We start from the raw sequence: 113,130 nt of genomic DNA, 5'->3' as shown, positions 1-113,130 counted from the left end.
TAGGGATCGCACCGCCACGGCTGCGCGGACGCCGGCACAGACCGCACTTCGGCCATGCTCACCAGGCGCCTCCCCGCCCCGCGCGCACGTCGCACGCCGTGCGTCCGCCGCCTTCCAGCCCATCCCCGGCCATCCGGCGCCGCACGCGGGCGGCGCCGCGCCTCGACGTGTCCGCCGGTCTTCCCGAGGTCATGGGGCGACGCCGCTCATGGTGCGCAGCGCGGCGGCGAAACGGCTGCCGGGAGCTTGGGAGGCGACCCGGTCGGCGTCGTCAGGGGTGTCGACGTCGAGGAGGGTCGGCAGCTCCGCGACGCGGAGGCCGGCGTCGAGCAGACGGCGGCGCTGGACGGCTCCGGTGCGCGGCGTCGACATCGGGACGCCGCGCAGCAGCGCGGGCTCGGGTTCGGCCAGGCCGATCGCCCAGAAGCCGCCGTCCTCGGCCGGGCCGAACCACGCGTCGGCGCGGTGCCAGGCGTCCCCGGCCAGCGCGGGGGCGAGCAGATCGGCGGTGACCTGCGGCGTGTCCATGCCGATGAGCAGCGACGGCCCCGAGCAGCCCGCGAAGGCCGCCGCCAGCCGCTCATCCAGGCCGCCCGCCGCCTGCGCGACCACCTCGAAGCCGGCCTCCGGCAGCCACGGCCCCGGCCGTCCGTCCAGCACGAGGACGCGGCGGCGCGCCGGTGCCGCCAGCGCCGCCGCCAGGGTGTCGGCGAGCGCGGCCGCCGCGAGCCGGGCGGCCTGCTCCTCGGTGTAGCGGGCGCACAGTCGCGTCTTCGCCCGGCCGGGCACGGGTTCCTTGGCGATGACCAGCAGCGTGGTCGGACCCGTCACGCGGCGCCCCCGCCGGCTCCGGCGGCCGGGGGGCGGCGGAGGACGGCGGTCATATCGCGGACCGCCGTCCAGGTGCCGCGCCAGGTGCCGGTGACCTTGGACCGCCCCGACCTCGGCCGGTACGGCACGTCCACCTCCACGATGCGCCAACCCGCGTCGGCGGCGCGCACGACCGTCTCCAGCGGGTAGCCGGAGCGGCGGTCGGTGAGTCCGAGGGAGAGCAGGGCGGACCGGCGGGCCGCGCGCATCGGGCCGATGTCGTGCAGCCGGATCCCGGCGCGGCGGCGCAGCATCCGCGCGACGACGGTGTTGCCGACGCGAGCGTGCACCGGCCACGCCCCGGCGCGGGTGGGGCGCCGGCGTCCGAGGACCAGGTCGGCGGCGCCACCGCCCACGGTGTCGACCATGCCGCGCAGCAGCGCGGGGTCGAGCGACGCGTCGCAGTCGCAGAAGCAGACGATCTCGGCGGTGGCGGCGCTGAGGCCGGCGTGGCAGGCGGCGCCGAAGCCCCGGCGCGGCTCGGTCACGACGAGCGCGCCCAGGCGCGCGGCGATCTCGGCCGAGCCGTCGGTGGATCCGTTGTCCACCACGATCGCCCGCCAGCCGTCCGGCACCCGCTCCAGCACCCAGGGCAGCGCCGCCGCCTCGTCCAGGCAGGGCAGCACCACATCGACGGGTGGGAGCGGCTCGCCGCCTTCTCCGCCGATCGGCGCAGTGGCGGGCGTGGGCAGCCATTCGGCGTTCGTGTCGTCCGTCGAGTGCGGCCCCGGTGCCGTGGGAGCCGCCCCGGCGGTCGCCGGAGCGGGCGCAAGCGGCCTCTCGGTGTCAGCATGCGACGCCGAGTGCGGGCGGCGCGCGTCCGCGTCGCGGCGGACGCGGGCCGGATGGCGGCCTGGGCGCGCGGGGCGCGCCGCCGAGGGCTCGGACGTGTCGTGGCGGGACGTCGTGGTCACGGGTGCTGTCCGTTTCAGTGCGCGGCCGGTGCGGGTCGGGGTGACGCGGCATGCCGCCCCTGCGGGCGCGGACATGCCGCCGCGTGTCTGGTGCGGTGCGCGGCCGGACGCCCGCGGCGGTGGGCGCCCGGCTCGCGGACGGTCCGCGCGGCCGCGGCGATTGCCGGCGCCGGGCGCGGCACACGGCCGTCCGCGCCCCGTGCCGCGGAGGGGCCGCCGACCTCGGTCTCAGTGGTCACACCGGTAACGCTAAGCAGGTGAGGGGCTGATGGGCGGTAATCCCGCCTTACGAAACGCGGACGTCGGGCGGGGCGGCGGGCGGGCGTCTTCCCGGGTGATGCCGGCCGGTGCCAGACTCGCGACCATGGCGACACCGGCTGATGTCCGTTCCAGGCAGCGCGTCCTCGTCGTCGACGATGACCCGACCGTGGCCGAGGTGGTCGCCGGCTACCTCGACCGTGAGGGCTTCGCCGTCGACCGCGCGGCCGACGGGCACGACGCGCTGCGCCGAGCGGTGGAGGCGCCGCCCGACCTGGTGGTGCTCGACCTGATGCTGCCCGGCCTGGACGGCTGGGAGGTGTGCCGGCGGCTGCGGGCCCAGGCGCCGGTGCCCGTCATCATGCTCACGGCGCGCGGCGACGAGACCGACCGCATCCTCGGGCTCGAACTGGGCGCCGACGACTACGTGACCAAGCCGTTCAGCCCGCGAGAGCTGGTGCTGCGCGTGCGTTCGGTGCTGCGTCGGGCCGACGCGCGTCCGGAGCCGGCCGTGCCGCTGCGCGCCCACGGCATCGCTGTGGACCCGGCCGCGCGTACCGCCGACCGCGACGGCACGCCCCTCGCGCTGACCCTGCGCGAGTTCGACCTGCTGGCGTTCTTCCTGGCGCATCCGGGCCGCGCGTTCCGCCGCGAGGAGCTGATGCGGCGGGTGTGGGGCTGGGACTTCGGCGACCTGTCGACCGTGACCGTGCACGTGCGCCGGCTCCGCGAGAAGGTCGAGGCCGACCCCGCGCATCCGCGCGTCATCACCACCATCTGGGGTGTGGGCTACCGCTTCGAGGCCGAGGGCGGCGAAGCGGACGGGACCCTGCACGCATGAGCCGATCCACTCCTCGGAGCAACGGTCATCAAGGGGGGTGCGGTGTCATTGCCAGGAGCTTCACACAACCAATCTGCGAGTGGTCAGGGCGGGTTGTAGGATGGTTCGTTATTCTCCTCCATCGTTACGGAGCCCTCGGTTCCTGGCCAGGTCAATTTAATTCCTGCTCGTATTCCTCGCGGTAGCGCTTCGCCTCCAAGCGAGTCGGCTCGGGTGCTCCCGGGTGCTGCTCGACCATGCGGAGGTAACCGATCGCGTCGATTTCTTCCAGGCTCCAGATCACACCGATAGAAAGCACACCTTCATCACCCGGCAGTTTCGGAGCCGCCTCTTTGAGCAGGTCGAGGAGTCGAGCGCGGTCCTCGCCGCGCGCCGGATCATCTTCAGTGCCGATGGCGCGGACACCAGGCAGCAACCAGGCGATCAGCACACGTGTGGTAGTGCTCACCGTCCCGTAGACCCAGCCGCGGCCGAGATTGTCCACCACATCGTCCGGTGGCACCTCCCATTCCCGCCCGAACAGCCGCTGCGGGTCGACGTTCTCTGCCAGCCAGTCGCGAATGGCGTCCCTGGACAGGGTATCGAGTGTAGGGAAACGTCGCCGGAACGTGTGATCGTAGGAAATCCATTCGTCGGCAAAATGCTCATTGAGCGAAGGTAGTTCACCACCATAACGCGGAGCGTCGCTCATAAGGTACTCCAGGCACGACCGCAAGACCTTAAGCGCCGTCGCACGCCGCTCGGGGTTCGGCTGCCAACTGTCCAGGGGCGGGCCGCCGAGAGAGAGTCCGTCGACGTTCCACGGGTAGGGCAACCCGGCGATGGCGGCCGGTACCAGCGGCCTTCGGTCGATCACAGGAAATCCACTCCATGGGGTCGGAGGAAATCACGTGCCGCGTCCAAGTCAGGGATGCATCTGGCGAACCATTCTCGTAGAGTCTCGTCGGAAGATTCGCGGTTCTCTAAGCAGGCGACCGTCGCGTCGCGAAGCCTTGCCAGTTCAGCAGGAGCGAGGTCATGCGACCCGAGGCGCAACGGGACATCGAAGCGAATCAACTCGTTTATTGCGTAGCTCCCCGGCTTACTGGCATTGATAAGGCCAAGCAGCCCCGTCCACCCCTGGTCGGTGGTGATATGGACCGCGATGCGGCGGTTGTCCTGGTCTCTTCCCCGCCAGTCCACCATCTTGTCGAGTTGGTCGGTGTTCCTGCGGAGTTTGTTGGCGAGGGCTCGGGCGGTGTTCTTGACTTCGTGGAGGTGTACCCGGCCGTCGCGGCCGGCGAAGACCAGGTCGGCTTCCGACACCGGAGAGACATCGATTCTGCGTCCGGTTCCTAGGTCCAGGGGTTCGCGGCGTCCGGCGCTCATGGCGATCTTGCCGGTGGGGGCGAGTTCACCGGTGTGCAGGATGGTGGCGGCGGCGTGGAGTTCGGCGGCTGCGCCCAGGGCGTTGTTGGGCTCGGTGCCGCTGAGTTTGCGCAGGTGGTCGCGGCAGATGATCTCTTGGCGCTCCGGGGTGCCCGCGAGTCGGCCGGAGTCCATGACGGTGGTGAGGTCGGTGAACGCCTGGCCGAGGACCGGGTCGCGACGGTCCAGTGTGGCCGCGACGCGGTCCCCCAGCCCCCACCCAACGGCGGCGCGGGTGAGGGTGGCCATCGGGGCGGGCGGACGGTCGGTCACCGCCGGAGCAGAGGGCCCGGGCGGTTCGCCCTCGGTGTCGGACTGGGAGAGGGGCCGAGGTGGTTCGCCGTCGCCGTTGTTGTCGGTGGTTTGGCGTGTCGCGGTAACGGCGGCCGCCGCTCGATTCTCAGATGGCCGAGCCTCGTCGGACGGCGCGGCCTCTGCGGGTGTTGACTCGTGCCGGAGTGCGCCGGACCGGGCGGCCGCGGTGGTGCGGATCCACTCCTCCAGGTGCCGCTCGCGGGAAGCTTCGTCGGGATCGAGTGGGCGGTCCTCCGTCGCTTCCGCGTCGGTGTCCTGCGTGTCGAGTCCCGCATCGATCTCCTGGTCCAACTGCTCCAGCCGGGTCAGCCCGGTATGCGGGTCACGCTCCTGAGCGGCGGCGCGCAACTCGGCGGCGGCGCGCCCGATCACGGCCTCAGGACCGGCCCGCGCCGACGACGCGTCCGACGGACGCGGAGCATCAGCGCTCCGAGGCCCGTCCATCCCACCCACCGCCCACTCTCCGCTCAGCCGTCACCGAACGTAGCCCGAACAGGTGCGGGAGAAACGGACTGGCCGCATCAGGCCAGGAGTCGGAAGTCCGTAACCGCAGGTGTTGTCGATCATGCGATGCGGACTCAGGCGGCCCCGAGAGAGCGAGCTCCGACACTCTCTGTTAGCGGAGACGGTCGGTCGCGCGGAATGTCAAGCCACCCACTCACGGCCATCAGCCGGGTTATCCACAGCTGGGCCTCACGGCGGCCGCAGTTGTCCACAACCAGCCGGTAACCGGTCGCCGCGACGCACGCCGGCGCGAAAGACTGGTTGTGGGGTCGTCCCCCCCTTGGGAGGGCGGGGGATGGGGGGAGATGGGGAAACAGGGAGGCGGACGAACTGCTGGGCCCTCTGGAAGTGGAGGGCGAGAAGGGTTGGGGCGGCTGGTGGCCTGGGCCGGCGGGGCGGGGTTTGCGGTGTGGTCGGTGTCGTGATCGGGTGTGGTCGGTGTTGTGATCGTCGGTCCTGGCGGAGAGGAGGCGTGACACGGTGCGGGACGTGCTGCTGATCGCGCTGTTCGCCTTCGCCGGGGCGGCCGTGGCGGGGCTGCTCGGGGCGGTGGTGCTGCGGCTGCTGCGGAACCGGTCGGTGTCGGTGGCGCTGGCCGTGGTGGCGGCCGTCGCGGTGGGGGCGATGCTGGCCGGCACGCTGTCGGTGGCGCGGGCGATGTTCCTGTCGGAACACGATCTATGGGTCGTCACCACGGTGTGCGCGATGGCGGCCGTCGTGTCGCTGGCCACGGCGCTGCTGCTCGGGCGGTGGGTGATCGCGTCCAGCGCGGAGCTGACGCGCGCCACCCGGCTGCTCGGCGGCGACGACTTCACCGCGCCGCGGCCGCCCTTCACCTCCGAGCTGTCCGCGCTCGGCCGCGAGCTGGCCGCCACGAACGCGAAGCTGGCCGCGTCCCGCGAGCGCGAGCGGCGCCTGGACGCGTCGCGGCGCGAGCTGGTCGCCTGGATCTCCCACGACCTGCGCACCCCGCTGGCGGGGCTGCGCGCGATGGCCGAGGCGCTGGAGGACGGGATCGCGCCCGACCCCGACCGCTACCACCGCCAGATCCGTACCGAGGTCGAGCGGCTGGGCACGATGGTCGACGACCTGTTCGAGCTGTCCAGGATCGAGTCCGGCTCCATCCCGCTCGATTTGGCGCGCGTCTCCGTGTACGACCTGGTGTCGGACGCCCTGGCCGCCTCCGAGCCGCTGGCCCGCAGCTCGGGTGTGCGCCTGGTCGGCACGGAGGTCGACGGCGTCCCGGTCGAGGTCGACAGTGGCGAGATGACGCGCGTGATCGTGAACCTGCTGGCCAACGCGATCCGCTATACCCCGGCCGACGGCACCGTCGCGGTCGCCGCGCACGCCGAGGCGGACCGGGTGGTGGTCTCGGTGACCGACGGCTGCGGGGGTATCGCCCCGGCCGACCTCCCGCGCGTCTTCGACACCGGCTGGCGCGGCACCGACGCCCGCACACCTCCGGCCGGAGCGGGCCTCGGCCTGGCCATCGTCAACGGCATCGTCCGCGCCCACTCCGGCCACGCGACGGTCCGCAATGTGCCGGGCGGCTGCCGCTTCGAAGTGAGCCTCCCGGTCGCGGCGGGCTGAGCCGGTCGGATCGGCCGTCGGATCGTCGCGGGGGAAGCCCCTTGGTCAATAGGGTTCCGCCCTGGCTTGTGCAGCACAAGGCCCAAAGGGCGTCCGTGCGCACGCTGTGGCCGGTCAGCGTAGGAACGCGTCCAGTTGGCGGAGGAGTTCGCCGACGCGTCCGCCGCCGTGCGGGGCGGGCGGGTAGCGCCGCAGGACGTCCGCCATGACGGGCTTGGCGAGGGCGCGGGCGCGGGCGAGGTGGTCGGCCGCGGCGGCGGGGTCGTCTCCGGCGGCGAGTTCGAGGGCTCGGGCGGCGTGGGCGGCCGCTCCGAGGATGTGCTTGACCTGGGTGGCCTTGGCCAGGGGGTGCAGGTAGGGGGCGCTGGCCGCGGCGAGGGCGGCGCGGGCCGCCTCGCTCGCCGCGGCCAACCCGGCGTCGCGGGTCTCCTGGGCGGCCCGGTGCGCGGCCCAGGCGCTGTCGCGGATCGACTTGGTCCGCCGGGCGCCGTCCGCGAAGCCCTGCGCAGCCTCGATCGCGGCGCGCGGACGGCGGTCGTCGGGCCGCTCGTGTTCGAAGAGCGCCAGGGCGGGACGTGCGCACGCCGCCGCGTAGCGGGCGACCTCGCGGAGTTCGGGCAGGTCGAGTTCGATCGCGGCGGAGTCATCCGCCACGGCGGTGCCCTTCGGTGAGCGCGGCCGCGCGGAGGATCTCCAGGGCGGCCGACCGGAAGCCGCCGCGGTGGATGAGACCGGCGAGCAGTTCGTTGGAGATCTCCGTGCCGTCCGGGTCCGGGGGCGTCGGCGCACCGGGAGCGGGACGGGACGCAGGCGTGAAGCCGCGAATGTCCTTGGTCATGTGTATGAATCGTATCGTTGAACAGCCGGTTTAGGCTTCTGTCGATCCGGGCTGCCGCACCGCGCCGAAAGCCTCAACCGGGCGTCGACGCCGGGTCCGGACGGGCCATGCGGGCGGCGTCCCGTCCGGACGGCGGCTTGCGGCGGACTCCTCGTAACCCGTATAACTGGTTACATGGCACTCGGTTGGAAGCTGGTCATCGACAGCGCGAACGCGCCCGTCATCGCGGACTTCTGGGCCGCGGCCCTGGAGTACGAGGTGGAGGACCCCACCCCGCTCATCGAGCGGCTGCTGGCCGCCGGACACCTCGGCGCGGAGGCGGTCGTGGAGCACCGCGGCCGGAAGAACTTCCGCGGCTATGCGGCGGTCCGCCACCCCGACGACCCCTTCGACCCCACCAGCGGCGTCGGCCACGGTCGGCGGCTGCTGTTCCAGGACGTGCCCGAGGGCAAGTCCGGCAAGAACCGCCTGCACATCGACGTCCACAGCGAGCCCGACGGACTGGAAAGGCTGGTGGCCCGGCTGGAAGGGCTGGGGGCGACCCGCGTCCGGGAGTACGACCAGGGGCCGGCCGGGCACTGGTGGCAGATGCGGGACCCCGAGGGAAACGAGGTCTGCGCCTCGTAGCCGGGGCGCGCGGACGGCGGCCGGCCGCTCAGCGGCCGGACCGCCTTCCCAGCAGGCGCTCTTGCTCCCGCTTCAGCTTGGAGAACTCCTCCCGCGCATAGGGCCCCAGCTCGTCGGTGGGGAACCACACCACCGACAGGTGCTCCGCGTAGTCGCCCTGAGCCCACCGGGCGGCGGTGACCTCGTAGCCCGACACGTGCGCGCAGAGCTGGAGCAGCAGCGGCGGCATCTCCGCCTCGGTCAGCAGATCGGCGTGCCGGACGACGAGGTCGCGCATGGCCCGGTTGTTCGGCAGGAAGACGGTGGTGACCCACAGCCGCCACTCGGCCAGCTCCTCCTCGGTCGGCGGCGTCTCGTGGGCGAAGGGCGATACGCCGCCGGGGCGGGCGTGGCGCTCCTTGAAGGCGTCGAAGGTGCGGCGGCTGGATTCCGAAAGGGCGAACAAGGGGCCGTAGAGATCGCTGAGCTGGCGATTCACCCGGGCGAGGCGTTCTTGGCGCTGAGCCAGGCGCAGACCATTGATGTAGGTGGCGACATAGCCCGCGAACGCCAGCCCGATCGTGACGATCAATGCGCTCATGACGGGCCATGCTACTGAGCGGCCCGGATTTCGATCAGCGGGCCTCCGCGCCGGTCCCTCCGGACGGTAGGCGGACCGTCACGGATGGCTTGACGGCCGCCGGGTGTGGGGTTAACGTGCGATCGATCCGTTGTTCCGTAAGTCGATGACAATTTCCAGTACGTATTGGGAGCGCTCCCAGGTTAATGGACCTGCCTGGGGAGAAAGCGCGGCCCGCCCATGGCGTTTCCATGGCGGAGCCTTCGGCGGCGTTTTCACGATGAGTGCGATCCGGTGAAACGGCGTCGACCGAGGTGAGGGGGGACGACAAGGCGCGAATTCGCGCCGCCGGTCGACTAGGAGGAGAAATGGCGTCACCTCGGAATGACTCAGCGGCCGCAGGGCCGGAGCAGCCGAGCCGGAGGTCCGTGCTGGCGGCGATGACCGCCGCCCCGTTCCTGGCGGTCGCCCCGATGTCCGCGCGGCCGGCCGCGGCGGCCGCCGCGGAAGTGCTCGTCGACACCTTGGCCGACCGGCAGACGATCCGGGGCTTCGGCGGTATGAACCACACGGCCTGGATCAACGACCTGACGGCCGCCCAGCGCGACACCGCCTTCGGCAACGGCACCGGCCAGCTCGGATTCTCGATACTGCGGATTCCGGTGCACGAGGACCGGGCGAACTGGAGCCGCGAGGTGGCGACGGCGCGGCGCGCGATCGAGCACGGCGCGGTCGTCATCGCCTCGCCGTGGAATCCGCCCGCCAATATGGTCGAGACCTTCGTGCGCGGCAGCCAGACCGACGCCAGGCGGCTCCGATACAATATGTACGGCGCCTATGCGCAGCACTTGAACGAGTTCTACCGGTTCATGCGGGACAACGGCGTGAACCTGTACGCGATTTCGGTCCAGAACGAGCCCGATTACGCGCACGAATGGACCTGGTGGACGCCCGCCGAGATGGTCCGATTCCTGCGCGAGAATGCCGGATCGATCGAGACGAGGGTCATCGCACCGGAGTCCTTCCAGTACGTGAAGAGCTTCTCGGATCCGATTCTGAACGATTCGGCGGCATGGGCCAATGTCGACATTCTCGGGGCGCACCTGTACGGAACGCAGCACCGGGACTTTCCCTACCCCCTGTACCAGCAGCGGCGCCAGGGCAAGGAACTGTGGATGACGGAGGTCTACCACCCCAACAGCAGCGATTCGGCGGACCTGTGGCCGCAGGCGCTCGACGTGGGCGAGCACATCCACCGCGCGCTGGTGGACGGCCAGTTCCAGACCTACGTGTGGTGGTACATCCGGCGCAGCTACGGCCCGATGCGCGAGGACGGCCAGATCAGCAAGCGCGGCGCCAACATGGCGCACTTCGCCAAGTTCATCCGTCCCGGCTACGTCCGGATCGACATGGCGCCGACCCCGCAGGCGAACGTCTTCACCTCGGCCTACCGGGGCGGCTCCCGCATCGTCATCGTCGCCATCAACAAGGGGACCTCGCAGGTCAACCAGCAGTTCACCCTGGAGAACAGCTCCGCGTCGAGCGTGTCGTCCTGGGTGACGGACGCCAACAGGAACCTCGCACTCCAGAGCCGGATGACCCTGCCGAACGACACCTTCACCGGCGTCCTGCCGGCCCGGAGCGTGACGACCTTCGTGGCCGAGTAGGGCGGAGCACGGGCGGTGCCGTACGCGGCACGGTCCGCGCCCGCGTCTCTGTTCGAGCAGCCGCTGGAGGATTACGCTGAGATGGCCGGCCGTCACCCTACGGTCGGCCATTTCGTTGCCGCCTGTTCGGAGGCATCCGCATGGAACCCGCCCGCGGTCCGCTCCCATGGGGGCTGTCCCGGCTGACCGACCGGCTCCCGGTACCGGGCCCGATCGGCCGCGCCGAACTCGACCCCGTCACCCAGACCGCCCGCTGCTACGACGACGCCGGGCAGGTCATCGAACTGGGCAAGCACGGCACCAACAAGGAGACGAGCACTACCAGCTACTCCGGCGGCTCCGACGGCTCCAAACCCCAGTCACAGTCCGCCGACGACTCCACCACCGACTACGCGCCCGACTGAGGAACGAGCCTCCGCCCCGTGTCCGCCCCGGTCCTTGTCGTCACGAGCGTCGACGATGTCACCGCGTGCATGGTCATCCGCGCTCTCAACACGCGCGGCGTCCCCGTCGTGCGCGTCGATCCCGCCGACATCGGGAACGGTCTGACCTTCGCCGCCCGCCTCGGTTCCGGTCCCGGACCGGCGGGGCGGCTCGCGACCCTCAGCCGCGAGCTGAATCTCGGCGCGGTGCGGTCGGTGTACCACCGGCGGCCGGGCGCCTGGCGGTTCGACCACCTACCCGAGCAGGCCCGGCTGTTCGCGACCGCCGAGGCCCGTCACGGGCTCGGCGGTCTGCTGGCGGGTCTGCCCGTCCTGCACGTCAACGACGTGTTCGCCACCGCGAGAGCCGAGTACAAGCCGCTGCAACTCCAAGCCGCGGCCGGGCTCGGCCTGGCGGTGCCGCCGACGCTCATCACCAACGATCCCGCCGCCGTCGCGCGCTTCGAGGCCGAGCACGGACCGCTGGTCTACAAGACCTTCCGGGGCGTCCCGTCCGTCGACGGGAAGGCCGGTGCGATCTGGACCCAGCCGGTCAGTGCCGCCGAGGTCGACGGCAGCCTGGCGGTCACCGCCCACCTGTTCCAGGCCGAGGTGCGGGACAAGGTCGCCGACGCCCGCGTGACGATCGTCGGTGACGCGGTGTTCGCATGGAGGATCACCGCCCCAGCCGGTCGGGGCCTGGACTGGCGGGCGGGATCGTGGGCCGAACTCGACTACGCTCCGCTCACCCTGGCGGACGATCTCGTCGGACGGCTGCGCGCCTACCTGCGCGGCTTCGGCCTGGTGTTCGGCTGCTTCGACCTGGCTCTGACCAGCCAAGGCCAGACGGTGTGGATCGAGTGCAATCCCAACGGGCAATGGGGATTCCTGCCTGAATCCGAGCGGATCGCCGACGCCTTCGCCGACCTTCTCCAGGCAGGATGACCACATGAGCACGCCCACCAGCCATGCGGTCGCCGCCGCCCCCCTGCGCCGGAAGCTGGCCGAGGAGTTGGCCGCGGAGGGGCTGCTCAGCGATCCCGGGTGGCGGGCGGCGGCGCGGGCGGTGCCCCGGCACGCGTTCACGCCCGGCTTCTACCTCCAGGCCGGGGCCGCCGAGGACGGTCTGCCGGTATGGGAGCCGGTCACCGCGGCCACCGACCCCGACCGCTGGCTGCGGACCGTCTACACCGATACGACACTGGTCACCCAGTTCGACGGCGACGAACCCGACTGGGAGCACCCCGCGCCCCGGACCGGCGGTACTCCGACGTCCTCGTCCACCCTGCCCTCCCTCGTGCTGCGGATGTGGCTGGACGCCGAGCTGCGGCCCGGCCACGACGTCCTGGAGATCGGCACCGGTACCGGCTACTCCACCGCGCTGGCCTGCCAGTGGCTCGGTGACGAGGGCGACATCGTCTCGCTCGAAGTCGACCCGCGCCGCGCGGCCCAGGCGGCCGAAGCGCTCTACGGCTGCGGGTACCGGCCCGGCCTGGCCGTCGCCGACGGCCTGTACGGCTACTGGCCCTACGCGCCCTATGACCGGATCGTCGCCGCCTGCTCGGTCCGCAGCATCCCGGCCGGCTGGATCGCGCAGAGCAGGCCGGGCGGGAAGATCCTCAGCACCCTGTCGGGGTGGCTGAACGGATCGGCCCGCGCGCTGCTCACCGTCGCCGATCCCGTGGCCGGTACCGCCGAAGGGCCGCTGCTGGACGGGACGATCTCATTCATGCTGGCCCGCACCCACCTGCCTCCCGCGCCGGGGAGCCCCGGCCACTGGCAAGGGCTTCTCGACGGCCCGCCGAGGCTGGCCCGGCATGCTCCCGCGCGGATCACGCCCACCGACGAGGCGACGTTCTTCGCCCGCTTCCTCGCCCAGCTCGCCGCCCCCCACGCCGTCATGTCGACGGTGGGCGACACGGTCTACTTCACCGACCCGGTCACCGGAAGCGCCGCGAGCCTCACGCCCCAAGGGGGTGACTGGGTGGTCCGCCAGGGCGGACGGGCGGCGCTGTGGGACGCCATCGAGGCCGCTTTGGACGCCTGGGACGCCGCAGGCGAACCGGGCCCCGGTCATTTCCGGGTCCGCGTGGAGCCCGACCGGCAAGAGGTCTATCTCCCGGGCGTCCCGGCCTTGGCGTTCCGCCTTCCGCAGTGATCGCCTCCGCGAGCAGCGGCGCGACCCGACCAGCGGGTGCAAGCCCCGGGATTGAGGACCTGACGATGACCCTTCCCGGACCGGAGTTCACGGCCCTGATCGCGCCGCACACGGGCGAGGTCTTCGAGGTCTCCGCTGCCAGGCGCGGGGCCGACGCCGATGTGGCGGGGATCGTGACCTGTGAGAAGGGGGCGTTCTTCGTCAAGGCGGTGCCCAACCGGCCGGGGGGACGCCGTGAGTCGCTGGTGCGGGAAGGGCTGATCGACCCACACGTTGTGCCGATCTCGCCGCCGCTTCGGTGGCGGGCTGAGGACGATGCCTGGGTCGTGCTCGGCTTCGAGCCGGTCTCGGCGCGGTCCGCGGGCTTCGAACCTGGTTCGGTCGACCTGCCCGCCGTGGTGGAACTTGTCGCCCGGATCGGAGAGCTCGCGGTTCCGCCGGTCGCCGCGGAGTGGTGGGAGACGCGGTGGCACCGCTTCGCCGCCGACGAGGCCGAAGCGGTGCTGTTCGACGGTGACGCGCTGCTGTACACCGACTTCCACTTTGACAACGTGCTCATCGGCGAGCGGGGGGAGACGTGGGCGGTCGACTGGGCGTGGCCGACCCGTGGTGCCGGGTTCATCGATCCGGCGTGCCTCGTGCTGCAGCTGATCGCGGCCGGGCACACGGCTGAGGCAGCCGAGGCGCTGGTGGCGGGGTGTCCGGCGTGGGGCGGGGCTGATCCGGCCGGTACCGACGCGTTCGCCGCCGCCCAGGTGCGGATGCTGCGTGAGTTCGCCGCTCGCCGTCCTGGCGAGACCTGGCGCGGTGCCATGGTCGCCGCCGCTGAGCGATGGGCCGACCATCGCGGCGTCACCGTGGGCCTGCCCGGGGTCGCTTGAGACGATGGAACCGGTCCGCAGGTCGATGCCTTGGGGGAGCGACGCGGCCCCCGGGTCTGGGCGGGGAGTCGCGAAGGCGACTGGCGCTACAGGTGGGGGTACAGCGCGTCGTTGCGGACGGCGTGCGCGAATGCGCGCCAAGCTGCGACGTGGAAGGTCAGGTGGGGCTGGGGCGGGGGCTTGGAGTCGCGGAACGCGAGCGCGGCGCCGGGCGTGGTGGTGGCAGGGGACGTACGGACTCCGGGTCTCTCAGAGTTTGCCTGCCAGGAGGACCGTGCGGTGCCCCCCGAGCGCGCGGGAGAGACCTTCGATGAACCCAGGGCTGAAGTCGGGCCAGTCCCAGAACTCGAAACCGAGATACCCGAAGGCGAAGTAGTCATCCGACCAGGTCCACGCAGGCAGGTCGCCAGGGCGCCGACAATGCGGGCAGGCGACCGCGGCGCTGCCGGTGTCGCTCCAGTCGCTGATGGCCGCACCGAAGGGTTCCCACGTACCCTCGATCTCCTCCAGCCGGTCGGTGTAGAAATCCGCCCGCCCGGCACAATGGGGGCACACCGCGAACATGGGTTCGCCCTGACCGCAGGTGAATACGGTGCGGCCGGTCTCGATCCTGAGTCCGTCGCTGGGCTCCCAGTCCTCCTGGCCGACCGCCTTGGCCCAGGAGGGACCGGGCGGATGCCCCGACGGCGCCCCGAGAACACAGTCGGTGAGCTCGGCCCGAACTATCCCCTCGCTGACCAGCCAGTCGAGTCCGCTCTCTGCCAGGGTGCGGGCGTCCGCATGCGTGGCGTCGAGGTCGACGACGGTCTGAAAATAGTTCCCCATGACGCAACAGTAGAAGCAGCCACCGACAGCACCTCACTGAGCCTCATGCCGACACGAAGCTTCTGGTGCAGCGAGTGATCAATGCCTCGGGGAGTGACGCGACCCCCGGCCTTGGGCGGGGGTCGCGAAGACGGTGGGCGCTGGGTTTGGGGGTTACAGCGCGTCGTTGCGGACGGCGTGGATGAAGGCGTTCCAGTCGGACCCGGAAATCATGAGGTGGGGCTGGTCGGGGTGCTTGGAGTCGCGGACCGCGCGTCCCTCGGCGAGTTCGGCCACCTCGACGCAGTCGCCGCCGTTGGCGCTGCTGTAGCTGGACTTCCGCCAGATGAGTTCAGACATCGTAATGGCCTCCTTGCAAGACTTTCTCGATCAGGGTACGCGACTGCTCGGGGGTCAACGCTACTGCGCGCAGCAGGCCGAACAGCCGGTCGCACGTGACAACGTGCTCGGGCTCCTGAACGGGAATATCCGCGACGATGGTCGGCATGTAGGCACTCAGCATTCCCTGTTTGTCCCGAAACAGAACGCATGCTCCGATGAGTCCGGCGTGCGGGCGGGTGTTGAACCGGATGATCTGGAGTGTGATCCGTGGATCGCGCGACGCTTCGAGTAGCCGCTCAAGTTGACGGCTGATGACTTCGGGACCGCCTACAGGGCGCCGGATTACTGTCTCGTCCATGACGACGTGTAGTAGTGGAGGGCGCTCACGGCTTAGAAGGTCCACCTGGCGAGCCATGCGGTTCTGGACCAGTTCGTCGATCTCCGCATCGGTGTCCTCGGGGCGACCCTCGCGCAGCAGGGCGCGAGCGTAGTCCTCGGTCTGAAGCTGTCCGGGCACATTTAGCGGTTGGTAGCTGAGGATTTCCACCGCTTCCCGTTCGGCCTGGATGATGTCGCGCATCCACTCAGGCTGAGTGCTCATCTGCTGATTCTGCCAAGCGGTCGTCAGGACACCGCCTGTAGAGAGTGCCTGATCGATAAGTGCGACAAGGTCCGGTTTAGCCGCGCGTGTCCCACGCTCGATTGCACTGATCATGGCGGCTGATAAAGACACTCGTTTGGCTAGCTCCACTTGCGAAAACCCAGCTCGGCGGCGTTCTCTCCGCACCTGGATGCCGAAACGCCTGTCCTTGGGATTGACCTTCTCCACGACACCTCCACGTGCCTATACATAGTTGGTACGTTCCGATACCTATTGAACAGCCTTCCTCCGGTCCCGTGCAAGGTGTGGCGGGATGGAGTTCGCGAGGACAGTGTGAACGTGTCCGACCATTCAAGCGGCGCACAAGATCCCGTTACGTTCCAAGATCGTTCGGAGGCGCGGCCGCAAATCAGACCAAAGGAGTGATTGCCGGTGAAAAGCATCCGGCGAATCGTGCGGTATGGGCTGAAACTGGTGGCACCAGACCGCTATTCGGGGCGGCATGCGCATGGCCCGTGTCCGGCCGCGGTCCACATGCCGCCGCTACGGCGGCGTATTCGGCACGTCTGGGACTGCACCGAGACGCTCGCTGTGGAGGACATCGCACAGCCTCCGGCCTTGGTACGGCCGTATCTGGTGGCGCATGAGCGTGCGCTTGTGCACGCAAAAATTTCTGACGCTGATCTGCTGGCGGGGGTGGCGCGATGATCGCGGCGCGGCCGACCGCCCTGGAACCGGTGCCGACCACGGCGGCCTCGATGCGCGAGTTCCCGGGAGACCACGAGTCGGTGCCCGAGGTCCGGTCGTGGGTGCAGCGGGAGCTGGCCAAGGCCCGGCCGGGCTGCTCGGCGGTCCCCGTCGACGTGGCGCATCTGGCGGTGCTGCTGGTCTCGGAGCTGGCCACCAACGCGGTCCGGCACAGCGACAGCTTCCGCACCGGCGGCATGTTCGCCGTCCACCTGGAGCGCCAGGCCCGGCACGTGCGCGTCGCGGTCAAGGACGAGGGCCCCGCGGAAGGCCACCTGCCCGCGATGGTGCACCTGGACGACGACGTCGCCGACAGCGGGCGCGGCCTGCGCATCGTGGCGAGCATGTCGACGGCGCACGGCTACCACTACGAACCGTCCGGGACCACGGTCTACTTCGAGCTGGACTGGACCGACTGCGACCCCGACCACTTCCCCGTGCACCGGGCCCGCTGAGGCCACCTCGGTACCGCCTGACCGGTACCGCTGTTCCGCCGCCGCGCCGTCCGGCGCGGCCCCGCAAGCGTCCCGGCCGTGGGGGTCGAGCGGCCGCCCGCCCCCGTCCTGCCCCAAGCGGGGGCGGTGCGGCTCGATGGGGGAGGCTCCCCTCACGGCCGGGACCAGCACCCGACAGCACCCGACACTGCCCGACACGACCCGACAGCACTCGACTGCACCGGACATCACCCGACCGCTCCTGACATCGGAGGACACCCCCGTATGCCCGCGTCCATGGTTCCGCTGGGCGAGGCCGCCCGGTTGTCGGGCCGCACCCCCCAAGCGTTGAAGGAGTTGGCCGACGCCGACGAGGTGTACGCCGTTTTCGTCAGCGGCCACTACTGGTTCGACCCCAGCCGCCTGCCGGAGCGCCTCCCACTCCCCGAAGAACTCCAGGGCGCCCTACCCGAACTCATGACCGCCCAAGAGGTCGCCAACCTGTTCCGCGTCCACCCCAAGACCGTCTCCAGCTGGGCCCGCCAAGGAAAACTCACCTACATCCGCACCCTGGGCGGACACCGCCGCTACACCGCCGACGACGTCCGCCAACTCCTCAAAGAACAGACCACCGACGACGAGCCCGACCCGACCGAACCCGGCGATCGGGACGAACCCGCGCCCTGACCGCCGACTCCGAGGGCCGCACCGCGCCCGTCCGCCTTACGAAAGCCTGACGCGCTGCGCTCGGTGACGGCGTCCCGGGGTCGGCGGGCGTAGCGTCGGCGGCATGCGTGTACTGGTGACGGGCGGCGCCGGGTTCATCGGGTCGCACATCGCGGAAGCCCTGGTGGCGGCCGGGCACGAGGTGGTCGTGCTCGACGCCTTCCTCCCCTCGGCGCACCCGGGGGGCGCCGACGTCGGGGACCGGCCCGGTGTGCGGACGGTGCGCGGCGACGTGCGCGACGCCGACACCGTCGAGTACGCGCTGCGCGGCGTGGACGCCGTCTGCCACCAGGCCGCGATGGTGGGCCTGTCCACCGACTTCGCCGACGCGCCCGACTACGTCGGCGTCAACGACCTCGGCACCGCCGTGCTGCTGGCCGCGATGGCCCGGCGCGGTCCGCGCGAGCTGGTGCTCGCGGGCTCCATGGTCGTGTACGGCGAGGGCCGCTACACCTGCGAGCTGCACGGCGCCGTGCGCCCCGGCCCGCGCCGGGTCGCCGACCTGGACGCCGGCCGCTTCGAACCGCCCTGCCCCACCTGCGGCGCGCCGCTGCTGCCCGCCCTGGTCGGCGAGGACGCCCCCACCGACCCGCGCAACGTCTACGCCGCGACCAAGCTCGCCCAGGAGCACCTGGCCGCCGCGTGGGCCCGCGCCACCGGCGCACGGGCGATCTCGCTGCGCTACCACAACGTTTACGGCCCCGGCATGCCGCGCGACACCCCCTACGCCGGGGTCGCGTCCTTCTTCCGCTCGGCGCTGGCCAGGGGCGAGGCGCCCCGCGTCTACGAGGACGGCGGCCAGCGGCGCGACTTCGTGCACGTCGCGGACATCGCGCGGGCCAACGTGGCGGCGCTCCAGGCCGTCGCGGACCGCGAGGCGGGTGTGCTGGCGCCCTTCAACGCGGGCAGCGGCACCCCGCACACCGTGGGCGAGATGGCGGCGGCGCTCGCCGAGGCGTACGGTGGCCCGGCCCCGGTGGTCACCGGCGAGTACCGCCTGGGCGACGTCCGCCACATCACGGCCTCCTCGCGGCGCCTCGCCGCCGAACTCGGCTGGCGCCCCACCGTGGACTTCGCCACCGGCATGGCCGAGTTCGCCCGCGCCCCGCTGCGCGGCCAGGCGCCCGCGGGCGGCCGGTCCCGGCGCTGAGCCCGGAGCCCGTCCGTCACCGCCGTGGGCTGATCCCGGCCACGGCGAGGGCGAGCAGCCGGTCCGCCTCGGCGGCGGGGTCCGGGTGGTGCTCGGTGGCCAGCACGATGCCGGTGATCAAGGTGAGCAGGTCGGCGACGGCCACGTCCGGTGCGACCGCGCCGTCCTGGGCGGCGCGGCGCAGCAGCGGGGCGCCCGCCTGGGCGAGCCGCGCCGCGCAGGCGTCCGGCGCCCCGTCGTCGCCCGGCGCGCACCGGTCGAGCACGGCGACCAGCCCGCGGGTGCGCGCGCCGTAGGCGGTGACGGCGCGCAGCCACTCCAGCAGGGCGGCCCGGGCGTCGGCCGCGCCCGCCAGCTCGCGGGCGTGCGCGCACAGGGTCTCGATGCGGCCGCGGAAGACCGCCTCCAGCAGGGCGCGGCGGCTGGGGAAGTGGCGGCGCACGGTGGCCGAGCCGACTCCGGCGGTACGGGCGATCTGCTCCAGGGAGGCGGCGGCGCCGTGCGCGGCGATCTCCTCCTCGGCGACGGCGAGCAGCCGCGCGTGGTTGCGGCGGGCGTCGGCACGCTGGGTCGGCATGGCGTCACCTCAGGGTTTGCTAAGTGGCGGGGCCCTCCGTATTTTAGTCAACAGGAAACGGCGGGGCCCGCCGTTTATCGTCCGCGAACCCTGGGAGGGGCCGCATGGCCACCGATTCCGCACCTGTCCTGGTCACCGGCGCCACCGGTCGGCAGGGCGGCGCCACCGCCCGCGCCCTGCTCAAGGCGGACGTGCCCGTCCGCGCGCTGGTCCGCGACCCCTCGACCGAGCGGGCGAAGGCCGTCGAAGCGCTCGGCGCCGAGCTGGTCACCGGCGACCTCCGCGACCGCGACTCCCTGACCAGGGCCGCGCGAGGCGCCCGGGCCGTCTTCTCGATGCAGATGCCCGAGCCGAAGGGCGACGGTTACGACTCCGAGGGCGAGCTGGCCCAGGGCGTCAACCTGGTCGAAGCGGCGATCACCGCGGGTGTGCCGCAGTTCGTGCACACGTCCGTCTCCGGTGCCGGGCAGCACGAGGAGATGCCGGGCTGGGCCGAAGGCCGCTGGGCGCCGATGGAGCCCTACTACGCGGCCAAGGCCGGGATCCAGGACCGCGTGCGCGCGGCGGGCTTCACGCACTGGACGCTGCTCAAGCCGGCCTTCTTCATGGACAACTTCCTGCCCTCGCTGGCCTTCCTCTTCCCGCACGGCGTCGAGGGCGGCCTGGTGACCGTGCTCAAGCCGAAGACGTGGATCTCGCTCGTCGCCGTCGACGACATCGGCGCGGCGGCCGCCGCGGCCATCGCCGAACCGGAGCGCTTCCACCAGGTCGAACTGGAGCTGGCGAGCGACTACCGCACGATGACGGAGATCGCCGAGGTGCTGTCCCGCGCGCTGGGCACCGAGCTGGCCGCACCCGATATGACGCCGGAGCAGGCGGTCGAGGCGGGCATGCCCTGGATGGGCATCGCCCACGACTTCATCAACGTGACCGGCCAGCCCGCCCGCCCGGAGTTCGCCCGCGCCCTCGGCATCCCGCTGACGAGCTTCGAGGAGTGGGCGGAGGGGCACCCGGAATTGCGGCGGTGACTCGGCGGACGGCGCGAGCGGCGCGCCGGAGACGCCGAGGCGCCCGTCCGGCCACCGGTCCCCGGTGGGCGGCCCGGACGGGCGTGGGGCCGGGCGGGACACGGGGCGGGCGCGGTCCGCTCGGAAAGGGGGGCGGGCGGAGCGCGGTGCGGGCGTGTCCCGCCCGGTGGTTCAGGCCGGGCGCACGGCCTCCGCGGGGTCCAGGCGGGCGGCCCGGTTCGCGGGATACAGCCCGGCCAGGGCGCCGACGACGAGGGCGGCGGCCACCCCGCCCGCGAGCCCTTCCACCGGGAGCGCGATCGGCCAGCCCATCGCCAGGGCGTAGCCGACGGTGATGACCGCGCCGAGCAGCATGCCCGCGATACCGCCCACCCCCGCCTGGGCGACGGCCTCGACCAGGAACTGGGTGCGGATGTGGCGGCGGGTGGCGCCCAGAGCCCGCCTGACGCCGATCTCGTCGCGCCGTTCGAGCACCGAGATCACCATCACATTGGCGATGCCGACCCCGCCGACCAGCAGCGCCACCCCGCCCAGCCCGAGCAGCAGCGCGGTGAACGCGGTCTCGGTGGCCGCCCGTGCCTCCAGGGCGTCCGAGGGGCGGGTCACCTCCACCTCCTCCGGGCTGTCCGGATCGGCGGTGACGGCGGCGACCTCGCGCACGGTCTCGATGTCGTCGGGATCCGCCCGCAGGTACACCGTGGTGGGAGAGCCCGCGAAGCCGAAGGCGTCGGCCGCGACCGCCGTGCCGATCAGGGCGGCGTTGTCCAGCTCCGGCGCCAGCGGCAGCGGCTGCAGCACGCCGACGACGGAGAACCACTGCTCGCCGAGCCAGACCAGCTGCCCGCCGCCGGCCAGGGAGACGCCGTGGCGCTCGGCCGCCGTGGCGCCGAGGACCACGGTCGGGTAGCCCTCGGCCGCGTCGTCCAGCCAGCGCCCCTGCGCCAGGTTCCCGTTCAGGGTGGCCAGCAGGTTCGGTTCGGCGGCCAGCACCACGGTGCCGCGGGTGTCGGTGGCCGGCATCCGGTCGCTGCGGCGCACGGTCGCGTCGAGCTGCGCCACCCCCGACACCGCCTGCACCTCGTCCAGCAGCGACAGCCGCGCCGTCGCCTCGGTCGGCAGCTGCGGCTGCTCGTCGCCGCTGAGCGACTGCCCGGGCGCCACCGTCAGGTAGTTGGTGCCCAGGTCGTCCAGGACGGCCAGCAGGTTGGCCTGCGACGAGGCCGAGATCCCGACCACGGCCACCATGGCTGCGATACCGATCGCGATGCCCACCGAGGTGAGCAGCGCCCGCCCGCGCCGCCCGGCCAGCCCGAGCAGCCCGACCGACAGCGCGTCGCGCGGTGTGAGCACCGACGCGGTCAGGCCCTCGCCGCGCGCCCCGTCCGCCGAGGGGCGGTCTGTCCCCGGGCGCTCTGTCCCGGGGCGCCCGGGAGGGGCCTTGCGACGGCGGCGACCCGTGGCGCCCGATCGAGCGTCATCCGACGCAGCCGCCGTCGATTCGGTGGTCACAGTCGCCTTCGCCGTCGTTTCTTCCGGCGTGCCGCCGCCCTGCGGGCCGGTCATGGTGTCACCGCCGCGGCTGTCGCGGGTTCGGAGACGCGGCCGTCGCGCAGGTGGACGCGGCGGGCCGCCGCGCGGGCGGTGTCCTCGTCGTGGGTGATGAGCACGATGGTGGTGCCCTCGGCGTGCAGCCGGCCGAACAGTTCCATGATGTCCCGGCTGGTCTTGGAGTCCAGATTGCCGGTCGGCTCGTCGGCGAGCAGCAGCGCGGGCTCGCCCACCAGGGCGCGCGCCACGGCCACCCGCTGGCACTCCCCGCCCGACAGCCGGGCCGGCCGGTGGTCCAGCCGGTGGCCGAGGCCCACCCGGCGCAGCGCCTCGGCGGCGCGCTCGCGCCGCTCGGCCGCCGGCACGCCGCGGTACAGCAGCCCCGTCGCCACGTTCTCCACCGCGTTGAGGCTCTTGAGCAGGTGGAAGGACTGGAAGACGAAGCCCAGCGCGCGCCCGCGCAGCGCCGACAGCTGGGCGTCGTCCAGCCCGCCCACGTCGTGGCCGTCGACGCGCACCGTGCCCGAGCTGGGCCGGTCCAGCGCGCCCATCAGGTTCAGCAGCGTGGACTTGCCCGAGCCGGACGGTCCCACGACCGCCACCCAGTCGCCGGAGCGCACGGTCAGGTCCACGCCGTCGAGCGCCCGCACCGGCGGGCTGCCCGGGTAGCTGCGCCGCACGTCGACCAGTTCGAGCACCGGGCGGCTCACTCCGGCACCTCCACCAGATCGCCTTCGGAGACCCCGCCCGCCACCTGGACGAAGCCGTCGCCCCAGGCGCCCAGCTCCACCGGCACGCGGGTGGTGGTCCCGTCGGCGCCGACCAGGTCCACCGCGTGGCCGCCGCCGGGCACCCCGACCACGGCCGTGACGGGCACGGTCAGCGCGTCCTCGGCGACGGTGGAGACCGCCGACACGCTCACCGGCGCCAGGGCGAGATCGTCGGCGGCGCCGGAGTCCTCCAGCGCCACGGTGACCTGGTAGACGTCCTCGCCCTCGGCATTGGCCTCCAGGGTGGAGCCGACCTCGGTCACCGTCCCCGGCAGCCGCTCCCCGGTGGGCAGCGCCACTTCCACCGCCATGTCCTCGCTGACGAGGTCGCGGTCGAGCGGTGCCAGCTCGACCGTGACGATCCGGTCGGTGGCGGACACCTGGACGACGGGCTGCCCGGCACTGGCCTGGCCGCCGACCGCGACCTCCTGCACGGCGATGCGCACGGACCCGTCGGCGAAGACGATCTCGCCGAGCGAGGCGACCCCGTCGACGGGCGCGCCCGTCTCGTCCTGGAACTCCTGCAGCGCGTAGCTGGTCGCCCAGTCCCAGTCCCGGTCGGGGAAGGTCGGGCTCTCCTCGGCGTGGCCGAGCGCGACCAGCGCCTCTTCCAGCTGCCGCACGTCGGCGCCGTCGGAGACCCCGTACTGGAGGTCGCGCCAGGCCGGTACGGAGCCGTCGACCAGCACCACCGGCTCCTCGTCGATGCGCATCAGCTCCTCGCCGGAGGCCACCGTCTCGCCCACCTCGGGCAGCCGGGTGACCGTGCCGGAGCGGCCCGACGGGATGGCGCGCAGCTCGTCGTAGGTGATGACGCCCGACAGTGTCTCGGTGTGCGCGAGGTCGCGGACGGCGACCTCGGCGGTGCTGGGCGCCGACTGCTCCTCGCCCTCGCCCTCCGCCGTCCCGGCCTGGGCCCAGGCCACCGACGCCGCGCCGAGCAGCAGCGCCCCGGGCACCGCCACCAGGACGGCGGTCCGCTTCGACGGCCTCATTCCCCGCCGCCCTCGGACGGCGCCACCCCGGCGTCGGAGCAGGCGTCCAGCGCCTCCTGGACGGCCGGGTCGGTGCGGTCCAGCTCACCGGCGAAGGGGCCGCCCTCCTGGCCAGGCACCGGGTCGGGTACGTCGATGCCCTGCTCACGCAGGCACTCGGCGATCGCGAGCAGTTCGTCGTTGTTCTGCTGCTCCTCCTCGGGGTCGGTGTTCTGGCGCTCCTGCACAACTCCGGCCAGGTGCTCCGCGCACGCCTCGTCGGCCGCGGTGAACGCGGGGGAGTCCTGGTCGACGCCCTCGTACAGCGACGCGGGCTCACCCGGCTCCGGGTCGGGCATCTCGACGCCCTGGTCGCGCATGCACTGCGCGTAGGCGAGCAGGGCGTCCTCGCCCGACGCGGCCGACGGGCCCGCTTCCGCGCCGGAGCCCTCGGCGCCGCCGCCGCACGAGGCGAGCAGCAGGCCGGCCAGCAGCGCGGGGACCGCGGCGAGTGCGGCGCGGGCCGCCGGGCGGATCGTGATGGGGTAGGCCGCCATGGCCCTCACCTCCGTGGTTGGTGACCTCGATGTCACGCACCACGGTGGCGGGCGGAGCTTGGCCGCCGCTTAACCGGGCTGAGAGCGGGCTTGTGCCCAGGTGAGGGGCGGTCCGCTCAGCCCTGGATCATCGACAGCGGCCGCAGTTCGGGGTGGTGGCGGAGGTGGTTCTCGCCCAGCGCAAGGTAGACGAGCGCCACCGACAGCCACGGCGCCGCCGGGCCGTGCCAGCGCAGCGGCTCGGAGTTCTCGAAGTACTGCACCACGCTCCAGTGGTCCAGCAGCGGCTGCACCTGCACATTGGCGTCGTGGTCCCACGACAGCCAGCGCGAGCCGTCGACCATCGCGACCAGCCGCTGGTTGGTGACGAAGACGCCGATCTGCTGGAAGTCGCGCCACTGGGGCGCGGCCATCGCCTGGGCGCGCGACCTGGCCGAGGCGTTGCTGATGGAGTCGGCGGCCACGCCGGCCGCGACGAACAGCGCCGAGCCGAAGTAGAAGCCGGAGTTCTGCTGGTAGCTGACGTTCATCCCGTAGTAGCGGGAGTAGTCGAGCACGAGTTCGGCGTGCGCCACCTCGTTGGGGCGGGTGCGCACCGGGATGAACGGGATCGTGGGCAGGGGGGCTCCGGCCAGCAGGGCCTCGCGCAGGTCGACCGCCCTGCGCCAGCCGTCGTCCCAGGCGGGGTTGTGGGGCTGCCCGCCCCGGTTGCGCTTCGGCACCGACTGCTCCGTTCCTCTCAGCGGTACTGCTCCACCCGGCCCGCGCCGGGCTCACTCCCAGACGGTCGCCCGCACCGCGACGGCCGCGTCGGTGACCTCGGTGATCTCGACGAAGGCGATGCGCCCATCAGTCGTCTCCAGGCAGAAGGGCACGTCCTGCTCCAGTTCGACCTGGTAGGTCGGATCCTCCGCCAGCAGCTCCCAGCAGCCGTCGCGGCCGGGCTGCTCGCCCGGGGCGACGGGCGCGATGGTCATCTCGGTGGAGTCGTGCGACAGCAGCGCCGGGGTGATCAGGAAGGACATGATCAGGTCGTGCCCGGACATCTCGGCGCCGGTCCACTGCGGAGTCCCGGCGTCCAGGTCGATGTAGAAGCGGTCGCCGCTGTCGAGGTCCACCGAGACGGTCTCGGGGCCGAAGCGCTCGGTGGCCGGGCCGGTGGGGGCGGCGCTCGCCTCGGCGTCGGAGGAGGAGTCCGAGGAGCCTGAGGAATCGCCGTCGGCGCTCATGATGACGGCGATGAAGCCGATGAACATGGCCAGGACGAGCAGGGCACCGCAGCCGATGATGGTGAAGGCGACTCCGGCGGCGCCCATGGGGCGCTTCGGCGGCTTGGGGCGCGCGCCGTCGCCGGGGGGCGGGGGCGCCGAGGGGTAGTACCTGCCGGGGCCTTGCCCGGGGGGCGGAGGGATGCTCACGCGGCGCTCCATCGCTGTATGTGCCGATGTTCGTAACGCGGATCATCACCGCGCGGGGAATTGTACGCCCATCAGGCCGCAGGCGGGCAGGTCGGAACGGCCGGAACCGCGGCGCCGCCCGGGCCTCAGTCCGCCGCGGGCAGCCGGACGGTGAAGCGGGCGCCGCCCAGCGGGGCGGCGGCGACCACCACGTCCCCGTCGTGGGCGCGGGCGATCCGGCGGGCCAGGGCCAGGCCGAGGCCGGTGCCGCCGCTGGAGCGGTCACGGCTGCCGTCCAGCCGGTAGAAGCGGTCGAAGACCCGTTCGCGCTGGTCGGGCGGGATGCCGGGGCCGTCGTCGTCCACGGTCAGCACGGCGGTGCCGGCCCCGGGCTCGGAGCCCGGCTCGGCGGCCAGCGTCACGGCGACGCGCCCGGCGGAGTAGCGGTCGGCGTTGTCGAGCAGGTTGCGGACCAGCCGGGCCAGCTCCGCGGGCACCCCCCGCACCTGGACCGGGCGCAGCGACGCCGCCGCCTCGGCGCGGGTGAGCGCGGCCAGCTCCCCGGCCACCAGCTCGTCCAGCCGCACCGGCTCGGCGCGGCGGGCCACCGAGCCGTCGTCGAAGCGGGCCAGCAGCAGCAGGTCGCCGGTCAGCCGCTCGATCCGCCGGTGGTCGGCGAGCAGCCGGTCGGCCGTCGCCCGCCAGCCCGACGCGGTGCCGTGCGCCCGCGCCACCTCGATCTCGGCGCGCATCGCCGCCAGCGGGGTACGCAGCTCGTGCGAGGCGTCGGAGACGAACTCGCGCTGCCGGCGGGCTCCGGCGTCCAGCCGGTCCAGCATCGCGTTGAGGGTGGCGGTCAGCCGCTCGACCTCGTCGCCGGTGGCCGCCTGCGGCAGCCGCTCGCCCAGGTTGGCGTGGCTGATCGCCTCGGCCCGCCGCCGCACCGCCTCGATCGGCCGCAGCGAGCGGTCCACCGCGAACCAGGCCAGCACCGCGACGAACAGGGTGAGCAGCGGCGCCGCCACCATCAGCGCGTTCACCACCAGGTCGACGCCGTGCGCCGCCGGACCGATGCGCGAGGCCGCCACCACGGTGAGCACGCCGTCGGGCGTGGTGACGGTCCGCTCCGCCACCACCAGCTCGTCGGCGGCCGGACCCGGCGAGGCGTCGGCGTCGGCGGCCCGCCGCTCGGCGGCGTCCCCGCCGTCCGCGTCCGGCACGGCGGGGCGCTCCGCGGCCGCCTCGGCCGCCGGCTCGGGCAACTCGGCGAGCAGCCGCCCCTGCTCGTCGCGGACCTGGATCATGGTGAAGCCCGACACGGCCGACCACTCGCCCTCGGTGGGCGTGCGCCCCTGCTCCAGCTCGGCCGCGACCCGCGCCACCTCGGCCTCGGCGGTCTGCCGCACCTCGCCGATCAGGGTGCCGCGCATGGTGAGGACGAGGACGACGGAGGCGACCGCGAGCGCGGCGGCCACCGCCACCGTGACCAGCGCGGTCACCCGCACCCGCAGGGTGCGCCACCAGCGCCGGGGGGTGTCAGGCATCGGGGTCGACCAGCCGGTAGCCGAGGCCGCGCACGGTCTGCACCCGCTCGGCCCCGATCCGGCGCCGCAGGTAGGAGACGTACACCTCCACCAGGTTGGTGTCGCTGTCGGCGTCCAGGCCCCAGACGGCGTCGAGCAGCCGCCCCTTGGACAGCACCCGGTCGCGGTTGCGCAGCAGCACCTCGAGCAGCGCGCGTTCGCGCGGCCGCAGCTCGACCGGCTCGCCGTCGACGGTGCAGTCGCCCGACTCGGGGTCCAGGCACAGGCCGCCGTGGCTGAGCAGCCGCGGCCTGGGGGTGGACCCGCGCCGGGCCAGCGCGCGGAGCCGCGCCACCAGCACCACGAAGGAGAAGGGCTTGCGCAGGTAGTCGTCGGCTCCGGCGTCCAGGCCGTCGGCCTCGTCGTACTCGCCGTCCTTGGCGGTCAGCATCAGCAGCGGCGTCCAGACGCGCTCCGAGCGCAGCCGCCGCGCCACCTCGTAGCCGCTGGCCGAGGGGAGCAGCACGTCGAGCACGACCACGTCGTGCGCGCCCTCGCGCGCCTGCCAGTAGCCGTCGTAGCCGTCGTGCACCACGTCGACGTCCATGCCCTCGGCGCGCAGCCCGGAGCTGAGCACCCCCGCCAGCCGCACATCGTCCTCGACGACCAGGACCCGCATCCCGCCTCCGCCGTATCGCAACCCCCGATGCGGCCACAGTGGCACACCCGGTTAAGAGCGCGCTGAGGACCGGGGGAGCGCGTTCGCGTTACCGGGGAGCGGCCGTCCGCGGGGCGGTGGCGGAAATCCCGGTGACGATCGCGGAACGCGGCCGCCCGCGCGTCGTCGCAGCTGGCAGGAAGGAGACACGTGGCCCCTGATTCCGGGCGCGCGCTCCTACGCTTCCGTCATGACCCAACTTCGGATGGTGACGATCGCGGCCGTGGGCGTGCTGGCGGCCGGGACGGTGGCCGGGGCTCCGGTGCTGGCCGCCCCCGGCCCGGCGGCGCAGGCCCCGGCGGCGGCCCAGGAATGCGAGTACCCCGCGGACGTGCTGGACCTGGACTCCTGGAAGATCCAGCTGCCGATCGGTGAGGAGGAGAGTCCTGACGAGGTCGAGCAGCCGGAGCTGGCGAGCTACGCGGTGGACCCGTGGTTCACGGTGGCGGAGAACTGCGAGGGGGTCCGGTTCCGGGCCGCGGTCGACGGGGTGACCACCAGCGGCTCCAACTACCCGCGCTCGGAGCTGCGCGAGATGGACGGCGACGACGAGGCGTCCTGGGCCGCCGACGAGGGCAGGCACGTGATGACCATCGACCAGACCGTGACCCGGCTGCCCAACGACCGGCCGCACCTCGTCGTCGGGCAGATCCACGGCGGTGACGACGACGTCTCGGTGTTCCGGATCGAGGGGTCGAACCTCTACGTCACCGACGGGGACGACAGCAACCACCAGCTGGTCACCGACGACTTCCGGCTCAACACCCGCTTCCAGGTCAGGTTCGTGGTCGAGGACGGAACGATCCACGCGTACTACAACGGCGAAGAGGTGGCCACGCTCGACGCGGACTTCACCACGGGCTACTTCAAGGCGGGCGCCTACACCCAGGCCAACTGCGGCAACTCCGACCCCTGCGACGAGGACAACTACGGCGAGGTGATCATCCACGACGTGACGATCGGCGAGGACGCCGGCACGCCGCCGGACCAGGACCCGCCGGCGGGCGACGAGCTGGAGGTGTCGGAGGTCACCGCGAGCGGCGACGACGGCAACGAGCCCGAGAACACGCTGGACGGCGACCTGGGCACCCGCTGGTCGGACGAGGGCGACGGCGTGTGGATCGAGTACGACCTCGGCTCCGTGCGGCAGGTCGGCTCGGTGGGGCTGGCCTGGCACCGGGGCGATACGCGCCGGCACGACTTCGAGATCCGGACCTCCGACGACGGCACGGACTGGACGACCCGGTACGAGGGTTCGAGCGGCGGCGAGACCCTGCGGGAGGAGGTCTACGCCCTCGGCGAGCCCGCCGACGCGCGCTATGTGCGGATCGTGGGGAGCGGCAACACCGACAACGACTGGACGAGCATCACCGAGACCCGGATCCTCGGCGGCCAGGACTGAGCCGCCGACCACCTCGCCCCCGGGGGTGCCGAGCGCCCCCGGGGGCTGTTTCCTGCGGGCGTACCTGACTCGAAGGTGACAGGGATCTAACCCAGCGGACAGCAAAGTCTTAGCCACGGCGCGGGGACCGTTACCGGTCTGTAGCCGGTATACCGCCACCGGCCTAGACCAGTAGGCCGCTGATCGCGCCGCCGTACTGGTCGCGCCCATTTCCCGCCATTCGCGGCGTCGATACCAGACCCTTCCGGACGCATTCGGCGGGCATGGACCACGGTTACGGATCGGCCCGGATCCGCGGCATGGCGGGGATTTCGGGCTGCTGCGGCCCTTGACCGAGAGTGGTCGCCGAATTACGGTTCCGACCAATCGGCGGATTCGAATACCAGTGGCGCAGGCCGGCGGCCACCGGGACATCGGGGACGAACCCGTCCGCCGCCGCAGCGACCGACGTCCGCCTGGCCCGTGGGTCCCCACGGCCCTCACCTCCCCGCTACCGCGCCTCCGCCGGAACCGGGCGACCCCGTCCGCCTTCGGCACCGGGGGAGGCGCGGGACCTCCAGAAAGGCCCCCCGCATGTCCTGGAAGAGGAAGCTCCTGTCGGCGGCGGCGGTCGCCGCCGCCACCCCGATCCTGTTCGCGCTGCTGCCCGCCGGAACCGCCAACGCGCACGGCTACGTCTCCGCCCCGGCCAGCCGCCAGGCGCAGTGCGCCCAGCGCGTCGTGCCGTGCGGCGACATCCAGTGGGAGCCGCAGAGCGTCGAGGGCCCCAAGGGCCAGATGAACTGCCACGGCGGCAACGCCCGCTTCGCGGAGCTGAGCGACAACAACCGCGGCTGGCGGGTCAGCCCGGTCGGCAGCTCGGTGACCTTCACCTGGACGCTGACCGTGCCGCACCGCACCAGCACCTGGGAGTACTACGTGCTCGGCGGCCGCCGGCTGGCCACCTTCGACCAGGGCGGCACCCAGCCGCCGTACTCCCTCTCCCACAACGTCAACCTCAGCGGCCTCAGCGGCAGGCAGACCATCCTGGCGGTCTGGAACGTCTACGACACCTCCAACGCCTTCTACGCCTGCATCGACGTGAACGTCGGCGCCCTGTAGCGCCAGGCCGGGCCGGCCGCAGGCGGCCCGGCCCGGTACCGCCGGTGGGCGGGGACGCGGCTGCGCGTCCCCGCCCACCGGTGCGAAAAGGCCGCAGCGAACGGCATTCCGGCGCTTTGCGCCCGTGCCGCGGAGCGGTTCTCCGGGCGGTGGAATAATCCACTCCGCCAGGTTATTGAGTACCTTGCAGAGCCGTTTGTCATCGGCTCGCGCGAAAGGCCGGAAAGTCCCTCTATGTGATATCCGGCATAGCGCGCGTCCGCCCGGTCCCCACCGCGCGGACATCCCTGCCCCGTCCCGAAAGGGCGCTGCCGCATGCGCGGCGGCGGATCCGGGGCACGGGGCGAACGAGACACCCGCACCCTGGCTGACCTGCGTGAGCATGTTCGCAGCAGCCGCTATCAGCGGGTAGCCTCCATGAGACCCCGGCATACGGTCGACCTCGTTGCCGTGTGTTTGCCTACCCTTTAATTTAGGAAACTTTCCTATTTGATGCTGTCCGGGACGGCCCTGCCATCGGCAGGCCCGACAGCTCGGTGTGTCTCATGCCGTTTTCGCCCTGAGCAGCCCCCGAAGGGGCGCCCGCACAGCCCTTCCCGACGTACACGGGTGCCGTCCCGTGTGCCCTCTTGAGGAGAGCGATGACCTCACCGCGAAAGCTCGCCCGGATCTGGGCGCTCGCCGTCACCTCCGTGCTGATGGTGATCGGCACCGCCGCCCCGGCGTCGGCGCTGCCGCTCGCGAAGGCCGCGGCCGAGCCCCGCTCGGCGGAGGCGTCCGTCGCGGCGCCGGAGACCTTCACCCACCCCGGGGTGCTGGTCAGCCGGTCGCAGCTGGACTTCGTGCGCGAGCGCGTCCAGTCGGGCGCGCAGCCGTGGACCGAGGCCTTCGAGCAGATGATGGCCAGCGACTACGCCGAGCCGGACCGCGAGCCCAAGCCGCGCGAGGTCGTGCAGTGCGGCCCCTACACCAAGCCCAACAAGGGCTGCACCGACGAGCGCGAGGACGCCATCGCCGCGTACACGCTCTCGCTGGCCTGGTACATCACCGAGGACCCCCGCTACGCCGAGCAGGCGATCGAGATCATGAACGCCTGGTCCGGCGAGATCGAGGAGCACACCGACGACAACGCCCCGCTGCAGACCGCGTGGGCCGGGTCGTCGTGGCCGCGCGCCGCGGAGATCATCCGCTACACCTACGGCGGCTGGGAGGACGACGACATCGCCGACTTCTCCGACATGCTGCGCGAGGTCTACCTCCCCGTGGTGGAGGAGGGGCACGACGGCAACGGCAACTGGGAGCTGAGCATGACCGAGGCCGCCATCGGCATCTCGGTCTTCCTGGAGGACCGCGAGGCCTACGACCGCGCCGTGGACATGTTCCGCGAGCGGGTCCCGGCCTACATCTACCTCAGCTCCGACGGCGAGCTGCCCCGGACCGACCCCGACAGCGAGCTTGAGTCGCGCGAGGAGATCGTCGACTACTGGCAGGGCCAGGACCGCTTCGTGGACGGCCTCACCCAGGAGACCTGCCGCGACTTCGGGCACACCGGCTACGGGCTGTCGTCCATCTCCCACGTCGCCGAGACCAGCCGGATCCAGGGCGCGTCCCTGTACCCGGAGGTCGGGGAGCGGCTGCGGCTGGCGCTGGGCTTCCACTCCGCCTACGAGAACGGCGCCGAGATGCCCGAGTGGCTGTGCGGCGGCGAGTTCGACAAGCGGATGGGCCCGATCACCGAGGTCGGCTACAACGCGCTGGCCCACCGCCTCGGCCACCCCATGCCCGAGACCTGGGAGCTGACCGAGCGCCAGCGCCCGGCCGGCACCAACAACCTGTTCGTGTCGTGGGAGACCCTGACCCACGCCGCCAACCCGCACTGACCCGGACCGAGGTCCACCCGGCCGCGCCCCTGTCCCGCCCCCCGCGGAGGCAGGGGCGCGTCGCGTCACGGGGCGGCGTCCTTCGCGGTCGGCGCGGCGAAGCGGAGCCGTCCGGTCAGCGCCAGGAAGGCGGTGAAGCCGCCCATCACCACCCAGCCGAGCCAGCTGGTCATCCCGACCGTCAGCGGGTGGAAGGGCGCGTCGGCGTCGGCGAGCACCCAGGTCAGCTGTATGCAGACGGTACTGATCATCGTGTGCGCCACCACGGCGGGCCACACCGAGCCCGAGCGCATCCGCAGCCAGGCCAGGATGGGCAGCAGCAGCACCGTGCTGACCAGCATCATGCCCACCGCCATCGGCCACGGCACCCCCGGGTACTGGCCGCCCATCACCAGGGTGGGCCCGTGCCACAGGGCGAAGACCGCGCCGGTGCCGATCAGGGCGGGGGCGACGCCCAGCGGCGCCAGCTTGGGCAGCAGGTAGCCCTGCCAGCCCAGTTCCTCGCCGAAGAACTGCGGCAGCGAGACGAGCAGGGCCGGCAGCAGTGCGAGCGCCCAGCCGGCCAGCGCCGCCCACGGCACGCCCTGCGCGCCCATGGTGTCGGGGGCGAACTGGCTGCGGAAGCCGGAGAAGTCGGCCAGGTCGAAGCGGTAGGTGCCGGCCAGCGCGCACAGGCACAGGATCGCCAGCTGGATGGCGACGGGCACGGCGGCGGCGAACAGGATCTGGCGGGCCAGCGCGCCCGGCGAGCCGGGCAGCACCAGGCCCAGCGAGGTGCGCAGCGCCCGCAGGCTGCGGCGGCGGTGCACCGTCACCAGCGCCACGACGGCGGCGATCGCGGGGGTGAACATCATCACCGCGATGGAGATCCGCTCGGGCACGCCCATCGCCAGGTCGGTGCCGGTGCGCTGGAAGCCGCTGATCAGCAGTGGCAGCATGGCCAGCCAGGCGCCGCCCATGGCGAGCGCGACGAAGAGCGCGATGCCGCGCCACTCGACGCGGGGCCGGACGGCCGGGTCCGGGCCGTCGTCGGAGAACGTTCGGGTCGTATCGGTCATGCGGCCCGACGCTAGGCGGGCGCCGGGGCGGCCACGAGCCTGCGGACGCGACGGCCGAAGGTGTAGTCCGCTCTACTCCGCCCGCCCGTCCCGGCGTTGAATAATCCTCGGCATGAACACGCTCACGGCCCGTAGCGGCCTGTCATCGAGGCTCGTGGACGGGCTGCGCTCGGCCGGATACCTCACGGTGGGCATGGCCTCGGCCATCGCCTCCCTGCTGGTGCCGCCGCTGCTGATGGTCTCCGTCGCGTCCTTCGCCGTCGGCGGCCTTGGACTGCTGCTGTTCCCGCGCGCCCTGGCCGGGCTGCGGCTGTGGGCCGACGTCGAGCGCCGCCGGGTCGGCCGCCACCTGGGGGTGGAGGTCCCGCTGCGGCACCGCCCGCTCCCGCGCGGCATCGGCGCCCAGTTCCGGCGGCTGCGCTCCGACGCGCTGGTCCCGCGCGAGCTGGGCTGGGTGGTGGCGCACGTCGCCACCGGCCTGCCGCTGGGCTTCCTCGGCCTGTTCGCGCTCATCGGCGCGCCGGCCACCGTGCTCCAGGCGGCGCTGTGGTGGGTGGCGCCCGCCGGGGCGCCGGTCAGCATGCTGGGCCTGCCCGTCACCGACTGGACCGGCGCGCTGGTGCTGGGCGCCGGGCAGCTGGCGGTGATCGGCGCGCTGCTGCTGTGGGCGACGAGCCCGCTGGCCCGGTTGCAGGCCCGGATGGCGCGCGCCCTGCTCGGGCGCTCGGTCAAGCAGGAGCTGGCCGAGCGGGTGGAGACGCTGACCGAGACCCGCGCCGACGCTTTGCACGCGCACGCCTCCGAGCTGCGCCGCATCGAGCGCGACCTGCACGACGGCACCCAGGCGCGGCTGGTCGCGCTGGCGATGCGGCTCGGCCTGGCCGAGCGCACCCTCAACGACGACCCGGAGAAGGTGGCCGCGCTGCTGCGCGACGCCCGCAGCGGCGCCGAGGAGGCGATGACGGAGCTGCGCCAGGTCATCCGCACCATGTACCCGCCGATCCTCACCGACCGCGGCCTGGTCGGCGCCGCCTCCGCCCTGGTGGCCCGCAGCGCCGTGCCCGCCCGGCTGGACGCCGGCGAGCTGGGCTCCGTCCCGGCGGCCGTGGAGGCGACCGCCTACTTCGTGGTGGCCGAGGCGCTGACCAACGCGGCCAAGCACTCCGCCGCCGGCAGTGTGACCGTCGGCCTGGAGCGCCGGGGCGACCGGCTGCACGTGGAGGTGGTGGACGACGGCCTCGGCGGCGCGGACGCGGGCTCGGGCACCGGGGTGTCGGGAATGGCGCGCCGGGTGGCCGCTCTCGACGGAGAGTTCACCCTGCACAGCCCGGTCGGCGGCCCCACCACGGTGCGGGCGGTGCTGCCGTGCGGATCGTGATCGTCGAGGACAGTGCGGTGCTGGCCGAGGGACTGAACCTGCTGCTGTCCGCGTCGGGCATGACGGTGGTGGCGACCACCGGCGACGCCCCCGCCTTCCTGGCGGCCGTCGCCGAGCACGAGCCCGACGTCGCCATCGTGGACGTGCGGCTGCCGCCCAGCTTCCGCGACGAGGGTGTGCAGGCCGCGCTGGAGGCCCGCCGGATCGTCCCCGGGCTGCCGGTGCTGCTGTTCTCCCAGTACGTCGAGCAGGTCTACGCACGCGAACTGCTCTCCGACGGCAAGGGCGGCGTGGGCTACCTGCTCAAGGACCGGGTGGCGCGGGTGGACGACTTCATCGACGCGCTGCGCAGGGTGGCCGCCGGAGGCACCGCGATGGACCCCGAGGCCGTCGCCCAGCTGCTGGTGCGCCGCTCCGACCCGCTGGACCGGCTGACCGCCCGCGAGCGCGACGTGCTCCAGCTGATGGCCGAGGGCCTGGACAACGCCGAGATCGCCGCCCGCCTGTTCGTCACCGAGCGGGCCGTGCACAAGCACATCGGCAACATCTTCGGCAAGCTCGACCTCGCCCCCACCGACTCCGGCCACCGCCGGGTCCGCGCGGTGCTGGCCTACCTGGACCGCTGAGCCGGCCGCGCGGCGCGGTTCAGGGCTTGCGGCCCAGGCCGCAGAAGGCGTCGACCTCGGGGCCGTCGCCGGTGCCGGGCTCCGGGCGCCAGCGGGTGAGCGAGACGACGCCGGGCTCCAGCAGCTCCAGACCGTCGAAGAATCCGGCGATCTGCTCGGGGCTGCGCAGCACCAGCGGGGTGGAGCCGGACGCGTTCCACTGCCGGGCGACGGCGTCGGAGCGCTCGCGGTGCACGACGTTGGTGCCGTCGTACATCATCAGGTAGCTGCCCGAGGGCAGCGCGTCCATCAGCTCGCGGACCACGGCGCGCGCCTGGCCGTCGTCGGTGACGAACTCCATGATGCCCATCAGCATCAGCGCGACCGGCCGGTCGAGGTCGAGCGTGCGCGACGCCTCGCGCAGCACCCGGGCCGGGTCGCGCACGTCGGCGTCGACGTAGTCGGTCTCGCCCTCGGGGCTGCCCACCAGCAGCGCGCGGGCGTGCGCCAGCACCAGCGGGTCGTTGTCGACGTAGACCACCCGCGACTCCGGCGCCACCCGCTGCGCCACCTCGTGCGTGTTGTCCTGGGTCGGCAGCCCGGTGCCGATGTCCAGGAACTGCCGCACCCCCGCCTCGCCGGCTAGGTGGGTGACCGCGCGCACCAGCAGCGCCCGCGAGGCCCGCGCCAGCACCGCGACCTCGGGCAGGATCCCCAGGATCTGCTCGCCGACCTCGCGGTCGACGGGGTAGTTGTCCTTCCCGCCCAGCCAGTAGTTCCAGATCCGCGCGACATGCGACACCGAGGTGTCGATCGTGGGCGGCGCCCCGCCGCCACCCGCCGTACCTTCTCCCATCAGGCCCCTCCGCACTCCCCGAACCGCCCGGCCGACCCGCCCGCGGCCATGCGCCATGCTAGCCACCTGGTCGGATCCGAGGCCGGAAGAGGCCGAAGACCGCCGAAACGGCACCCGCCGGGCGATTCCGGCTAGTATCGCGAAGCGTCCGCACCCGCGGCGCAGCTCGGGTGAACCCGCCGGAAGAAGGTCGTCGTGGTGTCGCCGAGCAAGTGGTCGTTCTGGTTGTCCGTGGTACTCGTCGGGCTGGGGATCGGGTTCTCGATCGCCGGGCTGGTCGCGGTGTTCCTGCCCCGCGACGGCGAGGTCGCGCTGCTCGTGTTCGGCGGGCTGGCGCTGCTGCTGGCCCTGTTCCGGGAGCGCTTGGAGAGCATCGAGTTCAGCGGCTTCAACCGCAGGCTGCGCGCCGCGGCGGCGGAGCGCTTCCAGTGGGCCGAGGAGTCGGCGCGGCAGGGCGACGGGCAGGCGGCGGAGCGGCTGCGCTCCGAGGCGCGCACGCTGATGGGGCTGACCGGGCCCCTCGCGGACGACTACCGCGCGGTGCGGGGGCCCATGCCGAGCGGCACCGAGCGCGCCCGCCGGCTGGACGAGGTCTACGACCGCGCGCTGCTGATGGCCGAGGGGCAGTCCTTCCAGCCGGAGCAGGTGCGCGACTGGCTGATGTTCGGCGACGAGGGCCGGCGCGTCACGGCGCTGGCCGTCATGCAGGCCAATCCGGGGCTGCGCGACTTCGACGCGGTGCTGGCGGCCATTCGCGCCGCGAGCAGCGGCTTCGAGCAGTTCCGGGCCATGCAGGTGGCCGCCGAGATGATGGGCGGGCTGGACGACGAGCGGCGCGGCCGGCTCGCGGAGGCGGTCCGGGCGGAGCGCGGCGTCCGCTTCCAGCAGGGCAGCCACCGCTGGGACGTCGCCGAGCGCATCCTGGCCGGGGCGCCGGGCACGCCCGCGTCCGGCACGCAGCTGTTCGGCACGACCGCGTCCGGCACCCCGGCGGCGGGCTCCGCCGCCGGCACCACCGCGCCGGGTGCGCCCGCGCCGGGTGGTCCGGTCCCTGACGGCACCGTGCGGCTGCCCGCCACGCCCGACCGCGACGAGCCCGCCGCCGAGCCCGCTCCCGCCGAGCCCGCGCGGACGTCCGGCGACCCCGGCGACACCGCGCGGCTGCCCGGCGACACCGGGCGCGGCTGAGCCGCCGCCCGCTCAGTCCGGGCGTCCGTCCAGGTGGCGGGCGTCGGGGAGGTGGATGGTGAAGACGGAGCCGCTGCCGGGAGTGCTGGCCACCTCGACGCGGCCGTGGTGGGCTTCGACCAGGTGCCTGGTGATGGCGAGGCCCAGCCCGCCGCCGCCGGTGGCGCGGGTGCGGGACGGGTCGGCGCGGTAGAAGCGGTCGAAGATGTGCGGCAGGTGCTCGGCGCCGATGCCGCTACCGGAGTCGGCGACGGTGAGCACGGCGCCGTCGGCGGTGCGGCGGGCCGACACCCGCACGGTGCCGCCGGACGGGGTGTGCCGGACGGCGTTGGACACGAGGTTGCCGAGCGCCTGGCGGAGCCGGGCCGGGTCGGCGTGCACGGGCACCGGCTCGGGGGCGTCCACCGCGACGGTGACGCCCGACTCCTCGGCGCGGGCGCGGTGGGCGGCCACCGCCTGGGCGGCGAGGTCGGCGGCGTCGCGCTCCTCGGGGTGGACGCGCAGCATCCCGGCGTCGGCGAGCGCGAGATCCTGGAGGTCGGCGACGAGCCGTTCCAGCAGGGCCGACTCCTCCAGTAGCGAGGCGATCAGCGCGCGGTCCAGCGGCACCACGCCGTCCTCGGCGGCCTCCAAGTGGCTTCGCACATTGGCCAGCGGGGTGCGCAGCTCGTGCGCCACGTCGCTGACCAGCGCCTTGCGCTGGCGGTCGCTGCTTTCGATGGACTCGGCCATGGCGTTGAAGGCGGTGCCGAGCCGGGTGACCTCGTCGCCGCCGGTCACCGGCACCCGGGCGGCGCGGTCCCCGGCCGCCATCCGCTGGGCGGCCTCGGTCAGCGCCAGGATGGGCCGCACCAGCCGCCGCCCGGCCAGCACGGTCACCACCGCGGCCGCGGCCAGCACGGCCAGCGCGGTGGCGGCCGTGCGCCACCAGCCCTGCGGGGAGAAGGCGTCGAAGCGGTCGCTGGTGCCGAGGTAGAGGTCGGCGGGTTCGGCGACGAGCGGCCGCAGCGCGGCCCGCTGCGCGCTCGACTCGCACTCGGCCCACCGCGGCGCCTGGTCGGAGCCGTCGACCGGCTCCACCGCCTGTACGCCGGCGGCGTCGGCGGCCAGTCGGTAGGCGATGCCCTCGCGGTCCAGGCAGGCGGCGGTCAGCGCAACGGTCTCCTCGTTCAGCTCCCGTGCGGCGGCGCTGGGGGCGTACATCTCCGGGGGGACGCACTCCGAGGCGTGCGGCCCGGGGTCCCCGCCGCCCCCCGCCGAGCCGAACAGCCAGTTGTAGGTGACGACGATCGAGCCGTCGGCCGGGTCGTACTCCACCGGCCCCTGCCCGGAGGGGTCGGGCCCGCCGCCGCCGTCCTGCTCGCGCAGGCACTCCAGCGCCTGCTCGGCCAGCTCCTGGCGGTGCCGCTGCTCCTGCTCGGTGAGCCGCCACCCCCGGTGCGCCAGGATGAGCTGGGGGTCGATCGCGCGGGCGAACTCCGAGTGGATCTGGGCGACCTGCGCGCCGGGGTCGGCCGCGTCGATCCGGGCCGCCGGCACGGAGGGCAGCTCGGCCGCGCCCTGGCCGAGGAGTTCGGCGGAGTCGGCGATGGTGCTCCCGTCCGGGGTGGTGAGCGCGATCCGGCGGCCGGTCTCGGCGGCCAGCTCGCGGACCAGCCCGTGCACACCGGACCAGTCGCCGTGGTCGCGGGCGTAGGTGAGCAGCGCGTCGCGGATGGAGGCGTCGGTCTCCAGCAGGGAGGGGCTGCTCTCGGCCTGCTCGCGCAGCTGGGTGCCGGTGCCGTAGGTGGCCAGCAGCGCGGTGGCGGCGACGGCGAGCGAGGCGACGGCCAGCGAGAGCCCGAGCAGCCGCAGCAGCAGGCTACGGCGCATCGCCGTCGGCCGAGCCCTCGCCGGGCTCGGCCAGCTTGTAGCCGACGCCGTACACGGTGAGCAGGTAGCGCGGCCGGGTGGGGACCTCTTCGATCTTGCGGCGCAGGTTCATCACGTGCACGTCGATGGTGCGGCCGGTGGCGTCGCGGCCCGCCGACACCTGCTCCAGCAGCAGCGGCCGGGTGAAGGCGCGGCCCGGCGCCGCCGCCAGGCAGGCGAGCAGCTTGAACTCGGCCGGGGTGGTCTCCACCGGCCGCCCGCCGACGTGCACCTGGTGCCGCTCGGGGTCGATGACCAGGCCGCCGACCCGGTACGGCCCGGGCTCGCTGGGCGTGGTGCGGGCGGCGCGCCGCAGCACGGTGCGCACCCGGGCGGCCAGCTCGCGCGGGCTGTAGGGCTTGGTGACGTAGTCGTCGGCGCCCAGCGCCAGCCCGAGCAGCAGGTCGTCCTCTCCGGCGCGGGCGGTGAGCATGATGATCGGGATGTCCTGCTCGGTGCGCAGCACCCGGCAGACGTCCAGGCCGTCGACGGCGGGGAGCATCAGGTCGAGCACCAGCAGGTCGGGGCGGCGCCGCCGCGTCTCCTCGATCGCGCTGCGGCCGTCGTGCACGACCGTGGTGGCGTGGCCCTCGTGCTCCAGGAAGCGGCGGACCAGGTCGGCCTGCTTGTGGTCGTCCTCGGCGATGAGAATGCGTGCCGGCATGGCGGCAGTGTCGCCTGCGAAGCTGAGGGTTCGTTAAGAGAACAGGGGGCTGACCGGCTGCTAACCGGAACCTGACCGCCCTTCGGCACGCTGAGCGGCGATCGGCCCGGCCGCCGCGGTGCGTTCGCGGCGCCGGGCACCACTCGCTCTCAGGGGGAGACCCGTGCGAAATCCATGGACGATCGTCCCCGCGCTGCTGCTGGCGGCCGGGCTGGCCGGCTGCGGCGGGGGCGCGCAGGGCGACGAGACGACCGGCACCGGCGCGGCCGGGGGCGGCGCCGCCACCGGCGCGGCCGCCGCCGGGGAGGCGATGCTCGCCTTCTACGACTGCATGCGCGACCACGGCATCGACGTGCCCGACCCGGACCCGAACAACCCGCGGATCGACACGTCGCAGTTCGACATGGACGATCCCGCGACGCAGGAGGCGCTGCAGGACTGCCGGTCGGAGATGCCCAACGGCGGTGAGCCGCCTCCCGCCGACGAGGAGCGGATGGCGGCGATGCGCGACTTCACCGCCTGCATGCAGGAGAACGGCATCGACATGCCCGACCCCAATGCCGACGGCTCGCTGAGCATGCCCGAGGGCGCCGACCCGAACTCCGCGGAGTTCCAGGAGGCGATGGGCGCCTGCCGCTCCTCGCTCGGCGGCCAGCCCGTCATGTTCGGCCCGCCCGGGGGCCGGCAGTGAGCGCCCCGGCCACCGAGCGCTCCGAGCGCCCCGAGGACGCGGCGCCCGAGCCGGCGGCCGCGACGGCGGCCGAGGCGCCGGCCGCGAGCGGCGCGGCCCCGCCGCCGGAGGCCGGCACCGCCGCCGCGGCGGAGGGCGGGCCGAAGCGGCGCCGCCGCCTCGGCCTGGTCTGGGTGGCGCTCGGCATCGCCGTGCCGGTGGGCGCGGGCGCCGGCTACTGGTACGCCGCGCAGGACGGCGGCGCCGCTTCGGCCGGCGCCGCCGCGCCGCCGGTCGCCACCACCGAGGTCACCCGGCAGACGCTCACCGTCGCCGAGTCCTTCGGCGGCGTGCTGGGCCACGGCGAGCCGACCGCCGTGCCGGCCGCCGCGCAGGGCACCGTCACCGCCACCGCCGAGCAGGGCTCGCAGATCGAGCGCGGCACCGAGCTGTTCCGGATCGACGAGCGGCCGGTGACCGCCATGTACGGCGAGGTGCCGATGTTCCGCGACCTCGGCCCCGGCGACAGCGGCGACGACGTGGAGCAGCTGGAGGAGAACCTCTCCGAGCTGGGCTACGACGGCTTCTCCGTCGACGGGGACTACGACTGGGGCACCGAGGCGGCCGTGCGCGCCTGGCAGGACGACATCGGCGCGGAGGAGACCGGGACGGTCGGCCGCGCCGACGTGGTAATGCTGCCCGGCGCGGGCCGGGTGGACGGCGTGCGCGCCGATCGCGGCGCCGCCGTGTCGCCGGGCGCGCCGGTGCTCGACGTCACCGGCGCCGACCAGCTCGTGTCGCTGGACGTCGCGGTCGGCGACCGGGAGCTGTTCGAGGTGGACCAGGAGGTCGCGGTCCAGCTGCCCGGCGGCGAGGAGGTGGCGGGCACCGTCACCGACGTCGCCGTGGTCGAGGGCGGGTCGGACGAGGCCGGCGGCGGCGGTGCGGCGGCCGGGGCCGAGGACGCCGTCGCCCAGGTCGAGGTGGCCATCGAGGGCGAGGACGTGGACGACGCCCTGCTCGGCTCCCCGGTGGACGTGGTGGTCGAGGCCGAGCAGCGCGAGGACGTGCTGACCGTGCCCGTCAACGCGCTGCTGGCGCTCGCGGAGGGCGGCTACGGCCTGGAGGTCGTGGACGGGGCCGCGAGCACCACCGTGGTCCCGGTCGAGGCCGGCCTGTTCGCGCAGGGCCGGGTGGAGGTCGAGGGCGACGGGATCGCCGAGGGCACCGTGGTGGGGGTGGCGGGACGGTGAGCGCCACCACCCTGGCCGCCGAGCCGGCGGCCCGGCCCGCCCCCGAGCGGCGGCCCGTGGTCGAGCTGTCCGGCGTGCACCGCCGGTACCCCGGTACCCCGCCGGTGCGCGCGCTGGACGGCGTGGACCTGCGGATCGACTCCGGTGAGCTGGTCGGCATCGTCGGCCCGTCCGGCTCGGGCAAGTCGACGCTGCTCAACATCCTCGGCACCCTGGACCGCGCCGACGAGGGGCTGGTCCGCATCGACGGCCTGGACGTCGGAAAGCTGGGCGACGGGCAGCTGTCCGCGCTGCGGGCCCGCCGGATCGGCTTCGTCTTCCAGCAGTTCTTCCTGACGGCGGGCGTGACGGCGGTGGACAACGTGGCCGACGGCCTGCTCTACACCGGGATGCCGCTCGGCGAGCGGCGGCGGCGCGCGCTGGACACGCTGGAGCGGGTCGGCCTGGCCGACCGGGTGCACCACCGGCCCAACGAGCTGTCCGGCGGCCAGCGCCAGCGCGTCGCCGTGGCGCGCGCCCTGGTCGGCGCGCCCTCGCTGCTGCTCGCGGACGAGCCCACGGGGGCGCTGGACTCCGCGTCCGGCGCGGCCGTGCTCAAGCTGCTGCACGAGCTGCACGACGGCGGCACCACGGTGGTGGTCATCACCCACGACCACGACGTGGCCGCCGAGCTGCCCCGGCAGGTGCACATCCGCGACGGGCGGATCGCCTCCGACGAGAAGGCGGGCGGCAGGTGAGCGCCGGGCGGCCCGGGTCCGGCCGGGGCGATCCGGCGCCGTCGCGGCTGCGGCCGCGCGACACCCTGCGGGTGGCGGCGTCCGGGCTGAGCGCCCGGCCGCTGCGCGCGGTCCTGTCGGCGCTGGGCATCGCGGTCGGTGTCGCCGCCATGGTGGCGGTGGTCGGCATCTCGGCGAGCAGCCGCGAGCAGGTCAACCAGCAGCTGCGCGAGCTGGGCACCAATCTGCTCACGGTGGCGCCCGGCCAGTCCTTCACCGGGGAGGAGGTGCGGCTGCCGCCCGAGAGCGTCGACATGGTCGACCGGATCCCCGCGGTCACCGACGTCAGCGCCATCGGGGCGGTCGCCGGCGCGGCCGTGTACCGCAATGACGAGATCGACCCCGGCCAGACCAACGCGCTGGCCGTGAACGCGGCCCGGATCGACCTGCTCGACACGGTCGGCGGCACCGTCGCCTCCGGGCGCTGGCTGGACGAGGCGCTGGCCGAGTACCCGACGGTGGTGCTGGGGGCGACCGCGGCCGAGCTGCTGGGGATCTCTCGGACCGACGGCACCGTGGGCGTCTGGCTGGGCGGGGAGTGGTTCACGGTGGTGGGCGTCCTCGACCCGGTCGCGCTGGCGCCGGAGCTGGACTCCGCGGCGCTGGTCGGCTGGCCGGCCGCCACCGAGATCCTGGGTTTCGACGGCTCGCCGTCGACCATCTACGAGCGCTCCGACGAGGCGGCGATCGAGGAGGTGCAGGCGCTGCTGCCGGCCACCGTCAACCCGGAGCACCCCGAGGAGGTGGCGGTCAGCCGCCCCTCGGACGCGCTGGCCGCGCAGGCGGCGGCCGACGAGACGCTGACCACGCTGCTGCTGGCCCTGGGCGGGGTGGCGCTGCTGGTCGGCGGGATCGGGGTGGCCAACACGATGGTCATCGCGGTGTTGGAGCGCCGTACCGAGATCGGGCTGCGGCGGGCCCTGGGCGCCACCCGCGCCCATGTGCGGCGGCAGTTCCTCGGCGAGTCGGTGCTGCTGGCCGGGCTGGGCGGCACCGGCGGGGCGGTGCTGGGCGGCATCGTCACGGCGGTCTTCGCCGCCACCCGCGACTGGCCCTTCGCGCTCCCGCTGTGGGTGCTGGCGGGCGCGGCGGCGGCGACGGTGCTGGTCGGGGCGCTGGCGGGCGCGTACCCGGCGGCGCGGGCGGCCCGGATGCCGCCGACGGCGGCGCTGTCGTCGGTGTAGGAGGGCGGCGGGCGGAGCGGGGCGCGCCCGCTCCGCCCGCCGCCGGCTCAGCCGTCCAGCAGCGCCTGTTCGAGGGCGTGCGCGCCCATGGCGGCCATGTGCGGGGCGTCGGCGGAGTTCAGCGCGACGGCCGAGGCCATGCCGATCGCCCAGCCGCGGGCGCGCGCCCAGGTGGCGGCACCGGTGCCGCACAGCTCGTCCACGCGGGCGCGGAAGGCGGCCCGGCCGCCGGCGTCGAAGACCAGCCAGGCGGCGGCGAGGTCGGTGGCGGGGTCGCCGGCGGTGAGGTCACCGAAGTCGATCACGGCGGCGAGGCGGGGCGCGCCGCCGCCGGGGTCGTCGGTGAGCAGGATGTTGCCCGGGTGCAGGTCGCCGTGGAGCCACACCGGCGGTCCCTCCCACGGCGGGGCGGCCGCCGCCTCGTCCCAGATCCGGCGCAGCTCGGCGCCGTGCGGCAGCCGGGGGTCGGCCAGCCGCCCGCGCACCGCCTCGGCGCGGCTCGCCAGCGGCATCCCGCGCACGGGGTTGTGCGGGGCGCCGGCGGGCGCGGGGCCGTGCAGCTCGGCGGTGAACTCCGCCAGTTCCGCCGCGATCGCGGTGCGCACGGCGGGCGGCGCCTCGACGGCCGGGCGGCCCGCGAACCACGGGGTGATCGACCACGGCCACGGGTAGTCCTCGCTCGGCCGCCCGACGCGGACCGGCGCGGGCACCGGCACCCGCACCCGCTCGGCCAGTACGGGCAGCCAGCGCTGCTCGTTGCGGAGGAGCCCGGCCGCGACGCGGCGGCGCGGCAGCCGCACGCACAGCTCGTCGCCCAGCCGGTAGAGGGCGTTGTCCCATCCGTTCGCGGCCAGGGCCGGCGTCCCGGCGAGGTCGGGGTGCTGGGCGGCGACCAACCGCGCCACCAAGGGCGCGTCGATGTCGATGTCGGCGGCGGGGGTGTCCATCCGGACATCATCGCGCGGCGGGCTGCGGCCCGCCGGTACGGGGGCCGGGCGCGACGGCGCGGACGGGCTCGTCGTATGCGCGGCGCATTCGGTGATCTCGGGCTGAAGATCGTGAATACATGATCGATTTCCTCAAGATCAATTCCGGCCGTTCACTGATCCGGGTGTATCGCCGGTCCGCTAAGTGTCCTGTTTAGGCCGGTATGCGCGTCAAAATTTGTAGTTGACAGCGGAAATTTTGCGGGTTTCAATCCTCGTGTGCACCTTGACCGATAAGCACGGAAAAGGGTGGGTCGCCGATGACCGCTGTGTTCACGTGGGCTTTTGTCGTGGTGGCCGCTCTGCTGATCCTGGTCGCGGTTCTCGCCGTTGTGACGATCGCCCAGCTGATCCTGCAGAGCCGGGCCGGCGTCGCACGCGACGGCCTGGAGCGCGGCCGCACCGCACCCGAGTGGGAGGCCGACGACCTCGGCGGCACCCGGCGCCGCTCGCCCGCTCCCGGGCGCTGGCAGCTGCTCGTCTTCGCCGACCACTCGCTGAACTCCTTCCCGGGCGTGGTCGAGGGGCTGCGGGCGCTGGCCGACGAGGCCGGCGACGAACTGGAGACCATCGTGCTGGCCCGCGAGTACTCCCGCGAGGTGGTCGGCGAACTCACGGTCCTCGGTGTCGACAGCCCCGTGGTGCTCGTGCCGAATTCCGTCTACCACCGCTACAACATCCGCGTCATGCCGTTCGTGGTCCTGGTCGGACCCGATGGGAAAGTGGGCGCCTCCAGTCTGGTCAACCATGCCTGGCAGCTGGAATCGCTGTGGCGGCTGACCGGAAAAGCGCCTGCCCGATAAACGACAATTGGGGGTCGGGTGGCGATTTTAAGTACGCTGGCCGGAATCGCGACCGCAACCGTTCTACTCACCGCGGGATTCGCCAAGCTGTGGGGGCTGCGCGCCTTCGCGGCGACGATCCGCACCTTCCTGCCCATGGTCCTGCGCGACGGCCCCGCCCCGCGTGCGATCGCGGCCGGGGTGACCCTCGCCGAGGTGGCGCTGGGCGGCTGGCTGCTGCTGGTGCCCGCCTCGGTGCCCGCCGCACTGGCGTGCGCCGCCTTCTGCACCGGGCTGCTGGTCACCGCCGTCGTCGGCGCGGTGCGCGACCGCGGCGCGCCGTGCAACTGCTTCGGCGGCCTGGGCCAGGAGCGCTTCGGGCCCTGGGGCGTCGTGCAGGCGGCGCTGCTGCTGGCCGGCGCCGTGCTGGCCGCGTGGCGGCCGGGCGGAGCCGTGGACCCGCTCGTCCTGGGCGGCCCGCTCAACACCGTCCTGCTGGTCGGTGCCATCGCGGCGGTCGGGACGGCCGTCGCCCAAGCCGCCGCCACCCTCGGCCCGGCCCGTCGCGAAGGGGCGCTCAGATGACCACGGTCCCCACCTACCTGCTGTTCGCGCAGTGGGCGCTGCTGTTCGTGCTCGCCGCGCTCATCTTCATCATGTACCGGCAGCTCGCGCAGCTGCTCCAGGTCCGGCCGCGCGACCACCAGCACGGCCTCGCCGTCGGCGCCCGGGCGCCGCGCTTCGACTACCGCGACGCGCGCCGGCCCGAGCAGCAGGGCAGCTTCACCCCCGAGGGCGAGCCCACACTGCTGGTCTTCGCCGACCCCTCCTGCAACGCCTGCGTCGACGCGATGGCCCGCATCGACATGGCCCTGGAGCTGGCCGGGCCTGACCCGGTCCGGGTGCTGGTGGCCACGGCCGAGCCCGCCTCCTTCGTGGAGCGCACCCCCGCGTTCGCCGGCGCCCGCGCCCCGGTGGTGCTGATCGAGCGCGAGACCGTCGGCAGCTACCGGGTCGACGGCACCCCGCACTTCTACCTCGTCGGAGCCGACGGCGCCATCGCCGAGTCGGGTCCCGCCTGGTCCTCCGAGCAGATCCAACACGCACTCGACAGAAGGAGCGCCCATGTGGGGCAGATCAAGTCCTGACAAGATCGACAAGTACATCGCGGACGCGTCCGACCAGACGGCCCGCCGGATCAGCAGGCGCGAGGGCCTGAGCAAGATGCTGCGCGGCACGGCGGCCGTGCTGGCCGGTGTGGCGGCGGGCCAGATCGTCTCGCCCTCCGCGGCGGCCGCGCAGTCGTGCTCCTGCGTCCCGCCGCGCGGGGTCTACTGCAGCGGCTGTCCCAGCGGCCCCGAGCAGCGCGGCTGCCCCTCGGGCTACGCCGTCTGCACGACCAGCTCCGGCTGCTCGCCCTGCATCTACGCGAGCGGCTACTGGACCGCCTGCACCGGGCAGGGCTCCGGCGGCCACGGCTACCGGGTCTGCTACGACTGCTGGCGCAACAGCAGTTGCGGCACCACCTGCGGCTGCCTGAGCGGCGTCCTGTGCGGCGGCTGCCGTACTCCCGCCGACGTCCGCGCCGTGATGGCGAGCGTCGAGCAGGAGGCCCAGCTGTCGGCGCGGTCGGCGCAGACATGACCGAAGTCCGGGCCCGCTGGTCGGCCGGCCGGCTCGGACCGGCGGCGGCCGCGCTCCTCCTGGCGGGGGGCGCGGCCGCGCTGGCCGTGACCGCACCGCACCCGGCCCTGCTGCCGGCCGCCGCCGCGGTACTCGCCTGGACGACCGGTTACGGCAAGAGCGACGCCCCTTGAGGCGTCAACGCGGCCACCACCCTGGCCGCCCCCTCCGGGAGAGGGGCCCCGCTCCGCGTCGCCTGGCTGCTGCTGGTCTTCGCGCTGCCCGCCGCCCTGGTGTGGGCACCGGTCAGCGCGCTACTGGCCACCGTGCCGACGGCCGTGCTGCTCGCCGTCGCGCTGGCCTACACGGTGCTGTACGGCATCCCCGAAGTGCTCGCCCTGTCGCTGCGCCCGCCCGGCCGCAGCTGGCAGGTGCCCAAGCAGTGGGTGGCCGGCCGCGGCTACGCCGGCCGCGCCGCCGTCTGGGGCGCCACCCTGGGCCCGGGCATCATGACCCGCAATCCCGTCGCGGGCACCTGGCTCTTCCCCATGCTGGCCGCCCTCAGCGGCGATCCCGCCACGGCCGCCCTGGTCGGCGCCGCCGCCGGCGCCCTGCACGGCCTCGGCCGCGCGGGCGGCGTGCTGCGCCAGTCCGGCCGGCTGGCCACCGAGCCCGGTGACCCCTTCGAGACCGTCATCCGCCTCATGCACTGGCGCACCATCGACGGCCTCCTCCTCGCGGCCGCGGCGGGGCTGCTGGCGGGGGCCCTGTTCTAGGGATTCGGGCGCCCGGCAGGCACGGCCGCGGCCGGCGGCCCCGTTCGCGGGGACCGCCGGCCGCGGCGCGCACCGGCGCCCCCGTCAGCCGGTGCGGACCTGGGGGACTGGAGCGGGGACGGGGGGAGCGGCGGGGCCGTCCTCATTGCCCGCCAGCGGCCTGAAGCCGCGCAGGCGGAGGCTGTTGCTGACCACGAAGACGCTGGAGAAGGCCATGGCGGCCCCGGCGATCATCGGGTTGAGCAGGCCCGCGGCCGCCAGGGGCAGGGCGGCGACGTTGTAGGCGAAGGCCCAGAACAGGTTGCCGCGGATGGTGGCGAAGGTGCGGCGGGACAGGCGGATGGCGTCGGCGGCGGTGCGCAGGTCGCCGCGGACGAGGGTGAGGTCGCCGGCCTCGATGGCGACGTCGGTGCCGGTGCCCATGGCCAGGCCCAGATCGGCCTGGGCCAGTGCGGCGGCGTCGTTGACGCCGTCGCCGACCATCGCGACCCTGCGACCCTGCGCCTGCAGCCGCTTGACGGCGTCGACCTTCTGCTCGGGCAGCACTTCGGCGATCACCTCGTCGATGCCGACCTGGTCGGCGACGGAGCGGGCCGCGGCGGCGTTGTCCCCGGTGAGCAGGATGGGGGTCAGGCCGAGCTCGCGCAGCTGGGCGACGGCGCGGGCGCTGGTGGGCTTGACCGTGTCGGCCACCGCGAGGACGCCGCGCGCCCGGCCGTCCCAGCCGACCGCCACCGCGGTCATGCCCTCGGCCTCGGCGGCCGCCTTGGCCGCGCGCAGCGGCTCGGGCAGCCGCTGGGACCACTCGGCCAGCAGCGACTCGCGTCCGGCCAGCACGGCGTGGCCGTCCACCACGCCCTGGACGCCCTGGCCCGCCACACTGGCGAAGTCCTCGACCGCGCCAAGAGTGCCGACGCGTGCGGCGGCCCCGGCGGCGATCGCCTTGGCCACCGGGTGCTCCGAGGCGTTCTCCAGCGCCCCGGCCAGCCGCAGCAGTTCGTCCTCGTCCTCGCCCTCGGCGACGGCCACCCGGGCCAGCGCCATCCGGCCGGTGGTGACCGTGCCGGTCTTGTCCAGCACGACCGTGTCGACGGAGCGGGTGCTCTCCAGCACCTCGGGGCCCTTGATCAGGATGCCCAGCTGGGCGCCCCGGCCGGTGCCCACCAGCAGCGCGGTGGGGGTGGCCAGGCCGAGCGCGCACGGGCAGGCGATGATTAGCACCGCCACGGCGGCGGTGAACGCGGCCGAGGCCGGCGCTCCGGTGCCGATCCAGAAGCCGAGCGTCGCGATGGCCAGCACGATCACGATCGGGACGAAGACGCCCGACACCCGGTCGGCGAGCCGCTGCACCTCGGCCTTGCCGCTCTGCGCCTCCTCCACCAGCCGCGCCATCTGGGCCAGCCGGGTGTCGTCGCCGACCCGGTCGGCGCGCACCACCAGGCGGCCCCCGGCGTTGACGGTGCCGCCCGCCACGGCGGAGCCCGGCCCCACCTCGACCGGCACCGACTCGCCGGTCAGCATGCTCATGTCGACGGCTGAGGTGCCCTCGTCAACGGTGCCGTCGGCGGCCACCTTCTCGCCGGGCCGCACCACGAAGCGGTCGCCGACGGCCAGCTCGCCGACCGGCACCCGCCGCTCGGCGCCGCCGCGCAGCACCGCCACGTCCTTGGCGCCGAGGTCCAGCAGGGCGCGCAGCGCCGCGCCGGCCCGGCGCTTGGAGCGCGCCTCGAAGTAGCGTCCGGCCAGGATGAAGGTGGTGACGCCGGCCGCCACCTCCAGGTAGATGTTGGCCGAGCCGTCGGTGCGGGCGATGGTCAGCTCGAAGGGGTGCGTCATGCCGGGCACCCCGGCCGTGCCGAGGAACAACGCGTACAGCGACCAGGCGAAGGCGGCGATCGTGCCGAGCGAGACCAGCGTGTCCATCGTGGCCGCGCCGAGCCGAAGGTTCTTCCAGGCCGCCCGGTGGAAGGGGAGCGCGCCCCAGACCAGCACCGGGGCGGCCAGCGCCAGGGAGGCCCACTGCCAGTAGGTGAACTGGAGCGCCGGGACCATCGCCATCGCCACCACCGGCGCGGACAGCACCGCGCTGACCAGCAGCCGGTCGCGCAGCGGGCGGACGGGGTCCTCGGCCGGCCCGGCGTCCTCGGCGGCGGGGGCGGCCGGCGGCGCCGGGAGCGCCGCCGTGTAGCCGGCCTTCTCGACCTGCGCGATCAGCTCCTCGGTGGCCAGCGGCGGGCCGTCGAACACCACCTGCGCCTTCTCGGTGGCGTAGTTGACGCTGGCGGTGACGCCGTCGAGTTTGTTGAGCCGCTTCTCCACCCGCATCGCGCAGGACGCGCAGGTCATGCCGCCGATCACCAGTTCGACGCGGTCCTGCCGCGCGCTCGCGGTGCTCATCGCCACCCCCGTGCCCCGCGCGGCGGGGCCTGCGGCCGCCCGCCGCGCGTACTGCTGGTCTTAATCGTCGTCGTCGCGCCGCCCGCCGGGGGCGGGGCGTCAGTGCGTGTGGCCGTCATCGGCGTGCTCCGTACCGCTCGAAGCGCCCGGGTCGAGGGGCACCGTGCCCTCCGCCGCGGCGGTGAACTCGGCGGTGCGCACCTCGCCGCCGTGCTGGAAGTCCAGGAACAGCCGGTAGTGGCCGGTGGACGGCACCTCGGCCTGGAAGGTGATCTCCGGACCCGGCTCGGTGCCTCCGTCGCCGGGGGTGCCATCGGGGTGGACGTGCAGGTAGGCGAGGTCGCCGTCGCGCAGCGCCACCAGGTGCCCGTAGGCGCCGAGGTAGGGCTCCAGGTCCGTGACGGGCTCGCCGCCGCGGCTGACGCTCAGCGTCAGCTCGCTGGTGCGGCCGGGCACCAGCTCGCCCTCCAGGGTGACGGTGTACCCGTCGACCTCGGCGGTGCGCCGCGGCTCCGGCAGCGGCCGGGGCTCGCTCTCGCCGGGCACCAGCAGGTCGGCGCCGAGGGTGAGGGGGTCGTCGCCGGTCGGCACGAAGTCGGCGAACATCCGGTAGGCGCCGGGATCGCCCGGCTCCATCGGGATGCTCCAGGTGCCGTCGTCGGCCATCTCCGGGTGGACGTGCCGGAAGCCGGTCATGTCGCGGCCGACCACGATCAGGTGCATCCGCTCGTCGTGCGAGACGTCGAAGCGGGTGACGGGCTCGCCGTCGGGGCCCAGCACCCGGTACGCCAGTTCGCCGCCGTCCGCGGGCCGCTCGACCAGGTCGAGCGTGTAGCCCTCGGCGGAGATCTGCAGGCCGGACGGCACCGGCGCGCCGGTGCCGCCGGAGCCGTGGCCGTCTCCGTGCTCGTCGGCCTCGGGGGCGGCGCCGTGCCCGCCATCCCCGGCCGCGTCGTGGGCCGCCTGCTCGGGCGCCGCCGCCGCGGGCAGCAGCGGCGCGGCGACGGTTCCGACCGCCACCGCGCCGCCGAAGGCGGCGGCGAGCCCGAGCCCGTACAGGCCGAGCCGTGCCGGGACGTTCATCACTCGGCCTTCATCGTGTAGCCGGCCTCTTCGACGGCGGCCCGCACCAGCGCGCCGTCCACCGGCGCCTCGCTGGTGACGGTGACCGCGCCGGACTCCAGGCTCACCTCGACGCCGGTCACGCCCGGCACCTGGCCGACTTCCTCGCTGACAGCGCTGACGCAGTGCCCGCAGGTCATGCCCTCAACGGTGTAAACGGCGACGGCCATCGGAACCTCCGAAAAAGTGTGTGGTGAACGGGGAGCGTACGGTCCGGCGGCGACCGGGTCGATTACCGCCGGGATCAAGAGATACCATACCCCCCTAGGGTAACGTCAAGCCGGTGGACGCCCGCTCGGCCTGGCCCGCGCAAACGTACCCGGTCGAAGCAGGCGGCTCCGCCGCGCACCGCCACCCCGTCCGATCAGCGCCGATCCTCCGCGTCTGAGTACAGACGGTACCCCCGTAGTGTATGACGCCCGGCGCCGTCCGCCGCCCCGGGGGCGCCTCAGGCGGTGACCGGGCCGGGCTCGTACTGGAGGGCGTGCCGGACGGTCTGGGCGGCGGCGGGGGAGTCGATCCGGGCGACCAGGTGCAGGGCCATGTCGATGCCCGCGGAGACGCCCGCGCTGGTGATGATGTCGCCCTCGTCCACGAAGCGCACCTCGCGCTGCACCTCGATGGTGTGGTCGAGCTCGGTGAGCAGGTCGAGGGAGCGCCAGTGCGTGGTGGCGCGGCGGTTGGCCAGCAGCCCGGCGGCGGCGTAGACCAGTGAGCCGGTGCAGACGCTGGCCAGCAGCGGGGTGGTGGCCCGCCGGCGGCGGACCCACTCCAGGTGTGCGTCGTTCTTCAGCCGCGGGCGGGTGCCGGGCCCGCCCGGGTGGACGAGCACGTCGAGCCGCGGCGCCCGGGCCATGGTGGTGTCGGTGACCACCCGCAGCCCCTTGGCGCAGCGCACCGGCCGGCCGCCGGGGCCGATGGACAGCACGCGCGGCCGGCCCGGTGCGACGTGCTCGGCCCAGAACTTCAGCACCTCCCACGGGCCGACGGCGTCCAGCTCGTCGACGTCCCGGAAGAACAGAATCCCGATGACGGGTCCTCGGTCGCTGGTCATGACGGGTTCGCCTCCTGGACGGACGGGATGCGGGACGGGCGGATGAGCAGCCGGGGCCGGCCGTCGACCGGGTCGGTGAGCAGGCTGGCCTCGATACCGAAGACGCGCCTGAGCAGTTCGGGCGTGAGCAGCTCGCGCGGCGGACCGGCCGCCGCGACGGTGCCCTCGTGCAGCACGACCACCCGGTCCGCGTAGTAGGCGGCCAGGTCCAGTGAGTGCAGTGCGGCGATCACGGTGATCCCCTTCCCCCGCACCAGCTCCAGCACCTCGAACTGGTGCCGCGGATCCAGGTGGTTGGTGGGCTCGTCCAGCACCAGCAGCCGGGGCCGCTGCGCCAGCGCGCGGGCGAGCAGCACCCGCTGGCGCTCGCCGCCCGACAGCGTCGAGACCGGCCGCTCGGCCAGCTCGGCGCAGCCCGTCGCGGCCAGGCACTCGGCGACGGTGGCGGCGTCGCCGGGGCCCAGCCGCCCGAACGGGCCCAGGTGCGGGGCGCGGCCGAGCGCGACGGCCTCGCGGGCGGTGAAGTCGAAGCCGCCGTGCTGGTCCTGCCCGAGCACCCCCACCGTCCGCGCCACCTCGCGGCGCGGCAGCCGCCACAGGTCGTCCTCGCCGAGCAGCAGCAGCCCCGACGCGGGCCGCAGCGCCCGGTAGACCGTCTTGAGCAGGGTCGACTTACCGCTGCCGTTCGGCCCGACCAGCGCCGTCAGCCGCCCCTCGGCGATGTCCAGATCGATCCCCGACACCGCGGGGACCGAGGTCCAGCCCGCGGTCAGCCCGCGCACCCGCAGCCTCACGCCGCCCCCATCCCGTTGCGGCGCAGCGCCCAGACGAAGAACGGGACGCCCACCATCGCGGTGAGGATGCCGATCGGCAGCTCCGAGGGGGCGAGCACCATGCGGGCGGCCGTGTCGGCCCAGACCAGCAGCAGCGCGCCGAGGAGGGCGGCGACCGGCAGCACCCGTCGGTGGTCGGCGCCCACCAGCAGCCGGGTCAGGTTCGGCACCACCAGGCCGACGAAGCCGATCGTGCCCGACACCGCCACCACGGTCCCGGTGAGCAGGCCCGTGGCCAGGAAGAGCAGGCCGCGGGTGCGGGTGGCGTCCATGCCGAGCGCGGCGGCGCCCTCGTCGCCGAGCACCAGCACGTTCAGCCGGTTCGCCGCCGCGAGCAGCGCGGCCGTGACCGCGCCGACCACGGCGGCGCAGGTGAGCGCGAGCGGCCACTGGGCGCCGGCCAGGCTGCCCAGCAGCCAGAACATGACCTGCTGCTGGGCGTCGGTGGAGCCGGCCCGCAGCACCAGGAAGGAGGTCAGCCCGCCGAGCAGCTGGCCGACGGCGATGCCCACCATGATCAGCCGCAGCGGGTGCAGCATCCCGCCGGTGCGGGCCAGCGCGAACACCCCCACGCCGGCCGCGAGCGCGCCGAGGAAGGCGGCCAGCGGCAGGGTCATCGTGCCGGCGGCGGTGGCGCCGACGGTGGTGAGCACCAGCACCGCGCCCACGCTCGCGCCCGAGGACAGGCCGAGCACGTAGGGGTCGGCGACGGGGTTGCGCACCAGGGCCTGCGCCACTGTGCCCGCCACCGCCAAACCCGCGCCGACGAACACGCCCTCGACCACCCGCGGCGCCCGCAGCCGCCACACGATGAAGGCGTCGGTCGACTCCGGCGGACCGGCGCCCAGCAGCCGGTCCGCGAGCACGCGGGCCACCGTGCCGGGGGCGATGGAGACCGGCCCGATGCCGATCGCCAGCACGACCGAGCCGAGCAGCAGGGCCGTCAGCACCGCCAGCAGCACCGGCAGCGGCGGCCGCGCCAGGGGCCGCGCGTCCGGCGCCGGGGTGCGGGGGCGCTCCGTGTCCAGGGCCACGGCTCAGCTCCCGCCGCCGTGCAGCGCCTCGGCCAGCCGGGCCACGGCCTCACCGTTCAGCACACTCGGCGACAGCAGGATGCTCTGCGGCAGCAGGGTGAAGCGGTCGTCGCGCACCGCCGCCGTCCCGGCCAGCATCGGGCTCGACCGGATCGAGTCGACCAGCTCCGCGTCGTCCAGCGGGGAGAAGCCCGACACCACCAGGACCGCCTCGGGATCGGCGGCCGCCACCGCCTCGGCGTTGATCTCGGTGATGTCGCGGTCGATCCCGGCCGCGATGTTCTCCCCGCCCGCCAGGGTGACGATGCCGTTGGCGAGGCTGTTCGCGCCCAGCGTGTAGAAGCCCTGGCCGCCCTCCGCGGGCGCCGAGGTGACCAGCACGCGCACCGGGCGCCGGCCGGCGTGCAGCTCGGCGGCGTCGGCGATCTGCCCGCGGATGCGTTCGACCAGCTCGGCACCGCGCTCGGGCACGCCGAAGACCTCGGCGGTGTGCTCGATGAAGGTCTCCGTCTCCCCGATCCCGGTCACCGTGCCGCTCCCCGGACACGAGGTCAGCGCCTCGATGCCCGCGTCGTTGAGCTCCTGGACCGTCGGGGTGCCGTCGAAGGCGCCGAAGGAGTACACGGAGATCCCCATCACCAGGTCCGGCTCGGCCGCCACCACGGCCTCGCGGTTGCCCTGCCGCTCGTCCAGCACGGGGATCTCCGCCAGCTCGGCCCTCGCCTCCCCGTCGAAGGCGTCGAAGAAGTCGGGCGCGGCGGTGCCGACCACCCGGTCCGCCAGGCCCAGCTCGCGCAGGATGGCGGCGGCGCCGCCGTCCATGGTCACCACCCGCTCGGGCGCCTCGGCCATGGCAGGCGGCGGCGGGCAGCCGGCGTCCGCCATGGCCGTGCCGCCGGCGGCCGCCGGGTCCGCGGCGCCGGTCCCGCAGCCCGCCAGCAGCGCCAGCACGGCGGCGCCCGCCGCGGCCGCCGGCGGCCGCAAGCGCCGGGGACCTCCCCGTCCACGCTCCGCACTCCTCACCCGCACGCTCCTTCGTCCGTGTCCTGCCGACCGTGTCCTAGAAGTCGGGGCGATCCGGCGACCGGTTCCCGATCGGCCGCCGGATGGCCGAATCCGAGCGTTCTGACCTGCACATGCGAGGTGCTCGCAATTGGGGCCTTGCGCGAGTTCCGTCCCGCGGTGACACTTCAGAGGACTGGAGTTACGGCCGGTTACGGCCGATATGCCGTGTGACGTCGGTGCACCAGAGGTCGTGATGGTGATCGAGCCTGCCGCCCCCCGCCGGGCCGCCGCTCCGCCGCCGGCCGCTCGCGTCGCCCCGCTCCGGCGACCCGGCGGGAGGGGCGCCGGAACGGCTGCCAGGATGGGCGGCGGTGCCTGAGATGCTGCCGTCCCGAAGCCTGCGCGCCGCGGTGTTCGCCGCGGTGTGCGTCGGGGTGTCGGCGCTCGGGCACGCGCTGTCGTCGGGGCACGCGGTGCCGTGGGCCGTGCTGGTCGCGGCGTACTTCCTGGTCTACGCGATGGCGTGGGCGGTCGCGCGGCGCGAGCAGAGCCAGTTCGCCATCGGCGGCTGGCTGGTGTGGGGGCAGCTCGCGCTGCACCTGCTGTACTCCACCGCGATGCCGTCCGACGGCTCCGCGAGCGCGTCGGCGGCGCTCTCGGCCCACGCCTCGATGGGCATGGCCGTCCCCGACGCCGGCAGCGGCGGCGACGGCGGCAGCATGCTGCTCGCGCACCTGCTCGCGGTGGTGGTCAGCGCCTGGTGGCTGCGGCGCGGCGAGGCGGCCGGCTTCGCCTTCGCCCGCTTCGTCCGCGCGGTGCTGCTCGGCCTGCTGGCCCGCTGGTTCGACCGGCCGCCCGCGCCGGACCGCCCCAGGCGCGCCCCCGCCCCGGCTCCGCGCCCGCGTGCGGCCGCCGTCCGGCTGCTCCGCCACGTCGTGGTGCTGCGCGGGCCGCCCCGCGCCCCCTCCGCCGCGCCCGCCTGATCCCCGTCCGGGGGTCCGTTCGGGCGCGCGCCATGCCACCCGCGCCTGCCGTGCGGCCTTCCCGCCCCACGGTGTGCCGCGCTGCCCGATCCTGCCCGCCGAGGCGCCCCGCGCGCCCGGCGCGGCCCCCCGTCGCCCGCCAGCGGCGCGGCGGCGGGCACCAGCGGAGGACAGAGAAGACGTGGACGACACAGCAAGACCGGCGGGCGGCACCCGCACCGCGCCGCCGCGAACCGACCGGCCCCACCCCGCCCGCCCGCACGGGCGGCCGGGCGCCGGCCGCGCGATGGACGACCTCGCGCTCACCGACCTGGCGATCGCCGCCGTCGCAGGGGGCGACCAGGCCGCCCTCGCCCGGCTGTTCCAGGAGACCCGCCCCGACGTCAGCCGCTTCATCCGCGGCATGGCAGCCCCCGACCTGGTGGAGGACCTCACCCAGGAGACCTACCTGCGCGCCATCCGCAGCCTCCCCGGCTTCGCCGGCCGGGCGCCCGTCCGCTCCTGGCTGCGCTCCATCGCCCGGCACACCGTCGTCGACCAGTACCGGGCCGCCTCGGCGCGGCCGCGCACCGTCGGCGTCGAGGACTGGGAGGCCGTCACCCCGCTCGGACGCGCCGCCCCCAGCGCCTTCGACGAGGAGTACGCCCTGCTCGACCTCCTCGCCACCGTCGCCGAACCGCGCCGCTCCGCCTTCGTCCTCACCCAGCTCGAAGGCTTCTCCTACGCCGAGGCCGCCCGGATGGCCGGCGTCCCGGTCGGCACCGTCCGCTCCCGTGTGGCCCGCGCCCGCGAGGACCTGGCCGCCGCCCTCCGCTCCGCCGAAGCCGACCGCGGCGGCGACGCCGCGTCCGAGCCCTTCGGCGACGACAGGGTCAGGGGGCGGCGGTGAGCAGGTGGAGCAGGCGGGTGGTGGCCGCGGCGCTCTGCCTCGCCCCGGCCGTGGCGCTCGGCGGCTGCGGGGGCGGCGCGGACGCCCCGGCGAGCGCGTCGCCGGCGGCGTCCGCGCCCGACCGGGAACCGAGCGCGGCCGCGGCACCCGGCGGAGACCGCGGCGGCGCGGCCGCCGGGGCGATCACCGTCTCCGAGGCGTGGATCCCCGATCCGGCCGGTGCCGAGCGCTTCGCCGTCTACCTGGCGGCCGCCAACGCCGCGGCCGCCGAGGACGCGCTGGTCGGCGCGTCCTCGCCATCGGCGGAGGGCTTCGACCTGGTTCTCGCCGAGGACCCGGGCGGCGCGGACATGCGTCCGGTCGACGAGATCCCGGTCCCGCCGGGCGGCTCGACGGAACTGCGCCCGGACGGCTTCCACCTGATGGCCGTGGGCGCCGCCCCGATCGCCGAGGGCGACCGCGTCGACGTCGACCTCGTGTTCCGCAGCGGCACCGAGATGAGCGTCACCGCCCCCGTCCTCCCGGCATCGGCACACCCGGCCGACCAAGCACCTGAGGACCACGGCGGCCACCACTGACCGGCCCCGCCCGCCCCGTGCATGCACGGGGCGGGCGGGAGCCGTCAGCTCGCCGAGAGCTTCTCGTAGCCGACCAGGCGGACGCAGGTGGTGAGGCCGAGCATGGCCTGCTCCAGGTCGTCCTGGACGGGGAAGGTCGGCGCGATGCGGATGGTGGCGTCGCGCGGGTCGTCGCCGTAGGGGTGGGTGGCACCGGCCGGGGTGAGGACGATGCCGGCCTCCGAGGCGCGGCGGACGACCTCCTTGGCGCAGCCGTCCGGGACGCGGAGGGTGACGAAGTAGCCGCCCTTGGGGTCGGTCCACTCGGCGAGGCCGGTGCCGCCGAGTTCGGCGGCCAGGATGCGCTGCACGGCGTCGAACTTGGGGCGCAGCAGCTCGCGCTGGCGCGCCATGTGCGCGCGCAGGCCCGCCGCGTCGCGCAGGAACAGCGCGTGGCGCAGCTGGTTGACCTTGTCCGGGCCGATGGAGCGCTTGGCATTGTTGGCGAGCAGCCAGCGCACGTTGTCGGGGGAGGCGCCGAAGAAGGCGACGCCCGATCCGGCGAAGGTCACCTTGGAGCTGGAGCCGAAGACGAAGACCCGGTCCGGATTGCCGCTCGCCGCGCAGGCCGCGAGGAGGTCGGCGGTCTCGACGGGCTCGTCGGTGAGGTGGTGGACGGCGTAGGCGTTGTCCCAGAAGATCCGGAAGTCGGGGGCGGCCGCGGACATGGCGGCGAGGCGGGCCACGGTCTCGTCGCTGTAGCAGGCGCCGTCGGGGTTGCTGTACTTGGGCACGCACCAGATGCCCTTGACGGCGGCGTCGCCGGCGGCCAGCCGCTCGACCTCGTCCATGTCGGGGCCGTCGGGGGTCATCGGCACCGGGATCATCTCGATGCCGAAGCGCTCGCACAGCGCGAAGTGGCGGTCGTAGCCGGGCACCGGGCACAGGAAGGCGATGCGCTCCTGGTCGACCCAGCGCGATTCGGCCCCCGGCACCCGGCCGAGCAGCGCGTGCACCAGGCAGTCGTGCATCAGTTCGAGGCTGGAGTTGCCGAGCGCGACGAGCTGCGTGACCGGCACCTGGAGCGCGTCGGCGAAGATCTCCCGCAGCTCGGGCAGGCCCTGGAGGCCGCCGTAGTTGCGCACGTCCGTGCCGTCGGCGGCGGTGTGCCGGCCGTCGGGCAGGCTGAGCAGGTCCTCGGCCAGGTCCAGCTGCGCGGGCGCCGGCTTGCCCCGGGTCAGGTCCAGCGAGAGGCCGCGTGCGGCGAGGGCCGCGTAGTCCTTCCTGGCCCGTTCCAGCAGTTCCGGCAGGGCGTCGGGGCTCAGCTCCGTGGTCATGGTGTCCTCTCGCGGGGCGTTGCGGGGGCGTTCGCCGAGAATACAAACGATCACGGCCCACCCGCGGCTCGGCCTCGGCGAACCGGCCGGGGGATGCACACCGCCGATCCACCGCGGCGGCGCCCGGTCCTGGGCCCGGCGGCGGCCTGCGGCCGGACGCGGCACACCCCGGTTCCCGGAGCGGCCCGCACCGAAAGTCCGCCGCGTCGGCGATCCGCTGCTCCGCCCAAGGCTATCTGGCCGCCACCCGCGATCCGCGCCGGCCGCGCCCCGGCGGTGCGCGCGTCCTGGGACTCCGCGTACCGACCGGCCGGCGCATGGGCGCGAGCCCGTCCGGCAGTGCGGTTCGCGCTTTCGGCGCGTTCTGGTGGCGGCGAGGGAACTCGCGGACCGATTCGTCCGACTTCATCTGTGCCCGGAACTTGAGCCGGGACCGTGTCCGGTGCGTCGACGGGAGCCGCCATGGCCGTAGAGGATGTCTCGCGGGTTCGCGGCGCCGGTGACGGGGCCGGTGCGGACGCGCCGGTCGAGGAAGGGCCGCGCTCGGCGTGGCAGCCGGTGCGGGCGCTGGTGCTGCGGCTGCACTTCTACGCGGGGGTGCTGGTCGCGCCGTTCATTCTGGTCGCGACGGTGACCGGGCTGCTGTACGTGTGGACGCCCCAGCTCGAGCAGGCACTCTACGACCACGAACTGCACGCGCCGGTGCCCGCGGGTGGGGAACCGCTTCCCTTGAGTGAGCAGGTGGCGGCGGCGCGGCAGGCGCATCCGGAGGCGGAACCGCTTGCCGTCCGGCCCGCGGCGCGGCCCGGCGACACCACCCGGGTGCTCTTTCCCGTCGACGGGCCCACCGAGAGCCACCGCCTCGCGGTCTTCGTGGATCCGCACACGGCCGAGGTGCGCGGCTCGCTGCTCAGCTACGGCGGCAGCGGCGCGCTGCCGGTGCGGGCCTGGATCGACCTGCTCCACCGCGAGCTGCACCTGGGCGACGCCGGCCGCCTCTACAGCGAGCTGGCCGCGAGCTGGCTGTGGGTCGTCGCGGCGGGCGGCGTCGCGCTGTGGATCGGGCGCGCCCGGCGGCGGGCACGGCTACGCCGGGTGCTGCTTCCCGAACCGGGGGCGCGCGGCACCAGGCGGACGCTGTCCTTCCACGGCGCGATCGGGATCTGGCTCTTCGTCGGGCTGCTGTTCGTATCGGCGACCGGGCTGACCTGGTCGCAGTACGCCGGCGCCAACATCTCCACGATCCGCACCGCGATGGACTGGCAGACGCCGTCCGTCGCCGCCGAACTCCCCGAGACGGCCGGACCCGCCGGCGTCGACGTGGGCGCCGACCAGGTGCTGGCCGCCGCGAACGCCGCCGGTGTGGACGGCGCCGTCGAGCTGGTCTACCCGGCCGGCGACGGCCAGGGCTACACCGTCACGGAGTTGGGGACCCAGTGGCCCACCCAGGCCGACTCCGTCGCCGTCGCCCCCGCCACCGGGCAGATCACCGACGAGTTGCGCTTCGACGACCACCCGCTGATGGCGAAGCTGGCCACCTGGGGCATCGACGCGCACATGGGCCTGCTGTTCGGCATCCCCAACCAGCTCGCCCTGACCGCCTTCGCGCTCGGCCTCATCACGGTGATCGTCCTCGGCTACACCATGTGGTGGCGCCGCCGCCCGCGCCCGGGCGAGGGCGCCCTGGCGGCCCCGGTGCCGCGCGGCGTCTGGCGCCCGCTCCCGCGCTGGGCCAAGGCGGCGGCCGTCATCACCGCCGTGGTCGTCGGCATCGTCCTCCCGCTCTGGGCGGCCAGCCTGCTCGTGTTCCTGGCCGTCGACCTCGTCCTGTCCCGACGGGCCCGGATGGCCCACACCCCGGACTGAACCGGCCCTCTTCGCGGGTCCGCGAGCACGGATCCGCCCGTCTCGGCGCACCCTCTTCCCGTGGCGCCGCGCCGGGCCGATGGCCCGCGCCCTCCCGACGCCGGCACCCTGGCGCGAACTCTTCAGCACCTCCGCGACCCGGCGAAAGGGAATCGGGTCCGGGACGCGCGTTTCCGGATGGGCGGGCGTCCGGCATTTTGGGTTCAAGTTCGTGCGTTATGGTGATCTGATGATATTTCAGTGCCGGATCGGCTCGCATATTGGCTGGTCAGCTTCGTGATCACGTTCTTGCGGCGTTTTGGTGCTGCTGTTTACAATCGGAAGTCCGAGACGGAAGGGTCGTTATTAGGGGATCGGTTATGTGCCGGATCGAATTCGGGGTGCTTGGTCCGTTCGAAGCCGTTTTCGACGGGCGGCGGATACCGATTCCACGGGGCAGGCAGCGGGTGCTGCTGGCTTCGCTGGTGCTGAATGCGAATGATGTCGTCTCCGTTGACGAACTGCTGGAGCGGCTGTGGGGCGACCGGTTGCCGAGCCGGCCGCGCGGGGCGCTCCAGACCTGTCTGACCCGGTTGCGGCACTGGTTGGACGCCTATGCCGAGGGGGCGTCCGAGCTGGTCAGGACCTCTTCGGCCGGATACGTGATGGAGCTGCCCGACCACAGTGTGGACCTGCTGCGGGCGCGGCGGCTGCTGCGGGAGGCGGAGGCGGCGGCGGGGCGCGGCGATCTGCTGGGGCAGTCCATCGCGCTGACCGCGGTGCTGGGGCTGTGGCGGGGGGCGGTGCTGTCGGACGTGCGCTCGGACTCACTGCACCGCGATGTGGTGCCGCGGCTGGCCGAGGAGTACCTGCGAGCGCTGGAGTGGCGCTGCGAGGTGGGGCTCGCGCTTGGCCGCCATGACGAGCTGGTGGGCGACCTGGTGGCGGTGACCCGGCGGTACCCGTTCCAGGAGCGGTTCTGGCAGCAGCTGATGATCGCGCTGTGCCGGTGCGGACGGCAGGTGGAGGCGCTGGCGGCCTACCGGCAGGTCAGTACGCACCTGCGGGACGAGATCGGCATCGATCCAGGCCCGGAGCTGCGCAAACTGCATGTCGCGATCCTGCGCAACGACCTGGCGGTGATGTCGCATGGTGCTCGCTGAGGGCTTCCGGCCGGCCGAGCCGCGGTCCTTCCGCACGGTGCTCGGCCACTTCTGCACCGGCGTCACCGTCATCACGACCGAGCACGGCGGCCCGGCCGGCTTCACCTGCCAGGCGTTCAACGCCCTGTCGATGGATCCGCCGCTGGTGCTGTTCTGCGTGTCCAACACCTCGGCGACCTGGCCCCGCATCCGCGCGGCCGGCTTCTTCTGCGTGAACGTGCTCGCCGCCGGCCAGGCCGAGCTGGGCCGCCGCTTCGCCGCCCGCACCGGGGGCCGCTTCGACCGGATCGACTGCGGCAGCTCCCCGGGCGGGGCCCCGATGCTGCCCGGCGCCGCGGCCTGGATCGACTGCACGCTGGAGAGCCACTTTCCGCGCGGCGACCACACGATCGCGATCGGCCGCGTCACCGAGATGCTCGCCGACTCCACCCGCGACCCCCTCCTGTACTACCGGGGCCGGCTGGGCGTCTGAGGCCGGGGCCCCGGCCACCGGTTGCCGGCGGCCGGGACCCGGCCTCAAAGGCTCAGCCCAGGCCGGCGACGGCCTTGGCCAGCAGCTCGTAGGAGCGCACCCGGTCCTCGTAGTCGTGCACCACCGTCACCGCCATCAGCTCGTCGGCCCCGGTGAGCTCGACGAGTTCGGCCACCCGGCGGCGGACCGTCTCGGTGTCGCCGATGAGGTGGGCCGCCATCCGCTCGCGCACCTCGGCGCGCTCGGCCGCCGGCCAGGCGTAGGTCGCGGCCTGCTCGGGCGTCAGGTTCGGCCCGTCGCGCCGCCCCTTGAGCGACTGGTGGATGATCACGGCGATCGGCCCGGCCAGCCACTGCGCCTGGTCGTCGTCATCGGCCACCAGCACCGACGCGGCGAGGAGCGTGCGCGGCCGCTCGCACAGCTGCGACGGGCGGAAGGCGGCGCGGTAGGCGCGCAGGGCCGGCTCGGCGTTCTCGGGGCGGATGTGGTGGGCGAAGGCCAGCGGCAGGCCCAGCTCGCCCGCGAAGCGGGCGTTGTCGACGCTCGACCCGAGCAGCCAGATCTGCGGCCTGCTGCCCTCGGCCGGCACGGCCGAGATCTCGCCGGGCGCTCGCGGCCCGAACAGGGCGAGGAGTTCGCGGACCTGCTCGCGGTAGGCGTCGGACCCGGGCGGCGCGCTCACCCGGCGCAGCGCCCGCGCCGTCGCCGGGTCGGTGCCGGGCGAGCGGCCGATCCCCAGGTCGATTCGGCCCGGGTTCAGCGCCTCCAAGGTGCCGAACTGCTCCGCGACGACGAGCGGCGGGTGGTTGGGCAGCATCACGCCGCCGGACCCGACGCGCAGCCGCGAGGTGCGGGCCGCGATGTGCGCGGCCAGCACCGGGGGAGCGCAGCTGGCGATGAACGGCGCGCTGTGGTGCTCGGCCACCCAGAACCGCAGGTAGCCCAGCCGCTCCGCCTCGGCCGCCAGGTCGGCCGACTCGCGCAGCGCCCGCGCGGGCGTCGAACCGTGCCACACCGGAGCCGTGTCCAGTATCGAAAGGTCGATCACTGCCGCCATCCCTTCATCACGTCGTCCGGACACGACAGATCCTTTACTTGAAACCTGTCGGCGGCAACAGATCTGAATTTCTGGCCGCGTATTTGAAAGGCAAGTGAAAGCGAAGTGAAATAGCCGCGGTCCTAAATTTGGCTTGCAGGTCGGAGGGTCCATTGGAGTGACTTTCCGCACGCGGAAGGAAGGTGCTCTCATGCAGGAAGAGACTGCGGTCTACGAGCCGCCGACGCTGGCCGAGGCCGGCGAATTCACCGAGGTCACCCTCGGCCGTCCTAGCTGGGGATTCGAGAACGACTGGTCATGCGTCATGCTCTGCTGAGCCGACGTGAGTCATTGCGGAAATAAATCCGTGCCGGCGCCGGAAGGAAATGTCCCGGCGCCGGCACGGGCCCCGGACTTGGGAGGGCGGAGCGGTGGAGTTCGTGGTGCTACCGGACAGCCCGGGAGGTGCGGCGGTTCCCGTCGCCGCGGCGCTGCTCGAAGCGGCCGAGGGACCGGCGGGCGTCTCGGTGATACCGCACGCATCCGGCCGCCCGTGGATCGTCGGCCGCTGGCCCGTGGGCGCCGTCACCTGGGCCGTCGCCGGACGCCGCCGCGCCGCGGTCTTCGGGCCGTCCTCGGCGACGGAGGAGTGGCTGCGCCGGGCGCTCGACGGCGCCACCACGGTCGCCGGCTTCGACACCCCGGTGGCCGGCCTGGCCGGCGGCTTCCACCTGATCGCCTCGATCGACGACCGCATCCGGGTGCAGGGCAGCCTGTCGACGGCCCGCCAGGTCTTCTTCGCCGACATCGCCGGCACCCCGGTCGCGGCCGACCGCCCCCAGACCCTGGCCGCGCTGATCGGGGGCGCCCCGCGCCCCGAACTGCTCGCCGGCCGCCTGATCGCCCCCTGGGTGCCGTGGCCGCTCAACGAGGAGTGCCTGTGGAAGGGCGTGGAGGCGCTGCCGGCCGGCTGCTACCTGGAGATGAGCGTCGGCCGCGGCTGCCGGGCGGTCCGCTGGTGGACTCCGCCCGACCCCGACGTGCCGCTGGCCGCCGGGGCCGAACGGGTCCGCACCGCGCTGAACGACGCCGTCGCCGTGCGGACGCAGGGCCGGCGGACCGTCAGCGCCGACCTGTCGGGCGGCATGGACTCCACCAGCCTGTGCTTTCTGGCGGCCGGCAGCGTGCCCCGGCTGGTCACGACCCGCTGGGAGGCGGCCGACCCGGCCGACGAGGACCGCGACTGGGCCGACCGCGCCGCCGTCGAGCTGCCGGGCTCCGAACACCTCGTCCTGCTGCGCGGCACCGCGCCGACCTGGTTCGAGGGCCTGTCGGCGCCCGATCCCGACACCGAGGCGCCCTTCGCGTGGATCCGCACCCGGTCCCGGCTGGTGCACATGGCCCGCCAGGTCGCCGCCCAGGGCTCGACCCTGCACCTGACCGGCCACGGCGGCGACGAACTGTTCCTCGCCAACCCGCTCTACCTGCACACCCTGGTCCGCACCCACCGCCTGGGCGCGCTGCGCTACCTGCGCGCCTACCGCGCGATGTACCGCTGGCGGCTCGGCCCGACGCTGCCCGCGCTGCTGCGCGACGAGAGCTTCGGGGCCTGGCTGTCGGCGCTGGCCGAACGGCTCACCGACCCGATCCGAGAGGTCGGCGCCGCTCCGTCCTTCGGCTGGGGCATCGGCTACCGATTGCCACCGTGGGCGACGCCCGACGCCGTGGACGCGACCCGCGCCCTGCTGCGCGAGACCGCGCAGACCGCGCCCGAGCCGCTGTCGCGGCTGCGCGCCCAGCACGCCGCTCTGCAGGACGTGCGACTGTGCGGCGACACCCTGCGCCGCGTCGACCGGCTCACCTCGCGCCACGGCGTGTCCTGGCACGCGCCGTTCGTAGACGACCGGGTGGTGGAGGCGGCGCTGGCCATCCGCTTCGAGGACGTCGCCATGCCCGACCGCTACAAGCCGGCCCTGGTCGAGGCGATGCGCGGCACCGTGCCGGACGCCGTGCTGGGCCGCCGGACCAAGTCGGAGTACAGCGCGGAGGCCTACGACAGCCTGCGCCGGCACCGCGACGAGCTGCTCGGGCTCTGCGAGGACATGCGGCTGGCCCGGCTGGGCCTGGTCGACGCCGACGCGCTCCGCTCCACCCTGCTCGCCCTGCCGCCCTCGTCCTTCACCCTGATGCCCCTCGTCGCCACCTTCGCCTGCGAGGTGTGGCTGCGGGCCGTTCCGATCGGAGGTTCCTGATGCTGCTCGCGCCCGACGTGACGCTCACCGTGACCGAGCGCGGCATGGTGCTGCTCGACGAGCGCTCCGGCCGCTACTGGACGCTGAACGCCACCGGCGCCACCGTCGTGCGGATGCTGCTGGACGGGGAGACCGTCGATGACGCGCTGGCGGCCCTGCGCGACCGCCACCCGTCGGCCGCGGACCGGATCGCCGCGGACGTCGAGCGCTTCCTCGCCTCCCTGCGCGACGCCAAGGTGGTGCGCTCGTGACGATGCCGGTCGCGCTCGAACCGTCCGTGCGCGTCGGGCGGCGCCGCCGGGTGGCCGCGCTGGCCGCCGTCGGGCTGGCCTGGCTGCTCCAGCGGCTGCGGCCCCGCCGGCTGCGCGCGGTGCTCGGCCTGGTGCGCCGCGGCGCCCGGCCCGCGACGGAGGCCCAGGCGCTGTCGGCCCGGCGCACCGTCGTGACGGTGAGCGTGCGCTGCGCGGGCCAGGGCTGCCTCCAGCGCTCGATCGCCACCGCGCTGCTGTGCCGCTTCGGCGGCAGCTGGCCGGACTGGTGCACGGGCGTGCGCACCGAGCCCTTCCGGGCGCACGCCTGGGTGGAGGTGGCCGGCCGGCCGGTCGGCGAGCGCGACGAGGTGAGCGTCTACCACAAGACGATGACGGTGCGGGCCGCGGCGCGGCGGAGGCGGGCGCGGTGAGCGGCCAGCTGACCCTCGCGGCGCAGGCGCTGATCGGCGCGGTGTTCGCGCTCGCCTTCGTCGGCAAGCTGCCCCCGGACCGGTTCCGGTCCTTCACCGGCACGATCCGGCGGCTGGCCGCGCTGCCCGGGCGCACCGCCGGGTACGCGGGGGCGGCGATCCTGGCGGGGGAGGGTGCCACGGTGGTGCTGCTGCTGCCACCGGTGGCGCCCCGGGCCGGCTTCGCGCTGGCCGGCGTGCTGCTGGTGGTCTTCGTGGCGGTCGCGGTGCGCGCCGTCCGGGGCGGGGTCTTCGCCGAGTGCCGCTGCTTCGGCTCCCGGCGCTCGGTGATGGGCCACGCCATCATCGTCCGCAACCTGCTGCTGCTCGCCGTCGTCCTGGCCGGTCTGGCGGGTCCGCCCGTCCCCGACCTGAGCTCCTGGCCCGCGGCGCTGGCCGTGGCGGCCGGGGCGGCGGCCGGACTGCTGTTCGTCCGCTACTACGAGCGGCTGGCGCGGCTGGTGATCCGGCGGGTCGCGGCCGCGCCCGCCGGGGCGGAGGGCGAGGCGTGATCGAGGTGATCGGCGTGAGCCGCCGCTTCGGCGCGGTCCTGGCGCTGGACGACGTGACGCTCAGCGTCCCCGCCGGGACCGTGCTCGGCCTGCTCGGCCACAACGGCGCGGGCAAGACGACGCTGATCGAGATCCTGACCGCGCTGTGCCGCCCGAGCGCGGGCACCGCCCGGGTGGCCGGCTACGACGTGGTCACCCAGGCCGCGCAGCTGCGGCGGCGCATCGGGCTGACCGGCCAGTCCGTCGCGCTCGACGAGCAGATCTCCGGCCGCGACAACCTGGTGCTGATCGCCCGCCTGCTCGGCGCGGGCCGGCGGGCCGCCCGTGCGCGCGGCGGCGAGCTGCTGGACGCCTTCGACCTGGCCGGGGCGGCCGACCGCCCGGTGCGCACCTACTCCGGCGGGATGCGCCGCCGCCTCGACCTGGCGGCGAGCCTGATCGGCCGGCCCGACGTGCTCTTCCTGGACGAGCCGACGACCGGCCTGGACCCGGCGGGGCGCCGCGCCGCCTGGCAGGTCGTCCGCGAGCTGGTGCGCGGCGGCACCACGGTCATGCTGACCACGCAGTACCTCGACGAGGCCGACCGACTGGCCGACGCCATCACGGTGCTGGCCGACGGACGGGTGGTCGCCTCCGGCACCCCGGCCGAGCTGAAGGCCAGGGCCGGGGGCCGCACCGCCACCGCCCGCCCGGCCGAGGCCGAGGCCGTGACGGACGCGCTGTACGCGCTGCGCACCATCGGCCTGCGCGCCGACGCGGACCTCGGCGCGGTGACCGTGCCGGTCGCCGCCCCCGGCGACCTGGCCGCGATCGCCCGCGCGCTGGACGACGCGCCGATCGGCCCCTACGAGCTGACGCTGACCGAGCCGACCCTGGACGACGTGTACCTCTCCCTGATGGGGACGCGGCGGGCGGCATGATGAAGGACGGCACGTGGCCTGGTACTGGAACCCCGGATCACCCGCCCAGGGGCACGTCGGCGGCTGGGGGCCCGAAGCCGCCGGCCGGGCCGGCGCCCTCGCCGAGCACGCCGCGGCGGCGGCCGTGACGGCGGCCGGGCACGCGCCCGCCCGCGCCGGCCGGCCCGAGGCGGGGCCCGAGCCGGACCCGCCCGAGGCGGCCTGGAGCGGCACCGGGATCGCGGCGCAGGTGCTGGTGCTGACCGGCCGCTCGCTGCGCGCGGTGGTGCTCGACCCGCGGCTGCTGCTGGCCAGCCTGTTCGCGCCGATGGTGATGCTGGTGCTGTTCAGCCAGCTCTTCGCCTCCGTCGCGGCCGCGCCCGGCTTCCCCGACGTGCGCTACATCGACTTCCTGGTGCCCGCGATCCTGGTCACCTCCGCGATCCAGGCGGCACTGAACACCGGCCTCGGCCTCACCCAGGAGATGTCGAACGGCATCATCACCCGCTTCCGCACCCTGCCGGTCTGGCCCGGCTCGGTGCTGCTGGCCCGCAGCCTCGCCGACGTCGTCCGCAACGCCGTCCAGCTGCTGCTGGTCGTGGTCGCGGCGGCCGCCGTGTTCGGCTTCCGGCCCGCGGGCGGGCCGCTCGGCACGCTCGGCGCCTGCGCGCTGGCCCTGGCCGTCGGCGGCTGCCTAGGCTGGATCTTCATCGCGCTGGCCTGCTGGCTGCGCAGGGTCGAGCTCATGCAGAGCGTGGCCGGTCTGGTGACCTTCCCGCTGGTCTTCGCCTCCACCGCCTTCGTGCCCGCCTCGGGCCTGCCCGGCTGGCTGCGCGCCGTCGCCCAGGTCAACCCGGCCACCTACGGCATCGAGGCCGCCCGCGGCCTCGCCCTCGGGCAGCCCGCCCTGCTCAGCGCCGCGATCGCCCTCGCCATCAGCCTGACGGTGGCCGCCGCCGCGGCGGCCGTCGCGATCCGGGGCTTCCAGCGGCGGCGCTGAGGCTGCCGCCGCGCGGCCGCCCGGGGCGGGATCAGCCCGCCGCCCGCTCCCACGCCTGCGGATTGACGACGGCGGCGGCGGGCGGGCGGCCGCCGCGCAGGACGGTGATGACGGCGTCGGCGGCGCCCATGGCCATGCGGCGCATGGAGCCGTGGGTCTGGCCGGCGAGGTGCGGGGTGAGCACGGCGCCGCCGGCGGACAGCAGCGGGTTGTCGGCGGGCGGCGGTTCGGCGGTGAAGACGTCGACGCCGGCGCCGCGCAGCCGTCCGGTGCGCAGCCGCTCGGCCAGGGCGGCCTCGTCGACGATGCCGCCGCGTGCGGTGTGCACCAGGACGGCCCCGGCCGGCATCAGGTCGAGTTCGCGGGCGCCGATCAGGCCGCGGGTGCGCTCGGTCAGCGGGACGTGCACCGTCACGGCCGCGCAGGTGGAGAGCAGTTCGTCCAGGCCGGCGGGTTCGGCGCCGCGGGCGCGGACGGCGGCGGCGCCGAGGAAGGGGTCGTGGCCGGCGACCTCCATCCGGAAGCCGTCGCGGGCGATGCGCGCGACCTCGGCGCCGATCCGGCCGTAGCCGATGACGCCGAGGCGCGCGCCGCGCAGCTCGACGCCGGTGAGGGCGTCGCGGTCGGCGAAGCCGCCGGTGCGCACCCGGTGGTCGCCGGTGACCACATTGCGCGCCACCGCCAGCAGCAGCGCGAAGACGTGCTCGGCGACGGCGACCATATTGGCGTCGGGGGTGATGCAGACCGGCACGCCGCGCTCGGTGGCGGCGGCCACGTCGATGCTGTCGACGCCGACGCCGTGCCGCGCGATCACCGCCAGCTCCGGCATGGCGGCGATGTCGGCGGCGTCGACCGGCCGGGTGCGGGTCAGGACGCCGCGGACCTGCCCGGCCACCTCGGCCAGCGGGCGGGCGCCGGGGCCGAAGCCGACCTCGACGCGGGCGTGCTCGCGGAGCCGGGTGAGGGCGTCGGGGTGTACGGGCTGCGGGACGTAGACGACGGGGAGCACCCGTCCTCCCTCCGTTGACGCGCCGGCGCTGCGCTCCGGCCGACGTAGTGGAACACTGATATACCAGTATTCCATTCAGTTCGATCTACGGCCAGCCCGGTGCGGGGACCGGCCGGTCCAGGAGGGTGCGGGCGCCCGTCGGCGGGAGGCGTGGGTCGCGCCGCCCCGGCCGCGCGGCGGGCCGGGGCGGTGGGGGTGCGCCGGTCAGGCCGCCGGCGCGGCGGGCCAGCCGGCCAGGATCCCGCGCAGGGCGGCGGTCTCGGCCTCGCCCAGGTCCTCGCAGGGCGCGCGCACGCCGCCGACGTCCATGCCGGCCTCGCGCAGCGCCCACTTGACCACGGAGACGTTGTGCCGGCCGCCGTCGCGGGTGCGCATCAGCTCGAAGGGCAGGACCTGCCTGACCCGCTCGGCCAGCAGGCCGAGGTCGCCGTCGCGGGACGCCTCGTAGACGCCGAGGGCCAGGTCAGGGCGGACATTGGCCAGGCCGGAGGTGAAGCCGATCAGGCCGTGCCCGCGCATGGCCGGGACCATCGACTCCGCCGAGCCGCAGGCCCAGGCGCAGGCGGTGCGCAGCTCCTCGTCGGCGAGCAGGCTGCCGAGCAGGTTCATCTCGGGCCGCGCGTACTTCACGCCGACCACCTTGGGCAGCCGGACCAGGCGGGCGATGGACTCCCTGCTCAGCCGGGGGGTGCGGATGTAGATCAGGGACGGCAGCGGCGAGCGCTCCGCCAGGTCGGCCAGGAAGTCGGCGATGCCGCGGTCGCCCGCGAGGGGGTCGAGCGGCTCGTGCAGCATGACGGCGTCGTAGCCGAGCCCGGCGGCCGCCTCGGCCAGCCGCAGCGCGTCGGGGGCCGCCCCGGCGAGGCCGGCCACCCGCACGGCGTTCGAGGCGCCGGCCGCGACGGCGCGCAGCAGCTCCAGCCGCTCGTCCTCGGTGAGCTGGTAGAGCTCGGCGGTGTTGCCCAGGGCGGTGACGGCGTGGATGCCGGCCTCGTCGCAGGAGCGGGCCAGCTCGGTCATGAGCTTGGAGTCCAGGGGGCCGGTCCCGTCGCGGAAGGGCGCGATCAGGACGGCGTTCACCCCGCCGAGGCGCTCGGTCAGGGTGTTCTCGTCAGTATTCGGCATGTTGGTATATTAAGATACCAAGGAGTGGCCAGCAAGGCCGCCCACCGGCGTCGAGAGGCGCCCGTGCCCGTGCCCGAGTCCGCGCGGCGCGGGGTGGTGCCGGTACGGCCGGGACCGCCGCGCGGCCCCGGCCGTACCGGTGCTCAGTGGATGGCCGGCTCCGGGTTGCCGCCGCGCCCCTCCAGGAAGTCGAAGTCGCAGCCGGTGTCGGCCTGGCCCATCCGGGAGAGCGCCGCTCTGGCGTAGCCGCGCTGGTACGGCGAGACCGGCGGCCGCCAGTCCGCCCGGCGCCGCTCCAGCTCGGCCGGGTCCACCAGCAGCTCCAGCCGCCGCCGCGCCACGTCCAGCTCGATCAGGTCGCCGGTGCGCACCAGCGCCAGCGGCCCGCCCACGGCCGACTCCGGGGCGACGTGCAGCACGCAGGTGCCGTAGCTGGTGCCGCTCATCCGCGCGTCGGAGATCCGCACCATGTCCTCCACGCCCTGCGCCAGCAGCTTGCGCGGGATCGGCAGCATCCCCCACTCGGGCATGCCGGGCCCTCCGACGGGGCCCGAGCCGCGCAGCACCAGCACGGAGTCGGCCGTGACGTCGAGGTCGGGGTCGTCGATGCGGGCGGCGAGGTCGTCGTAGTCGTCGAAGACGACCGCCGGGCCGGTGTGCCGCAGCAGCGAGGGGGTGGCGGCCGTCGTCTTGATGACGGCGCCGTCGGGCGCCAGCGAGCCGCGCAGGATGGCCAGCCCGCCCTCGGTGGACAGCGCGGTCTCCGGCGTGCGGATCACGTCGTCGTCGTACACCTGCGCGCCGGCCAGGTTCTCGCCGAGCGTGCGGCCGTTGACGGTGGGGCGGTCCAGGTGGAGCAGGTCGCCGAGGCGGGCCATCAGCCCGCGCAGCCCGCCGGCGTCGTAGAAGTCCTCCATCAGGTACGTCCCGGACGGCCGCAAATTGGCCAGCACCGGGACCCGCCGCGACAGCTCGTCGAAGTCGGCCAGGGTCAGCTCCACCCCCGCCCGCCCCGCGATGGCCAGCAGGTGGATGACGGAGTTGGTGGACCCGGCCAGCGCGAGCACCACCGTGACGGCGTCGGCCACCGACTCGCGGGTGACCAGCGAGCCCGGCGTGCGGCCCTCCCACACCATCTCGACGATCTCGCGCCCGGTGGCCGCCCCCATCTGGGCGTGCGCGGAGAAGGCGGCGGGGATGGAGGCGGCGCCGGGCAGGCTGAGCCCCATCGCCTCCACCGCCGAGGTCATGGTGGAGGCGGTGCCCATCGTCATGCAGTGGCCGGGCGAGCGGGCGATGCCGTCCTCGATGCCCTCCCACTGCTCCTGGGTGATCTCGCCGGTGCGCAGCTTCGCCCAGTACTTCCAGGTGTCGGAGCCGCTGCCGAGGACCTGGCCGGCCCACCGGCCGCGCAGCATCGGCCCGGCCGGCAGGAAGATCGCCGGCAGGTCGGCGCTGAGCGCGCCCATCACCAGGGCTGGGGTGGTCTTGTCGCAGCCGCCCATCAGCACCACGCCGTCCAGCGGGTAGGAGCGCATCAGCTCCTCCACCTCCAGCGCGAGCAGGTTGCGGTAGAGCATGGTGGTGGGCTTCTGGAAGGGCTCCGACAGCGACATGGCCGGGATCTCCAGCGGGAAGCCGCCGGCCTGGTAGACGCCGCGCTTGGCGTCCTCGACCCGTTGCTTGAAGTGGGTGTGGCAGGGGTTGATGTCGCTCCAGGTGTTGATGATGCCGATCACCGGCTTCCCGGCGAAGTCCTGGCGGTCGAAGCCCATCTGCTTGGCCCGGGACCGGTGCCCGAACGAGCGCAGGTCGTTGACGCCGAACCAGCGGTGGCTCCTCAGCCGGGTCGGGTCGCGGTGCGTGGTCATCCGCTCAGCCCTCTCGTCGTCGTTGCGTGGCCCCGGGCGCGCAGGCGCCGCGCCGGGGGAAGCAGGTCATGCGGCGCCCGCCACGGTATGCAACACGGCGTCGGCGATGGCCGCCAGGGCCGCCACCAGGCCCAGGCCGAGCACGGCGGCCTGGAGCCGGCCCGGGGTGAGGCGGTCGTTGAGGAAGCCGCTCAGCCGCAGGCCGAGCAGGGCGACGGGCAGCAGGATCGCGGCCATCGCGGCGTGCCGCCAGTCCCAGCGCCCCATCAGCACGACGGCGGCCAGCGACATGACGGTGCCCGCGAGCAGCGCCGCGCCCACGGTGGCGCGCATGACCGGGCCCGGCTGTCCCCGGTAGGCCAGGCTGGCCGGCGGCCCGCCGACCCCGGCCGCGGTGCCCATCACCCCCGACGCGAAGCCGGCGGCGACCTGGGTGCGCCAGTTCAGCGGCGGCGCCTGGCGCGCGGCGCTGACCGCGATGGTGGCCAGCAGCACCGCCCCCACCAGCAGCCCCAGCAGGTGCGGCGCGACCAGGGCGAGCAGCGCCGCGCCCACCACCGTGCCGGGGGCGCGGCCGGCCATCATCAGCAGGCTGCCGCGCCGGTCCAGCGCGCGGAAGTCACGCACGAGAGTGCCCAGCAGCAGCGACATCCCCAGCAGCAGCGGCACGGTCGGGATCGCCAGCGGCTCGACCACCGCGAGCAGCGGCACCACGGTGAAGCCCAGCCCGAAGCCCACGGCCCCCTGCACGGACGAGCCGAGCAGGGTGGCGGCCGCGAGCAGGATCCATGTCAGCCCGTCACCCAGGTCCATCGACGCTCAGACGAACATCAGGACGGTCTGCTGGATGCCCTGGTAGGCCGCGACCGCGACGAAGACCAGCAGCACCGCCAGCCCGGTGTTCTCCCACCTGTTGTTCACGTGCTCGCCCATGATGTCCCTGCGGTTCAGCATGAAGCAGAGCCCGACCAGGATCAGCAGCAGGAAGGGCGAGGTCAGCACGTGCGAGACGACCACCAGCACGACGAAGTCGGGCGCGTTCGGCAGTGACCACAGCACGGCGAGCAGGCCCCAGGCGACCATCCACTTGTAGATCGGGTCGGAGTTGGGCCGCTCGCGGTAGCGTTCGGCCCGCTTCGGGCGCACGGCGTGCGCCGATTCCACCGTCATCGTGCTCAGGGCGAACAGCGATCCGGCCACCGTCGTCCAGGCGGCGCCGAGCAGCCCCGCGTAGAAGATGTACGGGCCGATCGGGCCGATGGCGGTGCCGAGGGCGCCCGCGATGTCGGCGGCGGTCTCCGCCCCGCGGCCGCCGTGCAGCACCTCGGCGCCGATCGCCCAGATCGCCACACCGAGGAAGAAGACGACGACCACGCCGAACAGCAGGTCGTAGCGCTGCACCTTGCGGTGCGCCGGGGTGGTCCAGCCCTTCTCCTTGAGGAACTGCGGGTAGAACAGGCTGGTCATCGAGCCCAGGGTGGCCAGCACCAGGCTGGAGGCGATCAGGGTGGAGTCGAAGAGGCCCTCGCTGGGCGGGAGCTGGAAGGCCAGGCCGCGGACGAACTCGGCCCAGTTGATGCCGACCAGGACGATGCCCAGCACGAAGGAGGCGACCATCGCGGCGAGGACGAACTTGAAGATCCGCTCGATCAGCCGGTAGGCGCCGGAGAAGGTCACCAGCAGCACCGACGCGGCGCCGATGACCGACCACCAGAAGGTCGGCAGCCCGCCGAACAGCCCTTCCAGCGCCGTCCCGACCCCGCTGAGGGTGAACGAGAGCAGGATGTGGGTGTAGAGCGCGAAGGCGATCAGGAACAGCCAGCCGAATACCGGATGCGTGCGGTGGAAGCCCCGGACGATGCTGGCGTCGCGCCGGACGTTGTACAGCGGGTACTTCGCCAGCAGATTGACGAAGAAGAAGCGGAACACCAGGCTGAGCGGCAGCACCCACAGCAGGGCGTAGCCGTAGTTCCCGCCCGCGACCGAGTTGTCGATCAGGTCGCCGGTGCCCACCCAGGCCAGCGCCACCACGATCCCGGGGCCGAGCGAGGTGATGTACCCGCGCAGCGTGGTGGGGATCGGGGCGGGGGCCGCCTCGGTGGGCCGGTCGGCGGTCGCGGCCTGCCGGCCGGCGGCCGTCGAGGACGGGTCTGGGGCGGTGTCGGTCATCGTGGCTCCTCGCTCAAGGAGGGGGGTCTTGTGCGGCGGCGGACGTGACGAACGGCTCAGCGGCCGGGTTGATATGTTGGTATACCGTAACGTTGGTATATCCCAACGGCAATACCCCGGAAACATCCATCGGGCGCGGACGTACCCCCGGACCAGCCACGACCCGGCCGCCGCCCCGGCGGGCACCGCGCCGGCGGTGCCGGCCGTCCGCGCCCAGCCGCCGCAAGGAGACGCATGAGCGACACCGCCCCGGCCCCCGTCGACCCCGCCGTCATCGAGGCGCTGCGCGCCGTCAGCACCGCCACGATCACCACCCAGCTGATGGACCGGGGGCTGCGCAACACCTTCCTGGAGGGGCCGCGGCAGCTCAACCCCGCGACGCCGCGCATGGTCGGACCCGCGTTCACGCTCCGCTACATCCCGGCGCGCGAGGACGTCGACGTGCTCGCCGTCTTCAAGGACTACGACCACCCGCAGCGGCGGGCGGTCGAGCAGACGCCGCCCGGCGCGGTGCTGGTCATCGACGCCCGGGGACAGACCCGGGCGGCCTCGCTCGGCCACATCCTCGCCACCCGGCTGCGGGAGCGCGGGGCGGCGGGCGTGGTGACCGACGGGGCAGTGCGCGACATGGCCGGATTCGCAGCGCTCGACCTGCCCGCCTTCGCGGCGGGCGCCGCGCCCACCACCAACCTGGCCAAGCACCACGCCGTCGACCTCCAGCAGCCGATCGCCTGCGGCGAGGTGGGCGTGTACCCGGGCGACATCATCGTCGGCGACCACGACGGGGTCGTGTGCGTGCCGCGGCACCTCGCCGCCGAGGTGGCGCGTGCGGGTGTGGAGCAGGAGCGGCTGGAGGACTTCGTGCTGGCGCGGATCGAGGAGGGCAGGCCGCTGCGCGGCACCTACCCGCCCGACGAGGCGACGCTGCGGGAGTACCGCGAGCGGGGCTGAGGCCCGGCGGCTCAGCCGCCGCCCTCGGGCTGCGCGTCCTCCAGGCGTTCGAGCATGCGCTCGATATGGCGCCGCACCAGCTGCTCGGCCTCCTCGGCGCGGCCCGAGCGGGCGGCCGCCAGGATGCGGGCGTGCTCGTGGAACTCCTGCTCCCAGGTGGGGCTGAGCCGCCAGAAGATGCTCAGCGTGGCGAGCGCGGTGAGATCCTGCAGACCGTCGAGAGTGCCCACGACCAGGGTGTTCTCGCACTGGGAGTACAGCGCCCGGTGGAAGCGGCGGTTCTCCAGCGCGAGCGCCGCCGAGCGCTCGTCGACGGCCAGGCTCTCCACGCCGGCCAGCACCTGCTCGGCGAGGGAGAAGTCGACACCGGGCCGGCGCACCGCGCTGGCGAGCGCCCACGGCTCCAGCAGCAGCCGCTGCTGGTAGATGTGGCGGGCGTCCTGGTGGCTCAGCTTGCGCACCGCCACGCCCCGGTTGCGGGTCACCTTGAGCAGGCCCGAGCCGGACAGCTGGATCAGCGCCTCGCGCACCGGGGTCTTCGAGACGCCCAGCATCTCCGCCAGCCGCCGCTCGACTAGCACCTCGTCCGGCCGCAGCTGCCCGCTCAGGATCGCCTGCCGGATCGACTCGGCCACCAGGTCGGAGTGCGACCGCGACGCCCCCAGCGGCGGCAGCGCGGCGGCCTGGGCGGCCAGGTCAGGAGTGGACATAATCCTGGTATACCACAGCGGTTTTATCCCGTTTCCCTTTTGGCCGGAGCCTTAGGCGATCTCGCTCAGCGCCCGCTCGGCGATGGCGCGGCCGATGGCGAAGGAGGCGGTGGCGGCGGGGGACGGGGCGTTCACGACGTGCAGGCAGCGGCCCTCGCGCTGGAAGAGGAAGTCGTCGACGAGCGCGCCGTCGGGGGTGAGGGCCTGGGCGCGGACGCCCGCCTCGGCGCGGACCAGGTCGCGGCCGCGCACCTCGGGCAGCAGCCGCCGCACCCCGCGGACGAACAGCGGCTTGGCGGCCGAGCGCGCCATCTCGGCCAGGCCCGCGCGCCAGTACCGGCGGGCCAGCAGCCGCAGGCCCCGGCTGGCGGCCAGCTCGCGCAGCGTGCGCGCCGACACGTCGCGCCGCCGGTAGCCGTGCCGGGAGAGCGCGAGGACGGCGCTGGGCCCCGCGTGCACGCCGCCGTCGACGGAGCGGGTCAGGTGCACGCCCAGGAAGGGGAAGGCGGGGTCGGGCACGGGGTAGACCAGGTGCCGCACCAGGTCGGTGCGCTCGGGCCGCAGGTGGAAGTACTCGCCGCGGAAGGGCACGATCGCCGCCTTCGGCGCGGCGCCGCTCGCCCGGACCAGCAGGTCGCTGTGCAGCCCGGCGGCGGTGACGACCTGGCGGGCCCGCAGCGTGCCGCGGTCGGTGGCGACCAGCGCGGCCTCGCCGTGCGTCTCGATCCCTTGCACGGTCGTGCCGAGGCGCAGGTCGGCGCCGTCCTCGGCCAGCAGGGCGGCGATCCGCTCGGCCACCGCGCCGTAGTCGGTGATGCCCGTCTCCGGCACCAGCAGCGCCGCGGCACCGGCGATGTGCGGCTCCCGTGCGCGCAGCTGCGCGCGGGTCAGCCGCTCGACCCGCACGCCGTTGGCGCGACCGCGCTCGTACAGCGCCTCCAGCCGGGGCAGCTCGCTCGCGTCCGAGGCCACGACCACCTTGCCGCAGCGCTCGGCGGGCAGGCCCTGCTCGGCGCAGAAGGCGTACATTTCGCGCAGGCCCTCGCGGGTGAGCCGCGCCTTGAGGCTGCCGGGCGCGTAGTACAGCCCGCTGTGGATCACCCCGCTGTTGTGGCCGGTCTGGTGCCGCCCCCAGCCCTGCTCGCGTTCGAGCAGGCAGAGCCGGAGCCCGGGGCGGGCGCGCAGCAGCGCCCGCGCCGCGGCGAGCCCGACGATGCCGCCGCCCACGACGGCCACGTCGACGGTGTCGGCGACGGACGGTGGGGTCATGGGGGCTCCTTCGGGGCGGTGGCGATCACGTAGGCTGTATCCTGATATACCAAGATATGATCAACTGATCGAACCGGCGACTGAGCGAGCGAGCACGGGAGCGTGACGCGGGTGAGCCACCGTCTGGGCGGACACGTCGTGGTGGAGCAGCTGCTCCAGCATGGAACGGACCTCGCCTTCTGCGTGCCGGGCGAGAGCTACCTCGCCGTCCTCGACGGCCTGTACGACGCACGCGACCGCATCAGGCTGATCACCAACCGCCACGAAGGCGGTGCCGCCATCATGGCCGCCGCCTACGGGAAGCTGACCGGCCGCCCAGGGGTCTGCCTCGTCACCAGAGGGCCGGGAGCCACCAACGCCAGTATCGGCGTGCACATGGCGCACCAGGACGCCAGCCCCATGGTGCTCTTCGTCGGCCAGGTCGGCACCGACCAGGCCGGTCGGCGGACCTTCCAGGAGGTCGACTACCGCGCCATGTTCGCGCCGCTGGCCAAGGCCGTGCTCCAGATCGACCGGGCCGACCGCGTCCCCGAACTCGTCGCCCGCGCCTTCCACACGGCCGTCTCCGGCGAGCCGGGCCCGGTCGTCGTCGCCCTTCCCGACGACGTGCTCATGCACAGCACCGACGCCCCGGTCGTCCCGGCCGCGCCACCCGTCGCCGCCGCCCCCGCACCGGCCGACCTGGCCCGCTTCCTGGCCGAACTCGACGCCGCCGCCCGCCCGCTGCTGGTGGCGGGCGGCTCCGGCTGGACCCCCGAGGGCACCGAGGCGCTACGCCGCTTCGCCGAGGCCCGCGGCCTCCCGGTCGCCACGGCCGTGCGGCACCAGGACCTCATCGACAACCGCTCCCCGTCCTATGTCGGCACGCTCGGACTCAACACCACCCCGGGCCTGGCCGAACGCGTCGGCCAGGCCGACCTGGTCGCGCTGATCGGCACCCGCCCCGACGCGCTCACCGTCGAGAACCACAGTCTGCTGTCCGCGCCCCATCCCGCCCAGCGCCTGCTGCACGTCCACCCCTCGCCCGACGTCCTCAACCAGGTCTACCGCGCCGACCTCGCCATCGTCTCGGGCCCCACCGCCTTCGCCACCGCCCTGGCGGACACCGTCGGGTCCGCGCGGGCGGGGGTGAGCGCGGAGGCCGCCGGGAGCCCCGCGGCATCCGGACGGTCCGCGTGGACCCGTGAGCTGCGGGCCCTGTTCACCCGCGAGCGCCCCGCCCCGGCGTCCGGCGTGGATCCAGCGCCCTACCTGCGCATCCTCCAGGAGCGGCTACCGGCGGACACGATCATCACAGCGGGCGCGGGCGCCTACACGGCCTGGCCGCAGCGCCACTGGAGCTTCACGCGCTACCCCTCGCAGCTCGGCACCCAGTCCGGCGCGATGGGCTACGGCCTCCCCGCCGCGATCGCCGCCAAGCTGGTGCACCCCGAGCGCGCCGCCGTCGCCTTCGCCGGGGACGGCTGCCTGCTGATGACCGGCCAGGAGCTGGCCACCGCCGCCCGCTACAAGACCGACGTCCTCATCATCGTCGTCAACAACAGCAGCTACGGCACCATCCGCCAGCACCAGGAGGCCCGCTTCCCCGGCCGCGTCAGCGGCACGGACCTGCACAACCCCGACTTCGTCGGCTACGCCTGCTCCTTCGGCGCCCACGCCGCCCGCACCCGCACTCCCGAGGAGTTCGAACAGGCCCTCAAGGAGGCCCGCACCCACCCGGGCCCGGCCCTGATCGAGATCGTCACGGCGGAACCGGCCTGAGTGGCGCGGGTACCGCCGTACGGGTGCGCCGGAGCCGGTCAGCGCAGTTCGAGGGAGCCGTCGAAGACGGGGTCGCCCGCATCGCAGTAGGCGCGGCTGGTGTCGGTCCCGCCGGGCACCCACGGGCCGAACGCCGAGTACTCGTCCCCGCCGCCGAGGTCGCGGCAGTCGGCGACCGCACGGACCTCGGTGTACTCGTTGCCGGAGTGCCCCCGGCACACCGAGGAGACGTGATCGGCGGTGTGGTCGACCGAGGGCGCGCAGGCCAGGCCGGGAGTGGCGGTCGCCGTGGCGGAACCGCAGGCGGCGCCGGACAGGACCAGGGCGGCCGCCAGCGAGGACAGTCGTCGCATCGGCAAGGGCTCCTCCGTCGCCATGCCCGACCGCATCGAACCGCGGCCGCCACGCTCAGTATCAGCAGCCCCGGACCGACCCACAACGCGCACAATTACTTTCAGTAGCCAAATGACCGTCTCTAACAGGCGCTTCCGCTGCGGGTAAACCCACTCGATCACTGCGAAGGGCTGCGGACCATAACCGGCCACGGCGCGGGCGCGGTCCCGTCGGCTCCGTCAGTCCGCCGCTTCGAGCAGCTCGCTCATCAGGCGCGCCGCCGTGACGGAGGCGTCGCCGCAGCAGTTGTTGAACAGCACGTGCACACTGTCGGCGCCCTCGGCGAGGCGGCGGACGCGCGGCAGCCAGGGCAGCAGGTCCTCGCGGGTGTAGTGGTGCCGGAAGCGGTCCTCCTTGCTGCCGGTGCCCCAGTGCGGGCTGCGGCCGTGGAAGCGGACGACGGCCAGTCCCTCGCAGGTCGCCTCCGCTACCGGCGGCATCGAGGTGGGCAGGTTCTGCGCGGTGTCGACGGCGACCAGCGCCATGCCGTGCTCGCGCAGCAGCGCCGGAGTCCCGGCACGCCGCCCGCCGGTCAGCCAGGCGGGATGGCGGAACTCGACGGCGAGCGGCACGCCCTCGGCCAGTTCGGCGCAGCGCGCGATCCGCGCCCGCGCACCCGGACCGGGCGCGAACGACGGCGGGAACTGGAGCAGCACACTCCCGAGCCGGTCCCCGTCGCGCAGCGGCGCGATCCCGTCCAGGAAGGCCCGCCACACCATGCGCTCCCCGTCCGGCCCGAGATCGCGAACGCCCACCGAGCGCGTCGGCGGCCCGGACGGCCGCAACTCCGGCGGCAGCCGCCCGACCTGCGCCCGATGCCCGGTCATCAGCGCGAATGCCTTGACGTCGAAGACGAACCCCTTGGGCGTCCGCTCCACCCAGGCCCGGCTCCGCTCCGCCCCCGGCAGCGCATAGAACGAGGCGTCCACCTCGACCACCGGAAACACCGACGCGTAATACCGCAAGCGCCCCTCAGCGGTCCGCGCCCCCACCGGATACCACCCACTGGCCACCAGCGCCCGATCCGTCCACGAACACGTCCCGACCACGACTCCGCCCATGACGCCCCGGATGCCCGCCCCACGACGCCCTAGCCACCCCCGACCCGCCCCAGAACCCGTTTCCCGAGGCCATCGGCGTCCTATGGCGTCGTCGAAGCGCTCCCGGGGTCGGGCGGGTCGGGTGCGAGCAGACGCGCTCGGACGGTGCCGGTCGCGAGACCGCGGCGGAGCCGAGGCCGGCTGGTCGGTCGTTCGGCCACCGCCGGGAAACCGCTGGAGCCCACGGCGCGAACACGACGTGAGTTCCAGGTGCTGAACGCGGAGCCTCCATCCGGATCCGGCCGCAAAGGCTCTTCGTTGGACACAATCAGGCGCGATTCGGTGGTGAAAGCAGCGAAAAGCGGCTTTCCGTCAGTGTCGAATCCGGATCGTGCGCATTTGTCGCCGACAACGGATCAACTGCCGTATGATTCCGGCAGGCAGAACGAGGGGCGGTCTTAATCCATGGCGCGGATCGGGCGCGGCGGGGAGCGGGAAGAACCACGGAATGGCGACGTGAATCCCGACGGCGATCGCTTGGCGAACAAGGTCACCGACAGCAACGTCTCCGGAAATCTCGTCCAGGCGCATTCCATCGGTGAATTGAACATCCACGGCAGCCGTATCGTGGTCGCCGCCCAGGACGACGCGCCTGCCGTCGGGTGGCGCGGCAGAGCCGAGCTGCGTGTCGGTGGCGAGCGGCTGCTGCTGCACGACCCTGTCACCGAATCGCTTTCCGGCGACGGTGCCGTGCGCCGCCACCAAGCGCTCGCACAGCGGCTCTCCTCGCCGCACGGCTACGTCTGGCTCCGCCACGACGCCGTCCTGCGGCCGACCGTCGGCGAGACTCCAGGCGCCCGCGCGCTCGACCGCGAGGCAGCGCTGCTCGACCGGCTGGGCCGCCGGACCGAACTGCCGCGCATCGTCGTCCACCGTGCCGACACCACGGGCTCCGTGCTCGCCCTGCACTGGCCCGAGCGGACCGACGGCGGACCATGCGACACCCTCGCCCGGCTGCTGGAACGGGCGGCCGGGCCACTGGCCATCTGGCCCGCGCAACGGCTCCTGACCGCTCTGGCCGAACTCGCCGGCACCCTCGCCCGCCTCCACGCGCACGGCCTTAGCCACCGGCTGCTCGAACCCACGGGAATCATCGCCGCGAGCGGCGGAAGGCTGCTGCCACGTGATCTCGGGGCGGCCGCGCAGCCGCCGGCCGCGGGTGAGGGACCGGGCGACCACCAGGCGCCAGAGCAGAGCCATCGCGGGTACGGCGTGCCAGGCCCGGCCACGGACGCCTACCGGCTCGCCGCAATCGCCTATCACCTCGTCATGGGGGTGCCCCCGCACCCGCGCCACCCACTGCCGGTGCCCACCGACCGACTGCCGTCCGAAGCCGGCCGCGCCTTGGCCGACGCCCTGGCGGCCGAGCCCGGCAACCGGCCGGACCTGTCCGAACTCGGCCGCCGACTGCTTACCGCCTACGGCCGGTATTGAGGAGTCGCCCATGAGTCAGTTCCCTGTTCAATTGCAGTCCCCGCTGTTTCTGACGCCCAGCAGGAATCTGCACGAACAACTGAGCCGACTTCCCGCCGACCGCCAGGGCCTTCTTCCCGATCCGGCGCGAATCGTCGCCGATCTGAATGAGCGGACCAGGGGCGGCGGGGTCCCCGCGGCAATCGAAGCGCCGGCACGAACGGGTCGCCGCAATGGCGGCAATACGAGCAGCGGTCTGCTGGTGTACGGCCGCGACTACGCGGTGAAGCTGTATCCGACGAAGTACGGGCAGGCACTCACCATCGCGGCGATCCGCTCGATCCGACTGGACGACCACAACCGCATCGCCACAGGCTGCCTGCGGCTGCGCCCGTCGGCCTGGGCACTGCTGCCGGACCCGCGGACGGCTCCGGAGCGGGCCAGCGCGCACTGGGCCGAGATCGAGGCGGCGTGGCGGGCGCTCACGGCGGCGGCCGGTGACGAGCGGGGGGCCCCGGGTCCGGACCCTCGGCAGTCCCTGCTGCTCGACATGCTGGACAAGGTGATCGACGCTACCGAGGCGATCGAAATCGACTCCGCGCAGGGGGCGACGTACCCGTACCGGAAGGTCGACACCACCGGTGAACGACGCCAAGGCGCCCATTCCATGTACGTCTTCCACCTCGCCGACGATTCCGCTCCGGAGGAGGACGAGTTCGTGCAGGTGCACGGCGAACCCTCGCAGCGAGGCCAGGTGACCCGCGTGGACGGCCGCGCGGTCACGGTCCGCTTCGACACCCGGATCGACTGGGCCGACCTCGGCGGGCAGGGCCGGCTCGATCGGACCGAGAGCCGGATCGTCTACGCCAAGCAGCGCGAGGCCGTCGAAACGCTCCGTACCCGCCAGTCGCGCAACCCCCACCTGCTCGACGTCCTCACCTACCACCGGACGCGCGGCTTCCGGCCGGTGCAGGCCGAGCCGACCGTCCCGCTCGACCCTGACCAGTTGACGGCGTTCCGCCGCGCAGTCGCGGTCGACGACCTGTTCGTCATTCAGGGGCCGCCGGGTACCGGCAAGACCCGCACCATCAGCCAGATCGCCCGCGCCGCCGCCGAACTGCCGGCCAAGTCGGCCAACCGCGTGCTGATCACCTCGCACAGCAACCGGGCGGTCGACAACGTGCTGCCCAAGCTGCCCGGTCACCTGACCGTGGTCCGGGTCGGCAACGCCGGGAAGGTCACCGCGGACGGACTGCCGTACCTCCTGGAGAACCAGGCGGCCGATCTGCGCGAGCAGGTATTGGACGGAGTCGACCGCGCCATGTCCGGCTACCGGGACGTGGCGTTCGCGGCACAGTGGGCGGAGCGGCTGTCGGCGAGCCTGAATGCGCTCGGCCGCGCGGCGGCGGCCGAGGACGCCCACCGTGCCGACCTCGCCGCGGCGCGCCGAGCCGTCGGCGGTGACCGGCAGTTCCGGTGGGAGGCGTCGCTGGCCGCGTATCAGCACGGGCTGCGCCGGGCCGACGACCACGATGCCCGGCTCGAACGGCTCCGCAGCCGACTGGACCGCGCCAGGGCGCGGCTCGTCCTCCCGCTGATCGGTCCGCTCTTCGGCTGGTACGCGCGCCGGCTGGAGCGGCGCGCAGACGCCGCGGGCGACGAGGCGGTCCGGTCGCGCGCGGAGGCGGCGCGGCTGCACGCCGCCGTCACGGAGGCCGAACGCGCGCTCCACGAGGCCACCAGGGACCACCCCGCCGTACGGGCCGCCGCGGACCGCGTGGACGGCGCGGCACAGGAGCGGGCCCGGCACCGCGACGACGCGGTGGCGGCCGTCGCGGCCTGCCGCGAGGCGCTGCTCGCCGTCATGCCGCTCGAGCCGGTGCCGCCGGTCGCCGACACCGACGAGCAGGAACGCCGACTGCACGCGGCGTACTCGCTCCTGTCGCGCGGCCTTCCGCTGTACAGCTCCCGGGCGCGGCTGCTGGAGGAATGGCGCGACGCCGTGTCAGGCTCTCCCGAACGGCTGCACTCCGAGCTCATCCGCTACGCCGACGTCGTCGCGGCCACCTGTATCGGCGCCGCCTCGCGGCCCGAGGTGTCCGAGCTCGACTTCGATCTGGCGATCGTGGACGAGGCAGGGCAGATCGGCGTCCCCGACGTTCTGGTCCCGCTCACGCGTGCCCGCAGGGGCGTGCTCGTCGGCGACCACATGCAGCTGCCGCCGTTTCTGGACACCGAGGTGGAGCACTGGGGCAGGCGGGCGGGTGATCCGGCGATCGTCCGCATGCTCACCACCAGCGCGCTGGAGCAGTTGGTCCACGGACTGCCCGCCGAGCACAGCACGATGCTGACGGTCCAGCGGCGGATGCCGGCCGCGATCGCGGAGTTCGCCTCGGACCGCTTCTATGCCCGCAGGCTGGAGACCGCGGGGGACCGGGAGCACAGCGACCCCGTCTTCGCGGCCCCGTTCGCCTTCGTCGACACCTCGCGGCTGCCCGAGAGACGGCGCCGTGAGGTGCCGGGCGGCTCGGGTAGGTACCGCGAACGCTGGGGGCAGAAGGGCTACCACAATCCGGCGGAGGCGGAGCTGCTGGTGCGGCTGGCCGAGCACTACCACCGCCGAGGCGCCGAATGGGCGGTGATCGTCGGGTACCAGGCGCAGCGGCGGGCCGTCATGAGCGAGCTGAACCGGCTGGTGGGCGACGCCGAACTGGTGAGGCTCAACGTCGGCACCGTCGACTCCTTCCAGGGCGGCGAACGCGATGTCGTCCTGTTCGGCTTCACCCGGAGCAACCCCGACGGCAAGGTCGGCTTCCTCCGCGAACTCCGCCGTCTGAACGTCGCCTTCACCCGCGCCAAGCGGCAACTCGTTCTCGTCGGAGACATGAGCACCCTGGTCAGCGCCACCGACCCGCCGTTCCGGGAGCTGGCCATCGCCCTCCGCGACCACCTGTTGCGCGTCGGTGACGTCCACCACCACCAGGCCATCACCGCGCGGCTCCGCCGCGGGAGCGAGGCCGGGGACCTGTCGGGGGGCGCGGCATGACGCGGGAGTTGATCCACTACCCCGCCGTCCGCGCGATCGAGGACGTGGCGTTCCGGATCGGCTGGACCCCGGTACGTGTCTTCCGGCTGCTGCTGCCGGTGTGGCAGGTCGAGGTGAGCGCGACGATCACGGACGGACGGCCCTACGAACTCATCGACCGCTTCCTCGAACTCGGCATCCACAAGGCGGGGCTGGGCACGGTCGACGAACTCGCGGACTTCCTCTGCCTGGACCGCTCGCTGGTCGACCGCGCCCTTCGCGTACTGGGCGCGATCGGGCACCTGGACGAGCAGAACGGCCGCCTCGTCCTCACCGGCATCGGCCTCCGCTCGGTGCGCGAGGGCACCTGCTATGTCCTCACGCGCGAGGACCGCCGCCGCCTGTACTTCGACGCCTTCTCCTCGCGTCCGCTGACCCGCGCCTACTACGAGTCCCGCACCGTCACCATGCTGACCACCGCAGAGTGGCGCGAGCACGCGGCCACGCGGTGGCCGTACCACGTGCTGGACACCGACACCGGCCTGGACTCCGGCGCCCTGGCGGCCCTGGCGGCCCTCCCGGACCGTGAGCGCTTCAACCTGCCGGAGCGGATAGACGAGCCGCGGCAGCTGGGCAGCAGCCTGAAGGTGCGCCTGCCGGTCTACCTGGTCCGAGCGGTCGACCCGGACGGAGCCGTCAGGTCCGTCGTCTACACACAGGCGACGGATCCGGCCCGCGACGGCAACGATCCCGAACTGACCGAGCTGTGCGAGCACACTCCGGAGATCGCCGCCGCGCTGCGCGCTGAGACCGTCGGCCCAGGTCTCCTCCAGCATGTCCGCGACTGGCTGGACAAGCGCGGCGTGGGCCCGCTGACCGTTGACGACCGGGGCGACGGCCTCATCCGCGCCACCGTCCGGCCATCGGCCTTCGGCGAGAAGGGGCTCGGAATCACCACGCTGGGCTCCTACGTCCCCGTGCGCGACGGCCTCCTCAACGTATGGTGCGACGATCTGCCGACCCGCCGTCGCGCCCTGCTCCGTCGCCTGGACTCGATCGTTCAGGCCAACACCCGTTTCACTCGACGAGGGGCCGACGAGACCATCACCCGCATCGCCGCCCAGCTCGCGCTCGGTCCGCTCGACACGGACGCGGCCCGGCGACTCGCCGCCGAGGCTCAGATGTCCGCGCTGGCGCGGCGGCTCGATCGCTTGGAGTGACCGCCAGCGGTCTCGGTGTCTCCCGTGCCGTCGGTCATATCAGCTGCGTCCGGCGATGCTCAGCAGCGTGTTCCCTAATAGGGGTTAGTCAGGTATCGACATGTAACCCTAACGGGGGTATGCATATAGAGTAACTCCACAATGACCCCAACAGGAGGCGGCGGCATGCCGAAGATCAACGTGTACCTGCCCGACGAGTTGGCGGACGCGGTCAAGGACGCTGGTGTGCCGGTGTCGGCGATCTGCCAGCGGGCGCTTGAGCAGGCGGTGCGCAGGATCACCGCCATCCGGCAGACGGCGCTGGGCGAGCTGGACGCCGACGATCTGACCGAGCGGCTGCCGCTGTTCACGGGGCGGGCCCGCGCCGTGGTGAAGATGGGGATCGACCGGGCGCGGGCCGACGGCGCGCCGAACGTCTCGACGGGCCACCTGCTGGGGGCGATGGTGGCCGAGGGCACCAATCTGGCCCTGCACGTGCTGCGGGCCGTCGACATCGATCCGGCGCAGGTCCAGCGCGACCTGGAGCGGGCGACCGGCGCCGAGGAGGGCGGCGGCGCGGAGGCGTCCTTCCACTTCAGCGGACCGGCCGCCGGAGCGCTCGAACTCACGGTGGCGGAGGCCACCGCCCTCGGCCACAACTACATCGGCTGCGAGCACCTGCTGCTCGGCCTGGTCACCGAGCCCGAGGGCACCGCCGGCCAGGTGCTGCGCGCGCTCGGCGCCGAGCCCCGGCTGACGCGCCGCGCCGTCAGCGCGGCACTGGCCGGCTACGTCCACCTGCGCGCCCAAGCCGCCACCACCGACCCGGCGCAGGCTCTGGCCGCGACCGTACGGCAGCAGCTGGAACCGCTCGTCGCCCGCGTCGAACGGCTGGAGCAGCGCCTCGGCGCCGGCTCCGACCGGGAGTGACCACCGCCGTGAACGCACCGTCCGCCCGCGGGGAGACCGCCGGTCCGGCGACGCGGTCGGCTGGGCCGCTCGCCGCCGGCGACCACGGATCAGCGGCGTCACGGCCCGCCGCGCGGAGCGCCACCGGAGCCGGGAGTTCGATGGCGGCGCGGCCGTCCCGGTGCGCTGCTGGTGCCGAGGGCCCGAAGGGCGCGCGATCGGCCGCGTCGGACGCTGGCGAGGACGGCCGAACGGGCACGGTACGGTCCGGGCCGTCCGCTGTCGGCGCCCCCAGCTCGACGGCGGCAGCGGGCTCAGCACTCGCCGGCGTAGCCGTCCGTGTCGCGCTCAAGGCGGCGGGCACCGCGGTCTTCTGGCTGCTCGTGCTGCTCCCCTTGCTGGCCGACGCGTGATGACGCGGGCCGCAGAATGTCAGCCGAGGTCGGCGCAGGTGCCGTAGGCGTACTTGTACAGCCCCTCGGCGGGGACCCCCCGCGGTCGCGGACCACCACCCCGACACCCTCCGGCGGCGGGTACCCGCCCCCGAACTGGTAATCGAAGCCCGCCCCCTCGGGCGGCACGCCAACCCTCGCCGCCTCCTCCGGACCGACGCGCCCCTCCCCGCCGGCCTCCGCGCAACTCTGCGAGCGCGACCAGCCCCACCAGCGCAATGACCCGCCTTAACGGAAAAAGCGGCCCCTACGGCACGACGCGTCGTCATGCGACGAAACCACCGGCGTGTCCTCGCCCGAGGCACTGCGCCTTGGCCCACCCGCACCTCACCACATGTCCAAGGAAGACCCGGTGGACGATGTTCGATGCCAAGCCCACCAACAGCAACTGGAAGACCCGCGAACGGGCGCCGTCACCAAGTTGTGGACGGCTTCGCCCGGGGTCATCGTGAAATGCTTCAGGCATCAGTCACATGAGTTGCTTTCAGTCACTCAAGAGATCTCAAACAACCTTTGTTGGCCGATGAGACGCTTCAAGCCGTTCGTGAGATACCGAACATCAGACGGGTTGTTCTGTAGGTGATTCCACTTGCGCTCCTCGCCATCTCCGAAGTTCCAACTGCCTGACATCCACGCGGACGACTTCTTGATTCGCTCGAGTGCATCGGTGACGACATGCGTTTGAATATTGTGGACGGGAAGATTATCTGTAAGATGGTCCATGATGAAGCCCATCGCCTGGATTCCGACCCCATGGGTTAGGCGTGATTTGCGTGGCGGGTTTTTCCAGGCTTCCGGGAAGAACTTTTTGACGAGCCCCCAATAGGCATTTAGGTGGGCGAGCATCTGTTCGACGTCACCGGAACCGTTATCAGAATCACGATACTTGTACAGAGCGCCTTCGTAAATGCTGTGCTCGATCATTTTGAGGATACTGTTATCTTTGATGTATCCTTTTGGGGACGTGGGTGTCGCAATAATGCGATAAAAGGGGCCCTCGTGTTTTCCGTTAAGGCGGGTCATTAGCACGGTGGCAAGTTGCCGCCGTGCGTAGGCGTAAGGAAGGTGGCCGGTAGTATCGGGCAGAAGTTCATGGATGAGACCTTTGGGCAGCGGTTTTGTGTTATTGACCAATATGAACTGTGATCGCTGCTCCGCTTCGTCGTCAGCAATAAAGGCAATGGCGGCGACCGGGAACTCGCCGATGTCGGCATCCCTGATCGCGGCACTGCGTTGCTGGCCGTCCACCAGCCATGCCGGCTTCTGTTCGTCTACCAGGGTCTCGTCCACCGGAATGATCAGCTCTCCAGGAATGGAGTATCCGATCTTGGTGTCATTAGCCGCCGTGACAGCCGGGGCGAAGGTAACCCGGCTATCGAATGCCAGTACGACAGCGTTCGGAAGCATGGCATTGCCGGACTCGAGATAACGGCGGATAGCCCGAATGTGGTTTGCGACCTCCGGTCGTTGGTAGCCGTGCAGTTGCTCTTCGCCATCACGCCTAATCCGGGAAACCGCTGTAAAATCAGGCAACCGCTTACCGTCGACTGCGAAGCAGTAGATCTTGCGAGAGCCCTGCCGAACCTCCAACGCAGGCAGTCGAAGCGTATAGCGGTCGGCCATTAGTTCTCCCCTGTATAGGACTGGACGATGCCTCGAATCTTACCATTAAACACAGCGAGATTATGAAACCCTCGACTCTTATTTCGTTCTGTTCCTCGGAAGATAACGATCTCTATGCCGTGTTTGCGGCAGAGGGTGCACTCGCATGACTTCCAGGGACGAGTTTCGAGGGTTCGGCGATATGCAGAGATTCTGCTCTTCTTGGTGGGATCGACGAGAAGTTCGTACTCGCTCAAGACCTCAATAACATCGTCCAGAGAAGCAAGTCCAGCATCATAAGATCGAAGGCGCTTCAGCGCCTCTCGTTCCGTTGACTTGATCAAAGGCTGTGAGACTGCGCCGGAAAGGACTCGGCGTTTCAGACTAGGGTTTCCATCGACTTGTGGTACCCGAATCGCTGTGAAGTTGTCCGTAGCTGTATGGTAATTGTTCCGATCATCCATAAAGGCTTGGCGAAACGGAGCTGTGCTGTCGAAGCTCGTCACTCCGTATTGTGCGAACTCTTCAATCGCGCCGACTCTCGTGATGCCCAGCAGATGAAGTTGTGTCTCCGGGAGGCGAATCTTATCGATCACCTCAAGACAGTCGAGAATGTCGTTAGTCTTCAGGGGAATCATGCCACCCAGGGCGATCCTGCGATACCCGAAATCCTGAAGCCGTGCGACACTGTCCGCGTAGCTTGCTGGGCTCCATCCCTGAGCGGCCCCGACCGGTTCGATATTGCGACCGCGCTGCTCGACGCCGGATAGGAAATCCTCAGCATATTGAAGCGAGATCTGGCGACGCTTCACCCAGGAACGATCGACTGCGGCATCGGAAACATTCGGGTCGTAACCGAATATGACGTGGTCGATACTGATACCCGACGTAAATCCGCAGCCTTCATAGAAATTGAGCACCTCGTTGACACTGTAGGGTGGGTACTCTTCGTTCACATAGTTGAAAGCGCCGCAGTCTCCCATTGTGGTGATGTTCTCGGGAAGTCGAAAGAACTTAGAAACGCCGAATCGGTAGAGTCGTTCCCGCTGAGGCATCGTGTACTTCCCTGCCCCTTTTACTGACCCATCGACTATCGCCTTGCTGACCAGAATCCCATCGTAAGGCCTAGGCTCGAGGACCTCGTGAGGATATTTGTCGTCACGCTGCCGGACGCGGTAGGGAGAGTATTCCTCATTAAGGAAATCATATGTTGGGCTGACTTGGTCCTGGCTATCAGGGAAATAAAACTTCACGGAAGCTCCCGGCGAGCGTTCTGGTAGACGCGGATGAGGTAGTTGGAGAGCTCCGTCACCTGCCTGGTGGTGTTCTCGACTTCGTTCCACCGATGACCGAGCTCTTCCCAGGTACCTGACGTCCACCGGCAGTGCGGAGCGACCAGCGCAAGGTGATCGCGTACGAGCCGGGGTGCCTGCACATGCAGGGGATCGACGATCCCTAGAATCCGGTCCATCAGGCGGCCCATGGCGCGAATCCCAGCGCCGTGCATAAGACGGCTCTTCTCCGGAGGCTTCCCCCATGCGTCCGGAAAGGTGTCACGGACCGCCGCCCAATAGAGGAACAGAGCCTGGATGATGCCGTCGAAGTCGGTCTCATTCCGGCCCAGATCTCTGTAGGGGAAGAGGCATCCGGCCGCTGACATGAGGCTCTGTTGAATCATGTCGACCACGCCGGTGTCAGTGACGACCGCCTTAGGCTGCTTGTTCGCAGTTGTCGAGGCACGCTTTATCATACCGAAAAATGGTGAACTCTTGTCAGAGTTCAGTATGTCGCACAGACTGGAAGGAGCTTTCCGGATCTGCAATCGAGGTGGGAGGGGGCTGTCCACCTCGGGGAGAAGTTCTGTCACAAGTCCGCGAGGAAGTGGCTTGGTGTTGTTGATCCTTACGAACTGGTCGCGCTGCAAATTGACGGTCTCGGCCACAAAAGCCATGATCGGAACCGGGAAATCCTGTCTCTGTGTCTTAGCCAATGCCAGCGCGCGCTGCTGTCCGTCAACAATCCATGCGGGCTTGGGTTTAGCCTGTTCCGGAAGCGGGATGACCAGTCGTCCGGTATCGCAGATCCCGTCATCGGGATGGCGGTTGCCGCCGCGAGTGCTTCTGAATCTCACTTGTGACGAGAGAGCCATGATGATCGGATTGGGCAGGATCGGTGAGGTGCTGTCCAAGTACTCAACGATTTCTTGAATGTGTTTGCGTACCCGGGGCCGTTGGTATCCGATTAACTTTCCAGCCTCGTCTCGGCTTACCCGTGAGATATCTGCGAACTGGAGGACGTTCTGGGCGCGCAGCATGAAAACGTATAGAGGATATTCCTCCGCCTGAATAACCCGAAGTGCCCGCACCTCAGTGGTCGGGGCTATGTTCCTCGCTGTCATCAGAAAAGAGTTCCCGACGCTGTGATCGAGTCAAAAAGTGCTTTGAAGCGGACTTGTTCGCAGGACTTTCCGGAGGCTCGCAACCGACGCAGCAAGCGAGTAGCCGAAGTCGGACCGCCGCGATTCAGTGACTGAACAATGAAGCGCCTCACTTCATCATCACTAAGGCGAACGCCTGGCGGACGGCGATCGCGCTCTTCCGGCGCCGCAGCTGTGACTTCTGCCATCAGTTGAGTCAAGTGAGGGCGGCGGAAGGGAACACTGCGGTCGCGCGCGATCTCAAGTATCCGCGCTGCCGCTCGAACGTTGAGGGACAGGAGACTACCGCCTATGGCAGGCCTGAGAGCGGCGCTCACCGGAACGATGAATTCGTCGATGGCTTGGCACCGTCCACGAGGTCCGATGATAGAAAGCAGGGAGTTGTCTGTGAGTTTCGCTGCCGCTTCAAGAAGGTCGTCTGAGCAAGCGCGTAGATAGGACTCCGAGAGCGCTGCGACAATAGGACGATCCGGATCTGCTCCGGCCAGTTCCGCGAAGGAACGCGGGTAGCCCGGTCGAGGCCCTGGCCAGTTCGCCAACCGTGTCCACCATCGGCGGGTTCCTTCGACAGTCCCGGCGACCGAGTCTATCTGCCCGACGGCGAGCGTCGCGGCATAGGGACTTATCGGAGCATCATTGGGGATCAGGCCATAGCCGGCCGAGCAAACCCAGAGGGAAGCGTGCTCGCCTGCGACTTGGTCCAGGGTCTTCGCGATCTGCCAATGTTCTCCCGCGTACATCTCACTGGCGGGGGTGGTCGATGGCATGGCCGAGAGTCTGGTCACCCATTCGTCGCAGCGTCGGTCGACGTTGCTCTTGTGTAGAACATGCAACTGAAGATGCTCAGGGATAACTTGTCGCTTCCGGTTCGCGCAGGTGACCACGACGTGCACGCTCGGTGTCGACTGACCGATCCTGCCGGCCATGGTCAGACACCTCCGGTTGGAGCGGTCCAGGACACTGCGGCATACGCCGCGTGATTGTGGATGCTCTCGTCGTTCACCGCCCGTACCCTGTACGACTGAATTCGTCTTGAGCCGTTCAGTGCCTGAGAGACGTTGCGAACCATATCCTCAACAAAGACCGGATTGTCATAGGCCGCCATGGTCACATGGCGTTCGTCCGGGCGCTTCAACAGGGCGTAAACCGGTGAGGAGGCAGCACTCTCGGCAATATCGATGAGTTCGTCGAACCAAATGTCCGTCGGGTGTTCTGCGGGTATGGTGTCGATGATGATTCGTCCGCGCTGGTTGTGAGCGCCACGATCGCTAATCGTCTTACTGCACGGGCAGACGCTCGTAACCGGAACTTCTGCGCTCAGAATGAGCGAATTGCCATAGGTGCCGCTGGAAGCGGTCACTGCGCAGACGTATTCCACAAACGCTCGGGCGCCCGTGGCCGGAGCCTCACGTTCCAAGAAGTACGGAAACGACATCTGGACGCGCGCGGATGACGTCTCCATGCGCTCACGCACCTGTTCAGCGATCGCGACCACGCTTGCTGCCGTCAGTTGATCTCGACAACTGTGCAGCACGTCGACGAACCGGCTCAGGTGCGCGCCTTTGATCTTGTCGCCGAGACTGACCGACATGGCCACCGTTGCTACGGTCTCTCTCTTCGACCCCTGTCCGTCGGCCACCAGAATCGGATAGCGGAGACCTTCGACTCCGACCTCATCCAAGGCGATCCCACGAGAGTCGTGGGTCGCCTGAACGTCCTGGAGCTTCACTTTTCCCCCCGATAGATACATCCCGACGTGCAAGTCTCTCTTACCACGACCGCCGAGAGGGGCAGCTGGTCGATCAGCCGGTCCCAGATCCACTTGGCGAGTACTTCGCTGGTCGGGTTCTCCAACCCGGGTACGTCATTGAGGTAGTAATGGTCGAGTTGGTCGAGCAGCGGCTTGAAGGCAGCCTTGATCTCCGCGAAATCCATGAGCCAACCAGTTGCGGGATCGACGTCACCGATCACGTGAACCTCTACGCGGAAGCTGTGCCCATGGAGCCGCGCGCATTTGTGGCCGGTTGGCACGTTCGGGAGTCGGTGCGCAGCTTCAAATGCGAACTCGCGAAAAATCTCGATCAACGAATCCCCAGAGTCTTGTGCGTCTGCGCGCTCAGGTGCCACTGGGGATGCTCGAGGCAGTACTCGATCGCCGCCTGGGTGTTGGCCGCCAAATCCGGGCCGTCCATCGGCTGCAGCATGAATCTCCTGAAGTCGAGGTCCTCGAAGCGTTCGGGCTCCGCTCCGACCTGCGGATATACCAACTTCAGATCGTGGCCTGACCGCAACACCAACTCAGTGCCAGCCTTCGGACTCACACAGATCCAGTCGATACCGTCAGGTGCCGGCCGAGTGCCATTGGTTTCGATGGCGACCTCCAGCCCTTCGGTGTGCAGTGCGTTGACCGCTTCGTTATCCAACTGCAGCAGCGGTTCGCCACCCGTGCACACCACATACGGTCGACTACGTGGATGCGAGCGTCCCTGCCAGGTCTTGGCCACCGCCGCGGCCAGGTCCTCGGCCGTCCTGAACCGTCCTCCACCTGGACCGTCGGTACCGACGAAATCCGTGTCACAGAACTTACAGATAGCCCGGTGCCGGTCTTTCTCTCGTCCGGTCCACAGGTTGCAACTGGTGAACCGGCAGAATACGGAGGGGCGTCCCGTATGGCTGCCTTCGCCTTGCAGCGTGTAGAAAATCTCCTTGACCCTGTACATCTCCGCGATCAGATGTTCGCTGAAGAGGTTGAAGAGAAGGATGGGTCCACCAGGCCGAGCTCGGCGAAACCACGGCTACGCAGCAGGCAGGAGTCACACGTCTGGCAGGCACGTCCGTCGACCGGGTCATAGCAGCTGTGTGTCCAGGAGTAGTCGACTCCCAGTTCGAGACCGCGCTGGATCGTCTGGGCCTTGGTCAACTCGATCAGCGGTGTGTGGATCTTCAGCCGCTGCTTGCCCTCCACCCCGGCTTTGGTCGCAAGATTGGCCATCCGCTCATACGCCTCGATGTACTCAGGGCGGCAGTCCGGATACCCGCTGTAGTCCAAGGCGTTCACGCCGATGAAGACGTCGGACGACCCCAGGGTCTCTGCCCAGGCAAGCGCAAAGGAGAGGAAGACGGTGTTACGCGCCGGCACGTAGGTGATCGGGATCTCATCAGTGCTGATCTGGTCCGCGCTGTCGTGATGTGGCACAGCGAGCGTGTCATCGGTCAGCGCCGATCCGCCGAAGACCGCGAGGTTGATGTCCACGACTACATGCCGAGCAGCGCCGAGCGCAGCGGCGACCTTCTCAGCCGCAACGAGCTCCTCGGTGTGGCGCTGCCCGTACCGGAAGCTCAGAGCGTGCGTTTCATAGCCTTCGTGCCGAGCGATCGCCAGGACGGTTGTTGAGTCCAGACCCCCACTAAGCAGCACGACTGCCTTGCGCTTGTCACCGTTCACAGGCCGATCCTTCCGCTCGTCGAGGTGCTGGCGAGACTGCATCGCCGTTCACAGTGCGGTAGGCAGGCTGCACCGCACGGAATCGTAACGGTGCCCGCCGACACCAGAGGTGCTTCGCTCGCGCAGTAGCGCTCCAGACCCGTGGTCCGACACATCGCAGGTTCAACCCCTCTGACGTGCTATTTCGACGCCTATAGAGCAGTCAGTCCTGAGCTAGCCAAAGGCGAAACTGTACCGCAGTGTCAGACGACTAGCCTGCCAGTTTCCGCGCAGCATCCGCAGGGCAAGCTTACGCTCAGGAAGATCCAGTTCGGAGCGAAACTGCCGCTCCAGCACGGTGAGCCACGTCGCCGTCGGCCGAACACCCTCCATGCGCAGACGGTGACTTCCGGGGGCGCGACGATCGTTGCCGCATTCCAGGCGCCCGTCATGCGGCGTCGACAGTGGCCTGACGGAGCTCTTACCAGCGAACCGGTAGGGCCGCCGGTTCGCCGCCGCACTGCCACGGGAGTATCGGGCGACGGGACGGAAGCTCTGGAGTCCAGGACGTGGTCAGCTGGATGACCAGGTACGATACTCACGATTGGACGTGCGAATCATTCATATCCTTGATGATCGGCGAGGCGATTCGATGGCTCCCGACGAAGGCAAGACCTTCTACGGCCCCGGGGGGCGAGGCTTCTACGGGGCGGTGACAGTGAGCGAGCGGGGGCAGATCGTCATCCCGGCACAGGCGCGACGTGACCTCGGCATCGAACCGGGCGACAAGTTGCTGGTGCTCGCCGACCCTCAGCAGGGCCTGGCACTCATGACGATCGAAACGCTGATGCGCGGCCTCCAGGGATCTTCGGCCCTGTTCGAACAGATCCGGCAACACGCTCTGGAGGACACTGAGGAGCGGAAACCGAGCGGTGAGCATCAGGACTAGCGGTACGAGCTCCCGTCTTCGCGGCACTTCGGAGCGGAGGCGGAGTCGGCAGGGATGGATGTCCCCGTTCACCTGCACGCAGGGCGCGGCCTGGTGAGAACAGCTGAGCCCTCCCTGATGAGGAGAACCATCCTCTCTCAGGGAGGGCTTGCCCGGGCTGTACCTCCTCTCACTCCTCTAGATCATCGAACTCCGCGTAGGGAAGACCGCAGATCTGGCATCGATCGAGCTCTGGACCCCAGAGGTGATCGCCAGCCCGGCAGCGCTCCACCGGATCTCCCGGTGCAGGTGGTTCGGTTTGACGAAGCACCATCCACAACATGGAATGACTGCGCGGACGCTCGGGCGTCATCGAGTTCCTCTCGGCTGTGAGGCGTGCTCTTGACGTGCCTTGGCGCTCGCACCGGTCGGCGGGAGGTGGCACCCTCTCGCCGACCACCACTTGCGTTACGGCACGCGGCAGTGACCCGACGGCTTTTTCTTTCCTCTTTCTCTTCTCGGGACAAGCCGGCGCCGGGTAAGGGACCGTCCAGGTGACTGAACGGTAACTTGTGGCTGATTAGGAATACTCCCTGTGGTCCCTCCTCTGTAACGCATCTATGGGCGAGATATACGTTCCTCGACCCTACAACGAGCCCTCCCTTCGGCAAGCCGACAGTGCTGTGGACAACTGTGCGACGGACGGCACCTTCGTCACTCTCTGTGAGTATTCGCAAATGGGACGACTTCGTTTGACGGAGGCGGCGAAGGTCGGTATCGTCGCCGTTACTAATCTGGCCCTTTTATTGCCGCAGTCGAATTCGCGCTGTGCCACTGTGTTTATCTGGACACTCTCCGTGAGAGATTCACCTACTTCTTGTGCGCACTTATGGAGTGGTGGAGGTGGGTCTGTTGCGCTCAGTAGTCTCTCATCTCCTGAGTTGGCCTGATTCGGTCGAAAATTTGCGGTCGGAGCGACGCCAGTGGGCGAGAGCATCTACTATGAGAAGCTGTCTCTGAGCAATGTGAGGGTGTGCGGACTTGTTGAGGCGACACTCCTCACCTGACGCCTATGTCGGTCGTTGGGTGCAGGCGCGGTCCAGCGATCTGGGGTACGGCTTCTGCCGCGAAAGGCGGCCGGAAGGCGCTGTCGTCGTCTACACGGACATCCCGGACTACGCGGAGGTCAGCAAGACAGTCCCTGTGCAGGATCTGACCGTGCCACGCATTTCCCCGGGATCGCGTGTCTGGGTGAAGGGCCGACCCTACGGTTGGCACGGGGCGGAGGTAGCCGGGCTCAGCGGGTTCGGGGAGTACCTGGTTCGCGTTCCTGGTCTGGACTCCGATCTGAAACTGTCGGCCGACCAGTTCAAGATCCGCTGGGATCGGCCATTGACCGATCCAGTCAGCGCTCTGGTCCGGGGATTCTGCGACTCCCCTGAGTACTACGAAGCGCGCAGCGCTCTTCTCGACCAACTGGTGCTACAGCGGAGGGTTTCCAGGGGCTATACCGCCGTGTTGTCGGCCCCCGTTGAGCTTTACCAGCATCAACTCGACACCGTGGCGAGAGTGCTGTCCGACCCGGTGCCCCGTTACCTGCTCGCGGATGAAGTCGGCCTGGGGAAGACGGTCGTCGCCGGCCTCGTCGTGCGGCAGTTGCTGATCGACGATGATGAAGCCACGGCACTCATATCAGTTCCCAGTACTCTGCGCCGGCAGTGGAGCGACGAACTTCGCGACCGCCTTCTGCTGGGCGAGGAGATGGGGGGCGGCGGGCGAGTCCGTCTCGTCTCCCACGCCGACCTCATCCGTGAGCCAGGACTCCGCGAACACGCGATCGTGGTGATCGACGAGGCTCACCGGCTTCTGCCGCTGCTGTCGGGCAACTCCAGTGTGCGCGGCGATCTCCATAGGGCCAACGGCCTGCTGCTGCTTTCAGCCACGCCGATGAACGGCAATCTCGCCGACCTGCTCGGTCTTCTCAATCTAGTCGATCCGGTCGCGTATCCGATCAACAGCCTCGATTCTCTGCGGACGCGGGTGCGTCAGCGAGTGGAGGAGGCGCAGTATCTGCAGTTGCTGACCTACCGACGCATCAGTCCATATAAGCAGAGAATGGCGCTTGATGCTATCTTGGCGATGCACGGAACGGATCCCGAAGTAATTCGGCTGGTGGAGGAGTGTCGAGCCGAGACTGTCGAAGCCAGCGCATGGTCGGATCTGAGTTACTATGTGAGAGAGACCTATCGTATCAGTCGTCGGATGATCCGAAATCGACGGAGCAATGGCGTCGCGCGAGAATATCCGGTAGTAGGCCGCCGGCCTGTCTTCTTGCCGATACATGACCCTACGCGCGCGTTGGTGGATGACTTTCTCGATCAATATCGAGAATTTCTGGCCGCTACCTCTGCAGGGCATGAAGCGTCCAAGCGATTCGCATACATGGTTCTCCATGCTCTTGGCGGACCTCGTTCGATGCTCCACTACCTTCAGAGGAGTCGCGCCTTCCATGGTGACGAGCGGTCCATGCGTGAAGCCATGATCGCGCGGTTGCAGAGCATCGATACCGAGGCGCGAATCCGCCGTGCTTGCGACGTCGTAGACGACCGGCTGGCCAAGGACCTCAAGGTAGTGGTGGTCGGCACCTCGTCTGACTTGGCGCGCGATTTCTACGAGACGGCGCGGAAACGATGGGGTAGCTCTGTCGCGGGACATCTTAGTTCGATGGAAAGAGCGCAGCAGGAGGAAGAGGTCCGACGATTCCTTAAAGAATCAGGAGGCCGCGTTCTCGTTGGCGACATCACGCTTGAAGAGGGGAGGAACCTGCAGGAAGCGCAGGTGATCATCAATCTCGATCTACCACTGGATCCCAACAGACTGGAACAGAGGATCGGGCGTCTCGACCGGTTCGCCTTCCGGACCGAACCCGCGGAGGTCGTGGTATTTGTCGAGCCCGACAGCGAATGGGTTACCGGACACGTCCGCCTGCTCCACGAAGGCATCGGCGTCTTCAATGCGTCGGTCGCGACCCTGCAGCGCAAACTCGCCGAGGTCCTTGACGAGCTGATCACGCGACTGGAGCGCGAAGGCAGTGACGCCTTCTCGCAGGATCTGAGTGCTCTCCAGCAGGAGATCGAGAACGAACGCGTCGAGGTCGACAGCTTGGAGGAGATCGAATCTGTCACGGCGGCATCTGACGTCGATGATGCGAGCATGGCTGAGCTCCGCGCGGCAGAGGACAACGTCGAAGGTCTGCGGAACGCGTTCCAGCGGTTCATCTCGATGCGAGGTGGCATCGGCCTGCCGGCAGAGTGGAACGAGGACGAACAACTGTTGCGCTTCCATACCAGCCGTCGGCGTATCCCCGGGTTGCCGGACGACCACGTCGCCCAAGTACTCCCACTGCTGCGCCGCCCGCGGGCCTATTCGCGATCGGTAGCGACGCGCCAGAAAGGAGTAGCGCCCCTGAGGCTTGGAGACCCGCTCGTCGACTGGATCGATCGGTACCTCCGAACGGACGAGCGCGGTCGCACCAGGGCGATCGTCCGTCCGAGCAGTACCGTGCGCGAGCCGGCCATTTGGATGTCATGCGACTTCCTGGTGGAGTTCGACGCGGCGCATCTGGCGGCTGAGAGCGAAGCGGTCCGGCGGCGGCTCCGACGTCGCGGAGACGCGCTCTTCCCACCGAGCGTCGTGCGTGTGTGGACCGATCCGAATGGCACAGCGCCCGACTCGATGCTGGACATACTGGAGGCGCCGTTCAACCCGGATTCCGACGAGGTACTGCGGGGACGGGTCTGGGACGACGTGCTCGCCGCGTTGCCGGACTGGCAGCCGCTCTGCCGAATGAGCGCCGATACGGCGCTCGAGCACCTGCGTTCCTTGCCGATCCTTGGTACAGAGCCCGCGGTGTCGGCCCAACGAGCCCGTAAGGAGGTCGCAGCCAGGGTGGCGGTCATCCGTGCCAGGGCACGCCGACTGCCGACGGATTCCGAGCGTCGGGCGGCGCAACTGGAGTTGGAGCGCGAGGAAGCGCTCGGAGCGGCCCTTGTCGACGGCGTCGCGAACCCAGCCGTGTCGACCATTGCCTGCGGTGTGGTGGTGCTATGGCCGCGAGTATGACGGCCGCCCGATTCGACCCGGACGAGCTGCTGCGCACTTTTCTGCGAACAGTGGACCGGACGGGTGTCCCCTATTTCGGTGACGATCTGTATGACCGCCTCGTGCACACGTGTGCGGATCCGGAGAGCGCCGACCTCGACACTGCCGTGCTGATCCGCCACCTCCTCCGCAGGTGGTCGGTGCGGGATGGGCGTTTGAACGCCGTGGTCACCGCCCCAGCGCTCTCGGCACGGCTACGTCGTGCGGCGTCGCTCACGCGCTTGCGAGAGACCTCAGCTGACACCTGGTCTGCAACTCCCTGGAGCCCTGACTGGCTCGACGCGAACGGCACACCGGATGGTGCCGCGGTCGCGGGAACCGAGAAGGGAAGGAGATTCACCGAGGACAAACTGCCTGCGGACCCGTTCTTCCGCCAATGCACCGGACACCCCCATTACCGCACCCCCGGACAGCGAGCGGCATGCCGCGCGGTAGTCTCTGCCCCGGCCGGGGGGACCGTGATCGCGATGCTCCCCACAGGGTCGGGAAAGACCGAGGTGGCGCTCTGCCTGGCAGACCAGCGGAGAAACGGGGTCACCCTGGTCATCGTTCCGACGGTCGCCCTCGCCTACGACTTCGAACGACGATTCCGTGATCACTACGCCCGGCAGAACCGCCGCGTCGACCCCAAGCGCCTGCACCTCGCCTGGACGGCGGACACCTCGGAAGAGTTGCGCGAAAGCATGCGCTTGCGCTTGCGCCAGGGCAAGCAGCCGATCCTGATCACATCACCGGAGTCGATGACCCGTGCGCTGCGCCTCCTGCTGATGGAGGCGGCCGGCACGGGACGAATCAACGGTTTCGTGCTCGATGAGGCACACCTCGTCACACAGTGGGGCCGGGACTTCCGGCCCGAGTTCCGTACGCTGGCCGATCTTCGGCGCGATCTGGTTCGGAAGGCGACCGAGGCGGGGCATCCGAGTCCGGTCACCCTGCTGCTCAGCGCGACGCTCGGACCCTTCGAACTGGGCGATCTGCATCGTCTGTTCGGACAGCCAGGCCCGTGCACCCTCGTCGCGGCCAATGCGCTGCGCGCCGAACCGGACCTGTGGATAGCAGCGGCCGACAACTCCGAGCAGAGAGACGCGTGGGTACTTGAGGCGCTCGCGCAACTGCCGCGGCCGGCGATTCTCTACGTCACCTCCCCGGAAGCCGCTGAGGAATGGCGGCGCCGCCTGGAACGCACGGGTTACGGCCGGCTCGCGCTCGTCACCGGCCGGACGAACGCGATCGAACGGGCCCGCGTCCTCGCCGGGCTGCGTAGCAGCGAAGAGAGCCCGGCCTCGGTGGACCTCGTTGTCGCCACCTCGGCCTTCGGCCTCGGTATCGACTACCCCCATGTGCGCACCGTCGTGCATGCGTGCATGCCCGAAACCGTGGACCGCTGGTACCAGGAACTGGGCCGCGGCGGACGTGACGGTAACGCCTCAGCCGCGTTTCTCCTCACCGCTCCAAAGGACCGGCGCGAGGCCGAACAACTCACCACCAAGGTCCTGACCGCGGAAACCGCGTATAACCGCTGGTCGGATCTGTGGGCGCACCGCCGCCAGTTCGGAGGCCGTTCCTTCGTAGACCTGGAAGGTAGCCGGGGGATCGCGATGCGCGGTTCGTACAACCGCCGCTGGAATGCGCAACTCGTTCAGGGCTTGGTCGAGTCCGGTGCGGTACGGCGGCTGCAGGTGGACGCCGAAGATCTGGCCGAACTGGCCGAGGAGAGCGGACAACAGCGCGACTGGGTGGGAGTGGAGGTGCTTCGCGGTGACCTCGTGAACAACTCGCCGTTCTGGGCGGAGCACTGGGTGACGTGGCAGAAAGCGGAGTCAGCGCGGTCGCGTGAGGCGCTGGAGTCCATCCGGCGACTCGTGAACGGCTCGCTGCGTGCCTGCGAGGCTATCGCCGGATCATACCGGCCCGATGAGAAGGTCCGTATCCTTTTCGGCCGGCCTGCCGACCACACACAGCCACTGGACCGCTGCGGAAGGTGCCCGGGTTGCCGCCGGGATGCGATCGAGCCCTCGAATGATCCGCCGCCCAACCCCATGCAGAAGTGGCCCGTTTCCGATGACCTCACCGCACGCCTGGACGACCTCGCAGAGGCCGCCGGTGCCCGAGACGGGCTTGTGCTTCTCACTACCGATGATCATGTGGCCGTGATGCGACGGTTGCTGCGAATCCTGGCTCGCCGGGGGGTAAGGCACTTCGTCGGACCGAAGGATGCACTGGACCTGGCGGCGGAATGGTTGTTTGTGGATCCGCTTCCCGTCACACCCGCTAATCTCACCCCCTGCTCCTCATTCATCGTGTACCCGCCGGGAGAGCGAGTCCCTGGCACTTGGCTGAGTCCGAAAATAAGGCGAGAGTTGCGCAATGATGCTCCGATTGCATTCGATGTCCTATTGCTACCGCGTGACGTTGCTATAGGGGGGCGACAGGTAGGACGCGATCTGCCCGCACTCGACGCCGTCAGTGCGCTTCATGTTCTCGGAGACTGAAATGGACTATCTGAAGAGCCATGTCAGAGCCAGTGCTCCCGCGCTGGTCGTGATCGGCAGGTATCTGGCCAACCGCCCTGATGGTGTGGAAGAGTCCGAACTCCATCGTGCCCTCCGTCCATTCGTTGCGGCGCGCAGCGCGGTGCCCGATGGGAGTGTTCTCGCGGCCTCGCTGGCGGTCGGCAGGGATCTGCGTCTCTTTGATATCGATGAGGGGACTCGGGATCGACGCCGTTGGACGATCCAAGAAAAGCTCAGGGCCGAGGTCGTTGCCGATGCGACACCTGAGGCCCGAACCATTCGACAGCGTGTGCTGAAGAACCTCGGGCGCCGAACGGTAGAGGAGGTAGAGTCCGGTAAGGCACCATCGGACCTCGGGTTCGCGCTGAGTTGGTTCACTCTTCAGGACCCACTCAGGCCCTTCGCGTCCAGGTGGGGAGAAGGACCCGAGTCGGCCTTCCGATCGGCGTGGCGGGATAACCGTCCTCCTGTCGACAACCCCGAGCAGTGGCGGTCGTTCATGCGATGGGCCCAGGCCCTGGGACTGGCGGCCCGCGTCGAGGTCAAATCGAGGTCGGCTCTGACGATCGATCCGACCCAAGCGGTTGCGGGTGTGCTGACCGACATGCCCCGCCGGGTGCCCGCTGACGAATGGTTCCGGCGGTTGTACTCGGCTCTGCCCGTTCTGGGCGACCCGCGGCTCAGGTCCGTACTTCCTCAATCCGCTGTCCCCGACGGGGAGATTCCGGTCGCTGTGGCGTGCGCCATGAGCAAACTGGAGCGTATGGGGAAAGTGAGACTGCTGGCTTCAGACGACTCAAGTAATACCGTTGCCCTGCGCCTTGGACAACGCGATCGCCGTATCGCTGAGGTGCAGATCGTGGAGGACGCGGAGTGACTGAATCGATGAAGGGATTTCGCTGCTGGAGCGCGAAGTCCGTACGGGAAGCCGTGTACTCCGACATCGGAGCACTGCCGAGCAGCGCCGACGCCGTCTTCCTCGCCGCGCACTCTCCGATGGTGCTGAGCCATGCCAAGGGGGAGGAGAAGACGGAGTCCGGCCAGGGCGAGCGCCAGGTACTAGACGCCCTGATCGCCGGTATAGGAGACGCGGACCGGAACACCCTCATCGCCGTAACCGGCGGATCCGGTACGGGCAAGAGCCATGTCGTGCGCTGGGTGCACGCCCACGTGGATCCGGCGGACGAGCGCTATCACGTCCTCTATGTCCCGCGTGCGGTCCAGACTATTCGGGAATTGCTGCGCAGGGTCGTGGCGGGGCTTCCCGGTCAGGGCGGCGAGGCTTTCATGAAGCGGATCGACGCGGCGGTGGGCAGTACGAACCCCGCCGAGCTCAAGGACCGGCTGCTCGAGGAGATGCGTTTCGCGCTGACCTGGACGCTTGAACCGCAGCCGCCTCGCGAAGGAGAGAGCGAGCAGGAACGGGAACAGCGGGAAGAACGCAACAGCCTGCTCGGGGACCGCGACGACCAGGGCAAGCGCCGAAACGGACTGGCGGACCTTCTTTCGTTGGAGCCCGTGAATCGGACCCTGCTACGGACGGACGGACGACTGCACCGGTTCGTGGCATCGGTTTACGAGAGGACCTCCCGGCGCGATGACGACCAGGAGGGGTTCGAGCCGGCGGACCTTCCGATCCGTGAGACGGGCCTGCGCAGGGCTCTCGCCGGAAACCAGGACCTCATGGGCATGTGGGAGGTCATCTGCTTCGATCCGACGCCGGCACTCGAGATGCTCGACGAAGCACTGCGCAAGGCGGCGCTGAAGGCGCTCGGTATGCGGACCTCCGAGAACGAGGTGACGTTGGACGAACTGTTCCGCAGTTCCCGGAAACTGCTGCGCGACCAGGGTAAGGAACTGGTTCTGCTCTTCGAGGACCTAGCGCAGTTCGGACTCATCGACGGTGAACTGTACGACCAGTTCGCCACTCAACCGGGTGCTGACCTCGCTCCGCTGCGGGTGGTATTCGCCGTGACCGACGCTCCGTTCCAGCGACTTCCCGATACGGTCCAGACGCGCATAACGCACAGGTTCACAATCGAACCGAGTGCTCTCACTGACCGTGCGACCTTTGTAGCCCGCTACCTGAACCTCGTCCGGGTCGGTCGACAGGACGTCGAATCCGCTTGGGCCCGCTCTCGGGACGACGGCGCGACGGACTGGGTGCGCAACGCATGCGATACGCGCGAGGGCGGACTGCCCTGCCGGTTCAGGGACGAGTGCCACGCCGGTTTCGGCGCAGTCGACGTGTCCGGGCTCGGCCGGATAGGGCTCTACCCCTACAACGACGCGGCGCTGCACCGGTCGCTGGCGGCGAGAGGATCCGATCCCACGCCGAGGGACGTCCTGGACGTCTGCGTTTCTGAGACCTTGATCGAGGCTGATGCGCACATCAGCAGGGAGACATATCCGCACGAGCGGGTCCGCGACCGGTTCGAGTTCCGGCCGCAGCGGCCCAAAGACGTCGTGCTGGCAGGACGCAGTGGAGAGCAGGCGGAGCGCCTGTACCGTGCCCTGGTGGTCTGGGGCGGAGAGTCACACCTTCCACCCGCTGTCACCGATGCCTTCGCGCTGGACGCACCAGTCACAACGGAGCCCACGGCACACGTTTCGCAAGCAGAGGCCGTCCGGGAGCCCGAACCGCTCGATATGCCCGCCACACTGGCCCCGAGTCCGCTTCCCCAGCTCTTCCAATGGCAGGTCGGACATTTGCTGCCAACGGACGAGGCGGACCGCTACCGAGAACTTCTCTTCAAGCTCGTCCGATCACGGCTGGACCTCGAGTTCGCTCTGTTCCATACAGCGGGTACCGGTGAAGGATCGAGAATCCTGAGCGAACTCTTCAACCGGACGTCGTTCACGCTCGAGGGGGCACGAGGCCGTGCCGCCGGCTCAGGGAGAGTGCTCTTCGCCCTCGGCCGTGACGACGAAAGCGTCAGGGTGCTGGCGGCTGCGAGATGGTTCTACGACAACGGGCACTGGCGGCCCGAGGACGGGATCTGGCCCTGGCCTGAGGGCTATGATCCGGTCGAGTTGATGCTCGACCTCGAGTACCACCTCGACGACTGGGCCGAGCAGGTACGCGCCGCCTTCCTGGATCGGGTCCGGGGACGCGGCCTGGCCAAGGCGGCGATCGGAACGCGCGCCATCGCACTGATGGCGGCAGGGCTGTCACCCGCATCGGTGCAGCGGATCGGCGACGTCCTGGCGACTGAGGCGCCGCACGCCGACCCGGCCACCCCGCCGTGGACGGAGGTGGATCGGATAGCCCGCGACATCCTCGCGAATCCTTCGATCAACGCATTCGTCAGTGAATTCGCTTCAGTGCGGCAAGGGGACACCGGAGCCGCTGAACTCGTCGACGCGGTCATGCTGGAGGAAGGACTCGCCGAGTTTCTGCGCTCACCGGTCGCTCAACTGCGGAGGACGGCCAAGGAATTCGGTGACACGGCCCCGGTCCTGGGCAAGGCGGCCGGCGATCTGCTGACCGCTGTGGAGAAGGCGACCCCCGATCAATCACAGGAAATCGTCGCCGCGGTGAAGGTGCTCGCGGACGGCCTCCAGGGCCGAGCACCGGGAGAGGTCGCGCGAGCCGCCCGTGAGGTCGGGCAGCTCGCGATGGACAGCGGGTTCTTCAGGCCAGCCGAAGGGCGCGGCGACTTCGCAGATGCGCTGGCCGTCCTTCGGGACCTGCCTCCAGAGCTTCCCCTCGACAGTGTCGGCGAAGGCCACGGAGCGGTCGACGTTATCGCCACGCAGTACTGGGCTCGCGCCGCTGTGCGAGGAGCAAGGGCGCTTGAGGTGATCCGCCGGAGCCTGGCGGAGACGCGGTTGGAGAGCGAACGGACCGGCGTAGTCGGTATGGACCTTGATCAGGTGGCGCGGGATGTACGCCTCAAGCTGCGCCAAGTGAGGGAGCACCTTCAGGCGATGAGCCTCCCCAAGGAGGAGACCGATGGCTGACGGCGGCCTGCTGTGGATCGAAGAGACCCGCACGGCGGTCGAGAGGGCCGGCAACACAGCGCGAGCCGAGGCGGAGTTCAACGAACTCAAGGATGCGGCTGAGACCATCGATGACGTCCTGCCCAAATTGGCCGAACTCCGTACCGCCGCCGATGCGGGGCGTGGTGTCTGGTGGTTCGGACTGGACACGTACGAGAGCCTGCTCGCCGACCTGGCAACGATCGAGCACTCCCTGGATGACCGGAACCGGGATCTGGACACACGGGGACTGAGGACCGTCACCCGCCGACTCGTGCGGCTCGAAGCGCCATTGCGTGAGTCGGTCATGGCCATATGGCGGGAGTATGTCTCGTCGCGGGCCGGTGGTGCCGTCGATCTGCAAGAGTTGATGCAGGTGCTGTCCGGGGCCGACGGTATCGCCGACGTGGCCAAGGAACTACGTGCAGCACTCGGCCGACTGGGACGACTCGAGCGGAATCTTCCCGACGCAAATGCCCTCGAACTGCTCGATGAGGTGGACTCGCTCCTTGAGAGCTTGGAAAGGAGGCTGCCCGAGTCGGTGAAGGAGTTCGTGTCGGTAGCCGCGCGAGGAGGGGCATCGCTGGAAATGTTGGACAGCGAAGTGCGGCAGTGGCTGGTCGACAATGGAGCCGCGCACAATTTCAAGGTGGTCCCGGGCCGTCCTCAGGGGGGACGACGTGGATAGGAGCGCTCTCAATGCTCTGACCGAAACCGAGTTGCGCGAAGCGAAACTCCTCTCCTGGGGTGCGGTCGGTGCCGAGTGGACGGAGGATGAGCTCCTCTCGATCCTGTCGGCGCATGGCGGCGGGTCGGACATCCTGGACGAGCTCGTTGAGTCGGCCCTGATCGTGCGGACGCCGCGCGGTGGCTACCGATCCAGGAGCGCTGAGACGATCCGCCTGCTCGCCACCCTGCGGCAGGCGTTCTGGAAAGGGCGCGTCACCCACGGCAGACCGCTGGTTCTCGACTACCGATTCCTGCACCGGCCGCGGCGCCGACCGGAACGGAATGTGCCGGCCCAGAGCGTGTTGACCGAAATCGGCGCGGTCCTGGGGATGGGCGGCTCCACTGCCGCACAAGCGCTCCTGCCGGAACGGCTCTCGGGATTCCAACGGCGCAGTACGAATGCGGTCCTGGAGGCTCTGAAGAGCGGACGGCCCTCGGGCGTGATGGTCTCGGCCGGCACGGGCAGCGGAAAGACATTGGCCTTCTATCTGCCTCTGCTCTCGTGGTTGGCTGATCAGCGGGAAGAGCGACGAGCTTCGGGTCCACTGGCCTTGGCCCTGTATCCCCGGAATGAACTGCTCAAGGACCAGCTCCGAGCACTGCTGGGCTACGTCCGCCGTATCCGTGCTGGGCAGAAGCCTGACGGACGTCCGTTGAGTCTGGCCACCTGGTTCGGTCTCACCCCCTCGTCGGCATATGCCGTGCGCCAGGGGTGGGCGGAAGGCTGGCAGCGACGCGGTGGGGGAGATTTCGTCTGCCCGTACCTGCGCTGCCTGGAGTGTGATGCGGATCTGCTCTGGCGCCGCACCGATATCGTCCAGAATCGCGAACGACTCGTCTGCAGCACTCCTTCGTGCGGGTTCGACGTGGACGGGCGGGTTCTGAGACTGACGCGTGACAGCGCTCGCCGTGATCCTGCGGATCTCATGCTCAGCACCACCGAATCGCTCAACCGCCAACTCGGGGCTCCAGGAAACCTGCGCGCATTCGGTGTCCGTCCCTCGACCCTCGCCGCCGTCCTCTTGGACGAGGTGCATACCTACGAGGGCACGACCGGTGCGCAGAACGCGATTCTGCTCCGCCGCCTGACACACGCGCTCGGCCACGCACCTGTTTGGGCAGGACTGTCCGCGACACTGCGAAACGCCGGTGACTTCTTCGCCCAGTTGACTGGACTGCGGCCTGGCGACGTGACGGTCGTCCAACCCGATGCCGAGGAGATGGAGGAGTCCGGCGCCGAGTACCTGCTCGCGCTCCGGCATGATCCGCACTCAAGGACGGGGACGATCTCCACCAGTATCCAGACCTGCATGGCCCTGGCCCGTTGCCTGGACTCCATGGACGACGACCCCTTCGATCCACCCCCGTCCTCCGAAGGGGTCTTCGGCAGCAGGCTCTTCGTGTTCACCGACAAACTCGACAGCACCAACCGCCTGTTCTGGGACCTGTTGGACGCTGAGGGCTGGCGTTGGCCAGGCCGTCTCCACGACGGCAGGCGAGTATTGACCCTTGCGCACCTGCGAGCAGAGCAGCAGGAACGCCTCCCTCCGGAGCACCGGGAGCCCAAGGAGGAACGTGATTCCGACGGGCAGTGGTGGTGGCTGCCTGAGCGCTTGGGGCACGGAATCGAAGCCGACCGCTCGCTGCAACTCGGAAGGACCAGTTCGCAGGACCGAGGTGTGGCCGCCGACGCCCAGGTGGTCATCGCGACGGCGACACTCGAGGTCGGCTTCGACGACGAGCGCGTCGGCGCCGTCGTGCAGCACAAGGCGCCGCACGATCCCGCCCAGTTCCTGCAGCGCAAAGGACGCGCCGGTCGAAACCCGATGACCCGGCCGTGGACGGTGGTGGTGCTGAGCGACTGGGGCAGGGACCGTCAGGCGTGGGAGGCATACGACGCCCTCTTCGACCCTGAGTTGCCTCCGCGCAGCCTACCGTTGGAGAACCTCTACGTACTGCGGATCCAGGCCGTCTACGCACTCCTGGACTGGCTCGCGGTCGAGTTGCGCTACTCCGGCAGGGATTCGATCTGGGAGGACCTCGCCGGTCCAGCGGTTGCTCTGCACTCGAATAGCCCTGAGAGGCAGCGACCGACTCTGGAGCGGCAGAAACGGATCGTGGCTCTGCTCGCCCTGCTGCTCCGTCCCGGGCCCGAGCGGCAACGACTCCGGCTCCACCTGCGGTCCGCGCTCGGACTCGGCTTCGGAGACTGGGCGGATTCCGTGGTGGACAGCCTGCTGTGGGACGCGCCGCGACCGCTGTTGCCGGTCGTCGTGCCGACCATCCGCCGCCGCCTGCGCGACCAGTGGGCAGGGGAACAGCCCCAGGCCAATGACGCCGGTCTGCGCACGCGTACGCCCCTACGCCAATTCGTCCCCGGGAACCTGTTCGATGATCTTTTGGTCCCCGATGTGGAAGTGGCCATACCGGGTCGGCGGCATGAGGTACAGGCAGTGAACCTTCCGGCCCTTCGTGTGCTCGGGGAATTCTGCCCTGGCAACGTGTCCAGGCACTTCGGAATATGGGCTACCAACAAACGGCACTGGATTCCCCTCCGTGCTGCAGGACGTGGAGCCGAGGAGCAGCGGATCGACATCCGGGAGACGTACCGCAGCCTCCCGGTGGACGTCGTAGAGACCGCGGAGGGGCGTGTGACGGTCTATACGCCGACGGCAGCCGCACTGGAGGCCGTTCCTGACCAAGTGAGGGACGCCTCTGCCGTCCGACCTGACTGGGAACTCCAGATCGCTCCCCTCGGCGCGGGTTACGAGGTTCGTGTCTCCAGGGGAGCGGACCGCCTCATCACCCGGCTCACCGGGCATCTGCACGCGCAAGGGGGGGGTGTGCGAATGCTGCGGTACGCGAGGACGGCGTCCGGGACGATCTGGGATCCGCGAGCGCGTCCGGTGCGGCTCGACTTCGGCGTAGAGTCCGACGACAGTTGGGCTCCTGCGGCGCTCGGTGTCGACGTCCAATGCGACGCACTCACAGGGACCATCCGGTTCCCCCGCCGCATTCCGCCGCCCGACGCGGAGGAGCGCACTCAGCGGCTTCGGCACTACCTCCAGAACGAAGCACGGCTTCCCAGCGAGATGTCGGCTTTCGACCGAGAGTCACTGGTTGACATCGTCCTGCTCGCGGTGACCGCCGCTCGGGTGAACGGTGAGGCGATCAGTGAGGACGGTCTGTCGGCGGCCATGAGGAGGTCCGCGACCATCCTCGGACCGGACACCGACGACGAAGAACTCGGTGGCCGCTTCGGTGCGGCCTGGACGAACTGGTGCGCTGATCCGCAGGTGCTGGCAGCGGTCCGTGGGGCACTGGCGGAAGTCGAGGGCACGGAGCGGTCGGTCGGGTGGACGTCCTGGTGGCGCAGGCGCTACACCCTGTCAACCGCACAGGTCGCGTTGGCCGCTCTGTCCGCGCTCTGTCCCGGCGTCAACACGGACGAACTCATGGTCGACCTCGACCCGGTTGACGACAGCCGCTTCTGGGTCTCGGAGCCGGCTCCTGGAGGCACTGGCCAGATCGAGGCGTTCGTGCGCGCACTCACGCAGGAACCGGCCGCGTTCACCCGGGCGCTGGAAGACGCGCTCATCCCGTCCACGATCGAGACCATGGACCAGGAGTTGACGGCTCTCATCCGCGAGGACGCATCCGAGATCCGGTCCGCGCTGGCAGAGCTACGGGAGTCGTGGCCGAAGGGACATGCCGCCGTGGCGAACGAGGTACAGCGACTGGACGATGCCGCTCGAGTGCGCGACCTCGTCCTAGGGGGTCCGGCCCGTTCCGCGCTGAGCACGCGCATCGCCGGGCCGGGAGCCCACCCCGACCTACCCGCCGCGATCAGGTACTGGCTCGACCTGCGCGATATTGCCATGGAGCGCAGCCGGTTCGCGGTGGAGGGGCGGACGCTGGGAGCGCTGCTCGCCGACGAAACGGCTGTGGACGAAGTACTCCACCTCGGAGCCGGCACAACCCGGCAGCAGCGGGCGCGCGCCGTCACCAACGTCCTGTGGCCATGGGGCATGGCGGCGCAGCCGAGCCTCTCGTACAACCCATATGCTCCCCGGCTGCACGGATCGATGTCAGCCCCGCGTGCTCTGGTCGATCTCCGGCCACCCAAGATCAGCGCCGTGCCTTGGGATGGCGAACGCAGGGAAGCGATCCATGATGCGCTGCGTGAATACGGCGAGATCGTCCTGCAAGTTCCGAATGTTCAGCGAGCCGACCTCAGGACGGTTCTGCTGGATCTGCAGACGCGTCCGGTCGAGGTCGGGACGCTGCTCTGCCACCCTGTGGTGGTCGGAGCGCGTACGACGGAGCGGCACGCCGAAGCGCGCCTGCTGCTCAGGGAGGCGCTGTGAACCGTGTCATCCGCAAGTCCAGCGCGCAGAGTTCCAGCGAGGTGCTGGATCTGCTCGGCGCGCTGTTCGCCGCCGAGCTCATTCACCCGAGCAAGACCCTGTGGCTCATCTCCCCGTGGATCACGGACGTCGATGTGGTCGATAATTCCGTCGGTGCGTTCTCAGCACTCACCCGCTTCGGCCGACGCCCTATCCGTCTGACCGAAGTCCTCGCCGCGCTGGCCGCGGAAGGCGCTCAAATTGTGGTCGCCACCACGACCGACAACCGCAATGACACGTTCACGCGGCGACTCAGGCAGCTCGCCCGTGATCTAAACGTGGAAGACAAAATTCGAATAGAGGCCGACGCCACCGGGCGGCTGCACACCAAGTCGATCACCGGAGACGACTATGCGCTGGCCGGCAGTATGAACATCACTCGTCATGGCATTCATCTGCGTGAAGAACAGGTGGAGTTGAAGACGGATTCCGAATACGTCGCTCAAGCGCGCACTGATGTCTACGGTCGGTTCGGAGGTGAGCTATGAACCGCGCTGATGCACTCCGCCAGGCGCTCGGCGACACTGTGCGCTTCGGACCGATGCGAGAGCGTATCGAGGTCCTGTTCGAAACCGAGGCGCGAGCCTGGACACAAAGACCGGACGGCTGGATGGTCATCCCGCTGGAACGCAAACCGGCCGG

Annotated in this window: 108 protein-coding genes (2 of these 108 cut by a window edge); 56 read left to right on the top strand and 52 right to left on the bottom strand. The window is 71.5% G+C overall.

All coding sequences use genetic code 11. The features are described 5' to 3' along the window. The 3 genes from CLV72_RS19230 to CLV72_RS19220 all read right to left on the bottom strand — a co-directional run. Positions 1–56: the beginning of a class I SAM-dependent methyltransferase gene (locus tag CLV72_RS19230; RefSeq protein ID WP_106248502.1), read on the bottom strand. It extends 613 nt beyond the left edge of the window; only the first 56 of its 669 coding nucleotides appear in the window; its start codon is at positions 54–56; its stop codon lies beyond the left edge, outside the window. A 133-nt stretch (positions 57–189) separates the two neighbouring features. Then, positions 190–831: a TIGR04282 family arsenosugar biosynthesis glycosyltransferase gene (locus CLV72_RS19225; RefSeq protein ID WP_211302958.1), complete on the bottom strand. Its 642-nt coding sequence runs from the start codon at positions 829–831 to the stop codon at positions 190–192. Then, on the bottom strand, positions 828–1,499 hold the full coding sequence (locus CLV72_RS19220) for a glycosyltransferase family 2 protein (RefSeq protein ID WP_245930306.1): 672 nt from the start codon (positions 1,497–1,499) through the stop codon (positions 828–830). The genes CLV72_RS19225 and CLV72_RS19220 overlap by 4 nt, the downstream gene beginning before the upstream one ends. 649 nt (positions 1,500–2,148) lie before the next feature. Between CLV72_RS19220 and CLV72_RS19215 the strand changes: the two genes are divergently transcribed. Continuing rightward, positions 2,149–2,883, top strand: coding sequence for a response regulator transcription factor (locus CLV72_RS19215; protein ID WP_170141034.1), 735 nt, complete (start codon positions 2,149–2,151; stop codon positions 2,881–2,883). A gap of 151 nt (positions 2,884–3,034) precedes the next feature. Here the strand turns inward: CLV72_RS19215 and CLV72_RS19210 are convergent, their stop codons facing one another. Both CLV72_RS19210 and CLV72_RS19205 read right to left on the bottom strand, forming a co-directional pair. Continuing rightward, the gene (locus CLV72_RS19210) at positions 3,035–3,739 is read right to left on the bottom strand and encodes a hypothetical protein (protein ID WP_106248172.1); all 705 of its coding nucleotides are present in this window, start codon (positions 3,737–3,739) and stop codon (positions 3,035–3,037) included. After that, complete coding sequence (locus tag CLV72_RS19205; RefSeq protein ID WP_106248170.1) at positions 3,736–4,977, bottom strand: hypothetical protein; 1,242 nt, start codon at positions 4,975–4,977, stop codon at positions 3,736–3,738. The genes CLV72_RS19210 and CLV72_RS19205 overlap by 4 nt, the downstream gene beginning before the upstream one ends. Before the next feature lie 612 nt (positions 4,978–5,589). Here CLV72_RS19205 and CLV72_RS19200 point away from each other — a divergent pair. Continuing rightward, a complete protein-coding gene (locus tag CLV72_RS19200; protein WP_106248167.1) occupies positions 5,590–6,699 on the top strand; it encodes a sensor histidine kinase in 1,110 nt (369 codons plus the stop codon). Positions 6,700–6,813: 114 nt separating this feature from the next. On the opposite strand, the gene CLV72_RS19195 is transcribed toward CLV72_RS19200, so the two are convergent. Both CLV72_RS19195 and CLV72_RS19190 read right to left on the bottom strand, forming a co-directional pair. Continuing rightward, complete coding sequence (locus tag CLV72_RS19195; RefSeq protein ID WP_106248164.1) at positions 6,814–7,353, bottom strand: putative immunity protein; 540 nt, start codon at positions 7,351–7,353, stop codon at positions 6,814–6,816. Then, entirely contained in the window at positions 7,343–7,537 is a 195-nt protein-coding gene (locus tag CLV72_RS19190) for a hypothetical protein (protein ID WP_106248162.1), read from the bottom strand. The genes CLV72_RS19195 and CLV72_RS19190 overlap by 11 nt, the downstream gene beginning before the upstream one ends. Before the next feature lie 174 nt (positions 7,538–7,711). Between CLV72_RS19190 and CLV72_RS19185 the strand changes: the two genes are divergently transcribed. Further along, positions 7,712–8,164, top strand: coding sequence for a VOC family protein (locus CLV72_RS19185; protein WP_106248160.1), 453 nt, complete (start codon positions 7,712–7,714; stop codon positions 8,162–8,164). Positions 8,165–8,192: 28 nt separating this feature from the next. Here the strand turns inward: CLV72_RS19185 and CLV72_RS19180 are convergent, their stop codons facing one another. Continuing rightward, on the bottom strand, positions 8,193–8,744 hold the full coding sequence (locus tag CLV72_RS19180; RefSeq protein WP_106248157.1) for a hypothetical protein: 552 nt from the start codon (positions 8,742–8,744) through the stop codon (positions 8,193–8,195). 419 nt (positions 8,745–9,163) lie between these two features. Between CLV72_RS19180 and xynC the strand changes: the two genes are divergently transcribed. The 5 genes from xynC (at position 9,164) to CLV72_RS19155 (ending at position 13,851) form a co-directional block, all read left to right on the top strand. Further along, positions 9,164–10,390, top strand: a complete 1,227-nt coding sequence (gene xynC, locus CLV72_RS19175; RefSeq protein WP_211302957.1) for a glucuronoarabinoxylan endo-1,4-beta-xylanase XynC — start codon at positions 9,164–9,166, stop codon at positions 10,388–10,390. Between the two features lie 140 nt (positions 10,391–10,530). Then, complete coding sequence (locus CLV72_RS19170; RefSeq protein ID WP_106248152.1) at positions 10,531–10,794, top strand: putative ATP-grasp-modified RiPP; 264 nt, start codon at positions 10,531–10,533, stop codon at positions 10,792–10,794. An 18-nt stretch (positions 10,795–10,812) separates the two neighbouring features. Beyond that, positions 10,813–11,757, top strand: a complete 945-nt coding sequence (locus CLV72_RS19165) for an MvdC/MvdD family ATP grasp protein (RefSeq protein WP_106248150.1) — start codon at positions 10,813–10,815, stop codon at positions 11,755–11,757. A gap of 4 nt (positions 11,758–11,761) precedes the next feature. Further along, positions 11,762–12,970 (top strand): ATP-grasp peptide maturase system methyltransferase, encoded by a 1,209-nt coding sequence (gene tgmC, locus CLV72_RS19160; RefSeq protein ID WP_106248147.1) that lies wholly within the window; start codon positions 11,762–11,764, stop codon positions 12,968–12,970. Positions 12,971–13,035: 65 nt separating this feature from the next. Further along, positions 13,036–13,851 (top strand): protein kinase, encoded by an 816-nt coding sequence (locus CLV72_RS19155; RefSeq protein WP_211302956.1) that lies wholly within the window; start codon positions 13,036–13,038, stop codon positions 13,849–13,851. An 86-nt stretch (positions 13,852–13,937) separates the two neighbouring features. Here the strand turns inward: CLV72_RS19155 and CLV72_RS33970 are convergent, their stop codons facing one another. From CLV72_RS33970 to CLV72_RS19135, 4 genes are all read right to left on the bottom strand, one after another. Beyond that, complete coding sequence (locus tag CLV72_RS33970; protein ID WP_425428087.1) at positions 13,938–14,171, bottom strand: DUF397 domain-containing protein; 234 nt, start codon at positions 14,169–14,171, stop codon at positions 13,938–13,940. Next, positions 14,101–14,676: a hypothetical protein gene (locus tag CLV72_RS19145; RefSeq protein ID WP_106248142.1), complete on the bottom strand. Its 576-nt coding sequence runs from the start codon at positions 14,674–14,676 to the stop codon at positions 14,101–14,103. Before CLV72_RS19145 ends, CLV72_RS33970 begins: the two co-directional genes overlap by 71 nt. 153 nt (positions 14,677–14,829) lie before the next feature. Beyond that, the gene (locus CLV72_RS19140) at positions 14,830–15,015 is read right to left on the bottom strand and encodes a DUF397 domain-containing protein (protein ID WP_106248139.1); all 186 of its coding nucleotides are present in this window, start codon (positions 15,013–15,015) and stop codon (positions 14,830–14,832) included. Further along, the gene (locus tag CLV72_RS19135; RefSeq protein WP_106248136.1) at positions 15,008–15,826 is read right to left on the bottom strand and encodes a helix-turn-helix domain-containing protein; all 819 of its coding nucleotides are present in this window, start codon (positions 15,824–15,826) and stop codon (positions 15,008–15,010) included. The genes CLV72_RS19140 and CLV72_RS19135 overlap by 8 nt, the downstream gene beginning before the upstream one ends. 476 nt (positions 15,827–16,302) lie before the next feature. On the opposite strand from CLV72_RS19135, the gene CLV72_RS19130 reads away from it, so the two are divergent. From CLV72_RS19130 to CLV72_RS19120, 3 genes are all read left to right on the top strand, one after another. After that, positions 16,303–16,800 (top strand): ATP-binding protein, encoded by a 498-nt coding sequence (locus CLV72_RS19130; RefSeq protein WP_106248133.1) that lies wholly within the window; start codon positions 16,303–16,305, stop codon positions 16,798–16,800. A 264-nt stretch (positions 16,801–17,064) separates the two neighbouring features. Continuing rightward, on the top strand, positions 17,065–17,466 hold the full coding sequence (locus tag CLV72_RS33965) for a BldC family transcriptional regulator (protein ID WP_425428082.1): 402 nt from the start codon (positions 17,065–17,067) through the stop codon (positions 17,464–17,466). 103 nt (positions 17,467–17,569) lie between these two features. Further along, positions 17,570–18,655 carry an NAD-dependent epimerase/dehydratase family protein gene (locus tag CLV72_RS19120; protein ID WP_106248130.1) on the top strand — a complete coding sequence of 362 codons (1,086 nt, stop codon included), beginning with the start codon at positions 17,570–17,572 and terminating at the stop codon, positions 18,653–18,655. Between the two features lie 16 nt (positions 18,656–18,671). Here the strand turns inward: CLV72_RS19120 and CLV72_RS33685 are convergent, their stop codons facing one another. Beyond that, positions 18,672–19,232 (bottom strand): TetR/AcrR family transcriptional regulator, encoded by a 561-nt coding sequence (locus CLV72_RS33685; protein ID WP_106248127.1) that lies wholly within the window; start codon positions 19,230–19,232, stop codon positions 18,672–18,674. A 104-nt stretch (positions 19,233–19,336) separates the two neighbouring features. Between CLV72_RS33685 and CLV72_RS19110 the strand changes: the two genes are divergently transcribed. Continuing rightward, positions 19,337–20,260: an NmrA/HSCARG family protein gene (locus tag CLV72_RS19110; protein ID WP_106248124.1), complete on the top strand. Its 924-nt coding sequence runs from the start codon at positions 19,337–19,339 to the stop codon at positions 20,258–20,260. 171 nt (positions 20,261–20,431) lie between these two features. On the opposite strand, the gene CLV72_RS19105 is transcribed toward CLV72_RS19110, so the two are convergent. From CLV72_RS19105 to CLV72_RS19070, 8 genes are all read right to left on the bottom strand, one after another. Beyond that, on the bottom strand, positions 20,432–21,610 hold the full coding sequence (locus tag CLV72_RS19105; RefSeq protein WP_245930305.1) for an ABC transporter permease: 1,179 nt from the start codon (positions 21,608–21,610) through the stop codon (positions 20,432–20,434). Between the two features lie 209 nt (positions 21,611–21,819). After that, on the bottom strand, positions 21,820–22,518 hold the full coding sequence (locus tag CLV72_RS19100) for an ABC transporter ATP-binding protein (RefSeq protein ID WP_106248120.1): 699 nt from the start codon (positions 22,516–22,518) through the stop codon (positions 21,820–21,822). Further along, a complete protein-coding gene (locus CLV72_RS19095) occupies positions 22,515–23,573 on the bottom strand; it encodes an efflux RND transporter periplasmic adaptor subunit (protein WP_106248117.1) in 1,059 nt (352 codons plus the stop codon). The genes CLV72_RS19100 and CLV72_RS19095 overlap by 4 nt, the downstream gene beginning before the upstream one ends. After that, positions 23,570–24,109, bottom strand: coding sequence for a hypothetical protein (locus CLV72_RS19090; RefSeq protein ID WP_106248115.1), 540 nt, complete (start codon positions 24,107–24,109; stop codon positions 23,570–23,572). Before CLV72_RS19090 ends, CLV72_RS19095 begins: the two co-directional genes overlap by 4 nt. A 116-nt stretch (positions 24,110–24,225) precedes the next feature. Next, positions 24,226–24,831 carry a hypothetical protein gene (locus CLV72_RS19085; protein WP_106248113.1) on the bottom strand — a complete coding sequence of 202 codons (606 nt, stop codon included), beginning with the start codon at positions 24,829–24,831 and terminating at the stop codon, positions 24,226–24,228. Between the two features lie 51 nt (positions 24,832–24,882). Beyond that, positions 24,883–25,527, bottom strand: a complete 645-nt coding sequence (locus CLV72_RS19080; protein WP_146159494.1) for a hypothetical protein — start codon at positions 25,525–25,527, stop codon at positions 24,883–24,885. Positions 25,528–25,652: 125 nt separating this feature from the next. Further along, entirely contained in the window at positions 25,653–27,050 is a 1,398-nt protein-coding gene (locus CLV72_RS19075; protein WP_106248107.1) for a sensor histidine kinase, read from the bottom strand. After that, positions 27,043–27,708 (bottom strand): response regulator transcription factor, encoded by a 666-nt coding sequence (locus tag CLV72_RS19070; RefSeq protein ID WP_106248104.1) that lies wholly within the window; start codon positions 27,706–27,708, stop codon positions 27,043–27,045. The genes CLV72_RS19075 and CLV72_RS19070 overlap by 8 nt, the downstream gene beginning before the upstream one ends. A 229-nt stretch (positions 27,709–27,937) precedes the next feature. Here CLV72_RS19070 and CLV72_RS19065 point away from each other — a divergent pair, with 229 nt between their 5' ends. The 3 genes from CLV72_RS19065 (at position 27,938) to CLV72_RS19055 (ending at position 32,130) form a co-directional block, all read left to right on the top strand. Beyond that, the gene (locus CLV72_RS19065) at positions 27,938–29,149 is read left to right on the top strand and encodes a polysaccharide lyase family 7 protein (RefSeq protein WP_106248102.1); all 1,212 of its coding nucleotides are present in this window, start codon (positions 27,938–27,940) and stop codon (positions 29,147–29,149) included. 573 nt (positions 29,150–29,722) lie between these two features. Then, the gene (locus CLV72_RS19060; protein WP_106248099.1) at positions 29,723–30,250 is read left to right on the top strand and encodes a lytic polysaccharide monooxygenase auxiliary activity family 9 protein; all 528 of its coding nucleotides are present in this window, start codon (positions 29,723–29,725) and stop codon (positions 30,248–30,250) included. 641 nt (positions 30,251–30,891) lie between these two features. Next, positions 30,892–32,130 carry an alginate lyase family protein gene (locus tag CLV72_RS19055; protein ID WP_211302955.1) on the top strand — a complete coding sequence of 413 codons (1,239 nt, stop codon included), beginning with the start codon at positions 30,892–30,894 and terminating at the stop codon, positions 32,128–32,130. Between the two features lie 65 nt (positions 32,131–32,195). Here the strand turns inward: CLV72_RS19055 and CLV72_RS19050 are convergent, their stop codons facing one another. Next, positions 32,196–33,188 (bottom strand): CPBP family intramembrane glutamic endopeptidase, encoded by a 993-nt coding sequence (locus CLV72_RS19050; RefSeq protein WP_211302954.1) that lies wholly within the window; start codon positions 33,186–33,188, stop codon positions 32,196–32,198. A 112-nt stretch (positions 33,189–33,300) separates the two neighbouring features. Between CLV72_RS19050 and CLV72_RS19045 the strand changes: the two genes are divergently transcribed. Together CLV72_RS19045 and CLV72_RS19040 are read left to right on the top strand one after the other, a co-directional pair. Beyond that, a complete protein-coding gene (locus CLV72_RS19045; RefSeq protein WP_106248097.1) occupies positions 33,301–34,566 on the top strand; it encodes a sensor histidine kinase in 1,266 nt (421 codons plus the stop codon). After that, a complete protein-coding gene (locus CLV72_RS19040) occupies positions 34,554–35,192 on the top strand; it encodes a LuxR C-terminal-related transcriptional regulator (RefSeq protein WP_106248094.1) in 639 nt (212 codons plus the stop codon). Before CLV72_RS19045 ends, CLV72_RS19040 begins: the two co-directional genes overlap by 13 nt. 19 nt (positions 35,193–35,211) lie before the next feature. Here CLV72_RS19040 and CLV72_RS19035 read toward each other — a convergent pair whose 3' ends face one another. Then, positions 35,212–36,027, bottom strand: a complete 816-nt coding sequence (locus tag CLV72_RS19035; RefSeq protein WP_106248092.1) for an SAM-dependent methyltransferase — start codon at positions 36,025–36,027, stop codon at positions 35,212–35,214. Positions 36,028–36,222: 195 nt separating this feature from the next. Between CLV72_RS19035 and CLV72_RS19030 the strand changes: the two genes are divergently transcribed. Beyond that, positions 36,223–37,215 (top strand): hypothetical protein, encoded by a 993-nt coding sequence (locus CLV72_RS19030; protein WP_106248089.1) that lies wholly within the window; start codon positions 36,223–36,225, stop codon positions 37,213–37,215. Positions 37,216–37,227: 12 nt separating this feature from the next. Here the strand turns inward: CLV72_RS19030 and CLV72_RS19025 are convergent, their stop codons facing one another. Both CLV72_RS19025 and CLV72_RS19020 read right to left on the bottom strand, forming a co-directional pair. Then, entirely contained in the window at positions 37,228–39,087 is a 1,860-nt protein-coding gene (locus CLV72_RS19025; RefSeq protein ID WP_106248087.1) for a sensor histidine kinase, read from the bottom strand. After that, on the bottom strand, positions 39,077–39,790 hold the full coding sequence (locus tag CLV72_RS19020; RefSeq protein ID WP_106248084.1) for a response regulator transcription factor: 714 nt from the start codon (positions 39,788–39,790) through the stop codon (positions 39,077–39,079). Before CLV72_RS19020 ends, CLV72_RS19025 begins: the two co-directional genes overlap by 11 nt. A 163-nt stretch (positions 39,791–39,953) precedes the next feature. On the opposite strand from CLV72_RS19020, the gene CLV72_RS19015 reads away from it, so the two are divergent. Genes CLV72_RS19015 through CLV72_RS19000 form a run of 4 tightly spaced genes read left to right on the top strand, consistent with a single transcriptional unit; the run spans position 39,954 to position 43,673 of the window. Continuing rightward, the gene (locus tag CLV72_RS19015; RefSeq protein WP_106248082.1) at positions 39,954–40,481 is read left to right on the top strand and encodes a hypothetical protein; all 528 of its coding nucleotides are present in this window, start codon (positions 39,954–39,956) and stop codon (positions 40,479–40,481) included. Then, positions 40,478–41,713, top strand: a complete 1,236-nt coding sequence (locus CLV72_RS19010) for a peptidoglycan-binding protein (RefSeq protein ID WP_106248080.1) — start codon at positions 40,478–40,480, stop codon at positions 41,711–41,713. Before CLV72_RS19015 ends, CLV72_RS19010 begins: the two co-directional genes overlap by 4 nt. Continuing rightward, entirely contained in the window at positions 41,710–42,450 is a 741-nt protein-coding gene (locus tag CLV72_RS19005) for an ABC transporter ATP-binding protein (protein WP_342755673.1), read from the top strand. The genes CLV72_RS19010 and CLV72_RS19005 overlap by 4 nt, the downstream gene beginning before the upstream one ends. Beyond that, positions 42,447–43,673, top strand: coding sequence for an ABC transporter permease (locus CLV72_RS19000; protein WP_106248077.1), 1,227 nt, complete (start codon positions 42,447–42,449; stop codon positions 43,671–43,673). The genes CLV72_RS19005 and CLV72_RS19000 overlap by 4 nt, the downstream gene beginning before the upstream one ends. Positions 43,674–43,720: 47 nt before the next feature. Here the strand turns inward: CLV72_RS19000 and CLV72_RS18995 are convergent, their stop codons facing one another. Further along, positions 43,721–44,620, bottom strand: coding sequence for an aminoglycoside phosphotransferase family protein (locus CLV72_RS18995; protein ID WP_106248074.1), 900 nt, complete (start codon positions 44,618–44,620; stop codon positions 43,721–43,723). 299 nt (positions 44,621–44,919) lie between these two features. On the opposite strand from CLV72_RS18995, the gene CLV72_RS18990 reads away from it, so the two are divergent. From CLV72_RS18990 to CLV72_RS18970, 6 genes are all read left to right on the top strand, one after another. Beyond that, on the top strand, positions 44,920–45,462 hold the full coding sequence (locus tag CLV72_RS18990) for a hypothetical protein (protein WP_146159493.1): 543 nt from the start codon (positions 44,920–44,922) through the stop codon (positions 45,460–45,462). 18 nt (positions 45,463–45,480) lie between these two features. Continuing rightward, on the top strand, positions 45,481–46,026 hold the full coding sequence (locus tag CLV72_RS18985; RefSeq protein ID WP_146159492.1) for a MauE/DoxX family redox-associated membrane protein: 546 nt from the start codon (positions 45,481–45,483) through the stop codon (positions 46,024–46,026). Beyond that, positions 46,023–46,589 carry a TlpA family protein disulfide reductase gene (locus CLV72_RS18980; RefSeq protein ID WP_106248066.1) on the top strand — a complete coding sequence of 189 codons (567 nt, stop codon included), beginning with the start codon at positions 46,023–46,025 and terminating at the stop codon, positions 46,587–46,589. Before CLV72_RS18985 ends, CLV72_RS18980 begins: the two co-directional genes overlap by 4 nt. Next, positions 46,567–47,085 carry a hypothetical protein gene (locus CLV72_RS18975; RefSeq protein ID WP_106248063.1) on the top strand — a complete coding sequence of 173 codons (519 nt, stop codon included), beginning with the start codon at positions 46,567–46,569 and terminating at the stop codon, positions 47,083–47,085. Before CLV72_RS18980 ends, CLV72_RS18975 begins: the two co-directional genes overlap by 23 nt. Then, the gene (locus CLV72_RS32310; RefSeq protein ID WP_170141033.1) at positions 47,082–47,258 is read left to right on the top strand and encodes a hypothetical protein; all 177 of its coding nucleotides are present in this window, start codon (positions 47,082–47,084) and stop codon (positions 47,256–47,258) included. The genes CLV72_RS18975 and CLV72_RS32310 overlap by 4 nt, the downstream gene beginning before the upstream one ends. Positions 47,259–47,357: 99 nt before the next feature. Next, complete coding sequence (locus CLV72_RS18970; RefSeq protein WP_106248060.1) at positions 47,358–47,840, top strand: hypothetical protein; 483 nt, start codon at positions 47,358–47,360, stop codon at positions 47,838–47,840. A gap of 84 nt (positions 47,841–47,924) precedes the next feature. On the opposite strand, the gene CLV72_RS18965 is transcribed toward CLV72_RS18970, so the two are convergent. From CLV72_RS18965 to CLV72_RS18935, 7 genes are all read right to left on the bottom strand, one after another. Then, positions 47,925–50,237: a heavy metal translocating P-type ATPase gene (locus tag CLV72_RS18965; protein WP_106248058.1), complete on the bottom strand. Its 2,313-nt coding sequence runs from the start codon at positions 50,235–50,237 to the stop codon at positions 47,925–47,927. Between the two features lie 99 nt (positions 50,238–50,336). Beyond that, positions 50,337–51,320, bottom strand: a complete 984-nt coding sequence (locus tag CLV72_RS18960) for a hypothetical protein (RefSeq protein ID WP_106248055.1) — start codon at positions 51,318–51,320, stop codon at positions 50,337–50,339. Then, positions 51,320–51,529 (bottom strand): heavy-metal-associated domain-containing protein, encoded by a 210-nt coding sequence (locus CLV72_RS18955; protein WP_106248053.1) that lies wholly within the window; start codon positions 51,527–51,529, stop codon positions 51,320–51,322. Before CLV72_RS18955 ends, CLV72_RS18960 begins: the two co-directional genes overlap by 1 nt. Positions 51,530–51,807: 278 nt before the next feature. Beyond that, positions 51,808–52,413, bottom strand: coding sequence for a DJ-1/PfpI family protein (locus CLV72_RS18950; RefSeq protein ID WP_106248050.1), 606 nt, complete (start codon positions 52,411–52,413; stop codon positions 51,808–51,810). Continuing rightward, on the bottom strand, positions 52,410–53,207 hold the full coding sequence (locus CLV72_RS18945; RefSeq protein WP_106248047.1) for an ABC transporter ATP-binding protein: 798 nt from the start codon (positions 53,205–53,207) through the stop codon (positions 52,410–52,412). The genes CLV72_RS18950 and CLV72_RS18945 overlap by 4 nt, the downstream gene beginning before the upstream one ends. Continuing rightward, complete coding sequence (locus CLV72_RS18940; RefSeq protein ID WP_245930304.1) at positions 53,204–54,280, bottom strand: FecCD family ABC transporter permease; 1,077 nt, start codon at positions 54,278–54,280, stop codon at positions 53,204–53,206. Before CLV72_RS18940 ends, CLV72_RS18945 begins: the two co-directional genes overlap by 4 nt. 3 nt (positions 54,281–54,283) lie before the next feature. Further along, positions 54,284–55,264, bottom strand: coding sequence for an ABC transporter substrate-binding protein (locus CLV72_RS18935; RefSeq protein ID WP_245930303.1), 981 nt, complete (start codon positions 55,262–55,264; stop codon positions 54,284–54,286). A 401-nt stretch (positions 55,265–55,665) separates the two neighbouring features. On the opposite strand from CLV72_RS18935, the gene CLV72_RS18930 reads away from it, so the two are divergent. The 3 genes from CLV72_RS18930 to CLV72_RS18920 all read left to right on the top strand — a co-directional run bounded on the left by CLV72_RS18930 (position 55,666) and on the right by CLV72_RS18920 (position 57,735). After that, entirely contained in the window at positions 55,666–56,268 is a 603-nt protein-coding gene (locus CLV72_RS18930) for a hypothetical protein (protein WP_245930320.1), read from the top strand. A gap of 181 nt (positions 56,269–56,449) precedes the next feature. Then, the gene (locus CLV72_RS18925) at positions 56,450–57,157 is read left to right on the top strand and encodes a sigma-70 family RNA polymerase sigma factor (protein ID WP_245930302.1); all 708 of its coding nucleotides are present in this window, start codon (positions 56,450–56,452) and stop codon (positions 57,155–57,157) included. Then, positions 57,154–57,735, top strand: coding sequence for a copper chaperone PCu(A)C (locus tag CLV72_RS18920; protein WP_146159491.1), 582 nt, complete (start codon positions 57,154–57,156; stop codon positions 57,733–57,735). Before CLV72_RS18925 ends, CLV72_RS18920 begins: the two co-directional genes overlap by 4 nt. 44 nt (positions 57,736–57,779) lie before the next feature. Here the strand turns inward: CLV72_RS18920 and CLV72_RS18915 are convergent, their stop codons facing one another. Further along, positions 57,780–59,051, bottom strand: a complete 1,272-nt coding sequence (locus tag CLV72_RS18915; protein WP_106248040.1) for an aspartate aminotransferase type Ic — start codon at positions 59,049–59,051, stop codon at positions 57,780–57,782. Positions 59,052–59,513: 462 nt separating this feature from the next. Here CLV72_RS18915 and CLV72_RS18910 point away from each other — a divergent pair, with 462 nt between their 5' ends. The 3 genes from CLV72_RS18910 (at position 59,514) to CLV72_RS18900 (ending at position 62,531) form a co-directional block, all read left to right on the top strand. Then, positions 59,514–60,917: a PepSY-associated TM helix domain-containing protein gene (locus CLV72_RS18910; RefSeq protein ID WP_106248037.1), complete on the top strand. Its 1,404-nt coding sequence runs from the start codon at positions 59,514–59,516 to the stop codon at positions 60,915–60,917. 359 nt (positions 60,918–61,276) lie between these two features. Continuing rightward, entirely contained in the window at positions 61,277–62,059 is a 783-nt protein-coding gene (locus tag CLV72_RS18905) for an AfsR/SARP family transcriptional regulator (protein ID WP_106248034.1), read from the top strand. After that, the gene (locus CLV72_RS18900) at positions 62,046–62,531 is read left to right on the top strand and encodes a flavin reductase family protein (RefSeq protein ID WP_106248032.1); all 486 of its coding nucleotides are present in this window, start codon (positions 62,046–62,048) and stop codon (positions 62,529–62,531) included. The genes CLV72_RS18905 and CLV72_RS18900 overlap by 14 nt, the downstream gene beginning before the upstream one ends. A gap of 52 nt (positions 62,532–62,583) precedes the next feature. Here CLV72_RS18900 and CLV72_RS18895 read toward each other — a convergent pair whose 3' ends face one another. Continuing rightward, the gene (locus CLV72_RS18895; RefSeq protein WP_106248029.1) at positions 62,584–63,588 is read right to left on the bottom strand and encodes an LLM class flavin-dependent oxidoreductase; all 1,005 of its coding nucleotides are present in this window, start codon (positions 63,586–63,588) and stop codon (positions 62,584–62,586) included. A gap of 190 nt (positions 63,589–63,778) precedes the next feature. On the opposite strand from CLV72_RS18895, the gene CLV72_RS18890 reads away from it, so the two are divergent. The 7 genes from CLV72_RS18890 to CLV72_RS18860 all read left to right on the top strand — a co-directional run bounded on the left by CLV72_RS18890 (position 63,779) and on the right by CLV72_RS18860 (position 68,951). Then, positions 63,779–63,904, top strand: coding sequence for a lasso RiPP family leader peptide-containing protein (locus CLV72_RS18890; RefSeq protein ID WP_106248026.1), 126 nt, complete (start codon positions 63,779–63,781; stop codon positions 63,902–63,904). Between the two features lie 103 nt (positions 63,905–64,007). Next, the gene (locus CLV72_RS18885; RefSeq protein ID WP_146159490.1) at positions 64,008–65,819 is read left to right on the top strand and encodes an asparagine synthase-related protein; all 1,812 of its coding nucleotides are present in this window, start codon (positions 64,008–64,010) and stop codon (positions 65,817–65,819) included. Then, positions 65,819–66,070: a lasso peptide biosynthesis PqqD family chaperone gene (locus CLV72_RS18880; RefSeq protein WP_106248020.1), complete on the top strand. Its 252-nt coding sequence runs from the start codon at positions 65,819–65,821 to the stop codon at positions 66,068–66,070. Before CLV72_RS18885 ends, CLV72_RS18880 begins: the two co-directional genes overlap by 1 nt. Before the next feature lie 2 nt (positions 66,071–66,072). Next, a complete protein-coding gene (locus tag CLV72_RS18875) occupies positions 66,073–66,501 on the top strand; it encodes a lasso peptide biosynthesis B2 protein (protein ID WP_106248017.1) in 429 nt (142 codons plus the stop codon). Further along, a complete protein-coding gene (locus tag CLV72_RS18870) occupies positions 66,498–67,052 on the top strand; it encodes a MauE/DoxX family redox-associated membrane protein (protein ID WP_106248014.1) in 555 nt (184 codons plus the stop codon). The genes CLV72_RS18875 and CLV72_RS18870 overlap by 4 nt, the downstream gene beginning before the upstream one ends. Continuing rightward, positions 67,049–67,972, top strand: coding sequence for an ATP-binding cassette domain-containing protein (locus CLV72_RS18865; RefSeq protein WP_106248011.1), 924 nt, complete (start codon positions 67,049–67,051; stop codon positions 67,970–67,972). The genes CLV72_RS18870 and CLV72_RS18865 overlap by 4 nt, the downstream gene beginning before the upstream one ends. Positions 67,973–67,985: 13 nt before the next feature. Next, positions 67,986–68,951 (top strand): ABC transporter permease, encoded by a 966-nt coding sequence (locus CLV72_RS18860; RefSeq protein ID WP_211302953.1) that lies wholly within the window; start codon positions 67,986–67,988, stop codon positions 68,949–68,951. 31 nt (positions 68,952–68,982) lie between these two features. Here the strand turns inward: CLV72_RS18860 and CLV72_RS18855 are convergent, their stop codons facing one another. The 5 genes from CLV72_RS18855 to CLV72_RS18835 form a co-directional block, all read right to left on the bottom strand. Further along, positions 68,983–69,960 carry a hydroxyacid dehydrogenase gene (locus CLV72_RS18855; RefSeq protein ID WP_211302952.1) on the bottom strand — a complete coding sequence of 326 codons (978 nt, stop codon included), beginning with the start codon at positions 69,958–69,960 and terminating at the stop codon, positions 68,983–68,985. A 204-nt stretch (positions 69,961–70,164) separates the two neighbouring features. Continuing rightward, complete coding sequence (locus CLV72_RS18850; protein WP_106248005.1) at positions 70,165–71,085, bottom strand: dihydrodipicolinate synthase family protein; 921 nt, start codon at positions 71,083–71,085, stop codon at positions 70,165–70,167. Between the two features lie 143 nt (positions 71,086–71,228). Continuing rightward, complete coding sequence (araD, locus tag CLV72_RS18845) at positions 71,229–72,956, bottom strand: L-arabinonate dehydratase (protein ID WP_106248002.1); 1,728 nt, start codon at positions 72,954–72,956, stop codon at positions 71,229–71,231. A gap of 66 nt (positions 72,957–73,022) precedes the next feature. Continuing rightward, positions 73,023–73,769, bottom strand: coding sequence for a sulfite exporter TauE/SafE family protein (locus tag CLV72_RS18840; protein WP_106248000.1), 747 nt, complete (start codon positions 73,767–73,769; stop codon positions 73,023–73,025). Positions 73,770–73,775: 6 nt separating this feature from the next. Beyond that, on the bottom strand, positions 73,776–75,125 hold the full coding sequence (locus CLV72_RS18835) for an Nramp family divalent metal transporter (protein WP_106247997.1): 1,350 nt from the start codon (positions 75,123–75,125) through the stop codon (positions 73,776–73,778). Positions 75,126–75,359: 234 nt separating this feature from the next. Between CLV72_RS18835 and CLV72_RS18830 the strand changes: the two genes are divergently transcribed. Next, complete coding sequence (locus tag CLV72_RS18830) at positions 75,360–76,076, top strand: ribonuclease activity regulator RraA (RefSeq protein WP_106247995.1); 717 nt, start codon at positions 75,360–75,362, stop codon at positions 76,074–76,076. Between the two features lie 11 nt (positions 76,077–76,087). On the opposite strand, the gene CLV72_RS18825 is transcribed toward CLV72_RS18830, so the two are convergent. Together CLV72_RS18825 and lhgO are read right to left on the bottom strand one after the other, a co-directional pair. After that, on the bottom strand, positions 76,088–76,786 hold the full coding sequence (locus CLV72_RS18825; protein WP_106247992.1) for a GntR family transcriptional regulator: 699 nt from the start codon (positions 76,784–76,786) through the stop codon (positions 76,088–76,090). Positions 76,787–76,837: 51 nt separating this feature from the next. Next, entirely contained in the window at positions 76,838–78,055 is a 1,218-nt protein-coding gene (gene lhgO, locus CLV72_RS18820) for an L-2-hydroxyglutarate oxidase (RefSeq protein WP_106247990.1), read from the bottom strand. 111 nt (positions 78,056–78,166) lie between these two features. Here lhgO and CLV72_RS18815 point away from each other — a divergent pair, with 111 nt between their 5' ends. Then, positions 78,167–79,816, top strand: coding sequence for a thiamine pyrophosphate-dependent enzyme (locus tag CLV72_RS18815; RefSeq protein WP_170141031.1), 1,650 nt, complete (start codon positions 78,167–78,169; stop codon positions 79,814–79,816). Positions 79,817–79,854: 38 nt separating this feature from the next. On the opposite strand, the gene CLV72_RS18810 is transcribed toward CLV72_RS18815, so the two are convergent. Then, positions 79,855–80,169 (bottom strand): hypothetical protein, encoded by a 315-nt coding sequence (locus CLV72_RS18810; protein WP_106247984.1) that lies wholly within the window; start codon positions 80,167–80,169, stop codon positions 79,855–79,857. A gap of 219 nt (positions 80,170–80,388) precedes the next feature. Beyond that, the gene (locus CLV72_RS18805) at positions 80,389–81,270 is read right to left on the bottom strand and encodes a DUF72 domain-containing protein (protein ID WP_106247981.1); all 882 of its coding nucleotides are present in this window, start codon (positions 81,268–81,270) and stop codon (positions 80,389–80,391) included. Positions 81,271–81,765: 495 nt separating this feature from the next. Between CLV72_RS18805 and CLV72_RS18800 the strand changes: the two genes are divergently transcribed. From CLV72_RS18800 to CLV72_RS18785, 4 genes are all read left to right on the top strand, one after another. Further along, on the top strand, positions 81,766–82,743 hold the full coding sequence (locus CLV72_RS18800; RefSeq protein WP_106247979.1) for a protein kinase family protein: 978 nt from the start codon (positions 81,766–81,768) through the stop codon (positions 82,741–82,743). A gap of 241 nt (positions 82,744–82,984) precedes the next feature. Then, entirely contained in the window at positions 82,985–85,768 is a 2,784-nt protein-coding gene (locus CLV72_RS18795; protein WP_170141030.1) for a DEAD/DEAH box helicase, read from the top strand. After that, a complete protein-coding gene (locus tag CLV72_RS18790; protein WP_146159488.1) occupies positions 85,765–86,967 on the top strand; it encodes a hypothetical protein in 1,203 nt (400 codons plus the stop codon). Before CLV72_RS18795 ends, CLV72_RS18790 begins: the two co-directional genes overlap by 4 nt. Positions 86,968–87,132: 165 nt before the next feature. Beyond that, positions 87,133–87,876, top strand: coding sequence for a Clp protease N-terminal domain-containing protein (locus CLV72_RS18785; RefSeq protein WP_106247972.1), 744 nt, complete (start codon positions 87,133–87,135; stop codon positions 87,874–87,876). A 923-nt stretch (positions 87,877–88,799) separates the two neighbouring features. Here the strand turns inward: CLV72_RS18785 and dbpB (CLV72_RS18775) are convergent. Genes dbpB (CLV72_RS18775) through queC form a run of 8 tightly spaced genes read right to left on the bottom strand, consistent with a single transcriptional unit; the run spans position 88,800 to position 95,791 of the window. Further along, positions 88,800–89,930, bottom strand: coding sequence for a DGQHR domain-containing protein DpdB (dbpB, locus tag CLV72_RS18775; RefSeq protein WP_106247967.1), 1,131 nt, complete (start codon positions 89,928–89,930; stop codon positions 88,800–88,802). Beyond that, positions 89,930–91,162 (bottom strand): tRNA-guanine transglycosylase DpdA, encoded by a 1,233-nt coding sequence (gene dpdA, locus CLV72_RS18770; protein WP_106247965.1) that lies wholly within the window; start codon positions 91,160–91,162, stop codon positions 89,930–89,932. The genes dbpB (CLV72_RS18775) and dpdA overlap by 1 nt, the downstream gene beginning before the upstream one ends. Next, positions 91,159–92,307 (bottom strand): DGQHR domain-containing protein DpdB, encoded by a 1,149-nt coding sequence (gene dbpB / locus CLV72_RS18765; RefSeq protein ID WP_106247963.1) that lies wholly within the window; start codon positions 92,305–92,307, stop codon positions 91,159–91,161. Before dbpB (CLV72_RS18765) ends, dpdA begins: the two co-directional genes overlap by 4 nt. Further along, complete coding sequence (locus tag CLV72_RS18760; RefSeq protein ID WP_211302950.1) at positions 92,307–93,272, bottom strand: hypothetical protein; 966 nt, start codon at positions 93,270–93,272, stop codon at positions 92,307–92,309. Before CLV72_RS18760 ends, dbpB (CLV72_RS18765) begins: the two co-directional genes overlap by 1 nt. A 2-nt stretch (positions 93,273–93,274) precedes the next feature. After that, entirely contained in the window at positions 93,275–94,075 is an 801-nt protein-coding gene (folE2, locus tag CLV72_RS18755; protein ID WP_211302949.1) for a GTP cyclohydrolase FolE2, read from the bottom strand. Further along, on the bottom strand, positions 94,072–94,473 hold the full coding sequence (gene queD, locus CLV72_RS18750) for a 6-carboxytetrahydropterin synthase QueD (protein ID WP_425428080.1): 402 nt from the start codon (positions 94,471–94,473) through the stop codon (positions 94,072–94,074). The genes folE2 and queD overlap by 4 nt, the downstream gene beginning before the upstream one ends. Next, a complete protein-coding gene (gene queE, locus CLV72_RS18745; protein ID WP_106247958.1) occupies positions 94,428–95,066 on the bottom strand; it encodes a 7-carboxy-7-deazaguanine synthase in 639 nt (212 codons plus the stop codon). The genes queD and queE overlap by 46 nt, the downstream gene beginning before the upstream one ends. Positions 95,067–95,074: 8 nt before the next feature. Beyond that, the gene (gene queC, locus CLV72_RS18740) at positions 95,075–95,791 is read right to left on the bottom strand and encodes a 7-cyano-7-deazaguanine synthase QueC (protein ID WP_245930299.1); all 717 of its coding nucleotides are present in this window, start codon (positions 95,789–95,791) and stop codon (positions 95,075–95,077) included. A 631-nt stretch (positions 95,792–96,422) separates the two neighbouring features. Between queC and CLV72_RS18735 the strand changes: the two genes are divergently transcribed. The 9 genes from CLV72_RS18735 to dpdD form a co-directional block, all read left to right on the top strand. Beyond that, on the top strand, positions 96,423–96,719 hold the full coding sequence (locus tag CLV72_RS18735) for an AbrB/MazE/SpoVT family DNA-binding domain-containing protein (RefSeq protein WP_106247954.1): 297 nt from the start codon (positions 96,423–96,425) through the stop codon (positions 96,717–96,719). Between the two features lie 1,065 nt (positions 96,720–97,784). Then, positions 97,785–100,820: a protein DpdE gene (gene dpdE, locus CLV72_RS18730; protein WP_106247951.1), complete on the top strand. Its 3,036-nt coding sequence runs from the start codon at positions 97,785–97,787 to the stop codon at positions 100,818–100,820. Then, a complete protein-coding gene (gene dpdF, locus CLV72_RS18725) occupies positions 100,805–103,351 on the top strand; it encodes a protein DpdF (RefSeq protein WP_106247948.1) in 2,547 nt (848 codons plus the stop codon). The genes dpdE and dpdF overlap by 16 nt, the downstream gene beginning before the upstream one ends. Position 103,352: 1 nt before the next feature. Further along, positions 103,353–104,249 (top strand): protein DpdG, encoded by an 897-nt coding sequence (gene dpdG / locus CLV72_RS31810; protein WP_146159487.1) that lies wholly within the window; start codon positions 103,353–103,355, stop codon positions 104,247–104,249. Beyond that, positions 104,246–107,335, top strand: coding sequence for a hypothetical protein (locus CLV72_RS18715; protein WP_146159486.1), 3,090 nt, complete (start codon positions 104,246–104,248; stop codon positions 107,333–107,335). Before dpdG ends, CLV72_RS18715 begins: the two co-directional genes overlap by 4 nt. Continuing rightward, a complete protein-coding gene (locus tag CLV72_RS18710; RefSeq protein ID WP_106247905.1) occupies positions 107,328–108,041 on the top strand; it encodes a hypothetical protein in 714 nt (237 codons plus the stop codon). Before CLV72_RS18715 ends, CLV72_RS18710 begins: the two co-directional genes overlap by 8 nt. Next, the gene (gene dpdJ / locus CLV72_RS18705; RefSeq protein WP_170141029.1) at positions 108,034–112,449 is read left to right on the top strand and encodes a protein DpdJ; all 4,416 of its coding nucleotides are present in this window, start codon (positions 108,034–108,036) and stop codon (positions 112,447–112,449) included. Before CLV72_RS18710 ends, dpdJ begins: the two co-directional genes overlap by 8 nt. Next, positions 112,446–112,976, top strand: coding sequence for a phospholipase D-like domain-containing protein DpdK (gene dpdK, locus CLV72_RS18700; protein WP_106247899.1), 531 nt, complete (start codon positions 112,446–112,448; stop codon positions 112,974–112,976). The genes dpdJ and dpdK overlap by 4 nt, the downstream gene beginning before the upstream one ends. Beyond that, on the top strand, positions 112,973–113,130 hold the 5' portion of the coding sequence (dpdD, locus tag CLV72_RS18695; RefSeq protein WP_106247897.1) for a protein DpdD. It continues 2,011 nt past the right edge of the window; 158 of the gene's 2,169 nt are visible here — the first part of the coding sequence; it begins with the start codon at positions 112,973–112,975; its stop codon lies beyond the right edge, outside the window. Before dpdK ends, dpdD begins: the two co-directional genes overlap by 4 nt.

Origin of the sequence: Allonocardiopsis opalescens (genome assembly GCF_003002095.1) — a bacterium.
Classification (GTDB): domain Bacteria; phylum Actinomycetota; class Actinomycetes; order Streptosporangiales; family Streptosporangiaceae; genus Allonocardiopsis; species Allonocardiopsis opalescens.
The sequence above is the reverse complement of the archived record's forward strand: the minus strand, read 5'-3'. Positions and strand labels throughout refer to the sequence as shown.

Coding starts and splice junctions, on each gene's coding strand:
- CLV72_RS19215 (WP_170141034.1), top strand. CDS start 2,149: ATGGCGACACCGGCTGATGTCCGTTCCAGGCAGCGCGTCCTCGTCGTC.
- CLV72_RS19190 (WP_106248162.1), bottom strand. CDS start 7,537: ATGACCAAGGACATTCGCGGCTTCACGCCTGCGTCCCGTCCCGCTCCC.
- CLV72_RS19185 (WP_106248160.1), top strand. CDS start 7,712: ATGGCACTCGGTTGGAAGCTGGTCATCGACAGCGCGAACGCGCCCGTC.
- CLV72_RS19180 (WP_106248157.1), bottom strand. CDS start 8,744: ATGAGCGCATTGATCGTCACGATCGGGCTGGCGTTCGCGGGCTATGTC.
- xynC (WP_211302957.1), top strand. CDS start 9,164: ATGACCGCCGCCCCGTTCCTGGCGGTCGCCCCGATGTCCGCGCGGCCG.
- CLV72_RS19170 (WP_106248152.1), top strand. CDS start 10,531: ATGGAACCCGCCCGCGGTCCGCTCCCATGGGGGCTGTCCCGGCTGACC.
- tgmC (WP_106248147.1), top strand. CDS start 11,762: ATGAGCACGCCCACCAGCCATGCGGTCGCCGCCGCCCCCCTGCGCCGG.
- CLV72_RS19155 (WP_211302956.1), top strand. CDS start 13,036: ATGACCCTTCCCGGACCGGAGTTCACGGCCCTGATCGCGCCGCACACG.
- CLV72_RS19145 (WP_106248142.1), bottom strand. CDS start 14,676: ATGGGGAACTATTTTCAGACCGTCGTCGACCTCGACGCCACGCATGCG.
- CLV72_RS19140 (WP_106248139.1), bottom strand. CDS start 15,015: ATGTCTGAACTCATCTGGCGGAAGTCCAGCTACAGCAGCGCCAACGGC.
- CLV72_RS19130 (WP_106248133.1), top strand. CDS start 16,303: ATGATCGCGGCGCGGCCGACCGCCCTGGAACCGGTGCCGACCACGGCG.
- CLV72_RS33965 (WP_425428082.1), top strand. CDS start 17,065: ATGCCCGCGTCCATGGTTCCGCTGGGCGAGGCCGCCCGGTTGTCGGGC.
- CLV72_RS19120 (WP_106248130.1), top strand. CDS start 17,570: ATGCGTGTACTGGTGACGGGCGGCGCCGGGTTCATCGGGTCGCACATC.
- CLV72_RS33685 (WP_106248127.1), bottom strand. CDS start 19,232: ATGCCGACCCAGCGTGCCGACGCCCGCCGCAACCACGCGCGGCTGCTC.
- CLV72_RS19110 (WP_106248124.1), top strand. CDS start 19,337: ATGGCCACCGATTCCGCACCTGTCCTGGTCACCGGCGCCACCGGTCGG.
- CLV72_RS19095 (WP_106248117.1), bottom strand. CDS start 23,573: ATGAGGCCGTCGAAGCGGACCGCCGTCCTGGTGGCGGTGCCCGGGGCG.
- CLV72_RS19090 (WP_106248115.1), bottom strand. CDS start 24,109: ATGGCGGCCTACCCCATCACGATCCGCCCGGCGGCCCGCGCCGCACTC.
- CLV72_RS19075 (WP_106248107.1), bottom strand. CDS start 27,050: ATGCCTGACACCCCCCGGCGCTGGTGGCGCACCCTGCGGGTGCGGGTG.
- CLV72_RS19070 (WP_106248104.1), bottom strand. CDS start 27,708: ATGCGGGTCCTGGTCGTCGAGGACGATGTGCGGCTGGCGGGGGTGCTC.
- CLV72_RS19065 (WP_106248102.1), top strand. CDS start 27,938: ATGACCCAACTTCGGATGGTGACGATCGCGGCCGTGGGCGTGCTGGCG.
- CLV72_RS19060 (WP_106248099.1), top strand. CDS start 29,723: ATGTCCTGGAAGAGGAAGCTCCTGTCGGCGGCGGCGGTCGCCGCCGCC.
- CLV72_RS19055 (WP_211302955.1), top strand. CDS start 30,892: ATGACCTCACCGCGAAAGCTCGCCCGGATCTGGGCGCTCGCCGTCACC.
- CLV72_RS19050 (WP_211302954.1), bottom strand. CDS start 33,188: ATGACCGATACGACCCGAACGTTCTCCGACGACGGCCCGGACCCGGCC.
- CLV72_RS19045 (WP_106248097.1), top strand. CDS start 33,301: ATGAACACGCTCACGGCCCGTAGCGGCCTGTCATCGAGGCTCGTGGAC.
- CLV72_RS19035 (WP_106248092.1), bottom strand. CDS start 36,027: ATGGGAGAAGGTACGGCGGGTGGCGGCGGGGCGCCGCCCACGATCGAC.
- CLV72_RS19025 (WP_106248087.1), bottom strand. CDS start 39,087: ATGCGCCGTAGCCTGCTGCTGCGGCTGCTCGGGCTCTCGCTGGCCGTC.
- CLV72_RS19020 (WP_106248084.1), bottom strand. CDS start 39,790: ATGCCGGCACGCATTCTCATCGCCGAGGACGACCACAAGCAGGCCGAC.
- CLV72_RS18995 (WP_106248074.1), bottom strand. CDS start 44,620: ATGGACACCCCCGCCGCCGACATCGACATCGACGCGCCCTTGGTGGCG.
- CLV72_RS18990 (WP_146159493.1), top strand. CDS start 44,920: ATGACCGCTGTGTTCACGTGGGCTTTTGTCGTGGTGGCCGCTCTGCTG.
- CLV72_RS18980 (WP_106248066.1), top strand. CDS start 46,023: ATGACCACGGTCCCCACCTACCTGCTGTTCGCGCAGTGGGCGCTGCTG.
- CLV72_RS18975 (WP_106248063.1), top strand. CDS start 46,567: ATGTGGGGCAGATCAAGTCCTGACAAGATCGACAAGTACATCGCGGAC.
- CLV72_RS32310 (WP_170141033.1), top strand. CDS start 47,082: ATGACCGAAGTCCGGGCCCGCTGGTCGGCCGGCCGGCTCGGACCGGCG.
- CLV72_RS18965 (WP_106248058.1), bottom strand. CDS start 50,237: ATGAGCACCGCGAGCGCGCGGCAGGACCGCGTCGAACTGGTGATCGGC.
- CLV72_RS18960 (WP_106248055.1), bottom strand. CDS start 51,320: ATGAACGTCCCGGCACGGCTCGGCCTGTACGGGCTCGGGCTCGCCGCC.
- CLV72_RS18955 (WP_106248053.1), bottom strand. CDS start 51,529: ATGGCCGTCGCCGTTTACACCGTTGAGGGCATGACCTGCGGGCACTGC.
- CLV72_RS18950 (WP_106248050.1), bottom strand. CDS start 52,413: ATGACCAGCGACCGAGGACCCGTCATCGGGATTCTGTTCTTCCGGGAC.
- CLV72_RS18930 (WP_245930320.1), top strand. CDS start 55,666: ATGCTGCCGTCCCGAAGCCTGCGCGCCGCGGTGTTCGCCGCGGTGTGC.
- CLV72_RS18915 (WP_106248040.1), bottom strand. CDS start 59,051: ATGACCACGGAGCTGAGCCCCGACGCCCTGCCGGAACTGCTGGAACGG.
- CLV72_RS18910 (WP_106248037.1), top strand. CDS start 59,514: ATGGCCGTAGAGGATGTCTCGCGGGTTCGCGGCGCCGGTGACGGGGCC.
- CLV72_RS18905 (WP_106248034.1), top strand. CDS start 61,277: ATGTGCCGGATCGAATTCGGGGTGCTTGGTCCGTTCGAAGCCGTTTTC.
- CLV72_RS18900 (WP_106248032.1), top strand. CDS start 62,046: ATGGTGCTCGCTGAGGGCTTCCGGCCGGCCGAGCCGCGGTCCTTCCGC.
- CLV72_RS18895 (WP_106248029.1), bottom strand. CDS start 63,588: ATGGCGGCAGTGATCGACCTTTCGATACTGGACACGGCTCCGGTGTGG.
- CLV72_RS18890 (WP_106248026.1), top strand. CDS start 63,779: ATGCAGGAAGAGACTGCGGTCTACGAGCCGCCGACGCTGGCCGAGGCC.
- CLV72_RS18880 (WP_106248020.1), top strand. CDS start 65,819: ATGCTGCTCGCGCCCGACGTGACGCTCACCGTGACCGAGCGCGGCATG.
- CLV72_RS18875 (WP_106248017.1), top strand. CDS start 66,073: ATGCCGGTCGCGCTCGAACCGTCCGTGCGCGTCGGGCGGCGCCGCCGG.
- CLV72_RS18850 (WP_106248005.1), bottom strand. CDS start 71,085: ATGCCGAATACTGACGAGAACACCCTGACCGAGCGCCTCGGCGGGGTG.
- araD (WP_106248002.1), bottom strand. CDS start 72,956: ATGACCACGCACCGCGACCCGACCCGGCTGAGGAGCCACCGCTGGTTC.
- CLV72_RS18840 (WP_106248000.1), bottom strand. CDS start 73,769: ATGGACCTGGGTGACGGGCTGACATGGATCCTGCTCGCGGCCGCCACC.
- CLV72_RS18835 (WP_106247997.1), bottom strand. CDS start 75,125: ATGACCGACACCGCCCCAGACCCGTCCTCGACGGCCGCCGGCCGGCAG.
- CLV72_RS18830 (WP_106247995.1), top strand. CDS start 75,360: ATGAGCGACACCGCCCCGGCCCCCGTCGACCCCGCCGTCATCGAGGCG.
- CLV72_RS18825 (WP_106247992.1), bottom strand. CDS start 76,786: ATGTCCACTCCTGACCTGGCCGCCCAGGCCGCCGCGCTGCCGCCGCTG.
- lhgO (WP_106247990.1), bottom strand. CDS start 78,055: ATGACCCCACCGTCCGTCGCCGACACCGTCGACGTGGCCGTCGTGGGC.
- CLV72_RS18810 (WP_106247984.1), bottom strand. CDS start 80,169: ATGCGACGACTGTCCTCGCTGGCGGCCGCCCTGGTCCTGTCCGGCGCC.
- CLV72_RS18805 (WP_106247981.1), bottom strand. CDS start 81,270: ATGGGCGGAGTCGTGGTCGGGACGTGTTCGTGGACGGATCGGGCGCTG.
- CLV72_RS18790 (WP_146159488.1), top strand. CDS start 85,765: ATGACGCGGGAGTTGATCCACTACCCCGCCGTCCGCGCGATCGAGGAC.
- CLV72_RS18785 (WP_106247972.1), top strand. CDS start 87,133: ATGCCGAAGATCAACGTGTACCTGCCCGACGAGTTGGCGGACGCGGTC.
- dbpB (WP_106247967.1), bottom strand. CDS start 89,930: ATGGCCGACCGCTATACGCTTCGACTGCCTGCGTTGGAGGTTCGGCAG.
- dbpB (WP_106247963.1), bottom strand. CDS start 92,307: ATGACAGCGAGGAACATAGCCCCGACCACTGAGGTGCGGGCACTTCGG.
- CLV72_RS18760 (WP_211302950.1), bottom strand. CDS start 93,272: ATGGCCGGCAGGATCGGTCAGTCGACACCGAGCGTGCACGTCGTGGTC.
- queE (WP_106247958.1), bottom strand. CDS start 95,066: ATGTACAGGGTCAAGGAGATTTTCTACACGCTGCAAGGCGAAGGCAGC.
- CLV72_RS18735 (WP_106247954.1), top strand. CDS start 96,423: ATGGCTCCCGACGAAGGCAAGACCTTCTACGGCCCCGGGGGGCGAGGC.
- dpdF (WP_106247948.1), top strand. CDS start 100,805: ATGGCCGCGAGTATGACGGCCGCCCGATTCGACCCGGACGAGCTGCTG.
- dpdG (WP_146159487.1), top strand. CDS start 103,353: ATGGACTATCTGAAGAGCCATGTCAGAGCCAGTGCTCCCGCGCTGGTC.
- CLV72_RS18710 (WP_106247905.1), top strand. CDS start 107,328: ATGGCTGACGGCGGCCTGCTGTGGATCGAAGAGACCCGCACGGCGGTC.